The sequence below is a fragment of the Lysinibacillus sp. NPDC096212 genome (assembly GCF_044763105.1).
Taxonomy (GTDB): Bacteria; Bacillota; Bacilli; order Bacillales_A; family Planococcaceae; genus Lysinibacillus.
The window spans coordinates 1-115,343 of record NZ_JBIWFQ010000009.1 but is presented as its reverse complement, the minus strand read 5'-3'; the positions used below and the strand labels follow the sequence as shown (position 1 = coordinate 115,343).

Sequence of the window (115,343 nt, the reverse complement as noted above, 5' to 3'; positions counted from 1 at the left end):
TTAAGCCTTTTAATTGAAATAATTCGGCCAGACGGTCAAGATCTTCTTCTTTTGCTACTTTGTAACCGAGTGCATGTACCCCTAACTTATCAGACTTTTTAAGAACCAAGCTGTGGTGTGTGTGTTCTTCAAGCCCTCTCAAATAAACACAGTCGTCCTTTGTTTCCGTTTCAATCATGCCGAGCGCTTTTACATAAAAATCTTTTGAACGGTCTAAATCCTTCACATTAATAACCGTTCTGGCAATACGAATGATATTGAAATCCATACTCCTCATCTCCCTTAGTCGTTTAATTAGCTATTTTTAGCAAACTCTTCTGATCGATCCAAAAATTCTTTTACACGATCAACATATTCCTGTTTGTCATATCCGTTATAAAGCGTACTTGCCATTCTAATTGGATCACCAAAGAAGAAGCGCTCATAAAGTGTTTGTCGAGAACCGAATGAACTTATACATACATCCCATGCCAAACGATAAAGTTTCACACGATTATAAGCATCCCCAGTGGCTGATTGTAAATACTTATCAAGATCCGGACGAATATCAGAATTGAAGTCTGATTCTGATGGAATCGCCATTAAGCCACTTGCACCCATTAGTTGCATAATTTCTGTAAAGCGAGGGTAAATTTTTGGGAAGTAATGACGTGCTACATTTAACGGTGCAAACTCTGGTGTCATAATTCCCCATCTATCCACTTTTGCATTTGCTTCGGCAGCAACGACATATGCTTTCATCGTTTCAAGTGCAATAATTACCTCAGAGATTTTCTCCTGTATATGTTGGTATTGGCCAATATTAATTGTCTCTGCCATTAATTGAAGAATACCAAGTACAAACTCTGTCTTCGCAATATTTTTTGATACAACTTGATGCGTCATATGAACAACTGCATTACTTTCATTGTAGGCCTGGTTGCACACATTAACATCACCAAGGGCAAAGACTCGATTCCACGGAACGACAACATCATCAAACACAACAATGGTATCCATTTCTTCAAAGCGAGATCCTAGCGGATGGTCGAAATGAGACTTACCATAATCAAAAGATTCTCGACAAATAAATTTTAAGCCCGGTGTGTTATTAGGAATAGAAAATGCAAATGCATATGGATTTTCTTCAGCTGATTGTTTTAACAAAGTAGATGGGAATACCATGATTTCATCGGTAATACCACCTTGAGTAGCAAGTAATCTTGCCCCTTTAATAACGACCCCTTCAGATGTTTTCTCTTTAATCCGTGCTGCAATAAACGGATCTGGAAGCTGTGCTGAATTTACTCCCCTATTGACTTGAGGCTGAATCAACGTATGTGTTAAAGATAAATCATTTTCACGACAATACTCGTAGTAGTTGGTCATGTTTTCGGCATAGATGGAGTCCTGTTTTCCAAACATTTCTGAAGCTGAACCATACGCCATCATCCCGACATTAATGTAATCAGGGGAACGTCCCATCATGCCACCATTATATTTCGCCCATTCTTGCATCATTTTGCGACGTGTCACCAAATCTTCTTTTGTTTTTGGCTGAATAAAAGATGTACCTACCCGTTCACCAGTTGTTGGAGATACATATGTCATGTAATCCTTTTTGTCTGGATCATGTTGCAAATCGTAAAGTTCTGCCTGAGTCTTCATAACCCCTTTAAAAGCTGAATGTTCAGAAATCTTCCCTTCTACTCGTTTGCCATCAATCCATATATTTGCCTGTGCATTATCAACTCTTTCAATATATTGCTTCCCTGTTTTTGCTGGCATTATTGTTTCCCCCTCAAAAAATAGTTTTTACTTCCCAAATTGCGGAATATGATGATCACCTATAGCAACATGGATTACCTTTGGTTCTGTATAGAATTCAAAAATTGCGTAATGACCACCCTCTCTTCCAATTCCACTATCTTTCGTACCGCCAAATGGAATTCGAAGATCTCGTACGTTTTGAGCGTTAATCCAAAGCATACCTGCTTCAATAGCATCCGCCATACGATGTGCTCGTTTTAAATCTTTTGTCCATACAAAACCAGCTAGTCCGTAAGATACGTCATTTGCCATATGAAGTACTTCTTCATCTGTTTCAAATTCGATTACGGCCATAACGGGACCAAAGATTTCTTCCTGACATACTCTCATGTCATTTCTTGCATTTAATAAAAGTGTCGGTGGTACAAAATTACCTGCCTTTACCTTCTCCGGAACCACTCCCTGAATTACTTCACAACCTTCTTGTTTAGCGATTTCTATATATTTTTTTACTTTGTTGTAGTGATCTTTTTCAATTAGCGGACCAAGCTGTGTTGATGAATCCATTGGGTCACCGATTTTAATGTTAGCGACACGTGCTTTTAATTTTTCAACAAATTGATTTTTAATATTTTTATGCAAGAATACTCGAGAATTGGATGTGCAACGTTCCCCATTAAAAGAGAAAATCCCCCATATTGCTGCATCTAGAGCTCGTTCAAGATCTGCATCATCAAATACAATTAAAGGTGATTTCCCACCAAGCTCCATCGATGTTTTCTTTAAAGTATCCGCAGAGTTTTTAATAATAGTGGAACCTGTAGTCGTTTCACCTGTAAATGAAATCGCTTTCACACTTGGGTGAGCAACAAGAGCAGCCCCTGCAGTTTCTCCAAAACCATGAACGACATTAAAAACTCCATCCGGAACTTGAGCTTTATGAATAATTTCAGCTAATTTATTTGCAGTTAATGGTGAAAGTTCAGCTGGTTTTAGCACAACAGTATTTCCAGTTGCTAATGCAGGCGCTACTTTCCAAGTCTCTAACATGAATGGGGCATTCCACGGAGTAATTAATCCTATAACTCCTAATGGTTTATAAACTGTATAATTAATGAATTCATCATCCATTGGGTAAGATTCACCATGCAATTTTGTCTCAACCATTCGTGCGTAGAAACGGAAATTTTCTGCAGCACGTGCGGTTTGATTTCTTGTTTGGCTAATTGGCAGACCTGTATCTAATGATTCTAAGAAAGCAATTTCTTCAATCTCCTCATCGATGATATCTGCAATTCTATTAATATATTTCATTCTTTCTTTCAATTTCATCTTGCCCCACGGACCATTCTCGAACGCTTCTTTTGCTGAAAGAACAGCTTGATTTATATCCGCTTCACGTCCCTCAGCGATATAGTTGTTTATTTCATTGGTAAATGGATTTTTATTTTCAAAAGTAGCACTTGATTCACTGTCGACAAACTGTCCATTAATATAGAGTTTTACATTTTCTACTTGCTTGTGTTCGTGATTTTTTTGAGTCTCAGTTACTTGAACTTGCATGTTATTACACTCCTCATTCTTCTCTTACTCCTGTAACGAGGAGTAAGAGAATTTTTTAGATTTTGAATTATTATTTAGTTACAATCTCATTTGATAAAATGCCGTATTGATTTAAAACTTCACGAATTTCATTTTGAAGTGCCTCAGATGGTAAATCCATTGGCTTGCGTAAAACTGGCGTAATTTTACCCATCATGCCCAGAGCTGCTTTTACTGGTCCAGGGTTAGTTTCTTTGAATAACACATCATTTAATGTCATCAATTCATAATGAAGATTTAAAGCTTTTTCAGCGTCGCCTTCCTCCCAAGCATTGTGCATTTCTGCTACTTTTGCTGGTGCAACGTTTGCTGTGGCGCTAATAGAACCTTTTCCACCGATTGTTAACATTGGGTAGCAAAGAAGTTCAATTCCCGAGAATAGACTAAAATCTCTCCCACAATTTAATAGCACCCGATTGACATGTTCAAAATCTTTATTTGACTCTTTGGCACCAATAATGTTCGGGCAATCTTCAACAAGTCGAGCCATTGTTGTTACTTCCATATTTACACCCGTTCTTCCAGGGATGTTATATATAATAATTGGAATATCCACGGCATCGGCAATAGTTTTATAGTGTTTATATAATGCTTGCTGGGAAGGCTTGTTATAGTATGGAACAATGACCATCGCAGCATCTGCTCCCATTTCTTGAGCAGCCTTTGTTAGCCGAAGTGCTTCATTATGATTAACTGATCCCGTTGCTGGAACAAATGGAACTCGTCCGTTAATCGTTTTAATTGCTGTTTCCATCACAAGCTCTCTCTCTTCGATCGTTAGAGAACTAGGTTCCCCAGATGTACCGGTTACCGAAATACCATGGCTCCCACTTTCTATTTGCCAGTTAATTAAACTTTTAAATGTCTGTAAATCTAAGCTTTCATCTTCTTTGAATGGTGTAATAACTGGTGCAATTGAACCTTTTAAACTTTCTTTAGCTTTTCGAATTCTAGACATTTTATCTTCTCCCTCTATACCTTTTTATGGAATCGTTTACAAGATTAATGTATCATTAAGTATAAAATATTTAAAATATTTAAAATATTCGTGATGCATACAAAATAAATATACTTCTAAGGAGGAATTTCATGGATATAAGACAATTGCGATACTTTGCCACTATTGTTGAAGAAGGCCAAATCACTCGAGCAGCAAAAAAATTGCATATGGCCCAACCCCCTCTTAGTCAACAGCTAAAAGCGCTGGAGGAAGAACTTAGTACTCTTTTGGTAGTACGCAATGGAAAGAATATAGAACTAACAGCAGCAGGAAAAGTTTTGTATAAGAGAGCTACCAATCTGTTAAGTCAGATTGATGAAACAATTATGGAAGTGAAAGAAGTAGGAGAAGGACTTAAGGGTACCTTATCAATTGGATCTGTAAAAACATGCTTTTCTCACTTACCTGAACGCATTCGTTTTTTCCGAGAAAAGTATTCAAACGTTACATTTCGTTTATACGAAGGGGATACCTATCGATTATTACAAGATTTAAGAAATAGGCATATTGAGGTTGCTATAGTCAGGTTACCTTTAGAATCAGAATCAGATGACTTATCCTCACTGCCATTACCTCCGGACCATTTTGTAGCCGTTATCCCCGAGACGTGGAATTATGAAAATACATTAAAACTAGATGAACTTTCAAGTATGCCACTAATGTTGCTACAACGTTTTAAGGGTGTTGGTCAATACGAACTGGTTATAGAAGCTTGTAGAAAATATCACTATGAACCAAATATTGTCTGTCAATGTTCAGACGCTGATATGATTATGTCCCTAGTTAGAGAAGGTGTCGGTGCTTCCTTACTTCCAAGATCTGTCTTAAGTTCATTTTCTATGAATGGCCTGAAAATATTGGAGCTCGAAGAACTTAGTATCCAATCAGATTCCGCCGTTATCTGGTTGAAGGACCGTTACCTTTCAAAAAGTGCTATTAAATTTATCGAAACTTTTAAGAGGGAATACAATTTAAATAATTTACAAGTAGAATGACTCAAATGATTCTATAAATCATATGTGTTGTAATCCAATGCATTATGTCGAGTTATTAAAAGATAAAGATTGCAAAACTACGAGGGATGATTAAAAAATTCATCGAAAGAAAATTCATGACTAAGAATGAGAGAATAAATGAAGATCATCCATTTTATTTACCTTTTTATATTGGTCTTCATTGTAGTGTTCGGGTCGGAGAATTATGCGGGCTTGAATGGAAACATATAAATTTTGATGAAATGGTAGTAGAAATTGAACAGCAACTAATAAATAAAAAATAAAAATTTACAGATGAAAATGAAAAAGAATATTTTAGACTATGGAAATGTATAGTCAAGTTTATCTTTTTATATTTCTATTTAACCGACAATCCTTTACTACATAAGGATTTTTCGGTTGTTTTTTATTTAATTTTATTCATGCTTTTATCGCCTTATTTTCTACATATGGTGGTGATATGATGTGCAAAAATAAGACCATCCGTCACACACTGGAGTGGTCTTTATATCTCTATCAATGTAAACAGTCTTGTTAACATCTATGTAAGGCTTTTAAATCGATTGTTCTAAGAATTGATGAATAAATCTTAATGTGCTTTCTTTAGATTTAATTTGTACAAAATATTTTTCGGGAACTGTTGATAAATGCCCGTTTACAACCCTCTAGCCTTCCCCTAATAACACACCGTCAAATACATTTTGGTTATTAAATGCAAAAAGGCAGTTGAAAATCAGATTCTGCCGCACTTTCAACTGCCAACTCAAATATTTGATTACAAGGTTGTTTTTTCGATTAAATTTTGTTGCAGCGAACTGCGTTTTTTTTGTTCTGCTCCTCTAAAAACTAGAGATTATCAAGGACTAACTGGAGGAGTAAGCCCTGTAAGAACAGGAGTTATAACACTAGTTCCAGCTCCAAGGCGAATTTGTTGAACTTGTAGTACTTTTACAGTAAGCTCTAACACGATTTTTTCACGTAATGTGTCGAAAGTGCCTTCTGGTGCTGCCATAACCGGTGAAAAGTCAAGTTCAAAGAAGTTTGCAGCTACTAACTCGCCAAATGGTTGTTCATTGTATTTAACTAGATTTTGGAAGAATGCTTTATCCAATCGAGCATCCATTTGCGTAGTTTCATTAAGGAAGTTCGCTTCCGCAAACTCGGAAATTCCTAAAATCGGAGTAGGGCCTCCAAGTGTTTGTGGGAAAGTAAGGTCTGTAAAACCTGAAAACGGAACATCGGCAATTCTATCTTGGAGTGCCCCGTTACATGCTGCTGAAGCATATTCTATATTTTTGCGAATATTTCCAGCTACAAATAATTTAGCTCTTGTTACCGCAAAAAAGTCAGTGCCAGCAATACGCGCAAAAGCAACCGGTACTAGTTTCACTTGATTTAGGAATACATTTTTTTTCACTCTTTTGATTTCTGTTGCTGCAGGACTAAGCGTAATATCAGACTCCACAGCAATTTGAAGTGTTGGTTCTGCAAGTACAACTGGAACTTTAATAGTTGGAGTCACTAACGGTGTAGCGACTACTGGAGTAGTAGCAGTAGTTAATGGTATCTGTTCTGTTGATGTTACTGGACAAGGTTCGACTTGATTAACTTGAATATCTAATTGATCACTCAAAAAATTCCCTCTTTTCATTTTTTTAGTATTAGAGAGCGCTCTCTATATTGCTAGAATATGTAGCGATTAATTCTATGTATAGACGTGTATACTAGTTTTTTCTGATTTTTAAAAAGGGATTTTTAGGATGAATATTAAAATGCTAGATACTCACCATTTTTAGCACCTAGTTTTAATTGTTTAGTTACCTATTTCAACTGGAGAATTTCAAGAAAATAATAGTCAAAAGTAGAAGCAATATTACGAAGAAAGATTTTAGTGTATGAAAATTTTATGGCTGGAGGAATATGTTGACCTAAAAAAAGAAAATGGAGAACATTGTACGCCAAGTGTCATCAAATATAATACTAGAAAAATTAAATATTAGTTTTAACTATCACTCATTGCGTCACACACATACAACGACATTAATAGAGAATGGTACATCTGTTAAAACTGTATAAAAAAGATTGGGACATAGCAGGTCAGCAACTACTGAAGACCGCTATGTCCATTTAACTCAAAAGATGGCAAGAGATGCTGTCGATATTTTTAATTCCATCGCAAAAGATTTATAAATTGCTGGCACAATTTTAATGCGGTGGCAAATCGGTGGCAACCTCCACCATACTAATATAAAAACACACAATTAAAATCCTTATAAACGTTGTTATATCAACATTACTTCGAATCATCCATCTTCAGAACAGCCATGAATGCTTCTTGTGGTACTTCGACTGAACCTACTTGTTTCATACGTTTTTTACCTTCTTTTTGTTTATCAAGAAGTTTTCGTTTACGAGAAATATCCCCACCGTAACATTTCGCTAATACGTTTTTACGCATAGCTTTAATTGTTGAACGTGCCACAATTTTTTGGCCAACAGCTGCTTGAATTGGCACTTCAAATTGTTGACGTGGAATTAATTCTTTCAATTTTTCAACGATCACTTTGCCACGCTCGTATGCAAAGTCACGGTGTACGATAAAGCTTAGTGCATCGACTTGCTCACCATTTAATAAGATATCCATCTTCACTAGTTTTGAAGTCTGATAACCAATGAGTTCATAGTCAAATGAAGCATAGCCCTTCGTATTCGACTTTAAATAATCAAAGAAATCATAAACGATTTCTGATAACGGCATTTCATAAACAATGCTGACGCGTGTCGTATCAATATAATCCATTGTCATAAAATTACCGCGCTTTAATTGACAAAGTTCCATAACAGCTCCTACATAATCGTTTGGTACCATAATTGTAGCTTTTACATATGGTTCTTCCACTCGATCAATCTTTTGAGGATCCGGCATAAATGAAGGGTTGTCAACCTTTACTATAGATCCATCCGTCATTTGAACATTGTAAATTACAGAAGGCGCTGTTGTGATTAGATCAATGTTAAACTCACGCTCAATACGCTCTTGAATGATTTCCATGTGTAAAAGCCCCAAGAAGCCACAACGGAAACCAAATCCTAGTGCTTGTGATGTCTCTGGCTCATATTGAAGTGCAGAGTCATTAAGTTCTAACTTTTCTAACGCTTCACGTAAGTCATTATATTTCGCAGTATCGATTGGATATAATCCGCAGTATACCATTGGATTTAAACGACGATAACCTGCTAATGGCCCATCTGCTGGGCGATTCGCAAATGTAACTGTATCCCCCACACGAGTATCACCTACATTTTTAATAGACGCTGTTAAATAACCTACGTCACCGACTGTTAATTCATCTTGTGCTACAACTTTCGGTGTGTGTATACCAACTTCGATAACTTCAAATTCTGCTCCAGTAGCCATCATACGAATTTTATCGCCAGGTTTTACTGTACCATTCATGATTCGAATGGAAATAATAACACCTTTGTAAGCATCGTAAACAGAGTCAAAAATAAGGGCTTGTAATGGTGCATCCGGGTCACCAGTTGGTGCAGGCACTTTCTCTACAATTTGTTCTAAAATATCTTCAATCCCGATACCGGCTTTAGCAGAAGCTAAAACCGCTTCAGAAGCATCTAACCCAATTACGTCTTCAACTTCTTGACGTACACGTTCCGGATCCGCTGCTGGTAAATCAATTTTATTGATAACAGGTAAAATTTCTAGGTCGTTATCAAGCGCTAAGTATACATTTGCTAGTGTTTGTGCTTCAATACCTTGTGCTGCATCGACAACTAAAATTGCACCCTCACAAGCGGCTAAACTACGTGATACTTCGTATGTGAAATCGACGTGTCCCGGTGTGTCGATTAAATGGAATGTATACACTTCACCATCTTTCGCTTCATACTTTAATTGGACTGCATTTAATTTAATCGTAATGCCTCGCTCACGCTCTAAATCCATTGAGTCCAGGAGCTGTGCCTTCATTTCACGAGATGTTAAAGATTTCGTTTGCTCTAAAATACGGTCAGCAAGCGTTGATTTCCCGTGGTCAATATGTGCAATAATAGAGAAATTTCGTATATTCTCTTGTCTTTTTAAACGTGCTTCTCGGTTCATCTTTTCCACTCCTAATTAAACTATAATGAATTATACTATGAAAGATATGCAAAGTACAACAACAACTAGACTCAAAAGCCTATTACATCAATACTTATAAGTGTTTTTACGGTTTTTAGATTTTGCAAGATAAGGCATATAAATGCATGGATTTGGGGCTAAATGGGGCTAATAAAAATATGGCGAGCGTGTGTACAGGAATGTGTGAGTAAGAAAAATTGAGGCTAATTGCTTCGGTCTTTTTTTGTTAGTAAATTATAAGAATAGCACACTTACATAAAAATTTGCACTGCTTGGTACAGTGCATTTCTAGGTACATTCGATAACCCTTCAGAGCTAATTATGGAAGGTAACTTTATTTTCTAAATAACTACAGTTAGAACAAAGGTAATCTTTATTGATAAATATAGCACTGTACATATTTGTCCAAGGAATATGTTCAGAACATCTTTCGCATTTATCTACATATTTATCACGTAAAATACCATTCTCTAAAAAGACATGCCATTGTTTATCCGATAAACTTTCAGATCCATTTTTTATGAGGAGCAATGATATTTCTAACGCTTCACCATCGTCAAATCTATTCTCGCTTATTAGTTCTTTCAAATATGAAATAAATTTAGATGGTTCTCTTAATATTCTTTGTTTAAGCTGTTCTCCTTGCATAAAACCCCCCTCCTTTTTCCATCTACTTTAATTCGACAAAAGGGGATGATTTCCTTCTGAATTAGACAATAAATAATGCAGGATTATACTTAAGTGTCGAAGGAAGTACTTTGTAAACACTCCTCAAATTTCACGATTTCTCATTTTTAAGAAGCATAGCGAAAAGACGACTATTATTAGACTTTTAGTTACCGCCTCACAGGTGAAAATGATCAAATCCACGACGGCATATTAGGAGAAATTTGTTGGAATTAGTTAGAAATCCATACACTGATGATTGATAAAGATATTCGCGGTGTCTAAGTTATGTCCTGGCCAGCTGTTAAACCGCTTGGCGCTTTGATAATGCACTTCAAGACTACACAAAAAGCTGATTGGCCATTTTACAACGGGCAATCAGCTTTTTTATCGTTTAGAGATGATTAATGTACGTTGAATTGAACTACTCGCCACTTAGCTAACGATTGAAGTGGGAGTCTTCTGTCGGGATCTGATCAAAAATCCTACCGACAACGCTCGGCGCTTGGGGATACCACCCGCAATAAACTAGACAGAAAACTACTGTCAGTCTTATTATTTTCGCCTACCACAGTAGGCGCCTTCGCTGAATGATAGAATAGCATCTTTAGCCAATATATTTAGTAAAGCAACAGGTGCTTACCCGAATTGCCACGGACGATTTGCGCCCGCCTTTTTCCTTGGCTTATCGGTCCCTAATTGTTCTCGACTCATAATTTGCGGTTCCATTCCCTTTTCGATTTGCGAACTAAGTGCTCTCGAAAGTGAATACACATTCGGTGCAAAATAGACCCGATTTGACTCTAATTGGCAAATAGGACAAGTTGATTTTTCTTTATTCCCTGCCATTGATTTAAAAAATAACGTAAACTCTCCACAATCATTGCAACGAAATGTGTAACTAGGCAAGAATAAACCTCCTTATCCTATCATTTTGGCATAATATTTTTATCGAATATTTTTGTAGGGATTGCAATGGTACAACAAGCATTTGGAACATCGACTATGCCATTGATTCGACTTTCAACTGGTGCTGTACTCAGCAGCATATAAGCTTGTTCACCTGTATAACCAAGCGTTTTTAAATACTCAATGGCATTCAAGCATGCCCGACGAAACGCAAGATTAGCATCTAAATAATGTTGTTTCCCATCCTTATTATCTACTGAAATCCCTTGGAAAACGAGGAAATCATTATAGTTTGGATCTACTGGGCCCGGTTGGAATACAGGATTTTCGTAAATTTTATAGGTTTCCATGCCACCTTTAATGACATCCACCTTTAGATCAATCCATCCTGCCATCTCGATACCACCACAAAATGTGATTTCTCCATCCCCTTGTGAAAAATGAAGATCGCCTACCGATAACTTCGCTCCCTCCACAAATACTGGGAAGAAGATTTTCGATCCTTTAGATAGATTTTTAATATCACAGTTCCCGCCATTTTCCCTTGGTGGTACTGTTCGAGCTCCTTCCTTAGCTACTCGATCAAACTCAGCCCCTTTTAATGTGCCGACCACTGCCCTCTCCGGAGTCGGTGCATTGGCCAACGTTGGAACCCGGTCCGGGTTGGTCATGATGAGTTCTTTTTCTCGTGCATTCCATTTTTGCAAAAGTTCCATAGAGGGAGCAACGCCTATTAAGCCAGGATGGATAATCCCAGCAAACTTCACACCAGGTATATGTCTCGAAGTCGTATAAATGCCTTCAAAATCCCAGATTGATTTAGCTGCTTCTGGAAATTCGTCAACTAAGAAACTTCCCCCATTCTCTCTTGCGAAAATGCCGTTAAACCCCCACGCCGAATCTTGAAAAGTACCAATATCTAAAATATCTACGACAAGTAAATCTCCAGGTTCAACGCCGTTCACATAGACCGGTCCACTCAACACATGAACACGTGCAAGATTCACATCTCGAATATCATTTGGACTATCATCATTTTTAATTTGTCCATCTGTCCAGTCTTTACATTCCATTCTAAAAGAAGTACCTGGATCTACTGAAAACGCTGCTGGTATGTCTGGGTGCCATCGATTGTGACCGGGATGCGCCTGTTCTTCCATTGATTTGCTTAAATCTAGTTTGTACAGAGTTTTCACCATTTGATTTACTCCCCCTAGTTTCTATGTAAGTGATGTATGCGATTTCATATTATCAAGGATAAAAAATAATGTCAAATTATTTCGAAAATTCCATCTTCCGGTTAAGCAACCAAAAACTAGAATGAATTGAGGGCAGTCAAATGGATTATTTCTTATTTAAAAACCTCACACATTCAGTATCTCCTTTAACTCATTGTAATTCCTGAAATATTCTGATTATTCACTAGAAAAATGGATGCAAACAACTATTTATATATAGTTGGATTATTTAATTTCTTTGTCATTTATTGTGCATCTAAAAATGGTTTTAACTAGGATTATTAATCTTTCCTTTTTTATGCAAATATGTACCGACAATAACGTACAGTATTAACATTGGAACGCCAATGTAGAATGAAAATCTCGTATCTGGACTGTAGGCTGTGTCTATAAGATTTACGGCCATGTATTGAAGGAATTAGAGGAGCAGTCTGTAACATAACATTAGAACGGCATAAATGCTGTTAAATCAATGGTTATTCTAAATAGCGTGCCATTTCCTCTGCAATCAATAAAAAAATGATAAAGAGTGCTTAAGATTTTCCTACAAAAAATATCCAGCTACACTTACGTGCACTCTGGATATTTTATTACTAAATTATATATTTATTGTTTGTTGAATAAGGTTTGTTAACGTATTAACACCTTTTTGTACTAAATGGACACCATCCGGAGCAAAAAACTCTGGATGATTAATTGCAACCGAATGCCAATCAATCAATGTAATATTATCATGCTCTTGAGCTTTTTGTTGTAATGAAGAGTTTACATTACTTTCCCATGAGCGCGGTACTCGAGTATTCACTAAATAAATATCGGCATTGGAGAATGCTTTAAGTAGTTCATCGATCTGATCATCCGTAAAGTAACCATTTGTGCCAAGTTGAATAATAACCGCTTTATTTGGCTCATTAAAACTAGCATAATTTGGTGCCAGTTGGACAGCTTGTGAAACTTGGCGACCAATTTTTGCATCAATTGTAATGTTAGGATAGACATTATGTAAGCTTGTAGCAATATCTATCATTAAAGAATCTCCAATAGCTAATATACCATTATAGGATTCATTAGGATTAGCAGTTGTATCATTCTTTCCTTGCTTAGGTTCTTCTTTGTCCGATTGATGGTTAGTTTCAGTTTTTTCATTCTTAACAATCGATGAATCGCTTTCCGTTGTTTCTTTTTCCGCTACGGTATCATTTTGCTTAGAAGGTTGTTCTCCACCATTTATTTTAATTTCTGTTGGCTTAGACTCTTTTGATTCCGTTTGTTCTTTTCCTATAACGCCTGTCATTCCAGTAAAAAATACTAGAAGGAATAGTGGAACAAGCACAGTAGAAATTTTTCTAGTAAACGAAATGCTGCCCCATTTATCTTTATTAACTACAAGATATTGTCGATAATAGGAGCGGAAACCTTCTTTCCTTATTGGCATTTCAATAAAACGATACGATAATTCTGCAATAATCAAAATAAGAACTAGCTGTATAGCAACTCGCCAGTACGTAGGATTACCTATTTCGTGGACTGGAGTACCCAACACCATGATTGGATAATGCCATAGATAAATTCCATATGATCTTGAACCAATCCAACGTAGAGGCTTCAAAGAAAGTAATTTTCCTAAAATGCTAATTGGATGACAAACACACGCTATTAATATAGCTGCATTCAAACAAAATAGGAACATGCCTCCTCTATATAAGAAAGTTTGATATTCATTTACAAAAATAATACTTAATATGAAAATACTAAAAGCAAGCAAACTTATAGCATTTAGTTTATTAACATGGTCAGTAGTTAGTTTTTGAGAAGATAGTCTTTTCATCGGCCAAACGAGAGCAAGCCAGCAGCCTATAAGTAATTCAAAGGAACGTGTATCTGTCCCGTAATATATACGACTAGGATCAGCTCCTGGCTCATACAGTAAGCCCATTAACACAGCTGAACATAATGCACCGATAAAGATAAAAATGGCTAATTTACTCTGTTTTTTAACAAGATAAAGCCCTAGCATTAACAGAATTGGCCAAATAAGATAAAATTGTTCCTCAATTGCTAAAGACCATAAATTTTTTATAGGTGAAGGGGATCCAAAACTGTCGAAATAAGAGAGCTTATGGAAAATGAACCACCAATTACTTGAATAAAAAATAGAAGATATTGCATCTCCGCGCAATGTATGAAGAAGTTCCTTATGAAATAAGGTAGCCCAAGCGAATGAAGTAATAATCATTACGTACGCAGCAGGTAGTAGGCGTCGAAATCGTCCAATCCAAAATTCTCCTAGCCCTACTTTTAATTGATTTCCTTGTAAAGGTAAAATAGTAGAGGTTATTAAGTAACCCGATAAAACAAAAAAGATATCAACTCCTAGGAACCCTCCACTGGCCCATTTAAAGTTAAAATGATAAGCTATCACAGCTAGTACTGCTAAAGCTCGAATCCCATCTAATCCAGGGATATAACGATGATTGACTGTCTTGCCTGACATAATATTCCTTCCTCTTCTTCCGATAATCTACAAACCTTTTTTATAGTGTAAATTTTAGTATTAAGTCAATATCGTCCCCTTTTAACTAATGATTCAGTGCATTCACTTATATAAATGACGGATGAGTATAAATAAAAGTTTACATCTAATAATATTTATTAATTATCCCTCGGCATAATTGCCGCTTTCGCGCAGAAAACATTTGCCGCTGTCGTTTCGCTTTCGCGCAGAAAATATTTGCTGATAGAAGTTTAATATTCTTTTTGATCACATAAACAACTCGGAAATAACTTCTCATATGTATGTTTTCCTTCATTCTTTTAAAATAAAGGTTAATCTTATTCATATTTTATCCATCAAAAAAGCATCTCCAAAATGGTAGATGCTTAGCGTATTTCGCCTATTGCATATGCCGCTTTAAAACTTTTACAACTCTTCGTCAAATCTTTATGTGCTGACTCGAAAATTATAAGGCAAGAAATGAATAATTAAAAGGCTTAACAACTATTTTTTCTAAAACAAATTCCTGGTATTTTTGCTAACAATCATTCAATTTTCATACTTTGTCCAAAAAATGATTAAGTGCTATATCTAAACAAAAATTGGCAAAAAGAAGACTATAAAAAAGTCCAGCTTTTTGCCAATCCAAAAAATCTATTTTTTATTTTCCTGTATTGAAGGATTTTGATATAGCTTTTCCTATTACAGCAATTGTACGATTCAATTCTTCTTCTGTATTGTCAATTCCACCTATTTCGATTAATATCATTTCTTTTGTTAAATCTTGATTATAACGTCCATCCACATTGTCACCACTTTTTGATATAACACCTCTGGAAATTTTCGGCACAATTTCATTCATAGTAGCTGATAGACTTTCTGCATAAGCAGTATTCCATCTATAATTCTTATGCTCTGCACCAATGACAATCGCAATCCTTGCATACGATTCGTTATTATGGGTTATCGTTGTCGCATTTTTCTTGGCAGAATCTCGATGAAAATCAATCACTAAATCATAGGATTGCTCTTGTAAACGTTTTGCTAAATAAGGACGTACAAAGTTATAAGAATCCGGAAAACTTTTTCCCTTAAGTTTTAGTTCCTTCATAACATCAACATCTAAAACGTCAGTTTGTATACCATTCATGCTAAAATGCTTAGAAATAGTATCTTTTAAATTATAAATATTTGTTTTTTCATCATAATAGGCCGCCTTCCCGCTAACAGCTTTCACCATTGGTTGATATGATTCCTGTGAATGCGTAAATAATAACAAGACTTTAAATGGATCTTGTGTTTGATCTTGTGTTTTATCTTGTGCTTGATCTTTTGTTTGATCTTTTGTTTGATCTTTTGTTTCCTCTTTTGCTTGATTCTTTGTTTCCTCTTTTGTCTGCTCCAGTGCACTTTGTTCAGGTAAATTAGTAGCGGCAAACACGACTTGTTTATCCTCAGGTTCTTTAATCGGAGTCGATGCTTGCTTGTTGAACGGAAGTTGCCCAGCAATGACAGGTAATACGAAAAAGAACAACAATAAACCAAATGACCACTGTAGTTTTTTTAGCAAAGTCACACCCTCCTCCCCTTATCGTATGGAGGGGGTATGCCTTTTAGAACGAAAAAAATTATAGATTATTTGCCCATTTCATAAGCATAGAAGACACGATTTTTGCATACTTATCTACCCAATAATCGGCTTCCTTTGGCGTTACCATTAGCTGTGTATGCGAGCCTGCGAAAGTCTCTGCAAATAATTGCTGACGCTCTTCTTTAGACCATGTAGCCCATTCTCCAAAAATCGGCTGTACTAAAGACATATCTAGTTCTTTATTTATATCTGGTTGCCAAGACGACAATGACAATTTGGATGAAGGTTTACTTCGCTCTGCCACTCGTGCAGCTATAGAACGTAGCATTACCTCTACAGCATCCGCAATTAATACAGGTGCATCAACTACTGTTGGGATACCGATTGCGGTAACAGGAATGCCAAGCATCTCATATGATATTTCCTTACGCTGATTTCCTACACCTGAACCAGGGTGTATCCCTGTATCTGTTAATTGAATTGTTTTACATAAGCGATCACTAGCTCTCGTTGCAAGTGCGTCTACAACAATAATTAATTTAGGTTTTAGTCGCTCTGCTAACGCCGCTACAAATTCACCAGTCTCGTATCCTGTTTGCCCCGTTACACCAGGCGCATACATGACGAATTTTTCATCTATTACATCTAAACTATGCAAATGATCAATAAGATACGGTCCTATAGCATCTGGTGTAATTGTCCGATTCCCTAAACCAACAATTAAAATTTTGTCATCTTCTTTCCATGACATGGATTCATGCATTTTTTTGAAATTCGCAAGCAATTCTTTCTCAAGCTGCTCAAATCCATCCTGATCTTCTAACGTCAAAGTAGGCACAGAAAGAGTAATGTACTTCCCTTTCTTCTTTCCAATTTGCTTCTCACCTTCTGCATCGACGAGCACATCAGTGATTTTTACCCGACCAGCATTGATATCTTCAATTTGAATACCACTCGACTCTTTAAGTGTATCTTTTTGCTCTTTCGTTTGATGTAAAACTACCTCTTCAGACTCATCAATCAAATCCGTACGTTGCCAATTAAAATTTTGCATACAGTTCACCTCAACTGTAGTTTGTTCAAACTGTCAAGTAAATATTCTTTGCATTTATCTATTGCAATTTGTCCTAGCGTTTGTTAAAATGATTTTTGTTGTATTGACACAAGAAATCAATGAGAAGATATCATCTCGTACCTATTTTAGGAGGTGAAACATATGCCAAACATTAAATCTGCGATTAAACGCGTAAAAGTTAACGAAAAAGCTAACGCTGCTAACACTCAAGCTAAATCTGCAATGCGTACTACAGTGAAAAAAGCTGAGAACGCTGTTGCTGCTAAAGCTGAAAACGCACAAGAACTTTTACAAGCAGCTTACAAATCTTTAGATAAAGCAGCTTCAAAAGGACTTATCCACAAAAACGCGGCGGCTCGTAAAAAGTCTCGCCTTGCTAAAAAAGCGTAATTGTTATAAAAGATCAGTTTACTCTATTAAGAGTAGCTGATCTTTTTAATTTACAAGAAAATTAATTACACCTTGATAAAGCTGCGCCTATTGCTTCGGACAGCTCATCAATAGATGTTTTCTTCTACACAATCCTTAAAGCCGACGTAGTAAAAAGAGTTCTAAATAACGCTCACGATTGCCTCCAGTTGATTTCAGTTGTAAATCAACCTCTGCTAACTGATATAACGCCTTCAATAAACTTTCCTCTGATGGACGATTACGCTGCTCAACCATCAACTTGACACGATAAGGATGTATTTTTAAATTTTTTGCGATTTGCTGTGGATGATAGCCCTTTTTTAATAAATAAAACACATTGGACATCGTACGTACATTTGATGCAAGCAAACCGACAAGCATGATAGGCTCTTGCTTTTGACGTAGTAAATCGTGATAAATAGACAGTGCCCCTACAGAATCGTTTGCAAAATAAGCATTTAACATTTTGAAGGCATCCTGTTCTAACGTTTTTGCCACTAAATCCTCAACTAGCGTAGCCGTTATTTCACCGCCATCTCCTATATAAAGGGTTAGCTTCTCAATTTCCATTTGCAACTGTAGCATATTCGATCCAACCATTGCGACAAGCTGCTCAATCGCATTTTGTGTAATGCGGTTGCCCTCTGCTTTAACTCTACTCTGTATCCACACAGCTAAGTCCTGCTCCTTTGGTGTTTCAGCTTGGACTAATAACGCATGCTCCTTCATCATCTTTGTCACTTTTTTACGTTCATCCAATTTTTCATAAGGTGCGATAAAAACTGTAACTGAAAAATCAGAAGGATTAGCAAGCCATGTTTCTAAGCGTTTAATATCATGGTCAATTTTTTCTTTTCCTTTTTCAGTTGCCTTTAAAAAGGATGCGTTTTTAGCAATGATAAGCTTTCGCTCAGAGAAAAAAGGAATTGTATCTGCTTCATCCATAACGGCATCCACTGGCATTTCTTCCAAATCAAATGTTGACATCTCTATCTCTTCTTCGGGGCCTATCGCTTCTTTTAACCGTTTAACTGTTTCATCTATAAAATAACCTTCCTCACCAACGAGTAAATACACTGGTGAGAGCTCTCCTTTTTTGATATTATTCCAAACCGTTGAAATCATAATTTTCCCTCCATCTAGCAATACTACTAGTATACATGATTTGAAATTCCTTTGTGACTTTGACCGAATTGTGTCGATTCTTTGCCACATGGTAAATTCTCCGTTTCGATATAGCTTTTATGAAAACGATGTCTTATAATAAATAACAGAATTGGAGGGATAACAATGAATCCATTTGAAGGAAAAAACATACAATGTCGCCGTAACGATGCAACTGATTCAGGAGTTGGCTTCGGTGTATCATTTGGAATGTTTGCACTTATGTTTCTCATCGCGATAGTAGTAGAAGTAGCCTCTAAATAATTGAATGTAATGTACGAGGAAAAAGACCTTGCTCATTGGACAAGGTCTTTTCCCTTTTGCACAGACCAACTATTGCCACGAATTCTTACTTCAATCGTCCCATCTATTCCAGTTGTTAAAGTAGCTAAATTTCGACTTGTAAAACGCTCCACTACCTCACCATGCGGATGACGATAGCGGTTATTTAGTCCCGCGCTGAAAATGGTTAATTCAGGCCGTAACAGCTCTACAAAAGGCTCCATACTCGATGTTTTGCTGCCATGGTGTCCAGCCTTCAACACTGTCATATTCGCTAATTGCTTGTTGTAAAGATGGATAAGCTCCTGTTCACCATATTCCTCTAAGTCACCCGTAAACAATGCTCGAAATGACCCCTGTTGCATATATAAAACAATTGAATCATCATTCCCCTCATAAAGAGTGTCACGGGGCCATAAATAATAAAAACTAGTTTTTCCTATGCGCCATGCAGTTCCCCGCATTTTTTCTTTCACAGAAACTTTTTGCTTCTTGGCTTCCATCAGTAAATCCCGCATAACAGGCTTATCCATCGAACCAGGAGTGAGATGAATTTCATGCATATTAATCTCTTGCAAAATCTCTTCAGCTCCCTCTACGTGATCAGCATCCGCATGAGTGGCGATAAAAATATCAATGTTTCGTATCCCTTTTCCTTTCATAAATGGTACCACAACTTGTCTCCCAACCTCATATGGGCTTTCTGAAGTCTTCCATATCTCCTGTTCAAAGCGTAGTACGCCGCCTGAATCAATAACATACACAGCCCTTCTAAACGGTAATTCTATAACTGTACAATCACCCTGACCAACGTTTAAAAATGTCAGCTTAGTATCGGTAAACAACATCGGTGATAAATGAATACACAATGCAGGAATAAACATGACAACTGCAAATTTACCATACTGTTTTATCTCTATAAAATAGAAGCCCGCTAATATGCTGATCAATGCTACGCAAATAAGCCATATAGCAGGCTGCCCTGGCGACCACATCTGAAACGGCAATTCCTGAAGATATAAAATAAACTTTGTAAGCCACACACGGAACGGCTCGTATCCAACAAACAAAGCTTTCGCTACTGGCATCGATATAATCGTTATGACAAACAAGACAATATTAAAAGGCAAAATAACAAGGGAAAACAGTGGTACGAAAATAATATTCGCTAAAAATGAAGAAATAGAAATTTCATAAAAATGATGGAGTAATAATGGATAAACAAGAAGCTGGCATACAAATGTAATGAAAAATGAACGGATTAACCAGTTCGTGGATCGTCTTAAAATGACACCCGAATAGACGAGACTAACCGTTGCTAAATATGACAATTGAAAGCCAATCTGATAAATGACACCTGGTTCAAGTAGGACAAAACAAAGAAAGCTAATTGCTAGGGCATCGTCAATCGATATTTGCCACCTAGCGTAACGCATCAGCATGATTAATTCTACAACAGATACTGCGCGCCATACGGAAGGCGCACCACCCGCAATCACCCCGTAGATAGGTAAAATGATGAGTAAAACTAAGGTCGCCATTTCCTTCCGTACGCCTAGACGTAAAAGGCCTTCAAAAAACAACCATGAGACAAGTGCCACATGTAAACCAGAGATAGCAAATATATGGGTGATACCAAGCTTTTGATAGGCCCTTTGAAGCTCATAATCGACTTGATCCTGCAATCCTATTAGAAGCGCTTGTGCCTCTGCAACTAGTGAATCCGGGAATGTTGTTTCAATATGTTTTTTCATATAGTGTCTCTGTTTAGCAAGAAACGAACGTATAGATTTTTTCTCTTCAATAAAGGTCCAGCTTGAAACTTCAAATATTCCCCTAGCACCTTTACTGATTAAATATTTTTCCATAGAAAACGCATATGCATGTGCAGGTGGAAGAGGGGCTACAAGTTCTCCTTGAACTAGATAGGTCCTGCCTGTCAATGAAGTAGTTTCATACAAGCTTTTCTCTTCTTCTGATGAAAATGTATAGACGACATACAGTTTCTCACCAGTTTCAGTTTTGACAAAGCCTCTAAGCTTTTGACCATTTATTTTATATTCACTCGTCCAAGTTATTGAGAATGTTGACGGTAGAGGGGAAGATTCCGTCAGTTGAAATGTTACGATGAAGAAATAAGAAAGAAATCCAATGGCTATAACAAGCGCTGAAATTAAACGCCTTTCACCTTTCAATTTAAGCCATAACGCGAAAAGTAGAAGAATAGCGAGTAGCCAAGCTGACTTGTGTGCCGCTATTGAAGCAACAAGTACAGCTAGTGCTACGTAAATACATTTATGCTTTAAAGCTTTTTGCCAAATAATGCACTCACCTTCTGTTCATATGGGAGCAATTTTTCTGCAGGCATACCACTCTCACGAAGCTCGTTTAGCATGTCTATGTACAAGGCTAATTTTTCATCGCTTAAAAAGTCGATTTTACGTTCATCAAACGGAACGTGTACAACCTCTACACCTGCTTTTTTAAATAGTTCTTGTGCATAAGGGTTATTTTTATAATCAGTAGCGTAATACACTCGTTCAATACCTGCTTGAATAATAGATTTCGTACATGGTAGACACGGGAAATGTGTAACATATAAGTCTGCACCTTTTGTAGGCGTACCATATTTAGCACATTGTAGCAGTGCATTCATCTCGGCATGCACTGTACGCACACAATGGTTCTCAACAACATAGCAGCCATTTTCAATACAATGTTCATCACCTGTAATTGAACCGTTATAACCACCTGCTATAATTCGCTTATCTCTAACGACAGTTGCTCCTACTGCAAGCCTTGTACATGTACTACGTAATGCGAGTAAATGGCTTTGCGCCATGAAAAATTGATCCCAAGTAATTCGCTCCATATGACTACCTCCATAAATTAATAAGCTGTTCGTTTTGCAACAGTCTTTTTATACTATAGTGTAGCCCTTTTTGAAAAGAAACGTCAATATCTCAAAATTTCCTGCCATTACTTAACGGTAATGAAATCCTTCAGCTTCTCAAACGTTTTTTCGCCAATACCACTCACTTTTTTTAAGTCCTCAATTGTTTTAAAGCCACCATTCTCCTCACGATACGAAATAATGCTTTGAGCCTTAGATGGACCAATACCTGATAATGTCGTAAGTGCAGCTTCATCTGCTTTATTTAAATTAACCTTTTGATCTTTTACGCCGTTGACACCTTGTGATGCTCCACTAGTAGGCATCATCAAGATATTAGAGGTAATATCGTTAGGCTTTTCACCCTTTATCGGAATGTAAATAACCATCTCATCCTCAACTTTTTGTGCATGATTAATGAGTTGCGTATCAGCATTCTGCGTATAGCCTCCTGCAAGCTGTACTGCATCTATAATTCGCTGGTCAGTCTGCAGCTCATAGACGCCTGGATACATAACAGCACCCTTTATATCAACAAATACCTGCTGTATGACCGCTTCATCAACAGATTCTTTCATATCAGTTTGTTCAATAGGTTGGATTGTTTCGATGAGCTCTTCTTGGGGAGGTGAAGAGTCAGATCTCGAAAAAAAGAAGTAACAAAGTCCACTGATTACTAGTATGCCGGGGAGCAACATACTTTTTTTGTACTTTTGCCAAAAAGATTGGATCATCAAATAACATCCTTTCCTTTGCAAAAGGTAATCATATGGAGTCTATTTCATCTTACAATATCATTCAAGTGTTGAAAAGATAAATTATCTATTAAGACAAAAACGAAGGCATCCCTGAGCTGCAGTTTTGAGATTTATCGAGAACTTTTAATTGTTTATCGACCAACTTTATCGATTTATCTACCAACTTTTTTAGTTTATCTACCAACTTTTTTAATTTATCTACCAACTTTCGAAAAATGTCGACATCTACCTTCATGCAACACTATCTGACCGCACTAATAATTTGCGTATAAAAATTTTCACATCAAAAAAGCGCGAGAAATCAACGTTTCTAAATTGATTTCTCGCACTTTTTAAGGTTTCGACCAGTTATATCCCAGCCTCTTTTCAACATTACTTTCTACAAGCGTTATTCTGCTAAGATATCTTTAAATTTCGCTTGAAGCTCAGTCGTTAAGATTCCCTCATTGTAAAAATGACGAATAAACACATTTTGCATCATATCATCCTCTTGAGTTGGATCCATCTGCATTAAAATATGCTTAATCTTCTCCGCGAGCTGTACTGGATTGGCATACATTGTATTCCATGCGCGAACCTTTAACTCTAAATCCGTACCGAGGGCCGCCTCCTCCAAGTCCTGTATTGGTACTGGCTCACTAAAATGTGCATACGGGTCTTCATATGTATCTGTATGTAAAAAATGAATACAATCATCTAATTTTTCTGCCACACGTATTGTATCCACAAAAACGCCTTGATCATTTTCATATAGATTGCTATTTTCTAAAATTAAAAACGGTGCTTGTTGCTGAATCCCGATTACTCGTTTTTTTAATTGAGGTGTAATAAAGATTAAGCCACTCTCTAGCTGCAATGTTTGAACGTACGTAGAAAAATTACCGTTTTCAGCAAAATCACTATATGTTTTTGGGCGATAATAAAATTCAGCGTCTAACTCCTCTGCTTCAATCGTCCATTCCACTTCTGGACAATCAAAAATAACACGTAGTGCCATTCCATTCGCTGTTTTTCTGAGCTCATCATAAATATAAAACTGCTCTGGTTCTACTTGACCTACTTCACTTAAAATATTGTTAAACGTTAGAGAAATGATTGACTTTGCAGTAAAGCCCCCTGCCATATCAAATGTTAATTCTACTTGAGTAGCATTACGGCGAATACTAACTATTGTTGCATCATGAAGGCTTTGCTCAAAGACCTCTCTTTCCTTTGGTTCTATATAAGCTAACGATTTCTGCTTTTCTTCATATGCCGCATCGAGAATATTTTCAAATAGCTGCTCCTGTTCATTTCTCCATCCTAAAAAATCTTCTCGTACATGTTTAGGAACATTTGGTGTATTCAACGTACGATCTAAAACATATGTATGAAATCGCAGTGGTAAATAGTTCATTAAACTATCGCGTATTACATCTAACTCCTGCTTCTTTTCCTTAAATGGATCAATATCATTTTCCTTTGCATAAGCAAGGTAATCTGTCCACTCTTCATCAGATTCGTAAATAAATAGTTTCATCGCATTTTCATACATTCTTTTTTCACGCAATGATAAATGCCACATAATTTCAGCTCCTTTTAATTAGGTTGTAAGATAACAGAAATATTTTTTCGAAAATTAGTGTTATTTGCGAAACAAAATAAACACCGGAAAGTAAAAACAGCTCGCTGGTAAGTTTACCAGCGAGCTGTTTTACTATTTTACCGCACGGATAAACATGCGTTCACTTTCATATTCAGGGCCTTCATCAGTAAAATCTGCTGTTACTTCTACTTGTTGAAAGCCAATTTCCTGAAGCCACGCCATATATTGCTCCATCGAGAATGTACGTTGGTTATGCTCCTCATCAAAGCGTTCATACAGATCACTCGCAGCATCACGCACATAAAACGTCATTTGGTGGACAACGGAATGTTCAAAATCGCCAGGTTCCGTATGCCATACATAGCTAATATCACCATCGTCATACGTAAACGGTCCGTCTAAAAATATATCATTCATTTTAAATAATGAATGTACGTCAAAAAACAGCTGGCCTCCATCACGTAAAGCACCATAAATGCGTTCTAATGTTGAATAAACTGCTTTTTCTTCCACTACATAATTCAGCGAATCAATAGCAATCGTTACAACGTCAAGCGCCTCAAAGCCCTCTAATTCATCCATCGACAGACAATAGAGAGGCACATGTAATCCTGCACCAGCAAAGCGCTCTGCGGCAATTGAGAGCATATCTTCCGACAAGTCAATTCCACTTACCTTGTAACCTGCCTGCGCAAACAGCAGGCCAAGCACACCTGTACCACAGCCGATATCTAAAAGATTCGGGAATTGACTGCTCGGTGCATGCTGCAAAACCCAATCCACATAAAGATTGTAAGGGATATCGGTTTGCAGCTCATCATACACGTGTGCAAATCGTTCGTAACTACTCACACTTAAGCCTCTGGCATGTCTAGTTGCGGTGCATCGCCCCATAGACGCTCTAAGTTATAATAAGCACGTTCATCTTTATGGAATACATGCGCTACTACATCTCCAAGATCGACAAGCACCCAGCGTGCTCCATCAAAGCCTTCTACACGGCGAATTTCATAGCCCTCTTTTTCTGCTATCTCTTGTAATTCACGTGCGATTGCTTGCACTTGGCGGTCAGAATTACCATGGGCAATAATAAAGTAATCTGCTAAAAGTGAAATGCCTTGCATATTTAAAACGACAATATCCTCACCATGTTTGTCGTCAATTGCTTTGTAAGCTGCTTGTAATAAAGTTGAAGTCATCCTTCACTGTCCTCTCTTTTTATCATATCGTTGTAACATTCTATTGATAATGGATAAATTGGTTGTTTTGTGTCAATTAAAAATGCCAATGTATGGCGCACACAAGCACTCATCGCTTTATCCAAATTTTTCTTTGCTTTTTTTCGCAGACGATCAACACCATCAAATTTACGATTAGGTTCAATCATATCTGCAACAAAAATAATTTTTTCTAGACGGCTCATGCCCACGCGTCCTGTTGTATGAAAACGAATAGCATTTAACATATCCTCATCTTTAATGCCAAATTCGCTTTCTGCAATATATGCACCTACTGGACCATGCAGTAATTCACTACCCCAGCCAATAAGGCGAGCATCTAATTTTTCATCACGGACGATGTTCTCCATCCATTCGATATCTGCATATTTCGCAATATCGTGAAGGATGGCAGCTATCTCAGCCTTTTTTTCATCCTCACCATATAATGTTGCTAGCTCAATGGCTGTTTCCATTACACCAATGGTATGAATATAGCGCTTCTCAGGCATGCGTGGCTTAATCGCCGCCAAGTACTGTTCGCGTTCCATATAGACCTTCCTCTCGTATGAACGTCTCTACCGCTTCAGGCAGTAAAAATGTAACCGTTCCTCCAGTAGCAAGTCGTTCACGAATCAGTGTGGACGATAAATCGATTTGGGGAGCTTCCACCATTACTATAGGGTACTCTGTAGTGGCCACTGTTCCTGGACGCTTTACTCCTACAAATTGCACAAGCTTCACTAATTCATCAATACAGTACCATGTATGAAGCGAATCAATCATGTCGCCTCCAATGATAAAGTAAAACTTCACATTAGGCTCACTTATACACATCGCAGAAAGTGTCTTATATGAATAGGATACGCCACCCTTCTCCACCTCATACGACTCCACAGAAAAATACGGATATGGACTTATTGCACGCTTTACCATTTCAAGGCGTTCCTCATCGCTAGCATCATGACGTGCGAACTTATGTGGTGGCAACGCATTGGGCATAAAGCGAACTTCATCTAGATCTAATGCATGCAGTACTTCATTAGCCATCATTAAATGTCCATTATGTGGTGGATTAAACGTACCTCCCAGTAAACCGACCCTTTTCATCGTCTCACCTTATTTCGTTGCTTTTGGTAATGCAATCTTTTTATGATTGCGTGATTCTTTATATAAAACAACTGTCAGACCGATTAATTGCACAAGCTCTGCATGAGCACCTTTAGCAAGTGCTTCTGCAACTTCATGCTTATCCTCTTCACAGTTATCTAAAATACGTACCTTAATCAACTCTCGTACTTCTAATGCTTCACGGATTTGCTTTGTCATTTCGTCATTAACGCCGCCTTTTCCTACTTGGAAAATCGGTGTTAAATGATGTGCTTCTGCACGTAAAAAACGTTTTTGTTTACCTGTTAACATAAAAATTAATTTCCTCCTAATTGCGCCTTTAATTGCGCAATCATTGAATTTGTATTTGGGTATTCACCAAGCCAATGCTCAAAAGCAATAGCCCCTTGATGAACGAACATTCCAAGACCCGTAACGACGGTTGCTCCTTTTTCCTCAGCCGCTTTTAAAAAAGGCGTCATTAATGGATTATACACAATATCGGCTACAATTGCGCCTTTTGCAAGTCGTTCTAATGAAAATGGCATTGAAAAATTGCCCGTAGCAAGTCCAGCCGATGTCATTTGCACTAAAATGCCGAAATCAGCTAATGATTCCTCAGCCTCCGCTAAAGAAATCGCATGACCTACACCCATTTCATCGACAATTGCTTGGGCATTTGCCACTGTGCGGTTAGCAATGGTTAAATTCGTAAAACCTTGCTGTTGCATTGCAAAAGCAATACCACGAGCAGCACCGCCCGCACCAATAAGAAGAACTGGCTTGTCTTTATGTGACTTACCAACCGCTTCTTCTAACGAACGTACAAAACCAACACCGTCTGTATTGTATCCTTTTAATTTTCCTTCTTTTGTTCGGACAACCGTATTAACAGCTCCCATTTTTTTTGCCAACTCATCTAGCTCATCTAAATAAGGAATGATCGCTGTTTTATGTGGGATTGTAATATTCCAGCCACTAGCACCTAATGTTTTCAGGCCAGCAACCGCTGACTCCAAATTTTCAGAAGATACATGCACTGGAATATACGTCGCATCTATTGACATTTCCTCGAACCAAGCATTATGCATCGCCGGGGATTTTGAATGCTCAATCGGATCACCCATAACCGCAAACCATTTCTTCATTTCCTAATCCCTCTTCTCTACTTGTACATCCTAAATTAGTGATGGGCGAATTGATACTTGTACACCCTTTGGGGCATAAGCTGCTACAACTACATTGGCATGCTGCACAGTAATCCATCCAAGACCAGAGAATACAACATCTGTTTTCGCTTCTTTGATAGAGAACTCATGACGCACTAATGGTGGTAGCTGTTCTATAAATTCAGCAGTTGGAGGTGCCAGCAATTCACCCTTATGCTCTGCATACAATGTATCTGCCTTCTCAAGTTTTGTTCGGTGTATTGGTAAGTCATTTGCCACGTGTACCGTAAATGCCGAACGTTCTCCTTGAATAAAGTCAAAACGAGCAAGGGCGCCAATAAATAATGTTTGTCCAGCATTTTGTTGATACACTTTTGGCTTTATTTCTTTTTTAGGCATAATATATTTTAATTCGCTAGAGTCAATATGGTGTGCCATCTGATGGTGATTAATAATTCCCGGTGTGTCATATAATGCACTACCATCATCTAATGGAATTTCAATCATATCTAAAGTGGTACCTGGGAAATGAGAAGTTGTAATAATCTCACCTTCACCAGTAGCCTGCTTGATAATGCGATTAATGAACGTGGATTTCCCAACATTTGTACAACCTACAACATACACATTTTGTCCGTTACGGTACTCATCAATGGCTTCCATTGCTTCGGCCATCCCGTTACCTTTATGGGCACTCACTAAAAGTACATCGACAGGTTGTAGACCTAGAGCCTTCGCTTCACGTTTTAGCCAATTAATCACTTTTTTCGGTTTCACAGATTTCGGTAATAAATCGGCTTTATTCGCGATTAATAACACAGGATTTTTACCTACGAAGCGGTGAAGTCCTGGTAGCCAGCTCCCATTGAAGTCAAATATATCAACAATTTTCACGATTAAGCCTTGCTGTGTTCCAAGACCGTTTAATATGCGTAAAAAGTCGTCATCTGTTAATGAAACTGGTTGAATTTCATTATAATTTTTCAAACGGAAGCAACGTTGGCAAATGACCACGTCTTTTTCTAATGATGATGGGGGTGCATACCCAACTGCTGTTTTATCTTCTGTTTGAATTGTTGTACCACAGCCAATACAATTTGGCATTTCGTTCATTCTTTTTCCTCCCAAGTACTGATTCCTTTTCGTTTTAAATTATTGAACACACGACGTTCAATAAATCGGTTGAATTTTGTTACGAGCCCATCTGATTGTGCAACTGGTTTTACTAGTACCGTATGCAAACCTAAGCGATTAGCGCCCATTACATCTGTTAGTAGTTGGTCTCCTACCATTACTACTTCCTGTGGTCGTAGTCCTAATTGAACAATTGCACTATAAAAGGCATTACGAAGTGGCTTTCTCGCCTTATGAATATAAGGAATACCTAATGGCTCAGCAAATTGCTTAACACGTGCTTCTTTGTTATTCGACGCAATAATAACACGAATGCCTGATTCTTTCATAATGCGCAGCCAAATAATTAGCTCTTCCGTTGCATCTGCACGGTCCCATTCCACAAGCGTATTATCTAAATCCGTAATAATCCCTTTAATACCTAAGTCTTGAAGCTTTTCCGGTGTAATTTCATAAATACTCGTGACAAATTCATCTGGTAATAAAAAATTATACAAAATAGCGACCCCTAATCTAAACGTATTATTCGACCATTATAGCATATTTGCGAAGGCTTCACCCATTCGAATTGGGCTTCCTTGTACAACATTTTCCGTAAATTCTATTGCATCCTTTTCAAACAGCATAACTACTGTTGAGCCGAATGAAAAATATCCGACTTCTTCACCCTTATGCCACTGTGTTGTTGTATTAGTGAGCATGATAGAATTTACAAAGGTAGCACCAACTTTAATAAATGCTATCTGTTGATCATTCGCCACTTTCAGCTCCGTTACTGAACGATAATTGTGTGAAATAGGTTTTTTACCGTATGTAAGACCGAGCTGGTTAACAGGATAAGATTTTTGACCAAGTATATATTGTCTTAGCACTTCCCCATCAATCGGGCTATGAATACGGTGATAATCTGCAGGACTCAAGTAAAACACGATAAAATGTCCATCTGCATATTGTGAAGCACGTTCTGCATTGCCAAGTAAATCATGTAAAGCATAAGGCTTACCCTTTACATGAAATGTCATATCCCATTCGATACGTCCAAAGGATTCCACTTTGGCATCCACTGGACTTACATAAGTAGTGGGATTTTGTTCAATTGGACGTGCATCTTTTAAAAGCTCTCTTGTAAAAAAGTCATGTAAACTTGAAAAATGTTGTTGTTGTTTTGAAACCTCTTCAAGATTAATATCGTATACCTTCATGTAACTCGGAATAATTCGTTTACTCCACTTTGCTTTTGCAATAGATTGCAAAAGATGGGAGGATTGCTTTCCGTTTGTTAATTCAATCAAGCGTTGATATAGTTTTTCTTTCATAAAACAAAACCCCTATCGATTAATTTAGACTGTCAATTTTTTCGCATTCGAAGTATAATGGTACAATATCTTAAGTGCAAAGGAGTGATCCCCCTTGTTTTTTTATCACAAGTTGGTGGATACCACGGTTAAGAAAATGAAATCGCAAGCAGCAAACTTTATCACAATCAGTAATATGTCCTTCGGCGGCGCGGCCATAATGGCTACACTACACGAATACTATAGCTATAGTGTCTTGTTTATCTTTATTGCAGCCCTTCTTGATCGTTATGATGGAAAGGTAGCTAGAGCACTCGGACAAGTGTCTGATCTAGGTAAACAATTAGATTCTATGAGTGATATTATATCATTTGGTGTGGCGCCTGCATTATTAATGTATAAAGTTGTCTTAGTCGACTTTGGTTTCGTCGGCATGACGATGACAGTACTATACATCATCTGCGGTGCGATGAGATTAGCTCGCTTCAATATTACTGAAGCAAACGGCTATTTTACAGGGTTACCAATTACAGCGGCAGGTACGATCTTAACTTTAACGTATTTTGCATCTAATACGTTCCACCCGGCATTTTATCTTTTCCTATTCCCAATACTAGCATTACTAATGATTAGTACAATCTCGTTAAAAAAAGTGTAACAGCGCATTTGCTGTTGCACTTTTTTTCATTTAACACAGTTTTATAACATATACTGTCGAAAAATGGGGAAAGGATGAAATCATTCAATGAGCGGAATTTTTACATCTATGTTGCAGTTATGGCTTGAAATCCCAGCGTTACTTGGCTATTTAAAGGGGCAAACATTCCATAAACCCTTTTCAAAAGAAGAGGAAGCTGCTTGTATTGAACGATTTTTAGGCGGTGATGAGCAAGCGCGTCTCGATCTAATTGAACGCAATATGAGACTCGTTGCACACGTTGTAAAAAAATTCCACCCAAAACATGAACAACTTGATGATTATATTTCCATCGGTACTATTGGTCTGATGAAAGCCGTAGAAAGTTATACGCCTGACAAAAAAACCCGTCTTGCCACTTATGCCGCCCGTTGTATCGAAAATGAAATTTTAATGCATCTGCGTACACAGAAAAAAGTGCAAAAAGATGTTAGCTTATTTGAGCCAATCGGTACAGATAAAGATGGTAATGCACTACAAATCCGAGATCTCTTACAATGCGATGAAGAAAGTGCAACAGAAAAACTTGAACATAAAGAGCATGTTGCACAACTATATCATTATTTGCATATGCTTGACGATCGTGAACTCGAAATCGTTACACTCCGCTATGGTCTAAACCAGCAAGATGCACTTACACAAAAGGAAATCGCTGCACGTTTAAATATTTCTCGTAGTTATGTATCTCGCATTGAAAAGCGAGCTCTTATTAAACTCTATCAATTATATAAACGAGATCAAAAGATTATTGAGTAATATATTGTAAATTGATACTTATAAAATTTCAACATTCCCATTACTTTATTCTGCAATTAATCTTGTATTTTTTGTTACAAAAGTACCCCTTAGGCTGGTCACCATAACGTAGAGTTGATTTTCGTTCCGACTGACGCTCTCCCGTGGGCGTCTGATGAGCCTCTTGGGGTAATAGGGTATTTTTGTGCGAAAGCGGAGCGGCAGCAACAATATGTTTTGTCTGTGCGAAAGCGGAGCGCAGCAACAACATGTTTTGTCTGTGCGAAAGCGGAACGCAGCAACAACATGTTTTGTCTGTGCGAAAGGAAGCGGCAACAACAACAACAACAGGAGGTTGGTACAAAGGCGTTGTCACAGACGTGATGTTTTAGCCTTTGTTCCCCTACCTGCTCGCTCCAGGGTCTAATCTGTGACGTTAATCCCCAAAGAGTCGCCTAGCTTCCACTCCAATACTTATATACAAAACATACGTTTTAGCAAACATCATCCCTAACTTTTAGTAATAAGCCAATCCTTAGCAAGTTAGCGTAATAAATGAAGTAATAAAAAAACTCTCTTGCGATTTTCAATCGCAAGAGAGTTTTTTATTCTGCAGATTCTGATAGTTCTACTGAAATAAGTGTACCGAGTAACATTGTTATAATGACTACACCTGCTGTTAAAAATAGCATTATGAATGCCTCCCATCTAAATATGAAGAGATTTATTTAACATCAGTTTAGCATTAGTGAGACCTTTAAACTGTGATTTTTCTCACACTAAAAGCCACTCATTTTGACTATTTTGTGTAGTTTATTTCACAGATTTTTAGACTTTATAATGATTCGATAGCTTTTAGTACGATTTGTGTGGAATGCTTTGCAGCTACTGGTAAAAACTCATCGAAGCTAAGATTCGATTCTTTTCCAGCAATATCTGATAAAGCACGAATAACAACAAACGGAGTACCAAATTGATAACATACTTGTGCAACAGCAGCTGCTTCCATCTCCACTGCCTTCATTTGTGGGAAATGACGACGAACAGCTTCTACACGAACAGGATCATTCATAAAGGCATCACCTGAGCAAATTAAGCCAATACCATATTGGTGCTCTCCTACAGCCTCTACTGCCTCTTCAGCGACTTTCATAAGTTTTTCATCCGATTTATAAGCTGCTGGCATACCTGCCATCTGCCCCATTTCATAACCGAAAATTGTTACATCTACATCATGATGACGAACTTCATCTGAAATAACAACTGCGCCAACTTCAAGAGTTTCATCATAGCCTCCGGCAGAGCCCGTATTAATGACTACGTCAGGCTTGAATTCATGTAATAGAATAGTAGTTGACATTGCGGCATTTACTTTACCAATACCACTTTTTAATAAAACTACCTCTTTCCCTTTATAAGTTCCTGTTGTATACTCACTGCCTGCGATTGTTGTGCTTTTTGCTTGCTCTAATGATGCTCGTAAAAGCTCTACTTCCTCTTCCATTGCGCCGATTACTGCAATTTTCATCTCTCTGTTACTTCCCTTCTTTATTCAACTCTATTAAAAATAATAAAACGAGTTATTTTCGTCAATAGGCTCCGTTTAATGTATTTAGTTGCTCAAGTTTTACTGGTGTCCAGCCTTCGTTGTCGACCCATTCCATGCTAACACGATACATTTTTGTCTTATCACTCGTTGAAACTGTTGCAATAGCCGAATTAGCGCTACCGTTATTTCCCATACGCCAGATAATCATATTGTCCTTTTCGATGCCTGTAACTGCCGCAACTGTTGCTACCTTCTCAGCCCAGTCTACTGATCCATCATCGTAAGAAGACACATGCTGACCTGTTTGTGTTGTAGGTGTAGGTTCCCAATTTTTATTTGTTATGACCTTGTCAACAATTGGGTTATCTGAAGTAGTTTCAGTAGTAGTGTCCTGTTCAGATGTTTGAGATTCTTCTGTAGGCTCTTCCTTTGCTGGTTTTTCCTCCTGAGCTGATTCATCATTATTTTGCTCTTTAGAAGGCTCTTCCTTCACATCTTTTTTATCGTTCTTCTGCTCTTGTATTGGCTCGTCTTTCTCAGCCTTTCCTGCATCATCCTGCCATTTAAACACAAATGTTGCTGTTATAATAATTAATATCACGACAATACCAATTAAAACATTCAATAGTTTATCTAGCTTTTTATTACGAGATGGCTGCAAATGACGACTGCTTCGAGTTTTTCGTTCACTCATGAAGTCTCCCCCTCTCTAGCCAATATTCTATCAAGTTCAACAGTACTTGCAAAATAATTGTGCTCATATATTTTTTCATAGAGAAAAATATAGACATCTCGACGTATATTCTAATAGATTTTTGTATTATCACCAAAACGTGTGGTTGATTTCCGTTCCGACTGGGCGCTTTGTTGTTGCTGACGCTTCGCTTTCGCACAGAGCAAAGCTTCCTGGGGGCGTCCGATGAGCCGCTTGGGGCAACAGATGTTTTTTTGCGCGAAAGCGTAGTGCTAACGTAGCGGCAGCAGCAGGATGTTGGTCACGAAGGCGTTATAACAGGACGTGATGGTTTTAGCCTTCGTTCCCCTATTGCTAATCCCCAAGGAGCCGCCCAGCCTCCACTCCAATCAACTTATTTACATAGTATACGTTTTAACAAAAGTCCTACAACTTTTGGTGATGAACCAGATTTTTACCATCGATGTAAAAGCTTACATAGAAAGTGTAGATTCAAGAATCCATATCTCATTGGCGTTGTTGTTGCTGTCGCTTCGCTTTCGCACAGACAATGCTAAATGAAGATAAAAGCAGCTAGCTCTCTTTTGAAAAGATTAGCTAACTGCTTGTACCAAAATTATTTTATTGAAATAATTTTAACTTTCATTTCACCACCAGGTGTTTGAACGACAACCTCTTCGCCTTCAGCACGGCCTAGCAAGCCTTTAGCAATTGGTGATTCATTTGAAATACGGAATTCCATTGGATCTGCCTCAGCCGAACCAACAATTGTATACGATTCCTCATCTGTTGATGGTTTCCCATTAATAACTTCTACAAATGTAACCGTTTTCCCTAGTGATACAACACTGTTGTCTGTTTCGTCCTCAGAAATAATAACTGCGTTACGAATCATAGATTTTAATGTAGAAATTCGACCTTCTAAAAAGGCTTGTTCTTCTTTTGCAGAATCATACTCAGCGTTTTCAGAAAGATCCCCGAAATCACGCGCAATTTTAATACGTTCTACGATTTCCTTACGTGTTTCCGTTTCTAATTTCACTAATTCTTCTTCTAATTTTCTTTTACCTTCAGCTGTCATTGGGTACTGTTTTTCGTTTGCCAAAGTTCTTCACTCCTTGTTTTCGTCAATATAAAAACATAAAACTCGATTAAGTGGCTTAGTAGGATGCACTTAATCGAATTTTATTATTTTTAAACGGTTTCAAATTACTCTTTGACCTAATAGTATGCATGCCTTTCTGAAATATGTACAGATATGCATGTAAATATTGTCAATACCACTCTATCTTATTACAATACGTTGTCGGTTTCAAGGATAGTTTTAATCTTAGTTACCATTAAATCAATCGCAACCTCATTATCCCCGCCCTCTGGAATAATAATATCAGCATAACGTTTCGTCGGTTCAATAAATAGATTATGCATTGGACGCACTGCCGATAAATATTGATCGATTACAGAATCTGTTGTACGTCCGCGCTCTTTAATATCACGCATTATACGACGAATAATACGTAAATCTGAGTCCGTATCTACAAATAATTTAATGTCCATTAAATCACGCAAATCTGCATCTTCTAACACTAAAATACCTTCTAGTATAATAACATCAACAGGCTCTACATGAATAACTTCTTTAGCTCTTGTATGCTGCACATAATCATATACTGGCTTTTCGATTGGTTGACGGACCAATAATTTTTTTATGTGTTCAATTAACAAATCATTATCAAACGCTAACGGATGGTCATAGTTTGTACCTAAACGCTCCTCAAACGTTAAATGACTTTGATCTTTATAATAAAAATCTTGTTCAATTACAACTACTGAATGATCGCGGAAAACATCATAAATAGCACGGGTCACACTCGTTTTTCCCGAGCATGAACCACCAGCGATTCCGATGACGACTGGACGCTTTGCTGCCATTAATTATTCTCCTTTCGCATCATGTTATGTGGTTTTAATGGTGTATCGCATTTAAATTTAACAATTTGTAGTGGATGACGTGCAGCATCTAAGCTATTGCCATCCTCATCCCAAATTTCACCCATTGTAAGACGGAAATTTTCGATTTCTGGTCCAAAGAACTCTACCTCATCACCAGGTTTAAAATAGTTGCGTTGTTGCATTGTAACTATTTTCGTTTCTGGGTCATGCTCTAAAATTAAACCAGCAAACTCATAAGTCGTTTTGCGGCCATGTACACCAAACATTTGCTCCTCGTGGCCAGGGGCATCATGGAAGAATGCTTCAGCAGTATCACGGTTAGCACATTTGTCTAGTTCCTCGAGCCATTCACGTTTAATTTTGAAATTTTCAGGGTCAGCACAATAAGCGTCAATCACTTTGCGGTACACTGAAACAACTGTAGCCACATAATGAATGGATTTCATACGACCTTCTACTTTTAATGAATCAATACCAAGCTCAATCATATGTGGAATTGCTTCAATCAGCTTTAAGTCTTTCGGACTCATTGCAAAAGGTGCATGATTATCATCGAAAAGTGCCTTTTCTTCGCCATCTTCTAGCTCATATAAATCATAGTCCCAGCGGCAAGATTGACAGCAACCACCACGGTTAGAGTCACGAGCAGTCATGTGATTTGAAAGTACACAACGACCAGAATAGGCTATACACATTGCTCCATGAACGAATGCCTCAATTTCAATATCGACTTTTTCCTTCATCAGCTTCATTTCTTCGCCGCCCACTTCACGTGCTAATACTACACGATGTAAGCCTTCTTCTTTCCAATACTGTACTGCCTTCCAGTTCGATAAAGATTGCTGTGTAGAAAGGTGAATTTCAAGCTTTGGTGCAGCTGTACGGCATGTTTCAATGATTAGTGGATCCGCTACAATAATGCCTGTAACACCTGCAGATTCAATATCTTGTAAATATTGCTCTAAGCCGTCCATATTTTCATTATGGGCGAAAATATTTGTCGTAACATATATTTTTGCACCGTATTTATTGGCGAATTCAACACCTTCGCGCATTTCTTCAATTGAGAAGTTATCTGCGTTTGAACGTAGACCGAACTCTCGTCCACCGATAAATACAGCATCTGCTCCATAATGAACTGCTACTTTTAATTTTTCTAAACTACCTGCAGGGGCAAGTAGCTCTGGTTTTTTTGTAATGACACGTTTACCGTCTACAATCTCACGGATTTTGTCATTTTGTTCTAATACTAATGCCATGTTCTTGCCACCTCCTAGTAAACTGTTTCCTTGAAGATAAAGCCAGTATCAAGAGGTCTGATGGCAGGCTGAATATCTTCAATTTTAGCTAATAAATCATCTTTAATATCTTCATACGCATCTTCTGATTCGTCAAAATATGTGTCAATTGCTTGACGATAAGCTTCTGTTACTGTGTTCACATATTCTGGCGTTTGAAGAACACCTTCAATTTTCAATGCATCAATGCCACCTTCGAATAATTCGCCAAGCTCATCAATAATGCACATATCGTTTGGACTGAAAATATGAGTACCATTAGCGTCCTCATAAATTGGATATTTATTATTACGTTCATCATCGTGAATGAACATATTGCGATTTTCCTTACGATTTTCAATTTCCATTACTTTATCTTGATATAAGAAATAATGGCCTAGTAATGGACGTTTTGATTGGAACATACATGTCATTCCATGTACTTGAACCTCAATCTCTACTTCTGTATTTTCTTTAATTTCTAGCACTTCATCTAAAGAAAGTTCACGTGAAAGCACTGCACGAGTTGCCCCGCGTTTTCCCCAATAATTTGCAGTAAACCAGTTCGTTGCAGTCGTTTCCGGATTCCAGTGTAGCGGTATTGTTACACCTTGCTCACGGCGGATGATTAATACTGCTGGATCACCATAAATTAAACGGTCGACACCAATACGTTGCATTTCTTTTAAATATTCGGCAAGCGCATCCAATTTTTCATTATGGAATAACGCATTTACCGCAACATAAACCTTTTTACCCGCTGCATGAATTAGCTTTGTAGCCTCTTCCACTTCACTTACAGAAAATTCTCCTGCTAGGCGCAGACCAAATTGTTGTTCGCCAATGACAAAAGCATCTGCTCCAGCCTGTAAAAGGTCTTTTACATGGTCCACTGATTGCGGTGTAACAAGCAATTCAGGTTTTTTCATAATAGTCACCTCTTCAAACATAATAATAAACCATCACCAACTGGTAAAAATGCACTTGTATAATCAGGGTGCTGCATAATCCATTCGGTGAAGTTTTTTAAATTGCGAATCATTGTACGCTTACGACGCGGAACATCTTTTAAATCCAAATCTGATAAGCCATGCATATACATATTATCGATATACAGAACTCCGCCAGATTTTACAAGAGGCGCATACTTTTCAAAAAAGCGTTGATATTGTCCCTTTGCAGCATCGATAAAAACTGCATCGAAGGTCGTTTGAATTGCTTCATCATTCACTTCTAAGGCGTCACCCTCAATGACTGTAATACGATCTGATACTGTAGAACGTTCAATATAAGCCCTTGCTCTTGTAACACGCTCTGCATCACGTTCGATTGTAACGATTTGCACATTTGGTAAAGCCTCTGCCATTCTTATTGCAGAATAACCAATTGCTGTACCAATCTCTAAAATTTTCGACGGATTTTGAATACGTAGCAGTTGATTTAGTGCATCAATGCCTGAAAGTTGCATAATCGGTACATGATTCTCCTCCGCAAATGCTTCCATTTCTAAAAGCAATTCATTACGTGGTTGAATAAATGATTGTATATATGCATCTGATAATTCCATTTTTTTAGTTCACCCTCATATCAATTATGCCTCGGCATAATTGTGTCTGGAATCGGCTTTGTGCTTAGGCCTGCACGAGGGCCGACACGATGTCGGTCATTTCGGTAATGCCACAGGACGTGGCGCTTTTACCGAGGGCCAACACGATGTTGGTCATTTCGATAATGCCACAGGACGTGGCGCTTTTACCGATGCAGGTCAGTTAGCCGTTATCGCATGGATGCGATGATTTTAGGCTAACATCCTCTAAGAATTCCTTTCCGATTTCCGTGACATCCGCCGGAGGCTTTAACTTCTTTCAGCGGATATTTGTACACAGCTGAAAAGTGACTTAAAATCGCATTCATCTCCCCGCCAATAGAGGTGGGAGACACTTGTACCTGTCGCTTCGCTTTCGCTCATATGACATTTGTAGCTGACACTTCACTTTCGCTACATATGACATTTGTAGCTGACACTTCACTTTCGCTACATAAGACATTTGTAGCTGACGCTTCACTTTCGCTACATAAGACATTTGTAGCTGACGCTTCACTTTCGCTACATAAGACATTTGCTGAAAGAAGTTAAAAGGCAACGAGCAATACTCGTTGTCTGTACTTCATCATTTAGCAACAAAAAGAAAAAGACCAAACGTGATGTCTTGGTACTTCGTCATACAAAAATGAGCAATTGTTTTTATAAGCTCCAAACAATTGCCACCACGTATATTATTCCGCATTAACGGACTGATTGAATTTTTTCCATGCGGATTGATTAAAAATCACAATTTATAATAGCACGAAAATAGAAGGAAAGCTATTTTTCTTTCCTTCTATCCACATTATTGCTATTTATTTTTTCTATTTAAAGTACTTACTCTGCTTTTTTTATATATTTATCTACTTTCAGTAAATGTTCATCATACGTTTTCGAGAAGTGGTTGACACCTTTTTTATCCGCTAAGAAGTATAGATAGTCCGTTTTACTTGGATTAAGCACTGCTTCAATCGAAGTTTTCCCTGCACCCGCAATAGGACCTGGTGGTAAGCCTTTATTTTTGTAAGTATTATAGGCATTATCTACTTCTAAATCTTTATATAGGACACGATCTTTATGGGAACCAAGCGCATATAAAACAGTTGGATCTGTTTGTAATGGCATCCCTCGATCGATACGGTTATAGAATACGCTCGCAATCGTTTCTCGATCTGTTTGGGCAGTGGCTTCTCTTTCCAATAATGAAGCAAATGTTAATAATTGATGTACTGACATTTTCTTTTCAGTTAGAGCATCGTTGTAATTTTTCACAACCTTGTTCATTGCTCCTACCATTTCGTCTACAATCGATTCTAATGATGGTTTTTCTTCGAAATAAGAATAAGTTGCAGGGAATAAATAGCCCTCTAAATCATATCGAATATTATCAGCTAAAACCGCATCTGTCACAAGCTCAGGGTATTTAGCCTTCATTTGTTGTACAAACGCATCGCTTGTTACTAAGTCCATAAATTCTTTTTGAGTGTAAGGCGTTTTCTTTTCCACAATATCACCAATTTGTTCAAGTGTTAAACCTTCAGGAATTGTCATTGTAAAGACTGGCGTACGATAAACCTTCCCTGTTTTTAAACTTTCGATTAGCTCATCCAATGTCATTGCTTGTGTTAAATCATAGTTCCCTGCTTGGAACTGGGATTCATTTTTAAATTTAGCATAATATTTAAAAACACGAGCATCTTTAATAACCCCTTTCTTCTCTAATAGAGTTGAAATAGAGCTTAAAGTTGAGCCTATTGGTACTTCAACTGCTATTGTTTTAGTTGCATCTGGATCCACTGGTTTTAAAGCACTCTTCACATAACTATAACCAAGTATACCGACAATCCCTGATATTAGAACAAAAGCAATTGCTACAATAGCAACGATTTTTCTCACAATTTTTACCTCGGATTTTCTTTCTTGCATTTTTGCAAACATTTCTTGTTTTTTCGAACCGTTATTCACGGGTTTCCCCCCTATCACTCCATTATCATACTAGAAATCAACTTTCACGACAAACAGAAATAGAAAATCAGTAAAAATAGATCACTTAAAAATAGATTGCGACAAAAAGATAAATATAATAAATCAAAGTTGATTTACAGTCAACAAACTAAAACAATATAGAAATCTAGATGGATAGGTTGGCAAATTAGGAACGGAAAGCCCTTCAGTAGAAAAGCAAAAATCTGCCAACTATATCGTTAGCAGATTCAATAATATTCTCCTCACGTCAACGGTTGGAAAACTTACTATATCAAAATCAATTTTGCCTCGGCATAAGTGCGTTCAGAATCGGCTTTGTGCTTTTGCCTGCACGAGGGCAGACACGATGTCGGTCACTCAGTCGTGTGTTGTTGTTGCTTTGCTTTGCTTTGATTTGCTTCGCTTTCGCTACAGAAAATAATTGCTGTATGAAATTAAAGTGATCCAAGTGATCCCTATAATTGAAAAGCTTCTTGTTTGACATCGATTAACAAACCCTTTGCAAGCTGTGCAATAACTACATCATCAGCTGGAGGATTAAAACGACTACATTGAACATCTCGAAAAAGTCGCTGTAATTTATTAGCTTTAGATAGACTTCGTCCCCCAACAACTTGCATTGCTTTTGTTACGATGTCAATCGCATTGTTACAAATAACATACTTTGCAATACTAACATCTTCAGAAAGCTGATCCTTAATCGCTGGATTTTGTTCTACTTGCGCTGCAATACTATACAATGTTCGCCGTGCTGTGCGATATAGCACTTCTATTTCACCCATTTTTTGTTGGACATGACTAGCGTGTGCGATTGTATTTTCTAAGCTGTATGAATAGGTATTTTTAGCAAAATCAATTACATAATCCCGAGCTGCACCCGCAACTCCTAAGTAAACAGCTGGAATTTCTAACGAGTAGACGCGACCATCAGCTAAAAAACGATTCACTTCATTTGGACGATGTTTGTATAGCAATGCCTCCTCTGGAACAAACGTTTCATGAAAAATAATGTCATGACTACCCGTTGCCCGCATTCCCATCGCATCCCATGTATTAATAACCTCCACCTGATCATTTTTGGTTATTAAAAATTCCGCTGTTAAATTTTCTTCTTCAATATAGGCGATAATCGTAAATTGTTTTAATATTGGGGCTAAGGAAGCAAAAGCCTTTTCACCTGTAATGATATAGCCTCCATGCACTTTTTTAGCAATTGTTCCAGGTAAACTTCCACGAGAAATATTTCCCTTCCCTCGCTCGCTATTTATAATATTTAAGAGAGAACCTTCTTTAACTGCTTTATGGCACAATTCCGCAAATATAGGATCAGGCCATGTCTTCGCCTCCCGAACATTTAAAAAAGTTAATAAGTGCCACCCAACAGACAATGCAGTAGAAGCATCTCCTTTAGCTAATTGTTCCTGTACTAATAACATTTCATAAAGGGAAATTTCCTCACCGCCGTATTTTTTCGGCACCGTTAATTTAAAATAGCCAGCATCCTCCAATATTTTAAAATGCTCAAACGGAAATTCTCCACTCTTATCATATTTACCAGCTGTCTTGTCAATTTGTTGTGCCAATTCAAAAGCATACTGAACTAGCTGTTGCTCACGTTCGTTTCGAATAAAAACATCACTCATCAATGAGTCACCTTGCTTTTAGTAAATCTATTTTGTGGTTTTTTCAGTCCTAAATGTTCCCTAAGTGTGGATCCTGTATATTCTTTACGATAAATATCACGCTCTTGTAAAATTGGCACAACCTTGTTCACAAAATCCTCTAAATCGCGTGGCAATAAAGGAAACTGTAACATAAAGCCATCTGCCGCTTCTTCTGTAATCCAACGTTCCATCTCATCGGCAATTTGCGTTGCTGTCCCAACAAAGGCATCACGCTTTGCAGGGCCAAAAAGGCGCGCATATAATTCACCGACTTTTAAATTTTCTTTTTTGATAATCTCCAAATGCTCGTAGAAATGACTTTGAATACTATTGACCTCAGGAAAATCCACTTCGATTGCAGGTGTATCTAACGAGTATTTTGAGAAATCAACATTTCCCATATAACCCGAAACAAATTTTAAGCTCTCATATGGGTCAATCAACGCTTGTAATTCATTATACTTACGAATGGCCTCTTCCTCCGTATCCCCCACAATTGGCGATATCCCTTGTAACACAAGTAACTCCTCATCGGTGCGCCCAAAGAGAGCAAGCTGTGCCTTTAAGTGGCGATAATGCTCCTTGGACTTCCCTATATCGTCCCAATGAACAAAAACGACCTCCGCTGTTCGCGCTGCTAATGTTTGCCCTGGTTTTGAAGCACCAGCCTGCACAATAACAGGCTGACCCTGAACGGAACGTGCAATATTCAACGGACCTTTCACTGATAAATATTTACCTTTAAAAGCGGTCTCATGTACTTTATTGCGATCATAAAAAATATTATGATCACGGTCGTAGACAAAAGCATCGTCCTCCCATGAATCCCATAATGACTGCACTACATCGATGAATTCCTCCGCGCGTTCATAGCGATGATCGTGCTCCCAATGCTTGTCACGGCTAAAGTTTAAAGCCGTATGCCCTGTGGCATCTGCTGTTGTCACTAGATTCCAACCGACTCTACCATTACTAATATGATCTACGGACATTAGCTGCCTTGCTAACACATATGGCTCACTATATGTGGTTGATGCAGTTGCCCCAAGTCCGATTTTGGTTGTCGCAGCTGCTAAAGCTGTAATCTGTATAAGAGGATCAAAGCGATTTAAAATATGTGGATGTGATTCATGATTGATCGCTAAACTATCCGCAACAAAAGCAATATCAAACTTGCCCTTTTCAGCAATTTGCGCCGCCTTTTGTAATGCATTAATATCGATGCTTGCATTAACTTTTGCAGACGGATGTTTCCAAGCTGCCACATGCATTCCTGCCCCAATTAAATATAACGCAAGCTTTAACTCCTTTTTCTTAGTCATTTTCTCGTCATCTCCCTTAATATGAATCAATTTCGCTGTCGCACAAATAAACAGAGGCAATAGGCCAATACAGTGTTGATCAATGAAGATAAAAGTCTTTCCATGTAGCTAATTCATCTAATGGCATTTTTATAGGAATATAATTGCCATTAGAAATATCTTTAATGAAATTGGCAGTTTCTTCACGCTGATAGATGTCAACAATTTTTAAAAATGTCTTATTGTCCTTATCTTCAGGCCTTGCCACGATAACATTAATAAATGGCTTCGCCGTTTCATTCTCATGAATAATGGCATCTTTCAATAGTAAGCCTGCTTCGACGGCAACCCCATTATTAATGACCGCAAAATCGGCATCTTCCATAACCCTCGGTGTCGTCGCACCATCTACTGGTAAAATGTTTAATTTTTTCGGATTATCTTTAATTCGGTCCTCTCCACCATTACCATCAAAATTATCCGTAACCGTCAATAAGCCATATTCTTGTAGCAGCAATAAAGCTCTACCCCAGTTAGAAGGATCATTTGGTACAGCAATTTTCGCTCCCTCTTTCATATCATCCAAAGATTTATATTTGTTTGAATATAAGCCTATCGGAGCCATAATTGTTGTGCCAATCGCCTGTAAATCTGTTCTGTTATTTGTATTAAATAAATTTAAGTAAGCGACATGCTGAAACGCATTGATATCAACCTCTCTCTCCGCCAATGCTTGGTTCGGGTCGTATTGTGCTGAGAATGTCACTAAATCGAGGTTAATATCTTCCTTTGCAGCCTGTTCTTTTATATACTCCCATGTTTTCAATTCCGAGCTACGGATACCAACCTTCACAGTATCTTTTTCATCTGCTTTTGCACAAGCAACTAGTAGGAACAGTAATGCAATTAAACTTAATAGATAATTTAGTTTCCTCATATCAAAATTCTCCTTTATGACACTCTGCGTAATTTTCGCTCAAGACTATTTCCAATACTTTGAATGATTTGTACTAGTACTACTAAAATCACCACTGTTACTAAAATCGTTACATTGTCAAAGCGTTGATAGCCGTAAGTAATGGCTACATCACCAAGGCCACCGCCTCCAACTGCCCCTGCCATTGCAGTCGCTCCAATAAGCCCAATTGTTGCAGTCGTGACACTTAATATTAAAGAGGGGAAGGCTTCTGGTAGCAAAAACTTTTGAATAATTTGAAGTGGAGAGGCACCCATCGCCTTCGCTGCTTCAATAATGCCTTCATCCACTTCCAATAATGAATTTTCTATTAATCTTGATATATATGGCCCTATATGCAAGACAAGCGGTACAATAGCAGCTGTTGTTCCTATTGCTGTTCCAACGAGTAAACGTGTAAATGGAATGATAGCAACTAGCAAAATAATGAACGGAATGGAGCGCAGGGTGTTGACGATTGGATTAATGATTGAAAAGATTATTTTATTTTCAAGAATATGCCCTTTTCTCGTCACAACTAAAGTTATCCCTAAAATAAAGCCCAAAATAGCTCCAAAAAATAACGAAATACTAACCATGTACAGCGTATCTAGCACTGCGTCGATAATGATTTGTGAGCTCACCTTCATGTGCAATAACCTCCTCTATTTGAATATCTTTCGTTTGAATAAATTGATGTGCCTTGTCTATTTCTTTGTTTGTACCAACTAGTTCAACGATTAAATTACCAAAGGGAATCCCTTGTAGCTCTGTAATATTGCCAAACAGTACATTGACATCGACATCAAATTTTTTCGCTACTTGAGAGACAACTGGTTGCCCAACGTCTACACCTATAAATTTCAGGTTATAAATCTTTTTAGATTGATCTATCGTTTTTAATTGCTCGTAGACAGATTGTGGAATGTCATCTCGAACTACCGATTGTACAAAGCTTTTAGTCGTCTCCTCTTGCGGTGCAGAAAAAATTTCAAGTACATTGCCTGTTTCAATAACTCGTCCGTTTTCCATAACAGCTACACGATTGCAAATATCCCTTATGACTTCCATTTCATGCGTAATCATTAAAATGGTAATGCCATACTCGATATTTACTCGCTTTAGTAGCTCTAATATAGATTTAGTCGTTTGCGGGTCAAGAGCAGACGTCGCCTCATCACATAATAAAATTGTTGGCTTTGTGACAAGTGCACGAGCAATGCCTACTCTCTGCTTTTGTCCACCTGACAGCTCATCGATATAGCGCTCAGCTTTGTCCTGTAAACCGACAAACGACAAAACCTCCCTTATTTGACCTTCAATGTTTGATTTTTTTACGCCACTTAATACTAAAGGCATCGCAATATTTTCAAAGACAGTCTTTGAACGAAGAAGATTGAAGTGTTGAAAAATCATACCAATATTTTTCTTTTCCTCGCGAAGCTGCTTTTTGTTTAATGTTGTCAGCTCTTTGCCATTCACAAGAACGCGACCAGATGTTGGTTCCTCCAATAAATTCACTGTCCGTATTAATGTACTTTTACCAGCACCGCTAAAGCCGATAACACCAAAAATATCACCCTTTTGAATCGTTAAATTAATGTTATTTAATGCCGTTACAACGGTTGTTCCTACCTGAAATTCCTTTGTCATTTCGATAAATTCAATCATTTCACGTCTACCTCCTTAGCATTTCATTTTGACTACTCTCGACTTTTAAAAGAAGTTAAAATGCTGGAACGACAGCCCCCCTAAACTGATCTTCAAAAAAGGTACGCGCCTTTTCGCTTGTCAGCCATTTAACGACTTTTTGAATCGCTGGATCATTTTGTTTTTCTTTTGTCGTCGCAATAATATTGACATATGGCGATTCTGGACCTTCTATAATAAGAGCATCCTTCAAAGGGTTGTAGCCCCCTTCTAAGGCGTAGTTCGTATTAATAGCCGCTGCATCTACATCATCTAATGAACGAGTCAATAACTGAGAATCGACACCGATAAATTGAATATTTTTTTCGTTTTTTGTAATATCCTCAACTGTATAATCATTTTCCTTTGTTTTATCTAATTCAATTAGTCCATTATTTTGAAATAGTAGTAAAGCTCGAGAAAAATTGACGACATCATTTGGGACGGAAACTTTTGCATTTTGCGGTGTATCATTAATATTTTTAATTTTTTTAGAGTACACACCAAATGGTTCAATATGAATTCCTTTTACACTCACTAAATCTAAATGGCTTTCTTTATTCGTTTGTTCTAAAAAGGGAATGTGTTGAAAATAGTTAAAATCTAGTTCACCATCTGCTGTTTGCTGATTTGTTTGAACAGCATCTTTTAAAATAGTAATGTCTAATTTCACACCATCTTTTTCAAGATCCTTTGCTAAATACTCTAGTACTTCCGCGTGTGGCACATTGGCTGCCCCCACCTTTAACGTTACTGTTTCTTCTTTGCTCGCTTCCCCTTTGTTTGCGCAACCTACCAGCAAACCTATTATTAATACACCAACTAGTAGTCCCCATATAGTCCTCATTTAATTTCCTCCTTTTCGAATTAATTTACTTGGTTTTAATTTAAAATAAATCTTATCTGTTTACTTATGTTTGGTCAACGCTCAATATTACATTTTATCTGTAAATATTTAAAAATTCAGACAAAGCAACAAGTTGAAAATTCCGTTTTGTCTAGAAAAATAACTAAATTAGCTCGAAAGTACGCAAATTTAATTTTAGAATAGAATATTTTTACATACGAGATAGAAATATTCTATTAATACTCTACAAGCTACGAAATAAAAAAAATCCGAGTAGCATTTAACCACTCGGAGTTCTAATTATAATTCATTTAATACATCTTCAACAAATGCCCATTCTTCATCTGTTTCAATCGGTAATAATTCATCAATCGTTCCGTCATTTCCAGATACGAATTGTGAAGCAAAAATATCTCGCTCCTCTATTGGCTCGTCCGTTGCCAGAACATAAAGTACATAGGATTTGCCAAATTGTTCTGATGAAAATGTATGAATAACCTCACAGACCTGATCTGCCCCATCCTCATCTGTTATTGTAAATAGTTGCGGCTCTTCTTCAAATTCGTCTAGAAGTGTCAGGACTACCTCATTAATCATTTCCCACTCTGCATCTGTTTCTACAGGCTGTAGATTTGTCATTTCTCCATTGTTATCATCATAATCAAATGTCATAGCAGAAATGTCTCCAGGAATTTCATTACCGTCTTCGTCGATTAACGAAAACAATACATATGATTTTTCATCTGCATCGAAAGTGAAGACAACACGACACTTTTGCTCCTTGCCATTTTCCCCTACTATAAGAAATTCTTGCGTTTCTTCGTTCATAAAATTTCCTCCTTAATTAGACTTAATTATGTTTCCAACTTTGATACGAGTCATTTTTTGGGTAACACAAAAATATCATCTTAAATTCATTGGATTCGTCATAGTCTCACATAACCTCACAGCTATATGGCTCAACACCATAAAGTATGGTTGATTTCCGTTCCGGCTGGGCGCTTTGTAGCTGACGCTTTGCTTTCGCTACAGAAAACATTTGCCGCTGACGCTTTGCTTTCGCGCAGATAAAACAATTGTTGCTGTCGCTTCGCTTTCGCACAGAGCAAAGCTTCCTGGGGGCGTCCGATGGGCCGCTTGGGCCAACACGATGTTGGTCACGAAGGCGTTATCACTGGACGTGATGGTTTTAGCCTTCGTTCCTCTATCGCTGATCCCCAAGGAGTCGCCCAGCCTCGACTCCAATCAACTAATATACAGGGTATATAATCAATTATGCCTCAGCATAATTGCGTCCGGAGTCTTTAGGCCAACATGATGTTGGTCACTCAGTCGTTGCCACAGGACGTGGCGTTCTTAGACTGAGTTCCTCTATCTCAGCGGGTTTGGACACCAGCTGAAAAATAACTTAAATACACATTCATTTCACCATCTATATAGGTGGAGACTTCTGTGCCTGTCGCTACGCTTTCGATACAAAAAATATTTGAAAGAAGTTAAAAAAATGTCATCCACAACTTTCGGTGATGAAACAGCTTTATTCTTTCTAAAGTAAAAAAGGAACAAGGAGTGCTTGTGCCATCCTTGTTCCACACTTATAAAGAACGATGATTATTCTTCGTCTTCATCCTCTAAAGCGTTTAATACGTCTTCTACCATATCCCACTCTGCTTCAGTTTCGATTGGTGTTAATTCACCATCTTCACCATTTTCAGATGGAACGAATGAAGATACGAAGATTTCTACAGAGCCATCTTCATCTTCTTCTGCGCCTACCATAGAGTAAAATACGTATGATTTGCCAAATTCAGCTGATTCATGTACGTGAATTACTTCACAAAGCTGTTCATTTCCGTTCTCGTCAATCACTGTAATGTGTTGTACATGTAATTCTTCTTCATGGTTATGCTCTTGTGCCATGTAGTTGTCACCTCATCAATTAATTTTTGCTATCCAAGTAGCCTTGTAAAATCATCACAGCAGCCATTTTATCAATGACTTGCTTACGCTTTTTGCGACTCACGTCTGCTTCGATTAGCATACGCTCAGCAGCCATCGTAGTTAAACGCTCATCCCAAAGCTTGACCGGTAGTGAAAATGTTTCTTCTAAAAGCTTTTTATAGTTTTCAGAAGCTTCTCCACGCGGTCCCACCGTATTATTCATGTTTTTCGGATATCCTACAACAAATTCTGTTATAACATACTCCTTCACTAGCTCGGCTATTCGGTCAATGCCGAACTCGCCGTTAGCTTCATCAATTTTTACGGTTTCAATACCTTGGGCCGTCCACCCTAAAGCATCACTAACAGCAACGCCAACGGTTTTTGACCCAACGTCTAATCCCATAATTCTCATTTCTAGTCCTCGTTGTTCTTTTTAATATAAAACTTAACAAGCTCTTCTAGAATTTCGTCACGCTCAAGCTTGCGAATTAAATTACGAGCATCCTGATGGCGAGGAATATACGCCGGATCACCAGAAAGTAAATAACCGACAATCTGATTGATAGGGTTATATCCCTTTTCCTCTAATGAAGAATGTACTTTCAACATTACCTGCTTGACTTCCTGTTCCATTGATTCTTCTGGAAAATTAAATTTCATAGTTTGATCAAATGAACTCATGACCAGCACCTCGCTTTCAGAAATAAGGAGATGTGCAAAAGCTCATCTCCAATTTCTCTTTATTATAACATGTTTTGGCGTATTAATTAAATGGATTTAACATAATCATACACAGAAAGTAGTGCTTCATCAAGTTTTGACGCTTCTTTCGCACCTGCCATCGCCATATCTGGACGACCGCCACCTTTACCACCACATGCTTCTGCTACCATTTTTACGATATTTCCTGCGTGGTAATTACCACCAACTAAATCTTTTGTTACACCAGCACATAGCATAACTTTTTCGCCATCGACTGCACCAAGAACGATAACAGCTTTAGGCATTTTTGCTTTCAAGTCATCCATCATTTGACGCAGTTGATTATTGTCCTTCGCCTCAACTTTCGTAGATAAAACAGTTACATCCCCAAAAGTTTGCGCTGCGTCCACAATTGCGCCTGCTTGTGCATTCGCGATTTTTTGTGATAATGCCTCATTTTCACGTTGCAAATCTTTGTAGTCGGCTTGTAACGCATGTACTTTTGTCACAAGATCTTTTGAATTTGCTTTTAATAATGCTGCAGCTTCGTTTAATAGAGCTTCTTCCTCTTTTACCGCTTCATAAGCAACTTTACCTGTCACAGCCTCGATACGACGAGTACCTGCACCTATACCACCTTCTGAAACAATTTTGAAGAAGCCAATTTCAGAAGAACGTTTTACGTGAATACCACCGCAAAGCTCAATAGAGTAGTCACCAATTGAAACAACGCGAACGATATCGCCATATTTTTCACCGAATAACGCCATTGCTCCCATAGCTTTCGCTTCATCGATTCCTTTTTCTTCAATAACGACCTCTATATCATCCCACACTTTTTCATTTACAATACGTTCAATTTGTTGTAATTCCTCTTTTGTCACTTGTCCGAAGTGAGAGAAATCAAAGCGTAAGCGATCAGGTCCTACATATGATCCCGCTTGGCTAACATGGTCGCCCAGTACATCTTTTAGCGCACGTTGCATAATATGTGTTGCTGTATGGTTTTTAATAATTAAATTACGTTCTTCACGGTTAACTACTGCTTTCACTGCATCTTCAACTTGCATTTCGCCAGATTGTACAAGTACAGTATGAAGCGGTTGACCATTTGGAGCTTTTTGTACATCTTTTACAATAGCAGTGAAGCTATCATTTGAAATAACACCGCTATCCGCAATTTGACCACCCATTTCAGCATAGAATGGTGTTTTAGCTAAAATAACTAATGCTTCTTGCCCTTCAGATGCTACCTTTGACACTTGTCCGTTGACAATGATCGCTGCAATTTCTGTATTTGTCGTTAATGTATCATAACCAACAAATTCACTCGCAACCGTCAAGTTTGTTAGTACTTCATTTTGTACTTGCATAGAATCCACATCTTGACGAGCTGCACGTGCGCGTTCACGTTGTTCTTCCATTGCTGCTTCAAAGCCTTCATGATCTACCTTCATGCTTACTTCTTCCGCATACTCTTCAGTTAATTCGATTGGGAAACCATAAGTATCATATAAACGGAATGCATCTGCACCTGGAATATAGTCATGGCCAGCTGCTTTTTGAGCTTCTACTACTTCGTTAAAGATAGCAAGACCACCGTCTAATGTTTCATGGAAGCGAATTTCTTCATTTTTAATAACACGTTGGATAAACTCGCATTTTTCCGTTACTTCTGGGTAGAAATCATTCATGATTTCACCAACAGTTGGTACTAATTCAAACATAAATGGCTTTTCAATGCCGATTTGTTTTGCATAGCGCACTGCACGACGTAGTAAACGACGTAATACATAACCACGACCTTCATTTGAAGGAAGAGCACCATCACCAATGGCAAACGCTACTGTACGAATATGGTCCGCGATAACTTTAAATGGTGTATTGATATCTTCTTCTGAACCGAAGATTTCACTTAACGCTACTTCACCTGGACGTTTGTATTTGCGATTTGCTAATTGCTCGATTTTTTCAATAATAGGCATGAATAAATCAGTATCAAAGTTCGTTGGAACATTTTGAACAACTGATACAATACGCTCAAGACCCATACCAGTATCAATATTTTGTTTTGGAAGCGGCGTATATGTGCCATCAGGATTATGGTTGAATTGAGAGAACACCAAGTTCCAAATTTCAAGATAGCGTTCATTTTCACCACCTGGATACATTTCTGGATCATTTTCATCTGAACCGTATTCTTCCCCACGGTCATAGAAAATTTCTGAGTTAGGACCAGATGGGCCTTCACCGATATCCCAGAAGTTCCCCTCAAGTCGGATTAAACGCTCTTCAGGAATACCAATTTCGTTATGCCAAACGTCATACGCCTCTTGATCTTCAGGATGGATCGTAATAGATAAAAGCTCTGGATCAAAGCCCATCCATTTTTTATCCGTTAAGAATTCCCAAGCGAAATGAATAGCTTCTTTTTTGAAGTAATCCCCAATTGAGAAGTTTCCTAGCATTTCAAAAAATGTATGATGTCGAGCCGTTTTACCTACGTTTTCAATATCATTTGTACGAATTGATTTTTGGGCATTTGTAATACGTGGATTTTCTGGAATAATACGACCATCGAAATATGGTTTAAGTGTTGCAACACCTGAGTTAATCCAAAGTAATGATGGGTCATTGATTGGCACTAGTGGTGCTGATGGTTCATGATGATGACTTTTTTCTTTAAAGAATTCTAAATACATGCGACGAATTTCTACTGCTTTCATTTGAAAAGTTCCTCCCTATATGTTTTGTAAAAATCACGAAATGAATCCGCAAATCAATTTTGCCTTGGCGTAAGCTTTCACGCAGATAAACATAAAAAAGCCCCCATCCCCAAAAAAGGGACGAGGACTTGTGATTTGTCTCGCGGTACCACCCTAGTTGTAAGTAAAAGTATACTTACCTCTTTAGCACTTGTAACGTAAGTGAACGGCAGGGATTAACTGCACTCTGGAGTAGCTTTCGGTACTTGCTATTGTGAGGATTTTTTCAGCCAAGAAATCCCTTTCTTTTACACGCACAAATACGTACTTTTTCCATCATCGTTTTTTACAATTTTCTAACGAGAATTATAAAAAAAATATTTCCTTCTGTCAAATTCGCACTATAATTGCTAATCCTAACTAAGCTCACTTTTTATGCTATCGCGAGAAATAATTTTTTTTGTAAAAAACGAAGGTAGACATTCCTGTTAACAAGACCATTACGACGATTACTACCCAAAATGCATTAGATGCATTTTGATAAGGTAGAGGCACATTCATCCCATAAATGCTGGCAATTAACATCGGCACCGATATTATGATTGTAAATGAAGCAAGTAATTTAAGTACTTGACTTACGTTGTTTTGAATTACGTTACCATATGCATCCATAATATTATTTAAATTCGTTTGATTAATTTCCGTCACTTCATATGCTTGATCGATTTCAATAAGCACATCGTCTAAAATACTTGCATCATCATCATCTAATTTGATATTACTACCCTGTAATATTTTTTGCATTGTAAATTTCATCTGTTTAAGTGATGTTACCATGTATATAAGACTTTCATTCAAGTAAAGTAGTGTGTATAGCTCACTATTACGATATGATTTGGCAAGTTCTTTTTCTGCTAATGTGATTTCCCGTTCAATTGTAGCTAAAAAATGAATATATGCCCGAGCTGTTATGCTTAATATATTTAAAGTGTTGCGCGTTTTCAAATGTGTCTCAAAAAGAGTCATCCCGCCATTAAACAAATCTTTCATGAAAGGCAGCTCTCCATTACATATCGTAATCATATGATTTTTTGTGTGAATAATCCCCAGAGGAATAGTTCGATATTTCACATCTTGAGAAGAACTCTCGACATCTAACTGATCGTACGGGACATGAATAACCATCAAGACCGCTCCGTTGCGCTCTTCAATTCGCGGGCGTTCTTCGATATCAAGTGAATCAGTTAAAAAATCTCTTGGAACGGCAAGAGCTGCCACTACACGTTCAATTTCACTGGATGTTGGTGCTTCAAGATGAAGCCAACTGTTATATCCAATATTTGATGTTTGCTCAAATTTACCTTCGGAATTACTTTTGTGTATTAAAAGCATTTTGCAACATCCTTTCTATCTACGGTATTGTATGAAAATATTAGAAACGTAAAAATTTTGTTTTGTAAAATACGTAGACAAGACCTCCACTGACCCCTAGCATTAGTCCAATAACTACTAAAAACATAATTGGCTGATCTTCATAGGGCAATGGAACGTTCATCGAGAACACACTTCCAATTATTGTCGGAATCATTAGCACAAGCGTAAGAGTAGTCAATATTTTCAAAACGCTATTTAAGTTATTGTGAGTAATTGCCGCGTACGCATCCATTAGATTGCTTAAACTAAGACTACGCATTTCCGTTACTTCCGCTGCTTGTTCAAGATCTACTAATGCATTATGCAGCATCTCCTCATCTTCACTATATAGTTTTATATCTTGTCCTTTGGAAAGGTGTAAAAAAACATTGCGCATAGCTCGTAAAGATGTCGAAAAATATACTAAACTTTTATTAATATGAATCAGACCGAACAACTCTCGGTTATTATGCGATTCTTTTAATTCTTGCTGTAATCGTCCAACCTGCGCTTTTATGCGCTTGAGAATATCAAGATACGATTGAGCAATCGCTTCAAATAGTAGCAATGTTATTCGAGTCTTCATATGCGTTTGAAAAGTTCCATACTTTCCTGAAAATATGTCTCTACATAATGGATTGTCTTGTTTTGTGACAATCACCAAATGATCTTTTACATGGATGATGCCGATTGGTATTGTTCGATAAGGAATCTCTTCGTACAAACGCTCCTCATTCATCGCCACGGGGGAATTGAGAATGATGCCCATTGACGAATCATCCTTTTCAATCCGAGGCCGTTCATTGATATCTAAAGAATCACGAATAAAATTTTCCGAAATATTAAGTTTGTTTGAAATTTGAGATATTTCAGCATCTGTCGGATCCACAAGATAAAGCAACGTGTTGTGAACAATATTAGATACCTGCTGTAATTGACCTATTGAATTACTTTGATATATTGTAAGCATCTTTTCTCCTCGCTTTCTCTACTAAAATAGTCGTTTTTTGTAAAACACCCAACCTGTTAACACACTAATGACTATAGAGAGGGACATAAGTACTAATAATGCGTATTCTTCATCCTGCCTTGGCAACGGGAAATTCATCCCATATATCGTTGCGACCATCGTCGGAAACGTCAAGATAATCGTAAATGCAGTTAAAACTTTCACTACAATACTAAGGTTAATTTCAATCACCGCAGAATATGCGTCCATCATGCTGCTCAAATTTTCATTGTAAATTTTTGATGTATCAAGAGCTTGTTGCATCTCATTAAGAGTGACTTGTAGCTGTTTTTCATCTTCTTTATTCATTTCAAGTACTCTTGACAATTTCCCCATCATCACAAGATTGACTTTTAGTGCCTTTATGAAATAAACAAGGCTCTTATTAATATTGAGTAAAGTATACACTTCACTGTTCTTAATTGATTTTTGTATTATTTTTTCAGATACAATAACTTTTTGATTAAGATCATCAAGGCATCGTAAACAATAACGAGCCGCAACAAGCAATAACTGTAAAATAAAAGATACGTTTATATGATTATTCTTATCGAGAATTTTGCTAAATTCCTGTAAAATTGGATGACTAACGCGACAAACTATTACAATTACTTCACTTGTTTGAATAATACCGATTGGAATTGTCCTATATGGTATAGTTTCATCATTTGGCATTTTTAAGGGTACATTGACAATCAGCAATGAATTATTTCCACTTTTTTCAATTCTTGATCGTTCATCAATATCAAGGGAGTCACTGATAAAGTCAGTTGGTACTCCAAGGCGATTAGCAACATACTGTATATCCTCTTCTGATGGTTCAATAAGATATACACAGCTACCTTGAACGATCTTAGGCTGTTCTTCCAGTAGCCCTTCTTTGCTTCTTTTATAGATTTTAAGCATTGAATCGTCCTCCTAATCAGCTGAATTAAAACAGATTTAAGTTTTTTACTCCTACTATCTCCATCGGTCGGACTCGGACTCTCCATTTTGACCCCCTCCTTTCTAAAAATGAACTCTTTTACCCCTGCTAAAAGGATTTAATCGATATGGTATTATGCAATAAGGATCTTTTTGGAAATTTAAAAACCCTCTAGGAGTCCTAGAGGGTATAAAAAGTGCACAAAAATAAGCAGCACAAAAAAGCACTTTCGATTCCCCCTAGTCGAGTTTTAGCACTATACACCGTAAAGAGACGAATTTATCTCTTAGCCACCTTATGAAAAGCCTTAATCCGGCAATTCCTGTTCTACCCATGGGCATCTTTCGATATTTCTGGGCAGTGGCCTATGTTTGTATAGGAGCCTCACCTAACGAGGTTTTATTTAATTTCACCGCAATCGTAAGCCGTATTTTTTAATTTGTCAAGAGTGAAAAAATATTTTTTAGGTTTTTTTATTACGAATTTCCGCATGAAATGAGAAATAAACAGAGTAGTCTTCAACAAAATTTTTTGCGGTTGTTTACGAAGAAATCTTTCTCTATTAAACTATTTCTCTGTTCTTTTAAGCTGTTTATTTCAAGTGAAAAATTGATAAGAAACTTTAGTAAATATTCCGGTAGACTTTGCTCCGCAACGAAAACAGAGCGACAAAAAGCACTTGCCTCTCTCCAATCTCTATGTACTTTCATAGGCACTTTCTTTTTAATCAAGAATAGATTTTTTGTTCAGCAGTTTTAACACAAAAAAACATACACAGACTTAACAACAGTTACAGAAGCTATCGATACAAATTTATTAATTTTTAATTCAAAAAACCACTTCCCTAAGATTGGATTTGAAGTCCTTTGTTAGCATAAAAATAAGCCACATCAACAACGGTTAGGCATATATGTTGTAAAAAAATTTATTGGAACGGAGATTGGATAAGAGGCTAAAGGCATTCCTTCCTGTGGTACGCCTTCGTGGCCAATATCATTTCACCCCAAGCTGCTCATCGTCCCCCCAGACGTTACGGAAATCCTCCCACTTTATGATGATACGTCGAAAATACACTATTCCCCTGATACCATTTTAAGATTTTAATTTTTGAAACAGTTGTTGACAACCAAAATTATTCGGAGTACAATTCACCTGAAAACAATAAATCCTCGTTAGGTGAGGCTCCTATGTAAACATAGGCCACTGCCCAGAAATATCGAAAGATACCCATGGGTAGAACAGGAATTGCCGAATTAAGGCTTTTCATAAGGTGGCTAAGAAATGATGTCATTTCTTTACGGTGCATAGTGCTAAAACTCGATTAAGGGGAATCGAACGTACTTTTTTATTTTTTCGTGCGCTTTTCATCCCCTCTAAATCGTTAGAGGGGTTTTTATTTTATTTGACTATAAAAGGGGGAACATGTGATGGATAGTTATTCGATATGGCATTTCATATTTTTAAATAATTCGAATATGGCAAAAGGCAGCGTTTTTGCGTTCAGTCCGCATATGTCCCTTTCTTCAAAAATCCAATTATGAATTTTTTCGCAAATTGGCGTTTACCAAGATAGGTTTATTTGATGTGTACGTCGAACAAGATACATTCTAAGCAAGAAGCTCCCTTTTTTACGGGAGCTTTTTTATATTATTTTTATTTTAGTGGCATTCTATAAAAAGAACTGAAGAGGTGATTGACGATGATAATGACAGTAGAAATGATAATCAAGTTAAGCCTAGCTTTACTATTCGGATTATTGATTGGGATTGATAGACAGATTAAACAAAAACAACTTGGCATGAGACCTAGTATGGTCATCTGTATTGCCAGCTGTTTATTAACAATTGTCTCCATAGAAGCATTCGGAAAATTTGGAGGTGCCAATCATCCGAATATGGATCCGATGAGACTTGCTGCGCAGATTGTAAGTGGAGTTGGTTTCATTGGTGCTGGTGTTATTTTACGAAGAAGTAACGAGGTGATTTCTGGTCTTACTTCCGCTGCGCTAATCTGGTCAGCTTCTGCCCTTGGAATTTCTATCGGGGCGGGGTTTTATATAGAGGCAACATGTGCTGTTATCCTTTTGATAGTGGCAGTCAACATTGTGCCCTTTTTCATTAAAACATTAGGTCTATCAACACTTAACCGCCAGGATATTTCATTAAAGATTATCGTGGAATCGAATTATCGTATGACAGAATTAATTAAAATGATTAAGCATAGAGGGCAAAATGGATCTTCAAAAAAATATGAATATAAAATTCGGCACTTCAAGCTTAAAGATATTGATAACGATCACCAATTAATTGACTTAGTTCTTTCGGTACCAGAAGATCAATATACGACGGAGATTTATTATTATGTTAAAAAGATTGATCACGTCCTGAGTGTCGAAATTGAGAATTTGTAATAGAAAGGAGCGTCAATAATGATTAGACTACATCAATATAAATATAAAGAAGAGTACACATACTACATGTTGCAATCTTTAAAGTCTGGAAAAAAAGATTCTTTTCGAAAGGATTTTCTAGATTTACACCCTATGGATCAAGCAACATTTTTTATAGAACTTAGTGAGGAAAGACGTTTCACGATTTATTCTTTTTTAACTCCTTGTGAATTTGGAGAAATTTTTAGCGAGCTAGAACCATCTATGCAGAAAAAATGTATTATAGAGCTTGACCGTCGATTTGCAGTGGAGATGTTAAATGAATTACCTCCAGATGACGCCACAGATTTCTTGGGACTACTATCATATAAAGAAGCCGATTTTTATTTGGAACGTATGGAAAAAGATGAAGCCGATGATATTAAGCAATTACTTCAATATAAAAAAGGGTCAGTCGGAGCCTTGATGACAACAGACGTAGTAATAGTTGCAAAAGATGACTTAGTAATTGATGTGTTTGAACGCCTAAAGCATAGTGAAGGAGATGCAGAAACTTTTTATTACTTATATGTAACAGATACCAATAAACAATTGCTTGGAGTCGTATCATTACGAGAGCTAATAATTTCCCCACCAGAGTGTCGAATGGGTGAAATTATGAACTCTGGGATCATTTCAGTGTCTGCCCATACAAATCAGTCCGAGGTAACCCAAATCATACGTAAATATGGTCTTTTAGCAGTCCCTGTTGTAACAGAGAATTATGAACTGCTTGGAATCGTTACTTTTGATGATGCGCTGACTTATCTATAAAGATAGTGATATTTTCACAGCAATTATACTCAATGAGAAGTAATTGTATCAATTATACCTCGGATAAATGCGTCCGGAATCGACTTTGTGCTTAGGTCTGTAAATATTTTTTTGCGCGAGAGCGGAGCAGCAGCGGCAGCGGCAACAACATGACGTTGGTCACTCAGTCGTGTGTTGTTGCTGTCGCTGCGCTTCCGCACAGATAAATTGCCACAGGACGTAGCGTTCATAGACTGAGTTCCTCTATTTCAGCGGATGTTTTTTGTACCGAAAGCGCAGCGGCAGGTACAGATGTTTGGACACCCGCTGAAAGAAGTTAAATTAATTTTAAACAGTTACTTCCTCAAAACTAATTATTATTTTTCAAAAAGTTTTCTACCCGATTAACTAATTCTTCCCTATTATAAGAATTATAAAGCGCGCTGGCTAAACGAACTGGGTCTCCAAAGAAAAAGCGCTCATACAGTGTTTGTCTTGTACCAAAGCTGCTCATCGTTAAATCCCAAGCTAGACGGAATTTTTTGACGCGCTCCTTTCCACCATCCTGAAAAGACTGTAAATAATGCTCAAGGTCGCCGTCATCCGCAGTAAATGCTTTTTCACTTGGAATGGACATTAATCCGCTTGCGCCAAGTAACTGGATAATTTCTGTAAAGGTCGGATATACTTTAGGGAACATCTGAATAGCTACTTGTACTGTTGGGAGATCAGGTCTTATAAAACCAAATTCATCTATTTTTGCTTCTACTTCAGACTTTAACTGTAAGGCCTTCATCGTTTCTAATGTCACGATGATATCCACGACCTTTTGCTGCACATGTTGATATCCGCCGATATTTATCGTATCTACAATTGACTGTACAACACCTAAGACAAATTCTGTTTTGGCAATTTGACGTGTTAGAACTTGATGTAAACCATATGTTTGAAAACCACTTACGTTCAAAAAGTTATTGGCAACTTCCACATTCTCATAATAAAAGACGCGTTCCCACGGCACTACAACATTATCAAACACAACGATTGCATCCATTTCCTCGTAACGACTACTTAATGGATAATCAAAAACCGATTCCCCTCCGACAAATGATTGCCTACATAAAAACTTTAAACCTTTTGTATTACTTGGGATAGAGAAAGCAAAGCCTTTTCCTTCATCAAAACCATTTGTTGATATAACAAGGAGTTCATCTGTAATTCCTCCCTGTGTCGCTAGTAATCTCGCACCTTTAATTACTAACCCTTCGCTCGTTTTATCTACAATTTTAGCAGCAATTGTAACATCTTCATCTTCAAAATAAAACTTTTGACGGTTTACTTGTGGCTCGATAAATGTATGTGTCATCGTCAAATCGTTCTCACGAGCATACTCATAAAATCTTAATAAATGCTGAGGGAAACAATTTGGCTTATCTTTCAAATATTCTGCTACGGATGCTAGAGCCATTAATGTCGTATTCATGTAATCTGGGCTTCTCCCCATAAGGCCATTATTGGATAATGCCCACTCTCGTATTGCATTACGTCTTTTCACGAGATCATCGACTGTCACCGCTTGAAGGAAAGACATACCTACACGCTTATTACTTGTTGGTGAAACATATGTCATCTTTTCAAGCAATGCCTCTTCATTTTGTAAATCAAAAAGCCTTGCCTGACTCTGCATTACTCCCTTAAATGCTGGATGCTCCGACACCTTCCCTGTGACAACTTTCCCATCAATCGAAATATAAGTTTGTAAAGCGTCAATACGGTCAATATATTGTTTTCCTGTAATTACTGGCATACAGTCACCCCTAAACGTTACAAATGTTTTTATACTTGATTAGTATATGATTTTTCCCAATATTAGGTTCCGGATACGCCAACTGTATTATAGCAAACCCTATTTTTTCTTAACTGTATTACTTTTTAAATACAGTTTAAAGCCTGCATTTATTGCACGATTTTTCAGTTACTTTAGATAAAAACGGTTTCAATTAGCACTTTTTTAACGAGTTCAATTTTGCGACATATTCACAAAAAAGTCATTTTCGACTAGTACAGAATTGCTAGATTTTTTGTATATGCAGGTGTAAGATAGCTTCGTAACCAAAACAAAATACATCTTTTTATTAAGGGAGAATATATATGAATAAACAAATCGTCTCGTACGTGGCGGAAATGGAAGCTGCTTTAATGAATAAAATGGAGGATCATAATGAAGAGAATCTTTTATTTTCTATTGCTTCAGATATGATTGCCAAAGAAAAAGATCAATTTAAAAATGTTTGCCAAGCATATGAAGTCGTTAAACATCACCTAGTTGGCATCCATTAAATCAATAATGCCTCGGTATAATTGCGTCCGGAATCAGTTTCAGTGAATGTTTTTTGTACCGAAAACACGCGACAGGTACAGATGTTTGGACACCCGTTGAAAGAAGTTAAAAAAAATCGCACAAAAAACCCGATCAATTCGATTTGATCGGGTTTTTTATTTTACTTCGTGTACGGAAGAACCATTTTTTGGAAATTGTCAAATGTTGTATTTTGATGAGTTGCTAAGCGTTTAATTTGATATACATCATCGTACGGATTGTTATAGCCAACCTTCGTTGAAAATGCCATTGTGAATCCAGCTTCCTTTACAGCATTAATGTTATTCGAATTATATTGCCCAAACGGATAAGCAAAAGCCTTAGCATTCGGAATAATTGCTATACTACGCTGTAAATCCTGAACAACCTCACGGTAAGGGATTAGAAGCATTTTGCCTTTATTTCCTTCTAAAACATGTAAATTGTAAGTGTGTGATTCAAACGCAAAAACATCTTGCATATTTGTTATATCCTGACGTGAAAGGGGCTGTAAATCATTATAATTAAAAATTTGCCCATCTTTCGCACTTTCATTACGGGACGTAATTAAAAATTGTGTAGCTTTAAAGCCATTGTTTTTAAGTACAGGATACGCATATTCACGTGTCGACAATAGACCATCATCAAAAGTCAAAACAATTGAATAGGCAGGCAGTGTAATTTCATTGCGCATGAAACGCCATAATTCATCTACAGTAATGGCTTCGTAGTTTTTACTTTTTAAATACTGCATTTCTTTTGTAAATTGAACATCTGTCACCGTAGTACTTAAATTTTTGAAACGCCCAAGCTCATGCTCTTTTAATATATGATGATACATCATTACAGGGACGCCACGATCAATCGCTACTTTAGAGCTATGGATATAACCTTCACGACCACCAAGTACTGTTACGTACCAAGCTCCCTCTTTCCGCAATATCGGATAGCGGCGATTTGTATCTAGCTTAGCAAATGGTTGTAATGTTGTTGTTTTGGTATCATAAATCTCACTGTTTGCAGAAACAGGGATGAAATACTCATTTTTCATGGCATTGTCCTTACCAACATTTTTATATGAAGGCGTATTTAAAAATTTCATCTTTGATTTTTCTGCATAAACATATGATTTCCCCCAACGAACTTGAACATATGTTGGGTCCATTGAATCTACAACCTCTAGCTGTTGGCCTTTCATTAACGTAGCAATAGCCATCTCTTTATCACGGCGGAAATCATACAGAATTAAGTTTTCTAACGCCTCTATATAGCCATTTTGTTTACTAGGAGGAGTTGTAGTTGGTTTTTCAACAGGCTTTGAGGTATTTGTATTTGTATTTGTTGAATTTTGACCTTTTTCTTTTTCTACAAAATTACTATGTACAAATCCTAAGCGTCCGTTCACAGCAATTCCATACCAATTACCCATTCCGCTATATATAGGGAAGCGAACTCCCTCTGACAATGTAGCAAATTGAACAAGTTTATTGCCAGTATTATCGTAAATCGGTGCAACCTTTGTTGCGACTATATAATCAGTTATTTTAGCAACAGTTGGGACTGTGTTTTTATAAGTTGTTGCTGGAACAACGGTTGTATAACGTTTTTCAACATAACCATAATAACCACCCCAACGGATTTGCCACCAATTGGCTCCATAATCTTTTGTTACTTCAAAAGTTTGCCCTGCTGATAATGTCCCCACCTGCACTAGTGAGCCTGAACGATTATCAAAGACAGTTGCTTCCTCATTCACTTGGATGACAGTATTTTTTGCATATGCTTTTTCTGCAAAAGGTATTAGCATCATGAATAGAAGCAATAATAATAAGCGTTTCACTTTATTCACCTCAAAAAAATTTTTATTATCTTTTACTTCAATCATTAGACGATTTTCCAACCAATAAAAGTTTATTGGTTGAATTAATTTCATAAATCATATTTTCCTTCAGAACCCTTGATACTAAAGGATCACTTATCTAAATAATCATACGGCGAGACACCATCCATTCCAATCAATGGATGGATATATGGTTCTGTTTCTACCGTTAGTTTGAAATCAATGGATTGTTTTTCATTTTTTAATTCTTCGTTTAATGGAATCGTTTCTACTTCTACAATTTCCTCTGCAATTTCCATTGGATTGAGTCTTGCACGTAAAGACGTAAAGCGCTGTAAATCATCCGTACGCTGTAAGCCATCTGCTAGCACATCAGGCTCGCCACATAGAATTAAGAAATTTTTAGCACGCGTAATACCTGTATATAACAAATTACGACGCAGCATCTTAGAATAACCTCGTACAACCGGCATAATAACTGTTTGGAACTCAGAGCCTTGCGATTTATGAATAGAACAACAGTAGGCAAGTGTCAATTGATTAAGATCACTTCGTTGATAAGTTACTTCAATACCGTCGAATGATACAACAAGCAAATCTTGTTTCTCAATTGTTTCCTTTGCCTTAATAATGCTAATTACCTCACCCATATCACCATTAAAAACGTTGCTTTCTGGTTGATTGACAAGCTGTAAAACTTTGTCCTTTATGCGATATGTGACATCACCAAAAACGAGCTCTTTTCTAGTACCAGTATCGTTTGGATTAATAAGTTCTTGAATCATTTTATTTAAATTATCTATTCCCGCTGGACCTTTGTACATGGGTGCTAACACTTGGATATTACGAATTTCTTGACCTTTCACAACCGCACTTTTCACAACCTGTGTGACAACGCTTGCTACCTGATCTGAGGAGGCTTTTATAAATGAACGGTCAGTTGTTTTTAATGTTAGGTCATTTGTGATATTACCACGTTTAATTTGATGAGCAAGTTCAATAATTGTTGAGCCTTCAGCTTGTCGATAAACATCTGTCAATTCCACAGTAGGTATTTGCCCAGAAGCCAACAAATCTTTTAACACCTGTCCTGGTCCTACTGGTGGAAGTTGATCTTGATCTCCTACAAAAACGACTTGTACATCCTCATGTAAGGATTTTAATAGTTGATGCGCGAGCCAAGTATCGACCATCGACATTTCGTCTACAATAATGAGTTTCCCTGTTACCTCACGCTCAGTTTCTTCCTCTTTTTCCTGACCTGTAAAGCCTAGCAATCGATGAATTGTCATTGCTGGAAGTTCTGTCGATTCCGAGAGGCGCTTGGCAGCACGTCCTGTTGGAGCACATAAAATAATCGGAAAGGGTTCTTCTTTTTGTGCATATTCCTTCGGGTTCAATGATAGTCCGTGTAGCTTTGCATACACTTCTACTACACCCCGAACAACAGTTGTTTTACCTGTCCCAGGTCCACCAGTTAAAATCATAACGGCGGAATTTAGTGCTTGTTCAATCGCATTCGCTTGCGTTTCAGCATATGTGACATTAAGAAACTCTTCTGTTTCACCAATCACTTTTCGTATTTCGTCCTTACTAAAATGTTCAGCCTTATTGTTACGTTCGATTAAAGCTAATATTTTTGATGCAATTCCTACTTCTGAAAAATATAGGGATGGTAAATATAGTCTTGTTTCTTCCCCACAAATTTTACTTTCCTCGCGCAATTCGATGCAAGCTTTAGAAATGATTTCAAAGGGAATTTCCTCTCGTTGGCTTTGCTCAAGCATATCTTTTACTAGTGGTAAAACATTTTCTGCATCTAAATACACATGACCATCCGATAAAGCTGCTGTATTTAGAGTATGTAAAATCGCCGCCTTAATACGGTCTGGATGATTGCCAGTAATCCCTAATTTTGCACCTAGCTCGTCTGCACGAAAGAAACCAACACCCTCTACATCTTCAATCAGACGGTATGGATTTTCAGTTAATAATTCAACGGCCTCTGTTCGATATGTTTGGTAAATTTTCATGCCGAGCTGTGGTCCGAAACCCCATTCATTAAGTTGAATCATCACTCGTTCTAAGCCTAAATTTTGTTCAATTGTACGATGGATAACCTCTTTTTTTTCAGCAGATAAACGAGGCACAGCATCAAGAGCATTTGGGTCCTCTAAAATAAGACGCAACGCATTTGCTCCTAATTTCTCTACGATTGTTTCAGCAGTTTTTTTTCCGATTCCAACAAACAAATCACTCGATAAGTAATGAATAATTCCTTGCTCTGTTGCTGGCACTTCCTTGGTAAATGTCTCAATTTGAAATTGCACACCATATTTTGGATGCTGTTTCAATACACCAGTAAAACGATATTGTTCATCCATCTGTAACGGCGGAAAATATCCAACAACTATTATTTCCTTATCTTCGTACTGTAAGTTGGTCTCTTGAATTTTCACACGAACTATCGAATACATATTTTGTGCATTATGGAAGATAGAGACAATCGGGCGTCCGAGTATAAAAAATTTATTTAGTTCAAATAAATCAAGGTTCTCTGCCATTCTCGGTTCGTCCTTTCGTGTTCATTTCAACCATTATATTTTACCACACCATAATGTGTAAAATCGCTTAAAAAGAGAATTCAATAAATTTTATTCCATTTTAATCAATTATGCCTATGTATAATTCCGTGACATCCGCCAGAGGCTTTAGGCCAACAAATATTTTTTGTGCGAAAGCGTAGCGACAACAACAACAACAACAACAACAACAACAACAACAACACGATATTGCTCACTTAGGTATTTTCACAAGATGTGAAGTTCTAAACCTGAGTTCATCTATTTCAACGAGGCAACACCAGCTGTAAAGAGATTAAAACCCGTATTTCACCACTTATAGAGGTGGGAGACTTCTGTTAGCAGACATCGCTACAAGAATATTTGTAACAGCCGTTTCACTTTTCGCTACAGTAAACATTTGTAGCTGTCGCGTTGCTTTTGCTACATAAAATAATTGCTGAAAGAAGTTGAAATTAGTGTGATAAATAACATTTCACGGTTTTTATCAACCTTTCCATGCTATGATAAAGGTGAATTTGTCGCACGGAAGGATTGTGAAACTATTGGAATTTAGACCTTGCATTGATTTACACGATGGCAAAGTAAAACAAATTGTTGGCAGCACACTAGGTCATAAAAATCAAGAAGTTATCGAGAACTTTATTTCAAATCATGACTCTAGTTATTATGCAAAAATGTTTGCCCATGATCAATTAACAGGTGGTCACGTCATTATGCTAGGTGATGGAAACGAAGAAGCAGCATTAGCAGCATTAGCAGCATATCCTCAAGGGTTGCAGGTTGGTGGCGGCATCACCACGGAAAATGCAAAAAAGTATATTGATGCGGGAGCTACCCATGTTATTGTCACATCATTTATTTTCTATGATGGCAAGCTCCATTTAGATCGACTAAAGCAACTAGTACAGATTATTGGTAAACAACATCTTGTTATCGATTTAAGCTGCCGTCTGCGCGATGGAAAATGGTTTGTTGTTACTGATAAATGGACAAAGTTTAGTGATTTTGAAGTAAATGCTGAGTCTATTGCATTTATCGAAAATTTCTGTGATGAACTACTTATTCACGCTGTGGATGTGGAAGGAAAAAAGGGTGGTATGCAGGAAAGCTTAGTGCATGATTTAGCCACTTGGACAACAATTCCAACAACATATGCTGGCGGAGTTCGTTCTTTGGACGACTTGAAGAATTTTAAAAAAATCGCAAATGGTAAACTTCATGTTACAATCGGTAGCGCTCTTTCAATTTTCGGTGGAGATTTACCTTATACAGACGTGGTGAATTATTGCAAAAAAGGCGGGTTATTGTGAAGTTAATATATAAGGATTATGTTTTTCCTTTTCAAGAAACAAATTTAGAACGGATTATAGATGGCAAATATTTTAAGGTAAATACAAAAGACAACTCTCTTTCGTTGCATATACAGCTAGATGATGAACAAATGCTACTTGAGTTTTCAAAATCTTTAAAGACAACATGCGGCTTCTTATGTGATCAAGAAACAGAGCCTTATATTGGTATTTATGTCGATTTACAAATATTTGTTGATGAATTTAATAAACGATACAACTTAAATGCCGAAATTGTCGTTTAATTACTAAGGGGACTCGACACCCCTTTTTTTATTTTTACAAAATAAATTTATGAAACAAGAATATTATACATAGATTCGGAGCCCTTATTTCTATTTAGTAGCTATTTTTGTTAAGCTAATATTGAATATTAAATAATTTAGTTACTACTAAAAGAAAGGATTTTATGAAGTATGAAAAATGAACTTGAAGCAACTACTATACAAACTTTACAAACAGAATTAACACGCTTCTTTTTAGTCTATAAATTTGCCTTGCAGGAAATTGAAACGAAAATAACTATTTTACAAGAAGAGTTTAAGCTAATCCATGAATATAACCCGATAGAGCATTTATCCACTCGCGTAAAATCACCGAAAAGTATATTATTAAAAGTCAAGAAAAAGAACCTTGAGCCATCTATTGAAGCGATTCGTGAAGATATTCGTGATATTGCAGGTGTTCGAATCACTTGCTCCTTTGTTGAAGATATATATAAAGTGAGTGCGATGCTGCAGGCACAGAATGATATTGAAGTTGTGGATGTAAAGGATTATATTGCATATCCAAAGGGAAATGGCTATCAAAGCTTGCATCTTATTATAAAAATTCCTATTTTTATGTCCGATCGTATGGAGAAGGTATATGTCGAAATTCAAATTCGTACAATTGCAATGGATTTCTGGGCCAGCCTTGAACATAAAATCTATTATAAATACAACAAGGAAGTACCTGAACATATCCGTTTTGAATTGAAGGAGGCTGCTATTCAAGTAGCTGAGCTGGATCGAAAAATGGAGCGGCTTAATAAAGAAATCAATATTTTAAAAGCGAACGAAACAGAATCATCAATTTTAGAAACTACTCCAATTGCACATTTAGCACAATATATATATCAACTACCATTTGATAATCCTTCAGATGATGATGAAGACTAAAATAACTAAGGATGCTGAACTAGTTTCGGCATCCTTTTAGTTTGTTGAAAAACTATTACATTAGTAAATTAAGCTCCCATTTAAATAAAGTATTACACTTCGGCAAAACGAGGGGTTGATTTCCGTTCCGGCTGGGCGCTTTGTTGTTGCTGTCGCTACGCTTTCGCACAGATAAAACAATTGCTGACGCTTCGCTTTCGCACAGAGCAGAGCTTCAGAGCTTCCTGGGGGCGTCCGATGAGCCCGCTTCGCTTCGCTCCAGGGTCTCGGGCCAACAGATGTCTTTTGCGCGAAAGCGTAGTGCTAACGAAGCGTCAGCAGCACCAATGTTGGTCACGAAGGCGTTATCACAGGACGTGATGGTTTTAGCCTTCGTTCCTCTATTACTGATCCCCAAGGAGTCGCCCAGCCTCCACTCCAATCAACCAATTCACCTAGCATGTATTATTTAGCATAGGATGTTATTTATAATAATACTTTTGCTGAGGAGTTGTTGATTTTTCACGGAGAGTGGCGACTCCTGCGGGATGAGCTTGCGCTGAAAGGCCCGCAGGAACGTAGTGACGAGGAGATTGAAGCCAAGCCCGCGGAAAGCGCCAACTCGGAGTGAAAATCAACCTTTGTTTATTGATACACTTTAATATATATTCTCTTGTAGATAATTTAAAAGGATGCCAACGTAATTTTGGCATCCTTTCAGTGTTTGTGAGCTTTTATATTATTTTAGTTAAATCGCTGAGCAATCATATCATATATATAACGTGCTTGGTCGTATTCTGGCTGTAATGTAAAGGCTTGTTTTAGGTGGTACATAGCATCTTCTGTTTGTTCAGTTGATACCGCATATAGTACACCTAAATTATAATGTGCATCTGCGTTATTCCAGTCCTGTTCGATCAAATAGTCTAATTCCTTTTTACCTTCTTCGAACATTTCTAGCGCACATAGCACGATGGCATATGCTAGACGAATTTGTGCGTCTTCTGGTGCAAGCTCTGTAGCTCGTTGTAAATATGGCAGTGCAAGCTTCGGATTTTCCATTCGCTCAAAACATTTGCCCATCATATAATACACATCTGCGCCTTCAATTTTATGTTTTAGTGCTTGCTCATAAAGCTTTGCTGCTTCCGCATATCGTTCTGCATTATAATATAAATTTGCTAAACCATAATAAGCAGTTGCCGCCGTTTCATCAACTGTGATTGCTTTTTGAAAAAAACGCTCTGCACGTTCAGTATCCTCTAAGACCGCTAAAAGATTTCCGAAGTTCACATAACCAATTGGGTTTTCAGGCTCTGCTTCAATTGCTTGTGTGAAAAGTTGTGCAGCATCCTCGTAGCGCTTTTCTTGAAACGCTTGAATGCCCTGCTTGTTAAAATCCATTGTTTTTCCTCATCTCTATGTAGCGAAAGACTGCCTAAACTCTATACGCTTTAGGAAAGAGTATGAGCAATCTTTTCGCAAATCAACCTACATATGTTAGTTTTTCATTATTTTTAAAGACTTCGTCGATTGTACCGCCACCTAAACATTCTTCACCGTCGTATAGTACCACAGCTTGTCCAGGTGTAATCGCACGTACTGGCTCAGCAAACGTAATATGTGTACGTCCATCCTCTAAAATTTCCACTTCTACTGGTGTATCTGTTTGACGATAACGGAATTTTGCTGTGCATGAAAATTTCCCGGGCAATTTTTTTGTCGAAGTATAGCTCATTTTCACAGCAGTCAGTGAAGTTGAAAATAGCGAATCATTATTGAAGCCTTGTCCAACTAGTAACACATTACGCTCTAAATCTTTCCCTAACACGAACCAAGGTTCACCGTCGCCACCAATTCCAAGACCATGACGTTGACCAAGGGTATAGTACATTAATCCGTCATGTTGACCCATTACAACACCATCCATTGTCTCCATCTTACCAGGTTGCGCCGGTAAATATTGACTTAAAAATTCTTTGAAATTACGCTCTCCAATAAAGCAAATTCCTGTTGAATCTTTTTTCTTCGCTGTTGCTAACCCAGCTTCCTCCGCAATTTTACGGACTTCTTTTTTCTCAATATGTCCAATTGGGAACATTACATGCGACAATTGTTCCTGTGATAATTGGTTTAAGAAATAAGTTTGATCTTTATTATTGTCAATGCCTCGAAGCATTTTAACTTCGCCATCGCTACTACGATCAACTCGAGCATAGTGACCTGTCGCTAAATAATCAGCTCCAAGATCCATCGCATGCTCTAAAAACGCTTTAAATTTAATTTCCTTATTACACATAACATCAGGATTTGGCGTACGTCCTGCTTTATACTCTTCTAAAAAGTATGTGAAAACCTTATCCCAATATTGCTTTTCAAAATTCACTGCATAGTATGGAATCCCGATTTGATTACATACTTTAATCACATCATCATAGTCTTCTGTAGCTGTACAAACGCCATTTTCGTCTGTATCATCCCAGTTTTTCATAAATATCCCGATTACTTCATATCCTTGTTGTTTTAGCAAATATGCAGCAACCGAAGAATCTACCCCACCCGACATGCCGACTACAACACGAATTTGTGAGGGGTCACGTGTTTCTTTCATATTGGTCACCTTTTCTTTTATTCAAATTCCATTAAATGTATATTTTTAACAATTATTTTTTTGCCAGTCTTTTTACAATCGCCGCTGTTTTTTCAGCTGCATGTTGTACATCATCTTCTGTTAAACCTTGACCGAAGCTAAAGCGGATCGAGTTACGTAATTCTTCTGCCTCTTGTCCAAACATCGCAACTAAAACGTGTGATGGGTCAATGGAACCAGCAGTACAAGCAGAACCACTCGATACACAAATACCCGCCATATCAAGATTTACTAGGAATGACTCTACTTCCATACCAGAAAAACTTACATTTAAAACGTGTGGGAGCGTATTGTCTAAATCTCCATTCATATGAAAAGCTAGATTTTCTTTCGTGAAAACATCCAGCATAATTTGCTTAAAGCGATTGTATAGCACGCGCTTTTCTTCTCGCAACTCATTTGCAATTTGCACTGCAGTCGCAAAACCAATCACTGCAGGAACATTTTCAGTACCTGCACGACGTTTTTTCTCGTGTGCTCCCCCTAATGCATAACTAGTGAATGGTGTTCCTGTTTTTTGGTATAGGAAACCAATACCTTTAGGACCATTAATCTTATGTGCTGAAACACTTAGTAAATCAACATGTAGATCAGTAACATTAATTGACTCTAAACCATATGCCTGAACAGCATCTGTATGGAAAATAGCCTTATGTTCACGTAACAAGTCACCAATTTCAGCAATCGGTTGAATCGAACCAACTTCATTATTGCCGTACATAATCGTTACTAAAATTGTATCCTCTCTTAATGCATTTCGCACATCTTCTACAGAAACACGTCCATTCCCATCAACTGGCAAATATGTCACATCAAAGCCATCTCGCTCAAGCTTTTCACAAGTATGTAACACCGCGTGATGTTCAATTTGTGTGGTAATGATATGCTTCCCTTCAGCAGCCCGTGCATAAACAGTGCCAAAAATAGCCGTATTATCCGCCTCTGTTCCACCACTTGTTATAATAATTTCTCCAGGTTCAGCACCAATTGATTGGGCAAGTATTTCACGTGCATTATCTAAATATTTACGTGCCTCTCGACCTATCCCATGAATACTTGATGCATTCCCATAAACCTGTTGCATTGCTGTAGTCATAGCGTCTATTACTTTGTCATTCATTGGTGATGACGCTGCATGATCGAGATAAATATATGAATTCATGTTGAAAACTCCTTTGTACGAAAAGCGCTAAAGACTCATCTCCCTTCCTCAGGATAGAGAGATGTGCTTTAGCCTAATTTTAAATATAGAACATATAGCCTTCCGCTACATTTTCCTCAGTATATTGAGCTAAATCCTCAATCGTCGTTGTATCTAATACATTTTTCACAGCATCACGAATACGGAGCCATAACTCTCGCTGAGGTGCCTCTTCATTTTCAATACCTTCTACAGGTTGAATTGGACCCTCTAACACGCTAATAACATTAGCTGCTGAAATTTCACTTGGTGGATTTGCTAGCATATACCCACCATATGCACCGCGTACACTTTTCACTAAGCCTGAATTACGTAATGGTGACACTAACTGCTCTAAGTATGCCTCAGAAAGATCCTTTTCAGCAGCAATTTTGCGTAGCGGAATAGGTCCTTCTCCATAATGCTTTGCTAATTCAATCATAATCGTTAGACCATAACGGCCCTTTGTAGAAATTTTCATTTTATCACCCTCAAATAGTCTAGTCAAAAATACTACCAACAGTATATCATAATCTCCTCTCGAAGAACTCGGAAATACTCTCGGAAGGTTATGATATACTATTAATTGCGCTTTAGTATAGTTAGGCAAAATATTGTGTAACGCTTCATTCTAAGCACAAAAAATCATTGAAAACAGTTGAAAGGGGGAATTTTTAATGCATAATGAACCACTCGCTTTTCGCATGCGTCCTTTAACCCTTGATGAAATTGTAGGACACCAAGATTTTATCGGTCCTAACACCGCTCTTTATAAAATGATTCAAAATGAACATGTTCCATCCATGCTGCTATACGGTGAGCCAGGTATCGGCAAAACGTCAATAGCGAATGCCATATCAGGAAGCTCGAAGCTCCCCTTTTTCGCACTTAATGCTACTCGTGCTGGTAAAAAGGACGTCGAGGATATTGTACAGGAAGCTAGAATCTCAGGAAAAGTCCTTCTTTTTTTGGATGAGATTCATCGTTTTAATAAATTACAGCAGGATGCTTTGTTGCCACATGTTGAAAACGGCTCCATCGTGTTAATTGGAGCTACAACGGAAAATCCGTACCATGATGTCAATCCCGCTATCCGCTCACGTTGTGGAGAAATATATCAACTAAAACGTTTAACGAAAGAAAATATAATCGAGCTTATAAAAAAAGCACTTTCTGATGAAAGGCGCGGGCTTGGTAAATATCACTTTGTATTAACAGATCATCAAATTAATCAGATTGCTGAAGCAGCTAATGGTGACGCACGGAAGGCATTAACTTTGCTTGAATCAATTTATTATGCTAGTGATGAAGTAGACGGTCAAACAATCGCTGCTGATCATATCATTGAGCATCTTGTAGGCAGAATTGGCGTTTATGGTGATAAAAAAGGATCCAATTTTTATAATTTGCTATCTGCATTACAAAAATCAGTTCGTGGAAGTGATACGAATGCAGCAATGTATTATTTAGCTCATTTATTGGAAACAGGTGATTTAGTAGCTGTTAGTCGACGCTTACTTGTCATGGCTTATGAAGATATAGGCCTTGCCAACCCTGAAGTAGGACCGCATATGCTTGCGGCTGTGCAAGCGGCAGAGCGTTTAGGGCTACCAGAGGCGCGTATTCCGCTTGCAAGTGCTGTTATTGAAATGTGCCTTGCATCCAAATCTAATTCTGCAATTGGTGCGATTGATGCCGCCATTGCCAGCATTCATGCGGGAAAAACAGGCGATATTCCACATCATCTACGCGATGCTCACTATGAAGGGGCAAAAGATTTAGGTCATGTAGGCTATCAATATCCCCACAATAGCCCTATCGGAACATTTGGTGGATGGGTAGACCAGCAATATTTACCGGATGAGCTTGTAGGCACAGAATATTATAAACCTGTTATTGCGGGTGAAGAAAAACGAATGGCAGGAATCTATGAAAAGCTTAAATCTTTTCATAAGGATAAAAAGTAATAAGGTTACTGAAAAACATATAATAATGTTTTTCATGAAAATAGGGCACTTCAATCGCACTTCAATTTTAACAAGAAGCGCCTTATTTTTTTATCTTATTACTTTCTCTAAAAAACAGGACAGACTGCTAAACAATCATCCTGTAAAGATTGCCTTATTTGTTGTATAGCGTGTTTTGTAAAATTGGTTAAATGCATCTTCTACATTTTTCATCGATGGCAGTCTCGTCGTTTCTTTCTCCTCTTTGTCCTTTTCGATATCATGTAAATAATGAAGAAAATTGTAGGTTTGATAAAGTAGACTAGCAAATTCCTGGGTGTTCTCCCGTACTTCAGAACGTATTGCTTTTACAGCAATTGCTTGACCAATTGATTGCTCCCTTGATGGAGAGGATTGATCATCTATATTATCATCAGTTGTTCTATATAATAATTTTAATGACTCATAAACTTCCTTGTTATCACTAAAACGTTCCTTTATCCACCGTAAGACAAATTGTAATAGGACAATGGCATAAATAAGTGACAAACACTCATCTCCAAAAGATTTTTTCGACAAACGTTTAAAGGAATCGTCTTGTGTCACAAGTTCGAATATGATTAAACGAATTGGATACAGGAGCGCATGTCCACTGTTGATATATAATTTTTCTCGATCTTTATACATAGCGAACCAGAAATCCCTTACTAATGAGATAGATTTTCTTGTCGAGAGGGCTAATTGGCATTGGGTAAGCTCATGTTCAGGTGTTTCTTGTATTAACTGTCGAAATAGAAGTTCCCCATCCTCACTTACTAATAAGAGCGGTTTTTCTAATTTCGCCAAATCGATTTCGATACCGTTTACTAACATTGAACGGCCCCTTTCCTATAAATTCATACAGCATGGAATAAACCTTCATCACCACCATAACGTATGGTTAATTTCCGTTACTATTGATACTGAGCCATAAAGCTTGCAAATAGATTTGCAATTTTTAACTATATTTCGACAAAAATTTATAAATACCTTTTAAGAAAAAAGTCCTTTTTTTATTTTCGCACAACAAAATTTTAACACTACAATAACGGACTTCACGGTCTTCTCACTATAATCTATTAACATTCACAAAAAAATCTGCAATACTTTAAGAACTTGAAACCCAATCACCCTCACAAAGCAGAGTACTGTAAGGATTGGTGGATCAACCTCAAAAAGTAAGCAGATTCTAGTTGTTATATTATTTTTAAAAAATGATTCAATCACTCTTAAATTATTTCGTCATTTCATTATCAACAAATACTTTAAATTGTTGTAAGCATTGTTTGATTGAACCTTTTTGTTCAAGCACCGCATTTCGTAATGATGATGTTTTCTCTTCATCCCCTACTACTTCACGATAAAGTGCAAAAATTGCTGCTAATAATTGTTCATTCTCTTCCTGGTCAATGCTAGGTAAAGAATAGGCAGCAATCGTTAATAATTGCTCAACTTTTTCGGGTGTTTTTTGTAACTCATTGGTTGAATAATACGTTGATGCCGCTAAAAAGTAACACAGCTTTGCACAGCAATCTATAAACAAATGCCAATATGTATTGGCACTTGGTAATTCACCCGCTCTATTGTCTAAATACTCTTTATAAAATGTTGTAGCTTGTGTATATAAAGGATTTAGTTCTCTCATAGCCTTTGGATAATTATTAGATGTATCCAAATAGTCAAATACAATATCATTCATTTTCTCTTGAAGTTTTACAATGTCTAAATGATCACGAATTACTTGAATTTCCATTTTCCCACTCTCCCATGTTGTCATTTGTTTTCTAAGCGTCATTCCTACTCCCCTAGGCAGTCCTGCACATCCAAACAAACTTTTTTATTATCTATTGGAATTATTAAAATTATAGCAATAAACCAAATAGAGAAGTGGGTACATGAAAAAAATAAGGCAATTTAGTGAATTAATAGCATTTTTAGCACCTTATGCGAACAATTTTGGTAGAATTATATTCTTTGTACATAATCAGCAAATAAAGATTGCTCTTTCGTTCGATCAACTATTTCTATAATACTTCCTTGAGCATATTTTTTTATTCTTTTTTGTGGCATATAAAAATAGGCAGTATTTGTAATTAACCACTCGCTAAGCGTTAATTCATTACCTGGCTGTTGATTTGTCAATATACGTTTATGTCGAAGTATATCCGCCATTTTATAAAAACCATCTGATAGCTCGTAGGCCGAAACATCAAAATTAAAAATAGGGCTAACAACTTGTCCAACATCAAAAATGTGAATTGTTTGCCCTTCTTCATCAATAGCTAATTCTACTGTACTAATTTCATCGAATAGATTTAAGCCTCTATATTCCATTTGATAGATTTGCCCCATAATAAAACGCCTCCTTTTGTAGGTTCTACAGCAAATGTTGGAGGAGTCGTAATATAAAGCCGTCCAAACATCTCAAATTGTATAGATACCCTAGCAAATATCGTAGATCCTTTTTTTTACAACGCTCCTATTGTAGCATAGAAAAAGCAGCTGTCTTCAATTGAGACAGCTACTTCCATAAAATGGCCCATCACCATTACTAAGGGTGATTTCGTTCCACTTTTATTTTATCGAGAAATTATTTGAGTTTATCGATAGATATTGTTAATTTATCGATGAAAGTTTTGAATTTATCGACTAACTTTTTATATTTATCGACATAACAGATTTTTCGAGGTTGTATTAACCTTGTACACGTGTAATTTTTACATCTTTTAAGATTGTATTCACTACCCAGCTGGCAGCGATTAAGCCTGCCACTGAGGGAACAAAGGCATTGGAAGATGGAGGCATTTTTGCTTTACGGATAGCTGCATCCGGTTTTCCGACATGCTCTACAACATCTGGACGAACAACAATAGGACTCTCATCTGAGAACACAACCGTTACTCCTTTATGAATACCATCCTTACGTAATTTTGTACGGATTACTTTAGCCAATGGGTCCGTATGCGTTTTAGAAATATCTGCAATTTTGAACCGTGTTGGATCCATTTTATTGGCTGCACCCATGCTAGATATCATTGGAATTTTACGCTTTAAACATTCCTTCATAATATGAATTTTATACATCACTGTATCACTTGCATCAATGACATAATCTATGCCTTGCGCGAAAAATTCCTCATATGTTTCCTCTGTGTAAAACATATGCATATCGATTACTTCACATTCTGGATTAATATCAGCAATACGCTCTTTCATGACACCTGACTTAGATTGTCCGACCGTTGAAAGATAGGCAACTAATTGACGATTCACATTCGTAATATCAACATTATCCTTATCTACCAAAATAATGCGGCCAATACCACTTCGCGCACATGCCTCAGCTGCAAATGAACCTACACCGCCTACACCAAGAATGGCTACCGTTGTATTTTTTAATTTTTCGAGTCCCTCTGTTCCTATTGCGAGCTCATTACGTGAAAATTGATGTAACATCCTTACACTCTCCGTCTATTGAATTTTTAGCACGCTTTAATGGGCAGTAATTTACATTGCCCGTTAAAGCCCGATTGGTGATCAGCGTTGGATAAAGCACCCAGCTAATCACTTTATTAGTAAACCTAGTTAAATACTAAGATAAAATCAAACTTATCTTACATTTTATCACGATATTCATCAAGTAAAAATTATAACTAAAAAAATTAAGTATTCCTAATCAAATACTTTTTAAGTATGTAAAGTTTGAATTGAGCCCATAAAAATCTATAAAAAATTTAGGCAATTGAATAAATCATAATCCAATTGCCTTTAGTCTCATCACTATAATTCCTGTTCATAATTTTCGGAGAAACATTCCACAAAATCTGAGCCGAGCTGAGCGTTTATTTGCTTGAAAGCTGCAATTACCGCCCCGCCGATTGGTTGTAAAACTGGTGCCATAAATTGCAATGGTATCTCGTCAGCCTGTGCGAATTGCTGTAATTTCGGTAAAAAATATGCTTCATTATTAAAAACGCCACCCACTAATACAACAGGTACTTTCCCTTCCTCCCAAGTCATATGAGCGTAACATGCTTTAATCGCCACATAATATTTCTTACTTGCATCCTCAATGATTTTAATAGCAACAGGATCACCTTTTTCTGCCACGTCAAAAACATATTTACTTAACGGTGCAATCACTGTCCGAGGATGCTCTTCTCCATATATACGCTCTATTAATTGTGGTACATTTTCTACAGAAAAATAACGTAATACTACATCTGTCAATGCTGTCGGGTCTCCTCGCCCATCATAGCTTTGAAAAATAGCCTTCAGCACTTGAACACCTAAATCATAGCCACTGCCTTCATCATCAAAAAGATAACCCCAGCCCCCAACTCTATGAAAATGTTGCTCACGATCGTAGCCCATCGTAATAGCGCCTGTCCCTGCAATTTGCACAATACCAGCCTGCCCAAGTGTGCCTGCATAAAGTGCAATTAGAGCATCATTATCAACAATCACAGGTGCTGTTTTAGGAACGTATTGACGTACTATCGATTCTACAACTTCCTCTGCCTGTAGCTCCTTAACTCCAGCCATGCCAGCAAAACAACTATCTATAGCTGCAAATACTTGCAGATTTTGTTGTTGCAAATTTTGTAGTATATCATGAATCGTTGACTTAAAAAATTGAATACCCATAGCTGTTGGGTTACTGCGAGTCGTTACTACTTTAGCATAAACATTGCCCAGTTCATCACAAATCACTGCTGACGTTTTCGTTCCCCCACCGTCAATCGCTAATACATACATATCTTTACTCCTTTCATCTAGATTTTGCCTTAGCTTGGCTGTCGCTATAGCAATCACTTGGAGCTGCCGCTTCGCTTTCGCTCAGAAAATATCTGCTTACTAAAGATAAAAAGGGATTAAGCACTATCTACTAATGGCTTAATCCCTTCTTCTGTAATCATTTCGTAAAGCCAAATGATGCCCAAGGCTGAATATGTGCTAATAAAAATTGCTCTTCTACTACTACTCTTGCCACAACATTTGTTGATCCGGCATTCGGCATCTCCTTTAAAACAATTTGGAGCTCACCTTTATAACGTACATCTAAATTATTATCGATTGTCACATCGCCCAATGTTAATGGGTGGCTATCATGTACAGGGAAGTCACCATTTTTATATTTAACACGAGATTGCGTACTACGGATCACATAATCCGAAACATCGCCACGATTAAAATGTGGCTCCTTAAAAAGGATGGCTTCTTCTAAAATAGACGTTTCAATAGACTGCTCAACTTTCAGCTCTAGCTTATGGCGATTTAATTGACCTAACGCACGTATTTCTTCCTCAGAAGCATACATATTGCCGATAATGCAATCATCTATTAAACCAGTGTGCCATAAATCCTTTGCTTGCACAGTAATTGGCAGATGACGATGCTCTTCTAATGTAGGTAATCCATGCTCGGTTTCTTCCCAAGGTCCGAACATAGCATGCTGTGATGAAATCATGGCTGCTGTACGAATATGATTTGCTTTAAATTGTTGAGATGTTTGTAAAAAATGTTGACGTGATAAACCTGTGAAACGTCTCGGATAAAAATTATGGCAGCCAATAATATTATCTTTATTCGGTTGATAGGATAATATATTTTCTACATATTTAGTACCGTTACTAATATTTAATTCTATTTTTAAATTACTTGCATCGAGCGACATAAACGCTTCTTCCTGACCAGAAAAGCCCATATCTAAGCGCAATGCCGCTAAATGATAATGCTCCTTAAAGTAACCGATATCTTTATACGTTAAGTCTAAATCTTCAAAAACAGCTGGGGCAATATCAGCTGAAATTTCAAAGTCAAGCTGCTGCGCAAATTTATTGATTTGTTGTAATTTTTGTCGTTCCTGATCATTATTTAATGACATAAGACATGTAAATATTCGATCAAAACCATTGTCATGAGCGAGCTGAACATATCGCTTCATATCGTCTAGTGTACTATGCTGAGGATATAGTGAAATCCCTAATCTTTTCAATTTAAATACCTCCGTTAGCTCACAATTACACTTCTACTTTTTGACTCTCTAATTTTGTAACATGCTGATCTTTTTGAGACTCTGCTTCAGCAGCCCGTAGTTCATTCTGCTTTGCCATGCGGTTTGCCATTGATAAGAATGGTAGGTAAATACATATCGCAACTACGATTAAGACGATACTGAGCACAGCACCACGCCATGATTGCGTTACCAAGAGACCATTAAGTATTGGAGGCGTATTCCATGGAACTGCAATCGTTGCTGCAGGTACTAATCCCCATTTCGTTGCAAAAAAGGCGATTGTGACATTAACCATTGGCGTTAAGATAAAAGGCATAAATAAAATCGGATTAAGCACAATTGGTAAACCGAACAGTAACGGTTCATTAATGTTAAATAGTCCTGGCGCTGCTGATAGCTTACCGACCGTATTATACTGCTTATTCTTTCTTGCAATGATGAATATAGCAATAATTAAGGCAATTGTTGTACCTGAACCACCCATATTGATAAAAGCATCAAAGAATGGTTTATTAATGATATAAGGCGCAGCTTTTCCAGCTGAAATAGCTGCAACGTTAGCATCTATTGCTTGTAAGTTAATAGATTGCATAAATGGCTCAATAATATTTGCACCATGAATACCGAAAGACCATAAGAAGGTTGGAATAAACGCTAAAATAAGACCTGCTACCCATGTATTTGTTAATCCCATAAACGGCTCTTGAATCGATGAATAAAACGTTCCAATAATATCTGGAATATTAAATCCGGCTGAAACGATTGTACGTACTAATGCTAGTAAGCCAATCGTAATAATCGCTGGTAGTAATGCAGCAAATGATTTTGAAACAGCAGCTGGCACACCAGCTGGCATTTTAATTAACAGCTTAGGGTTCCCAGATAAACGTGAGAATATTTCTGCAGAAATCAAAGCTGCAATGAGCGCAACAAATATTCCTCCAGTACCCGTTGTTAACCCTGTTAAACCACCTTCTCCAAACGTGCCAAATGTCATATAACTCGCAAGACCTATAACACCACCAGATAACGCATCCTTGTCATAGCTTTTTGTCAAATGGTAGGCTACGGAAAAGGCTAATAACAGAGAGATGATTCCAAATGTCGCTCCCCAAACATTGCCGCCCCACTGTGTCCAAGTTTCATGCTTCCAGATGGCATCGAGCGCATTTTGATAGAATTTGATAGGCAAAGTATTAACAAGAATCGCAAGTGACCCAACAATTGTCAATGGCATGATTGTAATAAATCCATCTCGAATGGCAACTAAATGACGCTGATTCCCTACTCTAGCTGCGACTGGCACAAATTTTTCTTCTAAAAAACGGAACATTTCACACACTCCCTTTACTTTTTATTGTGACATCAAGGCTTGATGCTATTCCCCTTTGATTCGTTCATACAACTCAATCATTTCAGTTGCTAAATCACGAAACGTAATGGCATTCATTAAATGATCCTGCGCGTGAATTAACAGCATTGACACTTCTACTTTTTCTCCCCTTGCTTCTTGTGAAAGTAGAGCCGTCTGAGAATGATGCGCTTCAATCAATGCATCGTTAGCTAACTGTATTTTTTCCTTCGCTTCCTGAATCTGACCATTTTTCGCTAGCTGGATAGCCTCCATACATTCACTTCTCGTATTACCACTGTGCACAATCAGTCCCATAATAGATTCCATCAAAACTGTTTCTTCCATTGTCGCTGCCCCCTTAACCAATCAACTGTAACGCTTGCTTTAAAACATTTTCGCCATTCATCATGCCGTAATCCGCCATGTTAATGACTTCAATCGGAAAATTCATTGCCTTATATTTTTTTTCATATGTCCCTTTTAAGTAACGGACTTGAGGACCCAATAGCATCACATCCGCCATTTTAGTAGCTAATACTTTGTCAACCTCACCTTCAGCAATCGCATAAATATCTGCCTCAATGTTTTGATCTTGTGCGGCTTTTTGCATCTTTGACACTAGCAAACTAGTACTCATTCCCGCTACGCACACTAGCATAATGTTTTTCATAAAAACACTCCTTTTCATGATTAAGTTCGTCTTTTTAACTTTTATTTTTATGATTTTTCAACTATGAAATCGCTTTCTTATGATGAGAATAGCATCAATTGGTATATACCACAATATACTTTTTACACCATTTCCTCCCTTGTGGAGAGACTTTAAAAATTGGGCTATAACTCTGTTACAGACTACAGAATGGATTCACCTAACTGGTATAGTCCAGAAAAAAGTTCAAAAAAATTTAATTTTTCAGAATCAACTACATTCATATCCACTTTTCACCACATGACACGACATCGATACATCAATTATACTTCGGCATAATTGCGTCTCGAGGCTTTTGGCCAACAAATGTTTTTTGCGCAAAAGCGTAGTGTTAGCGTAGCGTAGTAGCACGATGTTGGTCACCCTTGTTGCTGTCGCTACGCTTTCAGCACAAAAGACATATGTTACTGACGCTTAACTTTCGCTACAAAAACATTTGCTGAAAGAAGTTAAAAGTATTCATAGAATGCTGGTTTATTAGAGGGTAACGCTTGCTGCCATCGATCTATAATGTCATCAGCCATTTCTTCATTTGCATACAAGGCAGCATCCTTTACAGAAAGATAGCCTACCATCATCGCTGAAAAAAGATTGATTGGTAATGTTAACATATGCACATTTGGGATAGAATTTGTCTCAATTATCGAGACATCTCCACTTTTATTTATTTTATATGCGTGCTCATTCCAACTACAAAATGGATCTTCAATTTGAATATATAACGGCTCCTGAATATCGCCCCACGGATAATGTTGCATGAACATCAAAGCATCTACTATTCTTACCATCACATCTTGAACGACTTCCTTTTTAAACTGTGGTTCTTTAAAATAAAAGCCAAATTGATGATCGTTAGAAGTAACTCCTTTAATGTTACTTACACTCGCAGCATGAGACGTGATAAAACGCCAAATCGCTTGTTCTGCTAGTAAATCTTCAGCTATAAAATCATGAATCTCAAACGTTCCATCCTGAATGATATAGCGAATATAACCCGCAATTTTATCTTCCTTAAAATATGCCGCAAAATGACTATCAGGCATCCTTCTTTCTATCCTTTTCCACCAAGCATCATCTCGCAGCATACTCCCATTACTAAAAATCGATTGTGCATTATGAAAATCCTTAATTGCCTGAAAAAGATAATGATCTGGCCATTCAAAGCTCATACGTTTTACTACGTCCAGCTGCTTTCCGAAAGAAGGAAACAGCAATTGCGGAATGGTATAACATAACTTCTCAAAAAATAATTCCCAGCCAAAGTAACGATAAAAGGATACGGAGAATGGTGCTAACACAGAAGTGCTCTGCCCATTTTCTCGCATTTTCTTCAGTGCCTCGGTCATAAGCTTTTTGATAATACCTTGTTGCCGATATTCAGGATATGTTGCAACAAAGCCAATTCCACCCATCTTGTAATTTTCACCATGAATTGTCATATTAAGTGGCAATATTAATAGCTGTCCAACTACTTTATGTTCATCGTAAGCACCTAATGTTGTGCTATGCTCAATCCAATAGTGAAAATCATCGCGTCGCGCACCCGTATACTTATTAGGAAAACAATAATCTCTTAATTGATGTACCTGTAAATAATCTTTTGGAGGGATTATTTTTATTTCCATACGCTAGAGCACCCCTTTCAGGTACTGAATATTCGTACAATTCAAGATAAACTTAATAGATTATTTTTCACATATTCCTCGACTTCTGAGGCCGTGGATAATAGTAAGATGCGCTCATTATGTGGTGTTAGCTGTTGTTTAGAAAGCTTAGCGAGATGTGCACGAGTCTTTAAAATAGAGGAAGCACTCATGGAAAACTCATTTAATCCAAATCCCAGTAAAATCGGTAACGCTATTTCATCTGCAGCCATTTCACCACACATACCTACCCATTTTCCATGATGCTGTGCTGCATCAATGACATTTTTTATAAGTCTTAAAACAGCAGGATGATACGGTTGATATAAATAAGAAACATTTTCGTTCATGCGATCCGCTGCTAACGTGTATTGGATTAAATCATTTGTACCAATTGAGAAAAAATCTACTTCCTTTGCAAATACATCTGCAATGATCGCTGCCGACGGAATTTCAATCATCATCCCCACTTCTAGTGTTTCAGATATAAGATATCCATCACTCTTCAAACTTTGTTTTTCTTCAAGCAATATTGCCTTCGCCATTTTAAATTCATCCAATGTAGCAATCATCGGAAACATAATTTTTAAATTGCCGTAAGCGCTTGATTTTAGTAATGCGCGAATCTGTACACGAAACATTTCTTGTTGGGTTAAACTAATTCGAATTGCTCGATAGCCAAGAAAAGGGTTCATCTCTTCAGCAAGTTTTAAATATGGTAGATTTTTATCGCCACCAATATCTAATGTCCGAACAATCGTTGGCTTGCCTTGCATTTTCTCAAGTACGCTTTTATATGCTTGAAACTGCTCCTCCTCAGTTGGTAGCTCCTGTCGTTCCATATATAAAAACTCTGTACGAAACAAGCCAATACCATATCCACCAGCATTAATGACCATATCCGCATCTTCAGGGTTTCCTATATTCCCTGCAATTTCTACTGAAAATCCATCCGCACTCAAACTTGGTAATGAACGATATCGAAGAAGTTCTTCCTTCTCTTCATTGTGTAAACGTTGTTGCTGCAAATAAAAGCTAGTTATTTCCGATGAAGCGTTGACAAAAATCTTGCCATTTGTCCCATCTAAAACAATTGATGCTCCATGTTGAATACCTTCCGTGGCATTTTTCGTCCCAACTACTGCTGGAATCTCTAACGTTCTTGCGAGAATAGCAGAATGAGATGTTTTGCCACCAATATCCGTTATAAACCCTTTTACATACGTTGTATCTAACATCGCAGTCATGGACGGTGTTAAGTCTTTAGCAACGATAATAACTTCAGAGGTTAAACGATTCATATCCACCATTTCAACCCCTAATAAATGGGCTAATACCCGTTTAGATACATCTCGAATATCTGCGACTCGCTCCTGCATATAGACATTATCTAGCCCTTCAAACATTGCAATGAACATATTCGATACTTTATCTAATGCAAATTCAGCATTCACCCCAGATTGAATTTTCGCTTCAATAGACGTAAGCATTTCAGGATCCTCTAGCACTAATAGATGTGCCTCGAAAATAGCCGCCTTTTCAGCACCAAATTTCTCCTGAGCTATTTCATGAATTTCTTGAAGTTCCGCTTTCGTTTTAACAATAGCCGCCTTGAACCTTTCTAGTTCAGCATGTACATCAGTAATCTTAACTTCTTCAAAAGTTAGATCTGGTTCCTTTAAACAATACGCATTTGCAAAGGCGATGCCTCGAGAAACAGCAATTCCTTGTATTTCTAACATTCCTCACCAATTCCTTTTGAAACCATAACTTCTGTTATTGTTTGAAAAAGCTTCTCGGCATCAGATCCCTCTGCTGAAATTTCTACAATGCTTCCAGGTGCTACCCCTTGTGACATAACGCCCATAATTGATTTTAAATTGACCGATTTCTCTTTATACGTTAACTGAACGTCACACTCAAACGGTGTTACAGCCGTTACAAGTAATGCTGCCGGTCTAGCATGTAGTCCCTCTGGCGCTGTTATTTTATACATTTTCTTCATCGATATCCCTCCGCATGTCATTTAAAGTTAATACGATGTTGATAATTGGTAATCATAGCCTCATTATGAGACAAATCAGAGTCAACATTATTACTTTTAAAAACTGGTAATATTTCGTCAGATAAAGCCATGTTCTCAATGATTTCACTGAATAATGCATTTAAAATAAATGAGCCAATCACTGTAGAGGATGGTGCATACTGTATTTCATGGTGATGCAGCAAACCATCTCCTATTGGTATATGCGTATCGATCACTACATCTACTACATCCTCTAATCGCTGTCCACTTTGATGACGGGTCGGTTGTTCGCAATAAGCAAGAGATTGCAAAGACATGACCAACACTCCTGTTTCTTTCGCTAAAAAGGCCACATCTAACGGTGCTTGATTTCTTCCGGATGTAGAAATAACAATGCAAATATCATTTTCATGAAAATCAAAATGATATTTATACCGTTCAATGATAGTCGGGTCCTTCTCGTTTTTAGATGATGTCATTGCTCCTGCATGTAAAGTTAAAGGTTCAATAATGATAGGACGAACAGGTACAAGTCCTCCCGCACGATAAAATGCGTCCTGTGCTAAAAGATGAGAATGTCCACAACCAAATAATTGGACAATTCCTCCGCATTGAAGCCTTTGGACAATTAATTGTGCGGCCTCTTTTATTTGGGCATATTCTTGCTCTCTCACGACCTGCATTAACTTTTGAATTTCTAAAAAATATGCATCCATAGGATCACCTTTTAATTTCACTAATGAATTTGTATCGATCAGCTCGATAAGTACTTCGCACAAGCTCGAACGGAACTCCATCAGATAAATAACTTGTACGTTTAATAATTAACACAGGCGCAGTATGATTAATTTGCAAAAATTTACTATCTTCTTTTGGAACAATAGCTGCCTCCATTTGCTGAATAGCATTTCCAATTTTTTGATGGAATTTTGCTTCGATTAACGCATACAATGACCCCATTATTTTCTTTTCATCTAATTCTGGATATACTTTCACGGGAATATACGTTCTTTCGATTGCCATTGGCTTGGAATCTGCACTACGGATTCGAACAACGAAGAATACCTCTTCGCTCGGCTCTATCATTAAATCTCTAGCAATATCAATTGGTGGTACGATTTTTTCAAAGCGTAAAACTTTACTGCTTGGTTCCATTCCTCTAGCCCGCATATCCTCTGTGAAACTTGTTAATCCTTTTAGCGGTTGTTCTAATTTTGGATTAGCGACATATGTACCTTTCCCTTTTTCACGATACAGTAAACCGCTATTGACTAAATTTGTGATTGATTGACGAACAGTCATTCTACTAACATCAAACTGCGTAGAAAGCTCTCGTTCTGAAGGTATATTTTCTCCAATTCTGTATTCTTCTATATAAATACGTTGTTTAATGATCTCTTCTATTTGTATATAGATAGGTATATGAGAATTTTTATCTAACAAGTGTTGCACCATCCTTATCGCCTCTTTACTTTCACTTCTCAAATACAACTTTACCCCGACAAATAGTTTTTTGTACATTTAAATGTTCATCTAGTAATACAAAATCTGCATCATATCCTTCTGCAATACGACCTTTAGTTGCAAGCTGTAATTGTTTAGCAGCATTCGTAGAGGACATTGCGACAATTTCCTGCAATGAGCAATCGGTAACTGCTTTCATATTTTTTACTGCCTGCTCCATCGTTAGCACACTACCCGCTAAAGCCCCATTAGATAAATGAGCCCCATCCTTAGAAACATGAACGGTTTGACCACCTAAATCATAATTATCATAATGTAAGCCTTTTGCCCGCATCGCATCTGTAATTAAGATAATACCATTCGCTCCTTTTATTCGATATGCTAGCTTTACAGCTTGAGGATGGCTATGCACGAAATCAGCTATAATTTCAGTCTTCACCTGATCTTCTAAAAGCACTGCACCAACGACACCTGGTTGGCGATGATGGAAAGGGCGCATTTGGTTATATAAATGTGTAGCCTGCCTTACTCCCAATGCTATTGCCTTATCCACTTCCTCAATTGATGCGTCAGAATGGCCAATGGAAGCAATAACATTTAAATCTTTTAGCGCTTCAATAAACGTAAAGCCTCCCTCTACCTCAGGTGCAATTGTGACTTGTTTAATGCGTTGCTTACTTATGTTCTGCCAGGATGTAAATTGCTCAGCAGACGGTAAAATAATGTATTCTATTGGCTGAGCACCTGCCCGTTTTTTCGATACATATGGCCCCTCTACATGTATCCCTAATAAGCTTGCCTCATCATCATTATTTTCAAATTGAGCAACGTTGGATAAAGCGCTTTCAATTGCTTCTATAGATTGCGTCATTGTAGTAGCAAGGAAGCCCGTAACGCCTTCTTGTACTAAAGAACGCGCCATTTGATGTAATGCTAATTGTGTAGCATCCATCACATCATGCCCAGCAGAGCCATGTATGTGCATATCAATATAGCCAGGTAGTAGTAGCCAATTTTTATTTTTGCCATCTATATAGCATTCGGCCTGATCAGATAGGTTATGACTTATTTTAATAATCCTACCATTATCAATGAATAAGTCACCCTTAATCGGTGCCTCATCATGATTGACTATCGTAACATTGGAAATTAAAAGTGTATTCTTCAATAGATCACCCCCTAATCATTTTTTGAGGAGCTTTGCTGAAGTTAACAAGCTATCATTTAATTTGGTATAGTTGTCTATACCAATTATATGACACTTTTACAAAAATAAAAAGTATTTTTTATATTTTCTAATTTTTTCACTAAATCATCATCACGTGGGGTTGATCTCCGTTCCGGCTGGGCACTTTGCCGCTGACGCTTCGCTTTCGCGCAGAGCATAGCTTCCTGGGGGCGTCCAGCCTTCTTTTTAAGCCAAGAATCATCGTCATTTCTCCTCTACAAATAACTATTATAAATCTTGCTATGCAGTTGTCTTTTTGAATAACCATTTATTCGCACTAAAAAAGGAGCTAATTTTATGCTCCTCTTTGTGGTTATTTACTATGTATGACGAATCCCGATTGTGCCGTTATGCCAAGAAACATTCGTTTTGAACCCGCAATTCGCAGGGGGGTGCCTGCTTTGCAGCTTTAAACGTCCCGCTCCGCATGGGGCTTGTTTGCGACTACAAAATGAAGGCTCCCGATTCTAATGTGTTCGGTCAAAACTGTTAAGTAGAGCTAGCAATTAGACAAACACATCAGGATTCGTATTACAGTTATAATAACACAATATTTCTGACAATTCAAACTATTTTCTTTAAAAAAATCTTCATTCTTTCGAAAACGCAAAAAATACCTAGATTCTCAACAAATTTTGCTAGAGAATCCAGGTATTTAGGAGTATTAATTATCTTTTAAATGTTTTAATTGCTAAATTTAACTCATTCAATTGTTCTAGAGAAACTTCACTTGGTGCATTCGTTAATAAGCAGCTTGCACTTGCTGTTTTCGGGAATGCAATTGTGTCACGTAAGTTAGTGCGGCCTGCAAGTAGCATTACGAAGCGGTCAAGACCAAATGCAAGACCTCCATGTGGTGGTACTCCGTATTCAAATGCTTCTAATAAGTAGCCAAATTGAGCTCTTGCTTCTTCTTCTGTGAAACCAAGTAAATTAAACATTTTTTCTTGTAATTCACGTTCATAAATACGTAGCGAACCTCCACCAAGCTCATATCCGTTTAATACGATATCGTATGCTTGCGCGCGGACAGCTGAAGGATCAGTTTCCATTAACGGAATATCTTCGTCAAATGGACGTGTGAATGGATGGTGCGCTGCATAATAGCGACCGTCTTCTTCAGAGTACTCTAATAATGGCCAATCTGTGATCCATAGGAATGCAAATTCTGATTCGTCGATTAAGCCCAAATCTTGACCTAATTTCGTACGAAGTGCACCTAAAGATGCTGCTACAACAGACGCTTTATCAGCAACGAATACTAAAATATCGCCCACTTCAGCTTTCATACGTTCGATTAATGAAGCTGCTAATGCTTCGTCAAAGAATTTTGCAATCGGTCCGTTTAAGCCTTCTTCCGTTACTTTTAACCAAGCCAGACCTTTTGCTCCATAAATACCAACGAATTTTGTTAACTCGTCCATGTCTTTACGAGAGTATTTGTCTGCCGCACCTTTAATGTTGATACTCTTTACTTGCTTACCTTGTGCTACTGTATCAGCAAACACTTTGAAATTACAGCCATCAAAAATATCATTTAAAGCAACTAGCTCTAAGCCGAAACGTACATCAGGTTTATCTGAGCCGTAACGATCCATAGCTTCTTGATATTTCATACGTTGGAATGGTGCAGGGATATCAATGCCTTTTACTTCTTTCATAACTGCTTGGATTAAGCGTTCGTTCATTTCAATAATTTCTTCTTGCGTTAAAAAGCTTGTTTCAATATCAACTTGTGTAAACTCTGGTTGACGGTCAGCACGTAAGTCTTCATCACGGAAACAACGTGCGATTTGGAAGTATTTTTCGAAACCAGACACCATTAATAATTGCTTAAATAGCTGAGGTGATTGTGGTAGTGCATAAAATTCGCCTTCATGAACACGTGATGGTACTAAATAGTCACGAGCTCCTTCTGGAGATGATTTTGTTAAAATTGGCGTCTCTACTTCTAAGAAGCCTTCGTTTTGTAAGAAGTTACGAATTGTACGAGTAACGTCTGAACGCATTTTAAATGTGTCAAACATAACAGGACGACGCAGGTCAAGATAACGATATTTTAAACGCAAATCTTCAGATACATCAGTACGATCTTCGATTTGGAATGGTGTTGTTTTTGCCGTATTAATAACGACTAATTTTGTTGCTTCTACTTCAATTTTGCCGTTTGGTACATTTGGGTTGATTTGATCTTCTGCACGAAGAATAACTGTCCCCTCTACTTCAATTACGTACTCACTACGCACTTTATCGGCTAGAGCATGTGCTTCTGCAACATCAGGGCTAAACACTACCTGAGTGATTCCAGTACGGTCACGTAAATCAATGAAGATTAAACCGCCTAAGTCGCGACGACGTTGTACCCAACCTTTTAATACGACTTTTTCGCCTTTTATTACTTCTGAAAGTTCATTACTAGCATGTGTTCTTGTTGCCATTATTTAATTCCTCCAAAATTTATTTGGCTCATCTCCATAACTTTGGGTTGATTTATCCACATGACATACGTTTTCACAAAATGTCATCCCCAACTTTCGTTGATGAACCGTTTATTTTACTTATGTAGCATACCGTTCCTACTAGTAGTGAATGGATGCCAAGGAAAATTAGCAGTTCATTAGATGAATTATCTGTCCAAATGACGTAGATATTTGAATTGGACAGATAATCCTGTATTGATCTATAAACGATTTATGTTTTAACAGATTCGCTTATTGTTTTAATAGGTAGTTCACTAATTCCGAGAACGCTACTTTTTGTTGTTCACCTGATTCCATATGTTTAACAGTAGCTACTTGCTCTTCAAGTTCCGTTTCGCCTAAAACAATCGTATATTTCGCACCTAAACGGTCTGCTGATTTCATTTGAGCTTTCATTTTGCGATCTAAATAATCCATCTCTGCAGAAATGCCCTTAGCACGGAAGGTACTTGTTAATTCTACAGTTTTTAGCTTCGCTTCTTCGCCCATAGCGATCATATAAACATCGAGTCCTGATGCTGTGTCTAATTCAACACCTTCAGCTTCAAGTGCAAGCAACAGACGCTCAATACTTAATGCGAAACCGATACCTGGTACTTCTGGTCCACCAATTTCTTGCACAAGGCCATTATAGCGACCCCCACCACAAAGTGTAGTAATTGATCCAAATCCTGAAGCCGTTGACATAATTTCAAAAGTCGTATGATTGTAATAATCAAGACCTCTTACAAGATTTGGATCGACTTCATACGAAATTCCCAGTGTATCTAAGTACGTTTTAACTTGAGCGAAATATGCTGCTGACTCCTCAGTTAGGAAATCAGTTAATGCAGGTGCAGATTGCATTAATGGGTGCTCGCGGTCTACCTTACAGTCTAAAATACGTAGTGGGTTTTTTTGCAAACGATTTTGGCAGTCTGAACAAAACTCATGAATATGTGGTTCGAAGTGTTGTAGCAGTGCTGTACGGTGTGTATCACGTGTATCTTTGTCACCAAGTGAGTTAATGACTAATTTTAAATCTTTTAAACCTGCTGATTCATAGACATCCATTGCTAGTGCAATAACTTCTGCATCAATGGCTGGATCAGCTGAACCAATTGCTTCTACTCCAAATTGAACAAATTGACGGTAGCGCCCTGCTTGTTGACGTTCATAACGGAACATTGGTCCTAAATATGAAAGCTTTACTGGTTGATCAGGTGCACCAAACATTTTATGCTCAACATAAGCACGAACTACACCAGCTGTATTCTCCGGACGTAATGTTAACGAACGGCCACCGCGATCTTCAAATGTATACATTTCTTTTTGAACAACATCTGTTGTTTCACCGACACCACGTGCAAATAAATCTGTTTGCTCAAAAATTGGTGTACGAATTTCATTGTAGCGATAGACACGACAGATATCACGGATAACCGCTTCTATCTTTTGCCATTTTTCTGATTGACCAGGCAAAATATCTTGTGTCCCTCGTGGCACTTTAAAACTCATAGAAAAACCTCCTTTATTAATTGCTTATGAGCAAGCTGTCTTCTGGACTTCTCTTATTTTTTGTCCACTAAAAAAGCCCTCGCCTCCTTGCGTTATGCAAGGGACGAGAGCTGTACAAGCTTCCGCGGTTCCACCCTAGTTGACGCATCAAATACATGCGTCCTCCTCCAAATCGGATAACGGCCGATTCCGTTTTTTCCTACTAAGCGTTACCTTTTCAGAAAAAAGCCTCTCAAGTGTTGTTCACAATATACATTTTTGTAGGAAAGATTTCAGCCTAGGTCTTTCCCTCTCTTCTCCAATAGAGGTATATGCTACTCGCTTGGTCATAAGCGGTTAATCATTTTTTGATTACCCTTTATGTTAGTCACAACAAAAGGCAATGTCAACTGTTTTTATTTTTTTTACAATACATTCGATAAAATAACAAATTCCATTACCTTTTTCCCACGAATTCTATTACTAAAGCATGGTAAAATAGCACAAGATAGGAGGAGTCTGATGAGGACAAAACTTTTAAATATTAGTATCATCTTCGTACTAGTGCTAATAATTGCGATTCCAAATATGAATAATATTCAAAGAGCACTAGCAGACACCAGTGATTTAAAAGTAACTGGAACGATTCTTCATTTACGTGAGGGACCTGGACTGTCTTATCCAATCATTACGACATTAGATGAGGGTGATTCGCTAACTTCTATTAGTCATGAAGGTGACTGGATTCAAGTAAAAGCAGGCAATTACGAAGGTTGGGTAGCATCTTGGCTAACAACTTCAATAAACGATAAACAAACGGTTGACCAAACGTTGATATCACAAGTTGATCGTCTAAATATTCGTACTGAGCCTGACATATCTTCAGCAGTTCTAGGACAATTATCAATAGGCAGCCAAGCTAAACTTATTGAAAAAAATGGTGAATGGGCAAAAATAGATTGGAACGGACTAGTTGGGTGGGTATCTACTGACTATGTTACAATCAATGACCTACCTGAAAAAAAGTTTAAGGCTGAGGCTGATGAACCTAAAGTTGAAGTATCTACTACAAAAAAAATCAACAAAGATACAACATTTACAGTTTTAGTAGATTCACTTAATGTGCGCCAAAATCCCGACTTAAATGCTAAAAAAATAGGAACAGCTTCAAATGGACAAGCCTTTAAAGTGCTGGCTCAAGAGCATAACTGGGTAAAAATTCAATATAACGATAATAAAGCAGGTTGGGTTTATAGCTTTTATGGTACTTTTTCAAATAAAGGAAAAACGACATCAAAATCTGCTTCTTCTTCCTCAGAGCTTGAATCTGTCACAATCATTTATAATGGGACAAACCTACGGACAGATGCATCAACGACTGCTGATGTTGTTGTACGTGTAGATGCCGGTGAAACCTACCCTATTGTAGGCGCTAAAAATGACTTTTATGAAATACAAGTAGATGACAAAACTGCATTTGTGGCGAACTGGGTCGTTACTACTTCTTCGTCGAGCAAAACAACTACTGCTATAAAAAAAGATAAATCTACACCACGCAAGAAAGGCACTTTAAATGGGCTAACAATTGTCGTAGATGCTGGACATGGCGGAAATGATCACGGCACTACCGGACAACGTGGAACAAATGAGAAGGAAATTACATTGAAAACAGCTTCTCTTCTAGCTTCAAAGTTGAGTGCTGCTGGAGCAAATGTTGTCATGACAAGAGAATCAGATGAATATGTTGCACTCCGTAAACGCGTCTCAATTGCGCACCAGTATGAGGCAGATGCTTTTATCAGTATTCATTATGATGCAACAGACGATAGCTCCGTTAATGGCTTCACCTCATATTATATGAACAGTAATCAACAAGGTCTTGCAGAGGCAATAAATAATGGACTTTCCAATAAAATCGATTTAAAGAATCGTGGTACCCAACAAGGAAATTATTTAGTTCTACGAGAAAATCGTCAACAAGCTGCACTCATTGAGCTAGGCTACTTAAGTAATGGTAGTGAGGAACGTGTTATTACAAACGCTAAATTCCGTGAACAAGCTACTCTCGGTATCTACCAAGGTATTTTAAAATACTTTAACGAAGATCGATAAAGTGAAACTTGTATCAGCGGGGATTATTAATAAGCTGCAAAGGAAAGTAGAATTGTACTTCCCTTGCAGCTTATTTATTTTGTTTTAAATGACTCTTTGTTATAGACGTTATAAGTTATGGTGTTTGCCTTTCAGTACTCACTGTCAAATATTATGTACACTCAAACGAAAAAAGGCCTCCAACTCACATTACATGAGTATAGAGGTCCTTTATGCGCTTATTTTTTCATTGTTGCTAGCGTAACCCATACAATCTCCTTCATACTAATGAAAAATGGCGTATGGCTAACCTCTAAAACAATATCATCAGGTAATACAGAGATTAATTTTCCTTGCTGAATATTTTTCTTAGTTTGCACTACAATTGCCTGACCAATCATCATGTTAAGAGTCTCGTATAAATATGGATTTGATATGCTTCCTACCTGCGTCATCTTTAATACACTTCCTTCCTACAAAACTAACCATACTATTTAATGTATGAAGGAATCATAGGAAATGTACCATTTATTTAGACTCAAGAAGTATTGTAATAGGGCCATCATTTGTCAGTGCAACATCCATCATTGCACCAAATATTCCTGTTTCCACATGTAAACCGTGTTCACGTAAGGAATTATTAAAAGCCTCCCATAACGGTTCCGCGACTTCTGGTCTTGCTGCACTTGTAAAACTTGGACGATTCCCCTTTTTTGCATCTCCATACAATGTAAATTGTGAGACGGATAGAATAGCCCCTCCATGCTCTAAAATGGAATGATTCATTTTTCCATCAGCATCTTCCCAAAGGCGGAGATTTGCTACTTTTTTTGCTAAATATTCAACATCCTCCTGCGTGTCCCCGTGTGTAATGCCAACCAGAAGAACATAACCGCTATCAATAGCACCCGTTACTTTTCCGTCAACCGTAACAGAGGCTGCTTTACTACGTTGTAAAACTACTTTCATTTTTTAAAACCTCAATTCTCCTATTGTATGCACCAGAAGTTCCATTTTCGGTACATAACAAAGTTGCTACTGCCTAACCATCCCAATTAGTTAATAACACGTTGTACTGAATATATATCAGGTGTTTGCTTAATACGTTCCACTACTTTATGCAAATGCGAAATATTTGAAATCGAAATCGTTAAATGAATCGTTGCCATTTTATCACGATCTGCACGACCACTCACTGCTAAAATATTCGTTTTCGTTTCGCTAACAATTTGCATGATTTCATTTAAAATTCCTGGTCTATCGAAGGCCGAAACTTCAATATCGACAGGGTATTCTTTTTTTTCTGGAGTAAGTCCATGTTCCCATTCAACTTCTATTAAGCGCTCCTGCTCATCATCAACTTGAATATTTGGACAGTCCGCACGGTGCACTGAAACACCTCTTCCTTTCGTAATGAAGCCTACAATTTCATCTCCAGGAACTGGCGTACAACAACGTGAAAGTCGAATAAGCATATTGTCGATATCTTTTACGATAACACCCGATTCCGTACGTTTTTGCGGAATAGGGTTTTTCATTTTTTGTTCAATTTTCTCTAGCGCTTCTTCCTGTTCACGCTCTTTGCGACGTTTTTCCGCTAGACGATTAACAACTTGCTGAGCTGTAATTCCATTCATGCCAACAGCTGCATATAAATCTTCTTCATTTGTATAGTTGAATTTTTCGCATACTCGCTTCAAATTGTCCGCTGACATTGTTTCTTTTACGTCAAAACCTTGTGCGCGGATTTCCTTTTCTATCATCTCTTTACCTTTGATGATATTTTCCTCACGAAGATGACGTTTGAAAAACTGCTTTATTTTATTTTTCGCCTGTGAGGATTGGGCAATTTTTAGCCAATCGCGACTCGGACCAAATGATTGCTTAGACGTTAAAATTTCAATAATATCTCCCGTTTTTAACGGTGTATCAAGTGGCACCATTTTACCATTGATTTTCGCGCCAATTGTACGATTCCCAACTTCTGAATGCACACGATATGCGAAGTCGATCGGTACAGAGCCTGCTGGTAATTCAATGACATCTCCTTCAGGTGTGAATACATAGACCATATCAGAGAATAAATCAAATTTTAAAGATTCCATAAATTCTTCAGCATTAGAAGATTCGTTTTGGAATTCTAAAATTTCTCGGAACCACGTTAATTTTTGGTCGACATTTTGTTTTTCATTATCAACTTTTTTACCTTCTTTATACGCCCAATGCGCTGCAATCCCGTACTCGGCAATTTTATGCATTTCCTTCGTACGAATTTGAACTTCTAATGGGTCACCATAAGGACCAATTACTGTTGTATGCAGGGATTGATATAGGTTTTGTTTTGGCATCGCAATATAATCTTTAAAACGTCCAGGCATTGGCTTCCATAATGTATGCACAATCCCAAGCACGGCATAGCAATCTTTAATACTATCGACAAGTACACGAATGGCTAATAAATCATAAATCTCGTTGAATTGTTTCTTTTGTAACACCATTTTACGATAAATACTGTAAATATGTTTTGGGCGACCATATATATCTGCTTCAATTTCAACATCTGTAAGCTGTGACTTCATCTCACCCATTACATTATCTAAATAGGCCTCACGCTCATCACGTTTTTTCTTCATAAGACTGACAATGCGATAATATTGCTGTGGATTTAAATAACGAAGTGCTGTATCCTCAAGCTCCCATTTAACAGTCGAAATCCCAAGACGATGCGCGAGTGGTGCAAAAATTTCAAGCGTTTCTTTAGAAATACGGCGTTGTTTTTCTGCAGGTAAATGCTTTAACGTGCGCATATTATGTAGACGGTCTGCCAGTTTAATCAAAATGACACGAATATCCTGCGCCATAGCTACAAACATTTTTCGATGATTTTCTGCTTGCTGCGCTTCTTTAGATAAATATTTAATTTTCCCCAGCTTTGTTACACCATCTACAAGCATCGCAACCTCTTCGCCGAATTCACGAACCAAATCGTCGCGCGTAAAATCCGTATCCTCGACAACATCATGTAAAAAACCAGCTGCAACTGTTTCAGGATCCATTTGTAATTCAGCTAAAATTCCAGCTACTTGCACAGGGTGAATAATATACGGTTCACCTGAGCTTCGGAATTGCTCAATATGGGCATCCCTTGCTAATTCATATGCTTTTTTCACGAATGCGACATTTTCATCATTCATGTAGGATTTGACTAACTCAAAAACGTCCTCGGGAGTCAAAATTTGCTCTTTCGCCATAACATGTCCACCTTGCTCGTCAAATTTTTCAGATTAGATATAAACTTAATTGTATAAAATTTTATGGGCTATTGTAAAGTAACTGTGTCATTTTGTTTAGTTATTCTCGTGAACAATGTGAAAAATGGAAAAATATTCTCCTGAATGAATAAAAAGACCCTTTGCGAATGCAATATTTCGCAAAGAGTCTCTCTTATCGTATCATAGTTGTCGGCTTATTTATTATACGCTACAGCAATTTTTGTACCAACTACTGCATTATTTTTTACTAATGCAATATTGGCAACAAGGCTTTTACCTTCTGTTAATTCTTTCACTTTTCCAAGTAAGAATGGTGTCACGTTTTTACCTTGAATACCGTTTTCTTCTGCTTCTACTAGAGCTTTTTCAATGATTTCAGTAATGAATGAATGCTCAAGCGCGTCAGACTCTGGAATTGGGTTAGCAATAACAGCTCCGCCTTTTAAGCCTAATTGCCATTTTGCACGTAGCATTTCGGCCACTTCCTCTGGTGTATCAATCTTGAAGTTGACATCAAAACCACTTTGACGTGTATAGAATGCTGGTAGTTCATCTGTACCATATCCAACGACTGGCACACCTTTTGTTTCAAGATATTCTAAAGTTAAACCAATATCTAAAATAGACTTAGCGCCCGCACAAATTACGGCAACATTTGTTTGTGCTAGTTCTTCTAAATCTGCTGAAATATCCATTGTTGTTTCAGCACCACGGTGTACCCCGCCGATACCACCAGTTACAAAAATTTCAATACCAGCTAGCTCAGCACAAATCATTGTTGCAGCTACAGTTGTAGCTCCTAATTTTTTTGATGCTAAAAGATAGCCTAAGTCGCGACGAGATGCTTTTGCTACACCTTGTGCATTACCGAACATTTCAAGTTCTTCATCTGATAAACCAATTTTAATTTTACCGTCGATTAAAGCAATTGTTGCTGGCACTCCACCATTATCACGAACAATTTGTTCCACTTCACGTGCTGTTTGTACATTTTGTGGATATGGCATTCCGTGAGAAATAATTGTTGATTCTAATGCTACGATTGGTAAGCCTTTTGCTTGTCCTGCTTTTACTTCTTCTGATAATACGATGAATTCTTTCATGTTGTTATTCCTCCATTTCATTGTTTAACAAATCAACTGATAGCTCAGGTCTTACGGTATATGGAGATGCAAGTGTATTTTTGGCATTCGTTAAGCCTGCATCAATACATGTTGCAAATGATTGCCCAGTAAGCCAGCTATGGATTACAGCACTGACAAAGGCGTCTCCTGCACCTGTTACATCTTCAATTTTTTCTACAGCTTTAGCTGTAAAATGACTTGGCTTCGTTGTAGTGGAAGCTGCATACACACCCTTGCTACCCGCTGTAATAATTACATGTTCAGCACCTAATGTAAGAAGTTGCTGTAAAGCCTTTTCGTAGTGTGCTGAGTTTTCGATTTTATGACCTACAATCGTCTCAGCTTCATCTGTGTTACAAATAAACCATGTTACCCCTTGTAACGTATCCGGTAATCGATTCATTTTGGGCGAAGATACCGGTACGATAACAAATGGAATGTCACGGGCAATCGCAACCTGCTGTATGTAAGCAACTGTTTCTTTTGGACAGTTTAAGTCCATAATAAAGCAGCCCGCATTCATCAGCATTGCCTCATGTTTTTTTAGCAAACTTGGCAATAAAAGATCATATACTTCCATATTTGCTACTGCTAGTGCTAGCTCGCCCTGCTCATCCATAACCGCAGTATAGGAACCCGTCGAAGCGTCAGGTAGCTGCTCCACATAACGTAAATTCATAAATGGCTCTGAAGCTTCTTGGATCACTTGCCAATCAGCATCTTTGCCGGCAGTAGTCAGCAATGTTACTTGATGATTTAATCTACCTAAATTTTCAGCAATGTTTCGGCCAACACCACCTACACTAAATGAAGAGCTAGCAGGATTGGACGTACCGAATTGGACATTCCCTTTTACATGAAATTTTCGGTCAAGATTGGCTCCACCGATACAAATAATTTCATTTTCCTCAGGCAAAATATATGCACGACCTACAATTTTCCCTTGCTTCGTTAAGCTCGACACTAAATTAGCAAGGACTGGTCGAGATAGCTTCATCTTATCTGCCATCTCTTGCTGAGACATAAACGGATTCTGGCGAATTAATGCAAGGACCGCCTGTTCTCTTTCATTCATAGCATCACCTTTTATTATATTTGTTTACATTATAAACTTTTGTTTGGTTGATGTCAAAAAATTTTTTAATAAAAAAAGTTGAAACCGATATGATACTGGCTTCAACTTTTTGTTGTGATAACTATTGCTTCAATGAAATTAAGGTGTCGTGTTAAATAAAGTATGGCTTTTCGGTATAACGAGGGGGGTGATTTCCGTTCCAACTGGGCGCTTTCCTGTGGGCGCCCAATGAGCCGCTTCACTTCGCTTCAGGGTCTCATCTGCGTGAAAGCGATAGCGGCGGAAATTCAGGGTTTTGCGGCGTTCTTTACTTGGTAGGCGGCGCAATTTCGGGGGTTTGCGGCGTTCTTTGCTTGGTTAGCGGCGCAACTTACACTTTTAGCGGCGAATTCCAATATAACCTGGACAAATATTTTCTGTGCGAAAGCGTAGCGCAGCAACAACAAATTCGGAGGAACGGCTCACTGCTGTAAAATGCCAATCGTTGATAAAATTTTAAGAAACGACGATAGCAACAAGAGTCTCACCTTAAGCAAAGCGAGTAGCTAATTATCAAGTATTGGCATGATAAGGTGTTTGTTTTTTCACGATGATGACAAATAAACTTGCCAATGCACAGAACATCCCAGCAAGGAAAAAGGCCCAAGTATATGAATTGAAAAACTTATAGATGAGGCCTCCACCAAAGGCAGCAACTGCAGCTCCTGCTTGATGAGATGCGAAAATCCACCCATAAATAATGCCACTTTTATTTGTACCAAAAATTTGTCTAGAAATACTGATCGTTGGAGGTACTGTTGCAATCCAATCTAATCCATAAAATATTGTAAAGATTGTCAGTAAAGTGAACGACCCTTGCATTAATGCATATGGAAGTAAAAGGAGAGACGTTCCTCTTAAAAGGTAATACCAAAACAATAACCATCGATTATCAAAACGATCAGACAGCCACCCTGATAAAGTAGTGCCTACAAGATTAAACACTCCCATAAAAGAAAGAAAGGATGCAGCGGTTACGAAAGGGACACCAAAGCTAATACAGTATGAAACAAAATGAGTACCCACTAATCCACTAGTTGAAAGTCCACAAATAAAAAAACTTCCCGCTAATAACCAAAATTCTTTCTTCTTTATTGCCTCAAATAAACCATTAAAAGCATTACTAATCGGATTTTTCTTATGATCCTCTTGTTGCATTTCTAAATCTTCTTCCATTCCATAAGGAAGAATCCCAATATCCTGTGGCTTATTTTTAATAAATATTGAAATAGTGATGAACATAACAATACTTAAAATGAGAATTAATCCAATCGCCCATCGCCAAGAATAATGTTCAATAATAATCGCCAATAAGGGTAAGAGAATTAACTGCCCTGTTGCAGTACTCGCCGTTAAAATCCCAACTGCCAACCCTCTACTTTTCACAAACCAATGATTGGCTACATACGGACTTAACACCGTTAAAAAAAGACTTGCTCCTAAACCAATAATACCGCCCCATATAACGATTAACTGCCATGATTGAGTCATGAAAAGCGTAAGCATCATGCCAATGAATAATGTAGCCATCGCACCTAGCATCATTTTCTTTAAACCCGCTATTTCTAGTAATGCCGCCATAAAAGGACCCGAAAAACCATATAAAAATAGACTCACTGCAAAAGCTAAGGCAATTAAAGATCGATCCCAATTAAATTCTTTTTCAAAGGAGTCTATAAATACCCCTGATGATGACATTGTAATCCCTGCAACAATAATTGAGAAAAAGGTTACGACTAAAATAAACCAGCTATAATGAATACGTTTCATCTTGACACCTTCATTTCTTAAAAAAATTTTTAAAAGATTGCAGCTCAATACATGTATATGCATATATTACTGGAGTAAATGCCTTTCGGAAACATGTATATACATATATAATCTTAGTAATCACTTTTATTACTGTCAAGAAACATTTTCCAACTTAACAAAATAAATCAATAGGGCTACTATAATATTGAACCAACTCGAAAAGGGGTACGGAGCAATGAATAATATAGATTACACACAAATATGTGTATGTGCAAACCTTCGAAAAAAAACACGAGTCGTGACACAATTGTATGATAAATTACTACAGCCCACTGGCTTAAAAGTTACTCAATACTCTATGCTAGCAAATATCGATCATCAACAATCAGTTTCCATAAGTCGACTAGGTGAAATTTTGCTACTCGATCAAACAACCATTACACGTAATATTAACTTGTTAAAGCAAAATGGCTATGTAGATTTAACAAGAGATCCGCAAGATGCTCGAGCAAAGGTCATTACACTAACTGATAAAGGGGTTAAAAAATTAAACGAGGCTGCTCCAATTTGGCAAGATATCCAAGAAAGAATTATCAATGATATTGGCATAGAGAAGTACGAGGATTTTTATGAAACATTGAAAACTATGCAAAAAATAATTCAATCTTATGATGAAGAATAAATAAACGAACCTAAACAAAAGAATCCATTTTGAAAATGATTGATCAAAATGGATTCTTAAAGTTGTTGTAGAACTAATATGCCAATGAAATTAAAGTGCCAATTAAGTATAGTTCTTCGGCAAAACGTGGGGTTGCATGAATCACTACACCTGCTGGATTACCACCTAATTTTGTTTCTGTAAAAGCATCAATTACATAATATGACAAAGCTAACTCTCCCTTACTTTTAAATTTATAAATTTTTAATACTTACTATATCTATTAATCTCTTTATAAATAAAAAAACGCCACAAAATGTGACGCTTTTCATATTATTGTATGACTCGTCTGCAAAACGAGGGGTTGATTTCCGTTCCGGCTGGGCGCTTTCCTAGGGGCGTCCAGCCTTCACTCTAATCAACTAAAACATTAATATTCAATAAGTGTTTTTATGTTTAAGTCGCCAATTTTTGCACGACCATTCAGCTCTTTTAACTCGATTAGGAAGGCACAGCCAACAACTTGACCACCTAGTTGTTCAACTAAACGCACTGTCGCTTCAACTGTACCACCAGTCGCAAGTAAGTCATCACAGATTAATACTTTTTGACCTGGTTTAATCGCATCTTTATGCATTGTTAGTGTATCTTTACCGTATTCAAGACCGTAGTCAGCACTGATCACTTCACGTGGTAATTTTCCTGGCTTACGAACAGGCGCAAAACCTATTTCAAGCGCATAAGCAACTGGACATCCGATAATGAAGCCACGAGCCTCAGGACCTACCACAATTTCAGCACCTAATTCTTTTGCGTAACTTACAATTTGGTCTGTTGCATATTTGTATGCAGCACCGTTATCCATAATTGTTGTAATATCTTTGAAGCTAATGCCCTCTTTCGGCCAGTTTTCAACCGTTGTTACGTATTGCTTTAAATCCATGTTATTGCTCCTCCTACGAAACTTATTCGTATATTAATGTAATCGTTCATCAAACCATTGTTTTAATTCTATATAAGGGGCATATACTAGCTTCTGCTCCATTTCAATCTGTTCTGAACGCTGTTTGTAAGACGGTGCCTCTGTAAGTGCCTGTTTTGGTGCATTCACGTTGACAGTCGTCAGTCCACTCTCCATTTTAACAAAATCAAGTTCAAAAAACACCTGTGTCATAAATTTTAATGCATCTAACGGCCAACCTGTATGTTTAGCTAATTCAGCCAAATGCATATTTAATGGAAAGGCAGGGCGATTTTTCAAAAACTTATAATACCAGGAGAATTGCTCACGTGTAGGCAATCCATTGAAGTACTGAGAATCAGGCATGTAAAAATGTGCATATATACGGGAAGGAGCTGTTTTCCGTAAGACATTTTCTAACATTTGAACATTTTGTGGCAAATCCAGTAGGACGATATAATTGCTTTGTTCTACATTTGAAAGCGTAGGATCTACTGCTAGGATTGGTACACCAATTAGCGACTGGTAATAGGTAATCGTCTCTGAACGGAAGGCGATAAATGTTGCCTCCTCTTTTGGGACCGTATTTAACCAGCGGGATGTTTGGCGAATACCACGAATATCAAATAATTGCCATTCAGTCGTTTGGACATCTTCTATCATAAATTGTGCTTTTTTACGTCCTTGCCATTCGTTAATTTGTAAATCCCCTGTAAATGAAACTTTAATTCCATATGTTAATTCGTCGTGTAGATGTCCTTTATTAAATCCAACACTATCTAATTTTTCATAGCCATCCGTCAATTCTATTTTTATATGATTTTCCGCTGCTCCAATTTTCCGCATGGAGGATATCTCCACATCTTCGAGCACATAAACAGGCTTCGGAAAATCAGTACCATATGGACCAAGCGTTGAAATCTCTTCAATGGCATCTGCTGAAATTTCATCCATTTTTAGTGGTATATCAATATTGAGTACAGGTGTCAATTGCTCTTCTGATAAACATGCTCTCGCTTGAGCATCTAAGCGTGATCTTAATTCACCCACATGCTCAATAGATAATGTCATCCCCGCTGCCATAGGGTGCCCACCAAAATGAGGTAATATGTCTCTATTTTTCGCTAATTCATTATATAAATGGAACCCTTCTATACTACGGGCTGAACCTTTAGCTGTTCCTTTTTCATGGTCTAGTGAAAGTACAATTGTTGGACGATAATAAAGCTCGACAAGACGAGATGCGACAATTCCTACTACTCCAGCATTCCAGCCTTCACCAGCAATAACTAAAACGAGTGACTCCCCAACCTTTTTATCTGATTCAATGAGAGCAATGGCCTCATCTGTAATACTTTTTACGATATCTTTGCGCTCACTATTACACGTATTAAGCTGTTTCGCTATTGCTATTGCCTTAGCATTATCCTCAGCCATTAATAGCTCTACACCTGGCGCCGCTTCTCCTAGACGACCAACAGCATTTAAGCGCGGTCCAAAGTAAAAACCGATTGTTTCTTCGCTAATTTTAGCTTGCTCTGCGCTGGCTACTTCACACATTGCTTGTACCCAAGGGCTGAGTGAACGGCGCATTTCTTCTATTCCTCGTTTTACTAGGTAGCGATTTTCATCAACTAATGGTACTAAATCCGCTACTGTTCCAATAGCTACATATTCAAATAGCTGCGTTGGCAGTTCTCCATATAGAGCATGTGCTAACTTAAAAGCTACCCCTACACCTGCAAGCTCGCCAAATGGATAATGTCCTTCTGGTATACGAGGATGTAAAATAATATCGGCAGGTGGTAATTCATCGCCTGGTTCATGGTGATCTGTAACGATAACATCCATACCTAGTTCCTTCGCGACACGAATCGGTTCAATGCCTGAAATACCATTATCAACTGTTATAATTAGCTGAACACCCTCGTCATGTGCTTCACGAAATAGCACCTCATTCGGTCCATAGCCATGAATAAAACGATTCGGTATTTTAAACGATACATCGGCACCTAGATCAAGCAACACATTCAGCATTACTGTCGTGCTTGAGACACCATCCGCGTCGTAATCGCCAAATACAAGGATTTTCTCTCCGTTTTCAAGCGCATGCTCTATACGTGCCACAGCTTCTGCCATACCATGCATTAAAAACGGATCATGGATACTTGCTTCTGTCATATTTAATAAGCTCTCTGCGTCAGCAGTTGTTTCGCAGCCTCGAGCTGCTAAAATTTTCGCTGCAATCGCAGAAAGTTGTAGGTCATTTTGTAATGTTTGGACAAGCTTAGCGTCTGGGTGCTCTACCTGCCATCTCTTTTTCGATAGAATCATCTTTTCACTTCCTTACGTAGGCTATTATACAGAAAATCTAGCCTATCCGCACTATTTGTCAGAATGATAGTTTTATCCATTAGATTTTCAATTCAATCCGTTGGTTTTACTAAACTACTCGAAGGATAGAAGTCAGAGTGACAGATAGAAGAGTCAAAGTCGTGGTTAGAACCGTCAGAGTCGTTGTTAGAAGAACCGAAGTCGTCGATAGAACCGTCAGAATCGTGGATAGAACCGTCAAAGCCTTGGGTAGAACCTCAAAGTCATGGATAGAGCCGCCAAATTCATGGGTAGAACCTCAAAGTCGTGGATAGAGCCGCCAAATTCATGGATAGAACCGCCAAATTCGTGGATAGAGCCACCAAAGTCGCGGATGGAACCGTCAAAGCCTTGGATACCAGTCTCAAAAGAAAAAAGCCTACTCCATTAAAGAGTAGACTTCTGAAATACACCTTTTGAAGCAAATACTAATGCTTCAACCTTATCTAAATCACCTTCATGCAATGCTGTCACGATCGCACTACCAACGATTACGCCATCACTAAGTGCCCCCATGCTAACCACTTGCTCGGGTGTTGAAATTCCAAAGCCAGCTAGTACTGGTATTTGACTTGCTTCACGTAAGCGAGCAAAATGATCCTGTAAATCATTTGCAAAGCTTGTGCGAGCCCCTGTGATTCCATTGACTGTCACAGCATAAACGAAGCCTTGACTAGCAGCCGCGATACGTGCAATTCGCTCTGGAGGACTTGTTAACGATACAAGTTGAACGATGTCGATACCTTGAGGATTTAATGTGTCACGTAAAACGGCACTTTCTTCAAGTGGTACATCAGGAACGATTAATCCTTTAACGCCCCCCGCTACACAAGCCTTCGCGAAAGACTCTAACCCAAAAGCTAAAACAGGATTAAAATAAGTCATAACAACTAACGGAACTTGAATTTCTTCTTTAAATGAAGCTAATGCTTCTAGCACTTTACGTAATGTCACACCTTCTGCTAAAGCCCGTTCACCTGCTTGCTCTATCGTAGGCCCATCTGCTACAGGATCCGTGAACGGTATCCCAACTTCAATGGCCGTTACACCCATTTGCTGTAACTTCAGGATCGTTGGCTTCAAAGTTTCCAGTCCTCCATCGCCCGCCATAATATATGGTATAAATGCTTTATTACCAGCGATCTTCGTTTGTTCAATTGCCTGCTGTAGTGTTGTCATTACATTTCTCCTCCTAATGCTTTACGAACAGTATGAACATCTTTATCTCCTCGGCCGGATAAGCACACAACAATGATGTCATCTGTAGACATTGTCTTCGCAAGTTTTGCTGTATAGGCAATGGCATGAGAGCTTTCTAGCGCAGGTAGTATACCTTCTGTTCTACACAGTAACTGCAAACCCTCAAGTGCTTCACTATCTGTAATCGCATCAAATGTAACACGCCCAATATCATGTAAATAACAATGCTCCGGGCCCTTCCCTGGATAATCTAAACCAGCTGAAATAGAATGTGCCTCTTGCACAAAGCCATTTTCATCTTGTAATAAATACATGTATGCACCGTGTAAAACGCCTAGTTGTCCACCAGCGATTGCTGCTGCATGCTTTCCTGTCTCAATGCCACTGCCTGCAGCCTCTACTCCGTATAGCGCTACAGTTTCATCGTCGACAAAAGGATGGAACATACCGATTGCATTACTACCTCCACCTATACAAGCAACGACTGCATCTGGTAAACGCCCTTCCTTAGCTAAAATCTGTTCTCTAGTTTCAACGCCAATTACACGCTGGAAATCCCTAACGATTTTTGGGAATGGATGTGGTCCTAAAGCTGAGCCTAAAATATAATGAGTATCTTCAACATTTGTCACCCAGTAGCGCAGTGCTGCATTGACAGCATCCTTCAATGTTTTTGAACCTGTTTCTACAGACTCCACTTTTGTACCGAGTAACTCCATGCGAAAGACATTCAATTGTTGACGTTCTATATCCTCCGCTCCCATAAATACAACACATTCAAGATTCAATAATGCGCATGCAGTTGCCGTTGCCACCCCGTGCTGCCCTGCACCTGTTTCTGCCACTATTTTCTTTTTGCCCATTCGTTTTGCAAGAAGCGCTTGACCAATCGCATTATTAATCTTATGGGCTCCAGTATGATTTAAATCTTCACGTTTTAAATAAATCTTCGCGCCGCCTAGCTCTTTTGTTAAATTTTCTGCATAATACAATGGCGTCTCACGGCCAACGTATTGTTGTAAATAATAGGCCAATTCCTCAGTAAATGTTTGATCATTCATTGCCTCATCATAGGCCGCCTCTAATTCCAACAAAGCTGTCATTAATGTTTCCGGAACAAATTGTCCACCAAATTTCCCATAACGCCCTTCCTTTGTCGGTACACTATTTGCAATTGAATTTACCATTATACTCTTCCCTTCTTCACTGCCTGTATAAATGCGTTTATTTTTACTATGTCTTTTACACCGTCTGTCTCTACGCCACTCGATACATCTACCATAAATGGCGACACAAGTGATACTGCTTCTTCAATATTTTCAACTTGCAAACCACCTGCTAAAATTAGCTTTTCTCGTGGAATCCCTACCATCTCTAAGAGGGTCCAATCAAACGTGTGACCACTGCCACCTTTAAAATCTGTCCCTGGTGCATCAAATAAGTAATAGTCTACATCATAGTTAGCAGCAGCCTGAACATTTTCAATACCTCTTACGGATAAAGCTTTAATGGCTGGATAACCTTGCTGACGAATAAACTCCGGAGATTCTTCCCCATGATATTGCACATAATCTAATGGCACGCTTTCTACCGCTGTACGTAATTCCGCTGCGCTTGGATTAACAAAAACACCGATTTTTAAAACGCCCTCTGGCACATGTTTGGCTAATTGCTGTGCCTGTTCAACCGTCACTCGTCGTTTACTTGGTGCAAAGACAAAACCAATTACATCCGCTCCTGCCTCTACCGCTGCCTGCACATGCTGTTGTTCCTTCAGTCCACAAATTTTTACCTTCGTCATACAGATGCCCCCACCTTATTGACCTGTAAACTTTTTAGCGCAGTACCTGCATCACCACTGCGCATTAATGACTCACCTACAAGAACGCCACTAGCCCCCATGGCTGCCACTACTTTAGCGTCTTCTTGCGTCCAAATCCCACTTTCACTTATTAATACTTTCTCTCCTTCGAACGGAAAAGCTTCTGCAATTTCACGTGTCCGTTCCAGACTCACCTCAAAGGTACGTAAATCACGGTTATTGACGCCAATTAGCTTGGCCCCCACTGCAATAGCACGTTCAAGCTCCTCTAAATCATGCACCTCCACTAAGACTTCTAGATTTAAGCCTGTTGCATAGCTATATAGATCGCGTAATGCCTCATCTGTTAACGCGGCTACAATTAGTAAAATAATAGATGCACCTGATGCCTTTGCAAATCGAATTTGCACACGATCGATCATAAAGTCCTTACAAAGAAGTGGCGTTTGAACAGCATTTGCAACTGCAGCTAAATCATCAAAGGAGCCTTTAAAAAACTTTTTATCTGTTAAAACAGAAATGGCCGCTGCTCCAGCTTCTGCATATTTTTTTGCCTGCGCCACTGGATCTGCCCCTTCTGCGATAAGTCCCTTTGAAGGGGAAGCACGCTTCATTTCAGAAATAACCTGTAATGTTTCAGCTTTTCTCAATCGTTCAAATAATGACGGACGCAGATTTTCTGTAAAATTAGCTAACGGGTCGGGCTGTTCAAGTAAAGCACTAACTTCTATCTTTTTTTGTTCAAGAATTTTATTTAAGATATTCATTGTTGGACCTCCACTCTTTTAATATGCTCACTATAAGCGACAACTGCCTCTAATTTTTGAAGGGCACGACCGCTAAAAATACTATCCTTCGCCATTTCTACACCTTCTTTAACAGTTTCAGAAATTCCATAGCTGAACAACCCAATACCAGCATTCAATAAAACCGTGTCAAAGTAAGCACTTTGTTCACCAGCTAATAATTTACGCATAATAGCGGCATTTTCATCTGCATTGCCTCCACGAATGGCCTCTATTGGTGCATAGCTAAGACCCGCATCCTCTGGAGTTAAAGAAAAAGGAATCAAGTCTCCTTTATCTACTAAGACAAAAGTATTTTGGCCAGCTAATGACGCCTCGTCTAAACCTAGTGGCCCAGAAACGACCATTGCACGTTCACGCCCGAGCATTTGTAATACCGAAGCATACTCCATGACAAAATTCGGACGGTTAATGCCGGTAAATTGCGTCGATAAAGGCACTGGATTCGTAAGTGGACCGACAAGATTAAATATAGTTGGCTTGCCTAGTGCCCGACGTACCTCGCCGATTCGCTTTAATTTTGGATGCACATTTGGAGCATATAAAAAGGCTATTCCTTCTTTCTCTAACAGCTCAACAGTTTGCTCAATGGAAATATTCGTATGAATACCGAGTGCTTCCAAAACATCAGAGCTTCCGGATGCCGAAGAAATTTTGCGATTCCCGTGCTTCGCCATTTTGACACCTGCCCCTGCTAACACAAAGGCGCAAGCCGTACTTATATTAAATGTATTAAGACCATCACCACCGGTTCCGCAATTATCCATATAGATCCCAGCTTTTGCTGGTACGTCTAGTGCAAAGGAACGCATAACGGTAGCTAATGCCGCTACTTCATGTGCTGTTTCACCTTTAACAGATAATGCTGTTAAAAAGCTTGCAATTTCTTCCTTCGGTGTGTCATCTTGGAACATCCATTTTGCTGCCTTTAGCATTTCCTCATACATTAAATGCTCTCGTTGTTGTATTTTTTGACGAATACCATCCATTAATGTGGACCTCCTTCTTTTTCAAGTAGCTGTAAAAATTCCTGTTGGTCCTCTTCTATTTGTTTTAAACTTTCATCGACATTTGTGTATTTGGTCACCGTTACAGTTGTTTGCAGATGCATCGTTTCATTTTCTATGACAATGGATTTCCCTGTTAAAGCAAAATCAAGATGACCGTTAAAACCAATAAATCCAAGAGCTCCTCTAAATATCTCCGTAACTTGATTAGATTTCCCAAAATAGTCCCTTACCTGTTCTTTTGGCATACTTGCTGATGCAAAAGGTGGTAACGTCGCAGCTAATACATCCAGTGCATGGAGCATCGGTAATATTTGCCCTTCGACTCTCGATGCCATGTGTAATGCATGCTTTGAGCGTTCAATTCTCATCGCCTCAATGACTTGAATGGAATCTCGGAAGCACACAGACTGTAACTCTTGTCGCACGGCAGAAACAAGTACAGCATGCGACTTCCTAATATTTGTGTTTTCATAGAGCTTTCGTTCATGTTCTAAATCTTCACCTTTTGTGGAACCTCTTGGATATGTCCCCTCTGTTGGTGTTGCAATCACACGCTCACCTTTTACACGAATTAGGCTTTCAGGAGATGTTCCTAAAACAACATGATCCTCAAACTCTACATAATACATATACGGAGCAGGATGTTTTTTACGCAATTGACGATATAAAGCGAAAGCATCTCCTTGTAAATTTGCTAAAAAACACTTTGATAAAACGACTCTTGTAATATCTTCATCTAAAATAGCTTTGATAGATGTAAGAGAATTTGTAAATTGTTCATTCGTAGACGATTCAAAAGGTTCATAGCTACAAGTTGTATCCTCATCCTCCCTACCGTTTAAAAGTTGCTCTGCCAACTCTTCTAAATTTGGTTCTTTTTTTTCTGCATCGATATTTGTATGAATCAAAGTAACCTCATCTGTTACATGATCAAACACAATGACCGTCTCATACACATGGAAATGCACATCTGGGAGCTGCACTTTATCCTGAGCAGTTGATAAAATCGTTGTTGCATCATGACCAATATAACCAACAGCTCCTCCTGAAAACGGGAATTGTGTCGTATTGGATATACGCGGCATTAATCTTTTCAATAAAACAAACATATCGCCCTTATGTGTATAGGTGTTTCCAGTCTTATATGAATATTCCTGAATCTCCTCTCCATAGCCTTTATACGTTTTTCTTGGATTAGCACCAATAAAAGAAAAACGTCCTGCTCCCTCATGCTGTGCTGAACTCTCAAGTAAAAATTTACGCTTCCCTTGTAGGCGTCTAAAAATTAAAATCGGTGTTAAAGAATCAGCATTAATGGTTTTCATTTTTGTTCTTGAACTCGTCGATTGCATAATTACCAAGCTCCTTTTCTTATAAATTCACTAACGTTTAACTAAAAAATGTATAGCACCTGAATCGACTTTTATTGAATAAAGTTGAATAAAAAGGATCATCATCATAGCGTAGGGTTGATTTCCGTTCCGGCTGGGCTCTTTGCCGCTTACGCACAGATAAAACATTTGTTGCTGGCGCTTCGCTTTCGCACAGAGCAAAGCTTCCTGGGGGCGTTCTTCTTTTTTTGACCTAACCACCGCCGATAATGTCTACAAATTTATTAGTAATATCTTCGGAGCATTCATCCCATGCAAATAGAAGCAATAAAAAAAGTCCTCTGCAAATAGGATTTTTCCTAATTGCAGAGGACGATCATGACCGCGTTGCCACCTCATATTAGAGCATATTTGCTCTCCCTTATGTGCTCAAACTTAGTTCGTCAGTAAAATTGACATATCTTTTTAATTAATGTAAAAAGATTTGTCTAAATCGAAGCACCCCCTATAACGTGGGGAATCCGTTCGCTATTATCAATTCCGCCTTGGCGTAATAACATCCGGCGTTCAGTAGGTGTTTGTATACCCACTGGATGAAGATAATTAGCGACTCTCATAAGTCCATTCACATAAGCTACAAATCAGTTCGCACCAGCCACTGACTCTCTAAATTGCACACTTACGCTACTACTCTTATTCAACAATTTCTCAGCTATTCTCATCTAAACTCATCTCATCTGTTCTAAGGCTGACCTCGCTCCCGAGACCAACTACCTTGTATCGAACAAAAAAGTTAGCCTTATTTTATGCCAAGCTATGAAAATTGTCAATCAATTCAGAGAAAAAGGAAAATGTTGAAAGGACTTTTGAAATTATATAATAGGAAAAATCACCTTCTATCTGCACCAGTAAAAGGGAATTAAACTACCTACTTTTGAGAATTTATCAAGTATTGACCTTGTAAAAATATCAAGTTATAGTAAATTTAGACCATTGATTCTCTAATACATTAAAGAAGGTAGGAACGAATATGTCCGTTCGAAAAAAACTAAATATAGGTTTTATTTCACTCACTTGTTTACTTTTAATATCAAGTATTATTGCATTTTTTCAATTTAAGTCGGTGGAAGGAGATATAGTAGAGGTACTTGATCACAGAATCGTGCAAATTGAATTAACAGAGGAAATACAGCAACAGCTTGCCTCACAGGGGCTTTTTTTACGTTCCTATATTCTGAATAGTAAGGATGAGACGATAAAATCAAATTTAGAACGTTATGAAAAACAATTACCAGAAACAATCCAAGAACTTTCAGGCATTGTTCGTTCCGATTACACAAAAAATATTATGAAGCAAGTAACCGAATTACAGCAAGATTTACTAACAAGTTCTGATAAAGCAGTGCAAGCATTTAATAGTGGAAATACAGATTTAGCTTTATCATACATAAATGGAGAAGTTACAAAAAGCAACAAAGAAATTTACACACTGACAAATGATTTATTAAACTATCATGATGAACAGCTGCAAAAGGTTAAAAGTAGTGTTGTCCAAACAGTTGCACAAGCTATTATTATTTCTATTGCCTTACTTGTTTTAAGTGCAATTGTTGGTTGTTTATATTTTATGTATTTTGTAAAACGCTCCATCATTCAACCGCTTCATAAAGTGATTAATGCAGCCGATACGTTAGCACACGGTGACTTAACGATTGCTCAGCTTGAACATAACTCAAAAGATGAGATTGGTACACTTGCCAATGCAGTGAATGCGTTAAAACAGAATTTATCTGTACTACTTAAAAATGTTCAGGACAACGCGACACAATTATCTGCCGCTTCTGAAGAGCTTTCCGCTAGCACTGTGGAAGTGACAACAACTTCAAGCGACATCTCACATCGAGTACAAGACACGTCAAACCATCTAACTTCATCTGCTAGTGCCTCTCAACAAAGTGCTCTAGCTATGGATGAAACAGCTGCTGGTGTACAACGAATTGCTGAGGCTACTCAAAATTTGCATCACAATGCTATAAATATGACACAGCTTGCTAATACCGGGGGGGAAACTATTACGACTGCCAAGGAGCAGATGGATACAATTTCTGAGTCAACTACACGAATTGCCGATTTAACGCAAAAGCTAAGTAAGCAATCTGAAGAAATCGGGCAAATTACAAAAGTAATTACGGCTATTACTGAACAAACAAATTTACTGGCGCTCAATGCTGCCATCGAAGCAGCACGAGCTGGTGAGCACGGCAAAGGCTTCGCGGTTGTAGCAGATGAAGTACGAAAGCTTGCTGAAGAATCCAAGCAATCTGCTGGCCAAATTGTCGCCCTTACAAATGAAATTCAAACGGATACAAAAAACGTTGCCACTGCTGTGCATGAAGGATTAGTATCTGTGCAGGATGGTGTAGCAAAAATTCATGAGGCCGGTGATGCATTCGATTCTATTACAGAGTCTGTGCAAACATTTACTGACCAAATTGAAGATATCTCAGCCACTTCGGAACAAATCTCAGCTAGTGCTGAAGAAGTAGCTGCCTCTGTAACAGAAATTGCAAATGGTGCGAGTATTTCAGCGAGCAACTCACAAATCATTGCTGAAGCAGTAGAAGAGCAAGCTGCAACAATGCAGCAGGTGAATGAGGTAGCTGAGGAATTAAGCAATAACGCTCAGCAACTCCAAGCATTACTTCTGCAATTTAAACTTTAACTTCTTTCAACAATTGTTTTGGTAGCGAAAGCGAAGCGTCAGCTACAATTGTTTTATGTAACGTAAGTGAAACGGCAGTTACAATTATTTCCTGCCGCTACGCTTTCGGTACAAATAGACATTTATTGAAAAAGTTATAGTCTCCGTACGCAATTATGCCGAGGCATAATTGATTATATGAAACAAAAAGAATCTGCTACTTTCCAAAGAAAGCAAGCAGATTCTTTTCTTTATGACGGATTGTAATATTAAGTGCAACACCTAGAAGTCAATATAAAGGAAGCCCATAACGACCTCGTGTAGAATGTAGTTACCACACAAACATTCAA

At 37.8% G+C, this 115,343-nt stretch carries 105 protein-coding genes, 1 other RNA gene, 2 riboswitches and 3 other annotated features (1 of these 111 running past the window's edge); of the genes, 18 read left to right on the top strand and 88 right to left on the bottom strand.

Going from position 1 to position 115,343, the window contains the following annotated elements; translation table 11 throughout:
• From hpaD to hpaI, 4 genes are all read right to left on the bottom strand, one after another.
• Window positions 1–268 carry the 5' end (the start) of a 3,4-dihydroxyphenylacetate 2,3-dioxygenase gene (gene hpaD, locus ACIQ7T_RS11345; RefSeq protein WP_402870382.1) on the bottom strand. The gene continues 716 nt to the left of window position 1, outside the view, so 268 of the gene's 984 nt are visible here — the first part of the coding sequence; its start codon is at window positions 266–268; its stop codon lies off the left edge, out of view.
• A gap of 26 nt (window positions 269–294) precedes the next feature.
• A complete protein-coding gene (hpaB, locus tag ACIQ7T_RS11340; protein ID WP_370079495.1) occupies window positions 295–1,767 on the bottom strand; it encodes a 4-hydroxyphenylacetate 3-monooxygenase, oxygenase component in 1,473 nt (490 codons plus the stop codon).
• Window positions 1,768–1,794: 27 nt separating this feature from the next.
• Window positions 1,795–3,312 carry a 5-carboxymethyl-2-hydroxymuconate semialdehyde dehydrogenase gene (gene hpaE, locus ACIQ7T_RS11335; protein ID WP_402870378.1) on the bottom strand — a complete coding sequence of 506 codons (1,518 nt, stop codon included), beginning with the start codon at window positions 3,310–3,312 and terminating at the stop codon, window positions 1,795–1,797.
• A gap of 70 nt (window positions 3,313–3,382) precedes the next feature.
• Entirely contained in the window at window positions 3,383–4,309 is a 927-nt protein-coding gene (hpaI, locus tag ACIQ7T_RS11330) for a 2,4-dihydroxyhept-2-ene-1,7-dioic acid aldolase (protein ID WP_370079497.1), read from the bottom strand.
• Between the two features lie 131 nt (window positions 4,310–4,440).
• Here hpaI and ACIQ7T_RS11325 point away from each other — a divergent pair, with 131 nt between their 5' ends.
• Both ACIQ7T_RS11325 and ACIQ7T_RS11320 read left to right on the top strand, forming a co-directional pair.
• Complete coding sequence (locus tag ACIQ7T_RS11325) at window positions 4,441–5,346, top strand: LysR family transcriptional regulator (RefSeq protein ID WP_402870375.1); 906 nt, start codon at window positions 4,441–4,443, stop codon at window positions 5,344–5,346.
• 116 nt (window positions 5,347–5,462) lie between these two features.
• A complete protein-coding gene (locus tag ACIQ7T_RS11320; protein WP_402870372.1) occupies window positions 5,463–5,630 on the top strand; it encodes a site-specific integrase in 168 nt (55 codons plus the stop codon).
• A gap of 572 nt (window positions 5,631–6,202) precedes the next feature.
• On the opposite strand, the gene ACIQ7T_RS11315 is transcribed toward ACIQ7T_RS11320, so the two are convergent.
• The 8 genes from ACIQ7T_RS11315 to gpr all read right to left on the bottom strand — a co-directional run bounded on the left by ACIQ7T_RS11315 (window position 6,203) and on the right by gpr (window position 17,439).
• Complete coding sequence (locus ACIQ7T_RS11315; RefSeq protein ID WP_370079500.1) at window positions 6,203–6,979, bottom strand: CsxC family protein; 777 nt, start codon at window positions 6,977–6,979, stop codon at window positions 6,203–6,205.
• Window positions 6,980–7,639: 660 nt separating this feature from the next.
• Window positions 7,640–9,466 (bottom strand): translation elongation factor 4, encoded by a 1,827-nt coding sequence (gene lepA, locus ACIQ7T_RS11310; RefSeq protein ID WP_370079501.1) that lies wholly within the window; start codon window positions 9,464–9,466, stop codon window positions 7,640–7,642.
• A gap of 336 nt (window positions 9,467–9,802) precedes the next feature.
• Window positions 9,803–10,135 carry a hypothetical protein gene (locus tag ACIQ7T_RS11305; protein ID WP_402870368.1) on the bottom strand — a complete coding sequence of 111 codons (333 nt, stop codon included), beginning with the start codon at window positions 10,133–10,135 and terminating at the stop codon, window positions 9,803–9,805.
• 657 nt (window positions 10,136–10,792) lie between these two features.
• The gene (locus ACIQ7T_RS11300) at window positions 10,793–11,062 is read right to left on the bottom strand and encodes an FmdB family zinc ribbon protein (RefSeq protein WP_370079504.1); all 270 of its coding nucleotides are present in this window, start codon (window positions 11,060–11,062) and stop codon (window positions 10,793–10,795) included.
• Between the two features lie 20 nt (window positions 11,063–11,082).
• Window positions 11,083–12,261 carry a formamidase gene (gene fmdA, locus ACIQ7T_RS11295; RefSeq protein ID WP_402870363.1) on the bottom strand — a complete coding sequence of 393 codons (1,179 nt, stop codon included), beginning with the start codon at window positions 12,259–12,261 and terminating at the stop codon, window positions 11,083–11,085.
• A 637-nt stretch (window positions 12,262–12,898) separates the two neighbouring features.
• Window positions 12,899–14,794, bottom strand: coding sequence for an acyltransferase family protein (locus ACIQ7T_RS11290; RefSeq protein WP_402870361.1), 1,896 nt, complete (start codon window positions 14,792–14,794; stop codon window positions 12,899–12,901).
• Window positions 14,795–15,455: 661 nt separating this feature from the next.
• The gene (gene spoIIP / locus ACIQ7T_RS11285; RefSeq protein ID WP_402870358.1) at window positions 15,456–16,370 is read right to left on the bottom strand and encodes a stage II sporulation protein P; all 915 of its coding nucleotides are present in this window, start codon (window positions 16,368–16,370) and stop codon (window positions 15,456–15,458) included.
• A gap of 52 nt (window positions 16,371–16,422) precedes the next feature.
• Window positions 16,423–17,439, bottom strand: coding sequence for a GPR endopeptidase (gene gpr / locus ACIQ7T_RS11280; protein ID WP_402870355.1), 1,017 nt, complete (start codon window positions 17,437–17,439; stop codon window positions 16,423–16,425).
• A 162-nt stretch (window positions 17,440–17,601) separates the two neighbouring features.
• Between gpr and rpsT the strand changes: the two genes are divergently transcribed.
• Window positions 17,602–17,850, top strand: coding sequence for a 30S ribosomal protein S20 (gene rpsT, locus ACIQ7T_RS11275; protein WP_142508923.1), 249 nt, complete (start codon window positions 17,602–17,604; stop codon window positions 17,848–17,850).
• Between the two features lie 135 nt (window positions 17,851–17,985).
• Here rpsT and holA read toward each other — a convergent pair whose 3' ends face one another.
• The gene (gene holA / locus ACIQ7T_RS11270) at window positions 17,986–18,996 is read right to left on the bottom strand and encodes a DNA polymerase III subunit delta (protein WP_370079509.1); all 1,011 of its coding nucleotides are present in this window, start codon (window positions 18,994–18,996) and stop codon (window positions 17,986–17,988) included.
• A 165-nt stretch (window positions 18,997–19,161) separates the two neighbouring features.
• On the opposite strand from holA, the gene ACIQ7T_RS11265 reads away from it, so the two are divergent.
• Window positions 19,162–19,299: a YqzM family protein gene (locus tag ACIQ7T_RS11265; RefSeq protein WP_142508925.1), complete on the top strand. Its 138-nt coding sequence runs from the start codon at window positions 19,162–19,164 to the stop codon at window positions 19,297–19,299.
• 32 nt (window positions 19,300–19,331) lie between these two features.
• Here ACIQ7T_RS11265 and ACIQ7T_RS11260 read toward each other — a convergent pair whose 3' ends face one another.
• The 13 genes from ACIQ7T_RS11260 to ACIQ7T_RS11200 form a co-directional block, all read right to left on the bottom strand.
• On the bottom strand, window positions 19,332–21,512 hold the full coding sequence (locus tag ACIQ7T_RS11260; RefSeq protein WP_402870352.1) for a DNA internalization-related competence protein ComEC/Rec2: 2,181 nt from the start codon (window positions 21,510–21,512) through the stop codon (window positions 19,332–19,334).
• Window positions 21,513–21,619: 107 nt separating this feature from the next.
• Window positions 21,620–22,189 (bottom strand): ComE operon protein 2, encoded by a 570-nt coding sequence (locus ACIQ7T_RS11255; protein WP_402870350.1) that lies wholly within the window; start codon window positions 22,187–22,189, stop codon window positions 21,620–21,622.
• Between the two features lie 107 nt (window positions 22,190–22,296).
• Window positions 22,297–22,944, bottom strand: a complete 648-nt coding sequence (locus ACIQ7T_RS11250) for a helix-hairpin-helix domain-containing protein (protein ID WP_402870348.1) — start codon at window positions 22,942–22,944, stop codon at window positions 22,297–22,299.
• Window positions 22,945–23,356: 412 nt separating this feature from the next.
• Entirely contained in the window at window positions 23,357–24,532 is a 1,176-nt protein-coding gene (locus ACIQ7T_RS11245; protein ID WP_402870345.1) for a DUF4085 family protein, read from the bottom strand.
• Between the two features lie 132 nt (window positions 24,533–24,664).
• Window positions 24,665–25,405: a class I SAM-dependent DNA methyltransferase gene (locus ACIQ7T_RS11240; RefSeq protein WP_402870342.1), complete on the bottom strand. Its 741-nt coding sequence runs from the start codon at window positions 25,403–25,405 to the stop codon at window positions 24,665–24,667.
• 2 nt (window positions 25,406–25,407) lie between these two features.
• Window positions 25,408–25,752, bottom strand: a complete 345-nt coding sequence (gene rsfS, locus ACIQ7T_RS11235) for a ribosome silencing factor (protein ID WP_370079516.1) — start codon at window positions 25,750–25,752, stop codon at window positions 25,408–25,410.
• Complete coding sequence (gene yqeK / locus ACIQ7T_RS11230) at window positions 25,749–26,321, bottom strand: bis(5'-nucleosyl)-tetraphosphatase (symmetrical) YqeK (protein ID WP_402870339.1); 573 nt, start codon at window positions 26,319–26,321, stop codon at window positions 25,749–25,751. The genes rsfS and yqeK overlap by 4 nt, the downstream gene beginning before the upstream one ends.
• Window positions 26,290–26,880 carry a nicotinate-nucleotide adenylyltransferase gene (locus ACIQ7T_RS11225; RefSeq protein WP_370079518.1) on the bottom strand — a complete coding sequence of 197 codons (591 nt, stop codon included), beginning with the start codon at window positions 26,878–26,880 and terminating at the stop codon, window positions 26,290–26,292. Before ACIQ7T_RS11225 ends, yqeK begins: the two co-directional genes overlap by 32 nt.
• Before the next feature lie 9 nt (window positions 26,881–26,889).
• Complete coding sequence (yhbY, locus tag ACIQ7T_RS11220) at window positions 26,890–27,192, bottom strand: ribosome assembly RNA-binding protein YhbY (protein WP_323653381.1); 303 nt, start codon at window positions 27,190–27,192, stop codon at window positions 26,890–26,892.
• A gap of 5 nt (window positions 27,193–27,197) precedes the next feature.
• Window positions 27,198–28,028 (bottom strand): shikimate dehydrogenase, encoded by an 831-nt coding sequence (aroE, locus tag ACIQ7T_RS11215; protein ID WP_370079520.1) that lies wholly within the window; start codon window positions 28,026–28,028, stop codon window positions 27,198–27,200.
• A 30-nt stretch (window positions 28,029–28,058) separates the two neighbouring features.
• Entirely contained in the window at window positions 28,059–29,162 is a 1,104-nt protein-coding gene (gene yqeH / locus ACIQ7T_RS11210; protein WP_370079521.1) for a ribosome biogenesis GTPase YqeH, read from the bottom strand.
• Complete coding sequence (locus ACIQ7T_RS11205) at window positions 29,159–29,680, bottom strand: YqeG family HAD IIIA-type phosphatase (RefSeq protein WP_049667747.1); 522 nt, start codon at window positions 29,678–29,680, stop codon at window positions 29,159–29,161. Before ACIQ7T_RS11205 ends, yqeH begins: the two co-directional genes overlap by 4 nt.
• Before the next feature lie 36 nt (window positions 29,681–29,716).
• Entirely contained in the window at window positions 29,717–30,499 is a 783-nt protein-coding gene (locus ACIQ7T_RS11200) for a phosphatidylserine decarboxylase (RefSeq protein ID WP_370079522.1), read from the bottom strand.
• Between the two features lie 136 nt (window positions 30,500–30,635).
• On the opposite strand from ACIQ7T_RS11200, the gene pssA reads away from it, so the two are divergent.
• The 3 genes from pssA (at window position 30,636) to ACIQ7T_RS11185 (ending at window position 32,302) form a co-directional block, all read left to right on the top strand.
• Entirely contained in the window at window positions 30,636–31,136 is a 501-nt protein-coding gene (gene pssA / locus ACIQ7T_RS11195; protein ID WP_142509087.1) for a CDP-diacylglycerol--serine O-phosphatidyltransferase, read from the top strand.
• A gap of 87 nt (window positions 31,137–31,223) precedes the next feature.
• A complete protein-coding gene (gene sigK, locus ACIQ7T_RS11190; RefSeq protein ID WP_370079523.1) occupies window positions 31,224–31,931 on the top strand; it encodes an RNA polymerase sporulation sigma factor SigK in 708 nt (235 codons plus the stop codon).
• 248 nt (window positions 31,932–32,179) lie between these two features.
• Window positions 32,180–32,302, top strand: a complete 123-nt coding sequence (locus tag ACIQ7T_RS11185; RefSeq protein WP_402870334.1) for a hypothetical protein — start codon at window positions 32,180–32,182, stop codon at window positions 32,300–32,302.
• A gap of 443 nt (window positions 32,303–32,745) precedes the next feature.
• On the opposite strand, the gene mtnN is transcribed toward ACIQ7T_RS11185, so the two are convergent.
• The 15 genes from mtnN to ACIQ7T_RS11110 form a co-directional block, all read right to left on the bottom strand.
• Window positions 32,746–33,438: a 5'-methylthioadenosine/S-adenosylhomocysteine nucleosidase gene (gene mtnN, locus ACIQ7T_RS11180; protein WP_370075346.1), complete on the bottom strand. Its 693-nt coding sequence runs from the start codon at window positions 33,436–33,438 to the stop codon at window positions 32,746–32,748.
• 61 nt (window positions 33,439–33,499) lie between these two features.
• On the bottom strand, window positions 33,500–34,153 hold the full coding sequence (locus tag ACIQ7T_RS11175) for a YrrS family protein (RefSeq protein ID WP_370075347.1): 654 nt from the start codon (window positions 34,151–34,153) through the stop codon (window positions 33,500–33,502).
• 616 nt (window positions 34,154–34,769) lie between these two features.
• On the bottom strand, window positions 34,770–35,258 hold the full coding sequence (gene greA, locus ACIQ7T_RS11170; protein WP_049667741.1) for a transcription elongation factor GreA: 489 nt from the start codon (window positions 35,256–35,258) through the stop codon (window positions 34,770–34,772).
• Window positions 35,259–35,446: 188 nt separating this feature from the next.
• On the bottom strand, window positions 35,447–36,085 hold the full coding sequence (gene udk, locus ACIQ7T_RS11165) for a uridine kinase (RefSeq protein WP_370075348.1): 639 nt from the start codon (window positions 36,083–36,085) through the stop codon (window positions 35,447–35,449).
• Window positions 36,085–37,365, bottom strand: coding sequence for a peptidase U32 family protein (locus ACIQ7T_RS11160; RefSeq protein WP_370075349.1), 1,281 nt, complete (start codon window positions 37,363–37,365; stop codon window positions 36,085–36,087). Before ACIQ7T_RS11160 ends, udk begins: the two co-directional genes overlap by 1 nt.
• A gap of 14 nt (window positions 37,366–37,379) precedes the next feature.
• Complete coding sequence (locus ACIQ7T_RS11155) at window positions 37,380–38,312, bottom strand: peptidase U32 family protein (protein ID WP_370075350.1); 933 nt, start codon at window positions 38,310–38,312, stop codon at window positions 37,380–37,382.
• A gap of 5 nt (window positions 38,313–38,317) precedes the next feature.
• On the bottom strand, window positions 38,318–38,950 hold the full coding sequence (locus tag ACIQ7T_RS11150; protein ID WP_370075351.1) for an O-methyltransferase: 633 nt from the start codon (window positions 38,948–38,950) through the stop codon (window positions 38,318–38,320).
• 855 nt (window positions 38,951–39,805) lie between these two features.
• Complete coding sequence (mltG, locus tag ACIQ7T_RS11145) at window positions 39,806–40,933, bottom strand: endolytic transglycosylase MltG (RefSeq protein ID WP_402870329.1); 1,128 nt, start codon at window positions 40,931–40,933, stop codon at window positions 39,806–39,808.
• A gap of 476 nt (window positions 40,934–41,409) precedes the next feature.
• Complete coding sequence (locus tag ACIQ7T_RS11140) at window positions 41,410–42,597, bottom strand: acyl-CoA dehydrogenase family protein (RefSeq protein ID WP_402870327.1); 1,188 nt, start codon at window positions 42,595–42,597, stop codon at window positions 41,410–41,412.
• Window positions 42,597–43,940 (bottom strand): LLM class flavin-dependent oxidoreductase, encoded by a 1,344-nt coding sequence (locus ACIQ7T_RS11135; RefSeq protein ID WP_402870324.1) that lies wholly within the window; start codon window positions 43,938–43,940, stop codon window positions 42,597–42,599. Before ACIQ7T_RS11135 ends, ACIQ7T_RS11140 begins: the two co-directional genes overlap by 1 nt.
• Window positions 43,941–44,019: 79 nt before the next feature.
• Complete coding sequence (locus ACIQ7T_RS11130) at window positions 44,020–44,856, bottom strand: MetQ/NlpA family ABC transporter substrate-binding protein (protein WP_370075355.1); 837 nt, start codon at window positions 44,854–44,856, stop codon at window positions 44,020–44,022.
• Between the two features lie 14 nt (window positions 44,857–44,870).
• On the bottom strand, window positions 44,871–45,524 hold the full coding sequence (locus ACIQ7T_RS11125; protein WP_049667732.1) for a methionine ABC transporter permease: 654 nt from the start codon (window positions 45,522–45,524) through the stop codon (window positions 44,871–44,873).
• The gene (locus ACIQ7T_RS11120; RefSeq protein WP_402870322.1) at window positions 45,466–46,545 is read right to left on the bottom strand and encodes a methionine ABC transporter ATP-binding protein; all 1,080 of its coding nucleotides are present in this window, start codon (window positions 46,543–46,545) and stop codon (window positions 45,466–45,468) included. The genes ACIQ7T_RS11125 and ACIQ7T_RS11120 overlap by 59 nt, the downstream gene beginning before the upstream one ends.
• A 55-nt stretch (window positions 46,546–46,600) precedes the next feature.
• Complete coding sequence (locus ACIQ7T_RS11115) at window positions 46,601–47,410, bottom strand: MetQ/NlpA family ABC transporter substrate-binding protein (protein ID WP_402870319.1); 810 nt, start codon at window positions 47,408–47,410, stop codon at window positions 46,601–46,603.
• 300 nt (window positions 47,411–47,710) lie between these two features.
• Complete coding sequence (locus tag ACIQ7T_RS11110) at window positions 47,711–48,238, bottom strand: DUF1292 domain-containing protein (protein ID WP_402870316.1); 528 nt, start codon at window positions 48,236–48,238, stop codon at window positions 47,711–47,713.
• Between the two features lie 300 nt (window positions 48,239–48,538).
• Here ACIQ7T_RS11110 and ACIQ7T_RS11105 point away from each other — a divergent pair, with 300 nt between their 5' ends.
• Window positions 48,539–48,679: a hypothetical protein gene (locus tag ACIQ7T_RS11105; protein WP_402870314.1), complete on the top strand. Its 141-nt coding sequence runs from the start codon at window positions 48,539–48,541 to the stop codon at window positions 48,677–48,679.
• A gap of 342 nt (window positions 48,680–49,021) precedes the next feature.
• On the opposite strand, the gene ACIQ7T_RS11100 is transcribed toward ACIQ7T_RS11105, so the two are convergent.
• The 7 genes from ACIQ7T_RS11100 to ACIQ7T_RS11070 form a co-directional block, all read right to left on the bottom strand.
• Window positions 49,022–49,330 carry a DUF1292 domain-containing protein gene (locus tag ACIQ7T_RS11100; RefSeq protein WP_370075360.1) on the bottom strand — a complete coding sequence of 103 codons (309 nt, stop codon included), beginning with the start codon at window positions 49,328–49,330 and terminating at the stop codon, window positions 49,022–49,024.
• 19 nt (window positions 49,331–49,349) lie between these two features.
• The gene (gene ruvX, locus ACIQ7T_RS11095; RefSeq protein WP_370075361.1) at window positions 49,350–49,766 is read right to left on the bottom strand and encodes a Holliday junction resolvase RuvX; all 417 of its coding nucleotides are present in this window, start codon (window positions 49,764–49,766) and stop codon (window positions 49,350–49,352) included.
• Between the two features lie 2 nt (window positions 49,767–49,768).
• On the bottom strand, window positions 49,769–50,035 hold the full coding sequence (locus tag ACIQ7T_RS11090; RefSeq protein ID WP_004226839.1) for an IreB family regulatory phosphoprotein: 267 nt from the start codon (window positions 50,033–50,035) through the stop codon (window positions 49,769–49,771).
• An 86-nt stretch (window positions 50,036–50,121) separates the two neighbouring features.
• Entirely contained in the window at window positions 50,122–52,782 is a 2,661-nt protein-coding gene (gene alaS, locus ACIQ7T_RS11085) for an alanine--tRNA ligase (protein WP_402870309.1), read from the bottom strand.
• Window positions 52,783–52,895: 113 nt separating this feature from the next.
• Window positions 52,896–53,110: a binding site (T-box leader), on the bottom strand.
• A gap of 89 nt (window positions 53,111–53,199) precedes the next feature.
• Window positions 53,200–54,153, bottom strand: a complete 954-nt coding sequence (locus tag ACIQ7T_RS11080; RefSeq protein WP_402870306.1) for a magnesium transporter CorA family protein — start codon at window positions 54,151–54,153, stop codon at window positions 53,200–53,202.
• Window positions 54,154–54,193: 40 nt separating this feature from the next.
• Window positions 54,194–55,144, bottom strand: a complete 951-nt coding sequence (locus tag ACIQ7T_RS11075; RefSeq protein WP_370075364.1) for a magnesium transporter CorA family protein — start codon at window positions 55,142–55,144, stop codon at window positions 54,194–54,196.
• A 21-nt stretch (window positions 55,145–55,165) separates the two neighbouring features.
• Window positions 55,166–56,089, bottom strand: a complete 924-nt coding sequence (locus ACIQ7T_RS11070) for a magnesium transporter CorA family protein (RefSeq protein ID WP_402870302.1) — start codon at window positions 56,087–56,089, stop codon at window positions 55,166–55,168.
• Window positions 56,090–56,336: 247 nt separating this feature from the next.
• Window positions 56,337–56,511: riboswitch (M-box (ykoK) riboswitch) on the bottom strand.
• Between the two features lie 758 nt (window positions 56,512–57,269).
• Window positions 57,270–57,444: riboswitch (M-box (ykoK) riboswitch) on the top strand.
• 369 nt (window positions 57,445–57,813) lie between these two features.
• Between ACIQ7T_RS11070 and ACIQ7T_RS11065 the strand changes: the two genes are divergently transcribed.
• Together ACIQ7T_RS11065 and ACIQ7T_RS11060 are read left to right on the top strand one after the other, a co-directional pair.
• Window positions 57,814–58,518: an MgtC/SapB family protein gene (locus ACIQ7T_RS11065; protein ID WP_402870433.1), complete on the top strand. Its 705-nt coding sequence runs from the start codon at window positions 57,814–57,816 to the stop codon at window positions 58,516–58,518.
• Window positions 58,519–58,536: 18 nt separating this feature from the next.
• Entirely contained in the window at window positions 58,537–59,310 is a 774-nt protein-coding gene (locus ACIQ7T_RS11060) for a magnesium transporter (RefSeq protein ID WP_370075367.1), read from the top strand.
• 349 nt (window positions 59,311–59,659) lie between these two features.
• Here the strand turns inward: ACIQ7T_RS11060 and hpaB (ACIQ7T_RS11055) are convergent, their stop codons facing one another.
• The gene (gene hpaB / locus ACIQ7T_RS11055; protein ID WP_402870299.1) at window positions 59,660–61,096 is read right to left on the bottom strand and encodes a 4-hydroxyphenylacetate 3-monooxygenase, oxygenase component; all 1,437 of its coding nucleotides are present in this window, start codon (window positions 61,094–61,096) and stop codon (window positions 59,660–59,662) included.
• A 344-nt stretch (window positions 61,097–61,440) separates the two neighbouring features.
• Between hpaB (ACIQ7T_RS11055) and ACIQ7T_RS11050 the strand changes: the two genes are divergently transcribed.
• Window positions 61,441–61,629: a hypothetical protein gene (locus tag ACIQ7T_RS11050; protein ID WP_370075369.1), complete on the top strand. Its 189-nt coding sequence runs from the start codon at window positions 61,441–61,443 to the stop codon at window positions 61,627–61,629.
• A gap of 161 nt (window positions 61,630–61,790) precedes the next feature.
• Here the strand turns inward: ACIQ7T_RS11050 and ACIQ7T_RS11045 are convergent, their stop codons facing one another.
• Both ACIQ7T_RS11045 and recD2 read right to left on the bottom strand, forming a co-directional pair.
• Window positions 61,791–63,581: a polysaccharide deacetylase family protein gene (locus ACIQ7T_RS11045; RefSeq protein ID WP_402870295.1), complete on the bottom strand. Its 1,791-nt coding sequence runs from the start codon at window positions 63,579–63,581 to the stop codon at window positions 61,791–61,793.
• 38 nt (window positions 63,582–63,619) lie between these two features.
• Entirely contained in the window at window positions 63,620–66,052 is a 2,433-nt protein-coding gene (gene recD2 / locus ACIQ7T_RS11040; protein ID WP_370075371.1) for an SF1B family DNA helicase RecD2, read from the bottom strand.
• A 563-nt stretch (window positions 66,053–66,615) separates the two neighbouring features.
• Here recD2 and hisA point away from each other — a divergent pair.
• The 3 genes from hisA (at window position 66,616) to ACIQ7T_RS11025 (ending at window position 68,582) form a co-directional block, all read left to right on the top strand.
• Window positions 66,616–67,383, top strand: a complete 768-nt coding sequence (gene hisA, locus ACIQ7T_RS11035) for a phosphoribosylformimino-5-aminoimidazole carboxamide ribotide isomerase (protein ID WP_370075372.1) — start codon at window positions 66,616–66,618, stop codon at window positions 67,381–67,383.
• Window positions 67,380–67,667 (top strand): hypothetical protein, encoded by a 288-nt coding sequence (locus ACIQ7T_RS11030; RefSeq protein WP_370075373.1) that lies wholly within the window; start codon window positions 67,380–67,382, stop codon window positions 67,665–67,667. Before hisA ends, ACIQ7T_RS11030 begins: the two co-directional genes overlap by 4 nt.
• A 171-nt stretch (window positions 67,668–67,838) precedes the next feature.
• The gene (locus tag ACIQ7T_RS11025) at window positions 67,839–68,582 is read left to right on the top strand and encodes a GTP pyrophosphokinase (protein WP_402870290.1); all 744 of its coding nucleotides are present in this window, start codon (window positions 67,839–67,841) and stop codon (window positions 68,580–68,582) included.
• 723 nt (window positions 68,583–69,305) lie between these two features.
• On the opposite strand, the gene ACIQ7T_RS11020 is transcribed toward ACIQ7T_RS11025, so the two are convergent.
• From ACIQ7T_RS11020 to cymR, 4 genes are all read right to left on the bottom strand, one after another.
• Window positions 69,306–69,965, bottom strand: coding sequence for a tetratricopeptide repeat protein (locus ACIQ7T_RS11020; RefSeq protein ID WP_370075375.1), 660 nt, complete (start codon window positions 69,963–69,965; stop codon window positions 69,306–69,308).
• A gap of 82 nt (window positions 69,966–70,047) precedes the next feature.
• Window positions 70,048–71,172, bottom strand: a complete 1,125-nt coding sequence (mnmA, locus tag ACIQ7T_RS11015; protein ID WP_370075376.1) for a tRNA 2-thiouridine(34) synthase MnmA — start codon at window positions 71,170–71,172, stop codon at window positions 70,048–70,050.
• Between the two features lie 52 nt (window positions 71,173–71,224).
• Window positions 71,225–72,373 carry a cysteine desulfurase family protein gene (locus ACIQ7T_RS11010; protein ID WP_402870286.1) on the bottom strand — a complete coding sequence of 383 codons (1,149 nt, stop codon included), beginning with the start codon at window positions 72,371–72,373 and terminating at the stop codon, window positions 71,225–71,227.
• Window positions 72,374–72,452: 79 nt separating this feature from the next.
• On the bottom strand, window positions 72,453–72,872 hold the full coding sequence (cymR, locus tag ACIQ7T_RS11005) for a cysteine metabolism transcriptional regulator CymR (protein ID WP_132356936.1): 420 nt from the start codon (window positions 72,870–72,872) through the stop codon (window positions 72,453–72,455).
• 196 nt (window positions 72,873–73,068) lie between these two features.
• Here cymR and ACIQ7T_RS11000 point away from each other — a divergent pair, with 196 nt between their 5' ends.
• A complete protein-coding gene (locus ACIQ7T_RS11000; RefSeq protein ID WP_370075378.1) occupies window positions 73,069–74,358 on the top strand; it encodes a replication-associated recombination protein A in 1,290 nt (429 codons plus the stop codon).
• A 135-nt stretch (window positions 74,359–74,493) separates the two neighbouring features.
• On the opposite strand, the gene ACIQ7T_RS10995 is transcribed toward ACIQ7T_RS11000, so the two are convergent.
• The 18 genes from ACIQ7T_RS10995 to hisS form a co-directional block, all read right to left on the bottom strand.
• Window positions 74,494–75,210, bottom strand: a complete 717-nt coding sequence (locus ACIQ7T_RS10995) for a hypothetical protein (RefSeq protein ID WP_370075379.1) — start codon at window positions 75,208–75,210, stop codon at window positions 74,494–74,496.
• Between the two features lie 400 nt (window positions 75,211–75,610).
• A complete protein-coding gene (locus ACIQ7T_RS10990) occupies window positions 75,611–76,171 on the bottom strand; it encodes a hypothetical protein (RefSeq protein WP_402870282.1) in 561 nt (186 codons plus the stop codon).
• Between the two features lie 170 nt (window positions 76,172–76,341).
• Window positions 76,342–76,728: a hypothetical protein gene (locus tag ACIQ7T_RS10985; protein ID WP_370075381.1), complete on the bottom strand. Its 387-nt coding sequence runs from the start codon at window positions 76,726–76,728 to the stop codon at window positions 76,342–76,344.
• A 342-nt stretch (window positions 76,729–77,070) separates the two neighbouring features.
• Complete coding sequence (locus tag ACIQ7T_RS10980) at window positions 77,071–77,832, bottom strand: tRNA threonylcarbamoyladenosine dehydratase (protein WP_370075382.1); 762 nt, start codon at window positions 77,830–77,832, stop codon at window positions 77,071–77,073.
• A 324-nt stretch (window positions 77,833–78,156) separates the two neighbouring features.
• Complete coding sequence (locus tag ACIQ7T_RS10975) at window positions 78,157–79,134, bottom strand: N-acetylglucosamine kinase (RefSeq protein ID WP_370075383.1); 978 nt, start codon at window positions 79,132–79,134, stop codon at window positions 78,157–78,159.
• A 157-nt stretch (window positions 79,135–79,291) separates the two neighbouring features.
• Window positions 79,292–80,374 carry a DUF871 domain-containing protein gene (locus tag ACIQ7T_RS10970; RefSeq protein WP_370075384.1) on the bottom strand — a complete coding sequence of 361 codons (1,083 nt, stop codon included), beginning with the start codon at window positions 80,372–80,374 and terminating at the stop codon, window positions 79,292–79,294.
• 25 nt (window positions 80,375–80,399) lie between these two features.
• Window positions 80,400–81,728 (bottom strand): PTS sugar transporter subunit IIC, encoded by a 1,329-nt coding sequence (locus ACIQ7T_RS10965; RefSeq protein WP_370075385.1) that lies wholly within the window; start codon window positions 81,726–81,728, stop codon window positions 80,400–80,402.
• Between the two features lie 45 nt (window positions 81,729–81,773).
• Window positions 81,774–82,094 (bottom strand): PTS lactose/cellobiose transporter subunit IIA, encoded by a 321-nt coding sequence (locus ACIQ7T_RS10960; RefSeq protein WP_049667708.1) that lies wholly within the window; start codon window positions 82,092–82,094, stop codon window positions 81,774–81,776.
• A gap of 13 nt (window positions 82,095–82,107) precedes the next feature.
• Entirely contained in the window at window positions 82,108–82,419 is a 312-nt protein-coding gene (locus ACIQ7T_RS10955; protein WP_370075386.1) for a PTS sugar transporter subunit IIB, read from the bottom strand.
• Window positions 82,420–82,907: 488 nt separating this feature from the next.
• Window positions 82,908–84,083, bottom strand: coding sequence for a GNAT family N-acetyltransferase (locus ACIQ7T_RS10950; RefSeq protein ID WP_402870276.1), 1,176 nt, complete (start codon window positions 84,081–84,083; stop codon window positions 82,908–82,910).
• A gap of 41 nt (window positions 84,084–84,124) precedes the next feature.
• Window positions 84,125–85,843: a phosphoenolpyruvate--protein phosphotransferase gene (gene ptsP / locus ACIQ7T_RS10945; protein ID WP_402870273.1), complete on the bottom strand. Its 1,719-nt coding sequence runs from the start codon at window positions 85,841–85,843 to the stop codon at window positions 84,125–84,127.
• Entirely contained in the window at window positions 85,837–86,106 is a 270-nt protein-coding gene (locus ACIQ7T_RS10940; protein ID WP_402870270.1) for an HPr family phosphocarrier protein, read from the bottom strand. Before ACIQ7T_RS10940 ends, ptsP begins: the two co-directional genes overlap by 7 nt.
• 17 nt (window positions 86,107–86,123) lie before the next feature.
• Window positions 86,124–86,843 (bottom strand): sugar isomerase domain-containing protein, encoded by a 720-nt coding sequence (locus ACIQ7T_RS10935; RefSeq protein WP_483308134.1) that lies wholly within the window; start codon window positions 86,841–86,843, stop codon window positions 86,124–86,126.
• 4 nt (window positions 86,844–86,847) lie between these two features.
• Window positions 86,848–87,570 (bottom strand): GntR family transcriptional regulator, encoded by a 723-nt coding sequence (locus ACIQ7T_RS10930; RefSeq protein WP_370075821.1) that lies wholly within the window; start codon window positions 87,568–87,570, stop codon window positions 86,848–86,850.
• 31 nt (window positions 87,571–87,601) lie between these two features.
• Entirely contained in the window at window positions 87,602–88,759 is a 1,158-nt protein-coding gene (gene nagA, locus ACIQ7T_RS10925; protein ID WP_402870267.1) for an N-acetylglucosamine-6-phosphate deacetylase, read from the bottom strand.
• 389 nt (window positions 88,760–89,148) lie between these two features.
• Window positions 89,149–89,348, bottom strand: a non-coding RNA gene (ssrS, locus tag ACIQ7T_RS10920) — 6S RNA.
• A 139-nt stretch (window positions 89,349–89,487) separates the two neighbouring features.
• Entirely contained in the window at window positions 89,488–91,257 is a 1,770-nt protein-coding gene (gene aspS, locus ACIQ7T_RS10915) for an aspartate--tRNA ligase (RefSeq protein WP_402870264.1), read from the bottom strand.
• Window positions 91,258–91,530: 273 nt separating this feature from the next.
• Window positions 91,531–92,796: a histidine--tRNA ligase gene (hisS, locus tag ACIQ7T_RS10910; RefSeq protein ID WP_370075393.1), complete on the bottom strand. Its 1,266-nt coding sequence runs from the start codon at window positions 92,794–92,796 to the stop codon at window positions 91,531–91,533.
• A 96-nt stretch (window positions 92,797–92,892) separates the two neighbouring features.
• Window positions 92,893–93,135: a binding site (T-box leader), on the bottom strand.
• A 162-nt stretch (window positions 93,136–93,297) separates the two neighbouring features.
• On the opposite strand from hisS, the gene ACIQ7T_RS10905 reads away from it, so the two are divergent.
• On the top strand, window positions 93,298–94,887 hold the full coding sequence (locus tag ACIQ7T_RS10905) for an N-acetylmuramoyl-L-alanine amidase family protein (protein WP_402870261.1): 1,590 nt from the start codon (window positions 93,298–93,300) through the stop codon (window positions 94,885–94,887).
• Window positions 94,888–95,105: 218 nt separating this feature from the next.
• On the opposite strand, the gene ACIQ7T_RS10900 is transcribed toward ACIQ7T_RS10905, so the two are convergent.
• From ACIQ7T_RS10900 to ACIQ7T_RS10875, 6 genes are all read right to left on the bottom strand, one after another.
• A complete protein-coding gene (locus ACIQ7T_RS10900) occupies window positions 95,106–95,321 on the bottom strand; it encodes a DUF2642 domain-containing protein (protein WP_370075395.1) in 216 nt (71 codons plus the stop codon).
• A gap of 73 nt (window positions 95,322–95,394) precedes the next feature.
• A complete protein-coding gene (gene dtd, locus ACIQ7T_RS10895) occupies window positions 95,395–95,835 on the bottom strand; it encodes a D-aminoacyl-tRNA deacylase (RefSeq protein ID WP_370075396.1) in 441 nt (146 codons plus the stop codon).
• Window positions 95,836–95,921: 86 nt separating this feature from the next.
• Window positions 95,922–98,117, bottom strand: coding sequence for a RelA/SpoT family protein (locus tag ACIQ7T_RS10890; protein WP_370075397.1), 2,196 nt, complete (start codon window positions 98,115–98,117; stop codon window positions 95,922–95,924).
• Window positions 98,118–98,332: 215 nt separating this feature from the next.
• Window positions 98,333–99,241, bottom strand: coding sequence for a pseudouridine-5'-phosphate glycosidase (locus ACIQ7T_RS10885; protein WP_370075398.1), 909 nt, complete (start codon window positions 99,239–99,241; stop codon window positions 98,333–98,335).
• Window positions 99,242–99,245: 4 nt separating this feature from the next.
• Complete coding sequence (locus tag ACIQ7T_RS10880; protein WP_370075399.1) at window positions 99,246–100,337, bottom strand: carbohydrate kinase; 1,092 nt, start codon at window positions 100,335–100,337, stop codon at window positions 99,246–99,248.
• Between the two features lie 552 nt (window positions 100,338–100,889).
• Complete coding sequence (locus ACIQ7T_RS10875; protein ID WP_370075400.1) at window positions 100,890–102,146, bottom strand: MFS transporter; 1,257 nt, start codon at window positions 102,144–102,146, stop codon at window positions 100,890–100,892.
• Between the two features lie 217 nt (window positions 102,147–102,363).
• On the opposite strand from ACIQ7T_RS10875, the gene ACIQ7T_RS10870 reads away from it, so the two are divergent.
• A complete protein-coding gene (locus ACIQ7T_RS10870; RefSeq protein ID WP_370075401.1) occupies window positions 102,364–102,810 on the top strand; it encodes a MarR family winged helix-turn-helix transcriptional regulator in 447 nt (148 codons plus the stop codon).
• Between the two features lie 73 nt (window positions 102,811–102,883).
• Here the strand turns inward: ACIQ7T_RS10870 and ACIQ7T_RS10865 are convergent, their stop codons facing one another.
• The 9 genes from ACIQ7T_RS10865 to ACIQ7T_RS10825 all read right to left on the bottom strand — a co-directional run bounded on the left by ACIQ7T_RS10865 (window position 102,884) and on the right by ACIQ7T_RS10825 (window position 112,313).
• Window positions 102,884–103,018: a hypothetical protein gene (locus tag ACIQ7T_RS10865; protein ID WP_370075402.1), complete on the bottom strand. Its 135-nt coding sequence runs from the start codon at window positions 103,016–103,018 to the stop codon at window positions 102,884–102,886.
• 201 nt (window positions 103,019–103,219) lie between these two features.
• The gene (locus ACIQ7T_RS10860) at window positions 103,220–103,732 is read right to left on the bottom strand and encodes an adenine phosphoribosyltransferase (RefSeq protein ID WP_370075403.1); all 513 of its coding nucleotides are present in this window, start codon (window positions 103,730–103,732) and stop codon (window positions 103,220–103,222) included.
• A 33-nt stretch (window positions 103,733–103,765) separates the two neighbouring features.
• Window positions 103,766–106,084, bottom strand: coding sequence for a single-stranded-DNA-specific exonuclease RecJ (recJ, locus tag ACIQ7T_RS10855; RefSeq protein WP_402870255.1), 2,319 nt, complete (start codon window positions 106,082–106,084; stop codon window positions 103,766–103,768).
• Between the two features lie 426 nt (window positions 106,085–106,510).
• Window positions 106,511–107,302, bottom strand: a complete 792-nt coding sequence (trpA, locus tag ACIQ7T_RS10850; RefSeq protein WP_402870252.1) for a tryptophan synthase subunit alpha — start codon at window positions 107,300–107,302, stop codon at window positions 106,511–106,513.
• Window positions 107,302–108,510, bottom strand: coding sequence for a tryptophan synthase subunit beta (gene trpB, locus ACIQ7T_RS10845; protein ID WP_370075406.1), 1,209 nt, complete (start codon window positions 108,508–108,510; stop codon window positions 107,302–107,304). Before trpB ends, trpA begins: the two co-directional genes overlap by 1 nt.
• Window positions 108,510–109,124 carry a phosphoribosylanthranilate isomerase gene (locus ACIQ7T_RS10840; RefSeq protein ID WP_402870248.1) on the bottom strand — a complete coding sequence of 205 codons (615 nt, stop codon included), beginning with the start codon at window positions 109,122–109,124 and terminating at the stop codon, window positions 108,510–108,512. Before ACIQ7T_RS10840 ends, trpB begins: the two co-directional genes overlap by 1 nt.
• Window positions 109,121–109,912, bottom strand: a complete 792-nt coding sequence (gene trpC / locus ACIQ7T_RS10835) for an indole-3-glycerol phosphate synthase TrpC (protein ID WP_370075408.1) — start codon at window positions 109,910–109,912, stop codon at window positions 109,121–109,123. Before trpC ends, ACIQ7T_RS10840 begins: the two co-directional genes overlap by 4 nt.
• Window positions 109,909–110,940: an anthranilate phosphoribosyltransferase gene (gene trpD / locus ACIQ7T_RS10830; protein WP_402870245.1), complete on the bottom strand. Its 1,032-nt coding sequence runs from the start codon at window positions 110,938–110,940 to the stop codon at window positions 109,909–109,911. Before trpD ends, trpC begins: the two co-directional genes overlap by 4 nt.
• Window positions 110,940–112,313 (bottom strand): chorismate-binding protein, encoded by a 1,374-nt coding sequence (locus tag ACIQ7T_RS10825; RefSeq protein WP_402870242.1) that lies wholly within the window; start codon window positions 112,311–112,313, stop codon window positions 110,940–110,942. Before ACIQ7T_RS10825 ends, trpD begins: the two co-directional genes overlap by 1 nt.
• A gap of 344 nt (window positions 112,314–112,657) precedes the next feature.
• Window positions 112,658–113,002: a binding site (T-box leader), on the bottom strand.
• 320 nt (window positions 113,003–113,322) lie between these two features.
• Between ACIQ7T_RS10825 and ACIQ7T_RS10820 the strand changes: the two genes are divergently transcribed.
• Window positions 113,323–115,014, top strand: coding sequence for a methyl-accepting chemotaxis protein (locus tag ACIQ7T_RS10820; protein ID WP_402870240.1), 1,692 nt, complete (start codon window positions 113,323–113,325; stop codon window positions 115,012–115,014).
• Window positions 115,015–115,343 lie beyond the last annotated feature (329 nt).

Coding starts and splice junctions, on each gene's coding strand:
- aroE (WP_370079520.1), bottom strand. CDS start 28,028: ATGAAGAAATGGTTTGCGGTTATGGGTGATCCGATTGAGCATTCAAAA.
- fmdA (WP_402870363.1), bottom strand. CDS start 12,261: ATGGTGAAAACTCTGTACAAACTAGATTTAAGCAAATCAATGGAAGAA.
- ruvX (WP_370075361.1), bottom strand. CDS start 49,766: ATGAGAATTATGGGATTAGACGTTGGGTCAAAAACCGTTGGCGTTGCT.
- holA (WP_370079509.1), bottom strand. CDS start 18,996: ATGATTTCAACGGTTTGGAATAATATCAAAAAAGGAGAGCTCTCACCA.
- ACIQ7T_RS11160 (WP_370075349.1), bottom strand. CDS start 37,365: ATGGCATTAGTATTAGAACAAAATGACAAAATCCGTGAGATTGTAGAC.
- hisS (WP_370075393.1), bottom strand. CDS start 92,796: ATGAGTTTTAAAGTGCCACGAGGGACACAAGATATTTTGCCTGGTCAA.
- trpC (WP_370075408.1), bottom strand. CDS start 109,912: ATGAATATCTTAAATAAAATTCTTGAACAAAAAAAGATAGAAGTTAGT.
- ACIQ7T_RS11010 (WP_402870286.1), bottom strand. CDS start 72,373: ATGAATTCATATATTTATCTCGATCATGCAGCGTCATCACCAATGAAT.
- hpaE (WP_402870378.1), bottom strand. CDS start 3,312: ATGCAAGTTCAAGTAACTGAGACTCAAAAAAATCACGAACACAAGCAA.
- ACIQ7T_RS11065 (WP_402870433.1), top strand. CDS start 57,814: ATGACAGTAGAAATGATAATCAAGTTAAGCCTAGCTTTACTATTCGGA.
- ACIQ7T_RS11250 (WP_402870348.1), bottom strand. CDS start 22,944: ATGATCCAATCTTTTTGGCAAAAGTACAAAAAAAGTATGTTGCTCCCC.
- rsfS (WP_370079516.1), bottom strand. CDS start 25,752: ATGACTTCAACTTTATTACAAGCAGCTTACAAAGCAATTGACGACAAA.
- trpB (WP_370075406.1), bottom strand. CDS start 108,510: ATGGTAAATTCAATTGCAAATAGTGTACCGACAAAGGAAGGGCGTTAT.
- ACIQ7T_RS11080 (WP_402870306.1), bottom strand. CDS start 54,153: ATGCTTTTAATACACAAAAGTAATTCCGAAGGTAAATTTGAGCAAACA.
- ACIQ7T_RS11115 (WP_402870319.1), bottom strand. CDS start 47,410: ATGAGGACTATATGGGGACTACTAGTTGGTGTATTAATAATAGGTTTG.
- trpA (WP_402870252.1), bottom strand. CDS start 107,302: ATGACAACACTACAGCAGGCAATTGAACAAACGAAGATCGCTGGTAAT.
- ACIQ7T_RS10985 (WP_370075381.1), bottom strand. CDS start 76,728: ATGGGGCAAATCTATCAAATGGAATATAGAGGCTTAAATCTATTCGAT.
- ACIQ7T_RS11070 (WP_402870302.1), bottom strand. CDS start 56,089: ATGCTTAAAATCTATAAAAGAAGCAAAGAAGGGCTACTGGAAGAACAG.
- ACIQ7T_RS10885 (WP_370075398.1), bottom strand. CDS start 99,241: ATGAAAGAATTCATCGTATTATCAGAAGAAGTAAAAGCAGGACAAGCA.
- ACIQ7T_RS10870 (WP_370075401.1), top strand. CDS start 102,364: ATGAATAATATAGATTACACACAAATATGTGTATGTGCAAACCTTCGA.
- aspS (WP_402870264.1), bottom strand. CDS start 91,257: ATGGCAACAAGAACACATGCTAGTAATGAACTTTCAGAAGTAATAAAA.
- ptsP (WP_402870273.1), bottom strand. CDS start 85,843: ATGTTAGAAATACAAGGAATTGCTGTTTCTCGAGGCATCGCCTTTGCA.
- ACIQ7T_RS11060 (WP_370075367.1), top strand. CDS start 58,537: ATGATTAGACTACATCAATATAAATATAAAGAAGAGTACACATACTAC.
- lepA (WP_370079501.1), bottom strand. CDS start 9,466: ATGAACCGAGAAGCACGTTTAAAAAGACAAGAGAATATACGAAATTTC.
- ACIQ7T_RS11225 (WP_370079518.1), bottom strand. CDS start 26,880: ATGAAAAGGGTCGGTTTACTGGGAGGTACGTTTAATCCACCACATAAT.
- hpaB (WP_402870299.1), bottom strand. CDS start 61,096: ATGCCAGTAATTACAGGAAAACAATATATTGACCGTATTGACGCTTTA.
- ACIQ7T_RS10875 (WP_370075400.1), bottom strand. CDS start 102,146: ATGAAACGTATTCATTATAGCTGGTTTATTTTAGTCGTAACCTTTTTC.
- ACIQ7T_RS10860 (WP_370075403.1), bottom strand. CDS start 103,732: ATGGATTTAAAGCAATACGTAACAACGGTTGAAAACTGGCCGAAAGAG.
- ACIQ7T_RS11125 (WP_049667732.1), bottom strand. CDS start 45,524: ATGAAGGTGAGCTCACAAATCATTATCGACGCAGTGCTAGATACGCTG.
- ACIQ7T_RS10980 (WP_370075382.1), bottom strand. CDS start 77,832: ATGTTACATCAATTTTCACGTAATGAGCTCGCAATAGGAACAGAGGGA.
- ACIQ7T_RS11290 (WP_402870361.1), bottom strand. CDS start 14,794: ATGTCAGGCAAGACAGTCAATCATCGTTATATCCCTGGATTAGATGGG.
- ACIQ7T_RS10905 (WP_402870261.1), top strand. CDS start 93,298: ATGAGGACAAAACTTTTAAATATTAGTATCATCTTCGTACTAGTGCTA.
- ACIQ7T_RS11000 (WP_370075378.1), top strand. CDS start 73,069: ATGCATAATGAACCACTCGCTTTTCGCATGCGTCCTTTAACCCTTGAT.
- ACIQ7T_RS11020 (WP_370075375.1), bottom strand. CDS start 69,965: ATGGATTTTAACAAGCAGGGCATTCAAGCGTTTCAAGAAAAGCGCTAC.
- ACIQ7T_RS11325 (WP_402870375.1), top strand. CDS start 4,441: ATGGATATAAGACAATTGCGATACTTTGCCACTATTGTTGAAGAAGGC.
- ACIQ7T_RS10880 (WP_370075399.1), bottom strand. CDS start 100,337: ATGAATGAAAGAGAACAGGCGGTCCTTGCATTAATTCGCCAGAATCCG.
- dtd (WP_370075396.1), bottom strand. CDS start 95,835: ATGAAAGTAGTTTTACAACGTAGTAAAGCAGCCTCTGTTACGGTTGAC.
- ACIQ7T_RS10940 (WP_402870270.1), bottom strand. CDS start 86,106: ATGAAGAAAATGTATAAAATAACAGCGCCAGAGGGACTACATGCTAGA.
- ACIQ7T_RS11245 (WP_402870345.1), bottom strand. CDS start 24,532: ATGTGGCATTTATCATTGCGTGAAAAAAGAATGTATGAAAATGCGATG.
- mnmA (WP_370075376.1), bottom strand. CDS start 71,172: ATGAAAGAAACACGTGACCCCTCACAAATTCGTGTTGTAGTCGGCATG.
- cymR (WP_132356936.1), bottom strand. CDS start 72,872: ATGAAAATTTCTACAAAGGGCCGTTATGGTCTAACGATTATGATTGAA.
- ACIQ7T_RS10890 (WP_370075397.1), bottom strand. CDS start 98,117: ATGGCGAAAGAGCAAATTTTGACTCCCGAGGACGTTTTTGAGTTAGTC.
- trpD (WP_402870245.1), bottom strand. CDS start 110,940: ATGGATGGTATTCGTCAAAAAATACAACAACGAGAGCATTTAATGTAT.
- ACIQ7T_RS11185 (WP_402870334.1), top strand. CDS start 32,180: ATGTTTTGTCTGTGCGAAAGCGGAACGCAGCAACAACATGTTTTGTCT.
- alaS (WP_402870309.1), bottom strand. CDS start 52,782: ATGAAAGCAGTAGAAATTCGTCGCATGTATTTAGAATTCTTTAAAGAA.
- ACIQ7T_RS10950 (WP_402870276.1), bottom strand. CDS start 84,083: ATGGAAATAAAAATAATCCCTCCAAAAGATTATTTACAGGTACATCAA.
- ACIQ7T_RS10960 (WP_049667708.1), bottom strand. CDS start 82,094: ATGGAAGAAACAGTTTTGATGGAATCTATTATGGGACTGATTGTGCAC.
- ACIQ7T_RS11105 (WP_402870314.1), top strand. CDS start 48,539: ATGGGCCGCTTGGGCCAACACGATGTTGGTCACGAAGGCGTTATCACT.
- ACIQ7T_RS11110 (WP_402870316.1), bottom strand. CDS start 48,238: ATGAACGAAGAAACGCAAGAATTTCTTATAGTAGGGGAAAATGGCAAG.
- ACIQ7T_RS11305 (WP_402870368.1), bottom strand. CDS start 10,135: ATGCAAGGAGAACAGCTTAAACAAAGAATATTAAGAGAACCATCTAAA.
- ACIQ7T_RS10840 (WP_402870248.1), bottom strand. CDS start 109,124: ATGACGAAGGTAAAAATTTGTGGACTGAAGGAACAACAGCATGTGCAG.
- ACIQ7T_RS11140 (WP_402870327.1), bottom strand. CDS start 42,597: ATGAGTGATGTTTTTATTCGAAACGAACGTGAGCAACAGCTAGTTCAG.
- ACIQ7T_RS11320 (WP_402870372.1), top strand. CDS start 5,463: ATGACTAAGAATGAGAGAATAAATGAAGATCATCCATTTTATTTACCT.
- gpr (WP_402870355.1), bottom strand. CDS start 17,439: ATGCAAAATTTTAATTGGCAACGTACGGATTTGATTGATGAGTCTGAA.
- recD2 (WP_370075371.1), bottom strand. CDS start 66,052: ATGGCAGAGAACCTTGATTTATTTGAACTAAATAAATTTTTTATACTC.
- ACIQ7T_RS10820 (WP_402870240.1), top strand. CDS start 113,323: ATGTCCGTTCGAAAAAAACTAAATATAGGTTTTATTTCACTCACTTGT.
- yqeH (WP_370079521.1), bottom strand. CDS start 29,162: ATGAACGAAATGCCAAATTGTATTGGCTGTGGTACAACAATTCAAACA.
- ACIQ7T_RS11155 (WP_370075350.1), bottom strand. CDS start 38,312: ATGAAAAAACCTGAATTGCTTGTTACACCGCAATCAGTGGACCATGTA.
- hpaI (WP_370079497.1), bottom strand. CDS start 4,309: ATGTCTAGAATTCGAAAAGCTAAAGAAAGTTTAAAAGGTTCAATTGCA.
- ACIQ7T_RS11135 (WP_402870324.1), bottom strand. CDS start 43,940: ATGACTAAGAAAAAGGAGTTAAAGCTTGCGTTATATTTAATTGGGGCA.
- ACIQ7T_RS10990 (WP_402870282.1), bottom strand. CDS start 76,171: ATGACGCTTAGAAAACAAATGACAACATGGGAGAGTGGGAAAATGGAA.
- ACIQ7T_RS11150 (WP_370075351.1), bottom strand. CDS start 38,950: ATGGAATTATCAGATGCATATATACAATCATTTATTCAACCACGTAAT.
- ACIQ7T_RS10995 (WP_370075379.1), bottom strand. CDS start 75,210: ATGTTAGTAAACGGTATCGAAATCGATTTGGCGAAATTAGAAAAACCG.
- mtnN (WP_370075346.1), bottom strand. CDS start 33,438: ATGAAAATTGCAGTAATCGGCGCAATGGAAGAGGAAGTAGAGCTTTTA.
- ACIQ7T_RS10825 (WP_402870242.1), bottom strand. CDS start 112,313: ATGCAATCGACGAGTTCAAGAACAAAAATGAAAACCATTAATGCTGAT.
- pssA (WP_142509087.1), top strand. CDS start 30,636: ATGAAATCGCAAGCAGCAAACTTTATCACAATCAGTAATATGTCCTTC.
- ACIQ7T_RS11075 (WP_370075364.1), bottom strand. CDS start 55,144: ATGCTTACAATATATCAAAGTAATTCAATAGGTCAATTACAGCAGGTA.
- ACIQ7T_RS11175 (WP_370075347.1), bottom strand. CDS start 34,153: ATGAGTGAACGAAAAACTCGAAGCAGTCGTCATTTGCAGCCATCTCGT.
- ACIQ7T_RS11265 (WP_142508925.1), top strand. CDS start 19,162: ATGAATCCATTTGAAGGAAAAAACATACAATGTCGCCGTAACGATGCA.
- recJ (WP_402870255.1), bottom strand. CDS start 106,084: ATGATTCTATCGAAAAAGAGATGGCAGGTAGAGCACCCAGACGCTAAG.
- yqeK (WP_402870339.1), bottom strand. CDS start 26,321: ATGGAACGCGAACAGTACTTGGCGGCGATTAAGCCACGCATGCCTGAG.
- ACIQ7T_RS10975 (WP_370075383.1), bottom strand. CDS start 79,134: ATGTATGTATTAGCGATTGACGGTGGGGGAACGAAAACGTCAGCAGTG.
- hpaB (WP_370079495.1), bottom strand. CDS start 1,767: ATGCCAGCAAAAACAGGGAAGCAATATATTGAAAGAGTTGATAATGCA.
- ACIQ7T_RS11045 (WP_402870295.1), bottom strand. CDS start 63,581: ATGAAATTAATTCAACCAATAAACTTTTATTGGTTGGAAAATCGTCTA.
- ACIQ7T_RS11025 (WP_402870290.1), top strand. CDS start 67,839: ATGAAAAATGAACTTGAAGCAACTACTATACAAACTTTACAAACAGAA.
- ACIQ7T_RS11100 (WP_370075360.1), bottom strand. CDS start 49,330: ATGGCACAAGAGCATAACCATGAAGAAGAATTACATGTACAACACATT.
- ACIQ7T_RS11130 (WP_370075355.1), bottom strand. CDS start 44,856: ATGAGGAAACTAAATTATCTATTAAGTTTAATTGCATTACTGTTCCTA.
- ACIQ7T_RS10900 (WP_370075395.1), bottom strand. CDS start 95,321: ATGACGCAGGTAGGAAGCATATCAAATCCATATTTATACGAGACTCTT.
- udk (WP_370075348.1), bottom strand. CDS start 36,085: ATGGCAGCAAAGCGTCCAGTCGTCATCGGAATCGCTGGTGGTTCATGC.
- ACIQ7T_RS10965 (WP_370075385.1), bottom strand. CDS start 81,728: ATGTTCCGTTTTTTAGAAGAAAAATTTGTGCCAGTCGCAGCTAGAGTA.
- ACIQ7T_RS10955 (WP_370075386.1), bottom strand. CDS start 82,419: ATGAAAAACATTATGCTAGTGTGCGTAGCGGGAATGAGTACTAGTTTG.
- yhbY (WP_323653381.1), bottom strand. CDS start 27,192: ATGTTAACAGGTAAACAAAAACGTTTTTTACGTGCAGAAGCACATCAT.
- ACIQ7T_RS11255 (WP_402870350.1), bottom strand. CDS start 22,189: ATGGAGCGAATTACTTGGGATCAATTTTTCATGGCGCAAAGCCATTTA.
- ACIQ7T_RS11050 (WP_370075369.1), top strand. CDS start 61,441: ATGAATAAACAAATCGTCTCGTACGTGGCGGAAATGGAAGCTGCTTTA.
- ACIQ7T_RS11120 (WP_402870322.1), bottom strand. CDS start 46,545: ATGATTGAATTTATCGAAATGACAAAGGAATTTCAGGTAGGAACAACC.
- ACIQ7T_RS11090 (WP_004226839.1), bottom strand. CDS start 50,035: ATGAGTTCATTTGATCAAACTATGAAATTTAATTTTCCAGAAGAATCA.
- rpsT (WP_142508923.1), top strand. CDS start 17,602: ATGCCAAACATTAAATCTGCGATTAAACGCGTAAAAGTTAACGAAAAA.
- ACIQ7T_RS11200 (WP_370079522.1), bottom strand. CDS start 30,499: ATGAAAGAAAAACTATATCAACGCTTGATTGAATTAACAAACGGAAAG.
- sigK (WP_370079523.1), top strand. CDS start 31,224: ATGAGCGGAATTTTTACATCTATGTTGCAGTTATGGCTTGAAATCCCA.
- ACIQ7T_RS10935 (WP_483308134.1), bottom strand. CDS start 86,843: ATGGATGCATATTTTTTAGAAATTCAAAAGTTAATGCAGGTCGTGAGA.